Source organism: Phyllobacterium sophorae, from assembly GCF_003010965.1.
Lineage (GTDB): Bacteria > Pseudomonadota > Alphaproteobacteria > Rhizobiales > Rhizobiaceae > Phyllobacterium > Phyllobacterium sophorae.
Window position 1 is genome coordinate 55,569 of record NZ_PGGM01000006.1, and the last position, 113,515, is coordinate 169,083.

The 113,515-nt window shown below is 56.4% G+C and carries 115 protein-coding genes and 2 tRNA genes (2 of these 117 only partly in view); 55 read left to right on the plus strand and 62 right to left on the minus strand.

Annotated elements, in window-relative coordinates; genetic code table 11:
* The 5 genes from CU103_RS14630 to pssA all read left to right on the plus strand — a co-directional run.
* Window positions 1-1,059: the 3' portion of a LysM peptidoglycan-binding domain-containing protein gene (locus CU103_RS14630; RefSeq protein WP_106664719.1), read on the plus strand. 213 nt of this gene lie to the left of the window's left edge; only the last 1,059 of its 1,272 coding nucleotides appear in the window; its start codon lies off the left edge, out of view; it ends in the stop codon at window positions 1,057-1,059.
* Window positions 1,060-1,150: 91 nt separating this feature from the next.
* On the plus strand, window positions 1,151-1,522 hold the full coding sequence (locus CU103_RS14635; protein ID WP_106664721.1) for an ArsR/SmtB family transcription factor: 372 nt from the start codon (window positions 1,151-1,153) through the stop codon (window positions 1,520-1,522).
* Between the two features lie 2 nt (window positions 1,523-1,524).
* Window positions 1,525-3,411, plus strand: coding sequence for an ABCB family ABC transporter ATP-binding protein/permease (locus CU103_RS14640; protein WP_106664722.1), 1,887 nt, complete (start codon window positions 1,525-1,527; stop codon window positions 3,409-3,411).
* Between the two features lie 154 nt (window positions 3,412-3,565).
* The gene (locus CU103_RS14645; protein ID WP_106664724.1) at window positions 3,566-4,264 is read left to right on the plus strand and encodes a phosphatidylserine decarboxylase; all 699 of its coding nucleotides are present in this window, start codon (window positions 3,566-3,568) and stop codon (window positions 4,262-4,264) included.
* Window positions 4,265-4,349: 85 nt separating this feature from the next.
* Window positions 4,350-5,123: a CDP-diacylglycerol--serine O-phosphatidyltransferase gene (gene pssA / locus CU103_RS14650; RefSeq protein WP_106664990.1), complete on the plus strand. Its 774-nt coding sequence runs from the start codon at window positions 4,350-4,352 to the stop codon at window positions 5,121-5,123.
* A gap of 18 nt (window positions 5,124-5,141) precedes the next feature.
* On the opposite strand, the gene CU103_RS14655 is transcribed toward pssA, so the two are convergent.
* Together CU103_RS14655 and CU103_RS14660 are read right to left on the minus strand one after the other, a co-directional pair.
* The gene (locus CU103_RS14655; protein WP_245448803.1) at window positions 5,142-6,092 is read right to left on the minus strand and encodes an alpha/beta hydrolase family protein; all 951 of its coding nucleotides are present in this window, start codon (window positions 6,090-6,092) and stop codon (window positions 5,142-5,144) included.
* Window positions 6,093-6,183: 91 nt separating this feature from the next.
* Window positions 6,184-6,894, minus strand: a complete 711-nt coding sequence (locus CU103_RS14660; protein ID WP_106664728.1) for a hypothetical protein — start codon at window positions 6,892-6,894, stop codon at window positions 6,184-6,186.
* 147 nt (window positions 6,895-7,041) lie between these two features.
* Between CU103_RS14660 and CU103_RS14665 the strand changes: the two genes are divergently transcribed.
* Entirely contained in the window at window positions 7,042-8,103 is a 1,062-nt protein-coding gene (locus CU103_RS14665; protein ID WP_106664730.1) for a helix-turn-helix domain-containing protein, read from the plus strand.
* Here the strand turns inward: CU103_RS14665 and CU103_RS14670 are convergent.
* The 12 genes from CU103_RS14670 to CU103_RS14725 form a co-directional block, all read right to left on the minus strand.
* Window positions 8,100-8,852, minus strand: a complete 753-nt coding sequence (locus tag CU103_RS14670) for an SDR family NAD(P)-dependent oxidoreductase (RefSeq protein ID WP_106664731.1) — start codon at window positions 8,850-8,852, stop codon at window positions 8,100-8,102. The genes CU103_RS14665 and CU103_RS14670 overlap by 4 nt on opposite strands.
* Before the next feature lie 6 nt (window positions 8,853-8,858).
* A complete protein-coding gene (gene purF / locus CU103_RS14675) occupies window positions 8,859-10,319 on the minus strand; it encodes an amidophosphoribosyltransferase (protein WP_106664991.1) in 1,461 nt (486 codons plus the stop codon).
* Window positions 10,320-10,437: 118 nt separating this feature from the next.
* On the minus strand, window positions 10,438-11,037 hold the full coding sequence (locus tag CU103_RS14680; RefSeq protein WP_106664733.1) for a CvpA family protein: 600 nt from the start codon (window positions 11,035-11,037) through the stop codon (window positions 10,438-10,440).
* Window positions 11,038-11,079: 42 nt separating this feature from the next.
* Window positions 11,080-12,480: a DNA repair protein RadA gene (gene radA / locus CU103_RS14685; RefSeq protein WP_106664734.1), complete on the minus strand. Its 1,401-nt coding sequence runs from the start codon at window positions 12,478-12,480 to the stop codon at window positions 11,080-11,082.
* Window positions 12,480-13,649 carry an alanine racemase gene (gene alr, locus CU103_RS14690; protein ID WP_106664736.1) on the minus strand — a complete coding sequence of 390 codons (1,170 nt, stop codon included), beginning with the start codon at window positions 13,647-13,649 and terminating at the stop codon, window positions 12,480-12,482. Before alr ends, radA begins: the two co-directional genes overlap by 1 nt.
* 4 nt (window positions 13,650-13,653) lie before the next feature.
* Window positions 13,654-15,147 (minus strand): replicative DNA helicase, encoded by a 1,494-nt coding sequence (locus CU103_RS14695; RefSeq protein WP_106664738.1) that lies wholly within the window; start codon window positions 15,145-15,147, stop codon window positions 13,654-13,656.
* A gap of 273 nt (window positions 15,148-15,420) precedes the next feature.
* On the minus strand, window positions 15,421-16,701 hold the full coding sequence (locus tag CU103_RS14700) for a cyclopropane fatty acid synthase (RefSeq protein WP_106664739.1): 1,281 nt from the start codon (window positions 16,699-16,701) through the stop codon (window positions 15,421-15,423).
* Window positions 16,702-16,891: 190 nt separating this feature from the next.
* Window positions 16,892-17,461 (minus strand): 50S ribosomal protein L9, encoded by a 570-nt coding sequence (rplI, locus tag CU103_RS14705; RefSeq protein WP_106664741.1) that lies wholly within the window; start codon window positions 17,459-17,461, stop codon window positions 16,892-16,894.
* A 26-nt stretch (window positions 17,462-17,487) separates the two neighbouring features.
* Window positions 17,488-18,459 (minus strand): DUF2232 domain-containing protein, encoded by a 972-nt coding sequence (locus CU103_RS14710; protein WP_106664743.1) that lies wholly within the window; start codon window positions 18,457-18,459, stop codon window positions 17,488-17,490.
* A gap of 146 nt (window positions 18,460-18,605) precedes the next feature.
* Window positions 18,606-18,854, minus strand: a complete 249-nt coding sequence (gene rpsR, locus CU103_RS14715) for a 30S ribosomal protein S18 (protein ID WP_106664745.1) — start codon at window positions 18,852-18,854, stop codon at window positions 18,606-18,608.
* On the minus strand, window positions 18,854-19,279 hold the full coding sequence (gene rpsF / locus CU103_RS14720) for a 30S ribosomal protein S6 (RefSeq protein ID WP_106664746.1): 426 nt from the start codon (window positions 19,277-19,279) through the stop codon (window positions 18,854-18,856). Before rpsF ends, rpsR begins: the two co-directional genes overlap by 1 nt.
* Before the next feature lie 265 nt (window positions 19,280-19,544).
* Window positions 19,545-19,766, minus strand: coding sequence for a type II toxin-antitoxin system HicB family antitoxin (locus tag CU103_RS14725; RefSeq protein ID WP_245448807.1), 222 nt, complete (start codon window positions 19,764-19,766; stop codon window positions 19,545-19,547).
* A gap of 423 nt (window positions 19,767-20,189) precedes the next feature.
* Here CU103_RS14725 and fabD point away from each other — a divergent pair, with 423 nt between their 5' ends.
* The 7 genes from fabD (at window position 20,190) to gmk (ending at window position 26,655) form a co-directional block, all read left to right on the plus strand.
* Window positions 20,190-21,134, plus strand: coding sequence for an ACP S-malonyltransferase (gene fabD / locus CU103_RS14735; protein WP_106664749.1), 945 nt, complete (start codon window positions 20,190-20,192; stop codon window positions 21,132-21,134).
* 13 nt (window positions 21,135-21,147) lie between these two features.
* Complete coding sequence (gene fabG / locus CU103_RS14740; RefSeq protein ID WP_106664751.1) at window positions 21,148-21,885, plus strand: 3-oxoacyl-[acyl-carrier-protein] reductase; 738 nt, start codon at window positions 21,148-21,150, stop codon at window positions 21,883-21,885.
* A 277-nt stretch (window positions 21,886-22,162) separates the two neighbouring features.
* Window positions 22,163-22,399, plus strand: a complete 237-nt coding sequence (locus tag CU103_RS14745) for an acyl carrier protein (RefSeq protein WP_091880344.1) — start codon at window positions 22,163-22,165, stop codon at window positions 22,397-22,399.
* Between the two features lie 110 nt (window positions 22,400-22,509).
* The gene (fabF, locus tag CU103_RS14750) at window positions 22,510-23,772 is read left to right on the plus strand and encodes a beta-ketoacyl-ACP synthase II (protein WP_106664992.1); all 1,263 of its coding nucleotides are present in this window, start codon (window positions 22,510-22,512) and stop codon (window positions 23,770-23,772) included.
* A 75-nt stretch (window positions 23,773-23,847) separates the two neighbouring features.
* Entirely contained in the window at window positions 23,848-25,077 is a 1,230-nt protein-coding gene (gene mltG, locus CU103_RS14755; RefSeq protein WP_410010311.1) for an endolytic transglycosylase MltG, read from the plus strand.
* 43 nt (window positions 25,078-25,120) lie between these two features.
* Entirely contained in the window at window positions 25,121-26,008 is an 888-nt protein-coding gene (locus CU103_RS14760) for a YicC/YloC family endoribonuclease (RefSeq protein WP_106664754.1), read from the plus strand.
* 32 nt (window positions 26,009-26,040) lie between these two features.
* Window positions 26,041-26,655 (plus strand): guanylate kinase, encoded by a 615-nt coding sequence (gene gmk, locus CU103_RS14765; protein WP_210203768.1) that lies wholly within the window; start codon window positions 26,041-26,043, stop codon window positions 26,653-26,655.
* Here gmk and rsmA read toward each other — a convergent pair.
* The 6 genes from rsmA to CU103_RS14795 form a co-directional block, all read right to left on the minus strand.
* Window positions 26,652-27,473, minus strand: a complete 822-nt coding sequence (gene rsmA / locus CU103_RS14770; RefSeq protein ID WP_106664757.1) for a 16S rRNA (adenine(1518)-N(6)/adenine(1519)-N(6))-dimethyltransferase RsmA — start codon at window positions 27,471-27,473, stop codon at window positions 26,652-26,654. The two genes, gmk and rsmA, sit on opposite strands and share 4 nt — an antisense overlap.
* Complete coding sequence (gene pdxA / locus CU103_RS14775; RefSeq protein WP_106664759.1) at window positions 27,470-28,498, minus strand: 4-hydroxythreonine-4-phosphate dehydrogenase PdxA; 1,029 nt, start codon at window positions 28,496-28,498, stop codon at window positions 27,470-27,472. Before pdxA ends, rsmA begins: the two co-directional genes overlap by 4 nt.
* On the minus strand, window positions 28,495-29,451 hold the full coding sequence (locus tag CU103_RS14780) for a SurA N-terminal domain-containing protein (RefSeq protein WP_106664761.1): 957 nt from the start codon (window positions 29,449-29,451) through the stop codon (window positions 28,495-28,497). Before CU103_RS14780 ends, pdxA begins: the two co-directional genes overlap by 4 nt.
* A 137-nt stretch (window positions 29,452-29,588) precedes the next feature.
* The gene (locus CU103_RS14785; RefSeq protein ID WP_210203764.1) at window positions 29,589-31,928 is read right to left on the minus strand and encodes an LPS-assembly protein LptD; all 2,340 of its coding nucleotides are present in this window, start codon (window positions 31,926-31,928) and stop codon (window positions 29,589-29,591) included.
* 1 nt (window position 31,929) lies between these two features.
* Entirely contained in the window at window positions 31,930-33,018 is a 1,089-nt protein-coding gene (lptG, locus tag CU103_RS14790; RefSeq protein ID WP_106664765.1) for an LPS export ABC transporter permease LptG, read from the minus strand.
* Window positions 33,015-34,220 carry an LptF/LptG family permease gene (locus CU103_RS14795; RefSeq protein ID WP_106664767.1) on the minus strand — a complete coding sequence of 402 codons (1,206 nt, stop codon included), beginning with the start codon at window positions 34,218-34,220 and terminating at the stop codon, window positions 33,015-33,017. Before CU103_RS14795 ends, lptG begins: the two co-directional genes overlap by 4 nt.
* Before the next feature lie 285 nt (window positions 34,221-34,505).
* Between CU103_RS14795 and CU103_RS14800 the strand changes: the two genes are divergently transcribed.
* The 5 genes from CU103_RS14800 to CU103_RS14820 are packed head-to-tail and all read left to right on the plus strand — an operon-like array spanning window position 34,506 to window position 38,245.
* Window positions 34,506-36,002 carry a leucyl aminopeptidase gene (locus CU103_RS14800; protein ID WP_106664769.1) on the plus strand — a complete coding sequence of 499 codons (1,497 nt, stop codon included), beginning with the start codon at window positions 34,506-34,508 and terminating at the stop codon, window positions 36,000-36,002.
* Window positions 36,003-36,007: 5 nt separating this feature from the next.
* The gene (locus tag CU103_RS14805) at window positions 36,008-36,634 is read left to right on the plus strand and encodes a glutathione S-transferase family protein (RefSeq protein WP_146147802.1); all 627 of its coding nucleotides are present in this window, start codon (window positions 36,008-36,010) and stop codon (window positions 36,632-36,634) included.
* 12 nt (window positions 36,635-36,646) lie between these two features.
* Complete coding sequence (locus CU103_RS14810) at window positions 36,647-37,096, plus strand: DNA polymerase III subunit chi (RefSeq protein ID WP_106664773.1); 450 nt, start codon at window positions 36,647-36,649, stop codon at window positions 37,094-37,096.
* 10 nt (window positions 37,097-37,106) lie between these two features.
* A complete protein-coding gene (locus CU103_RS14815; RefSeq protein ID WP_106664775.1) occupies window positions 37,107-37,697 on the plus strand; it encodes a hypothetical protein in 591 nt (196 codons plus the stop codon).
* Entirely contained in the window at window positions 37,697-38,245 is a 549-nt protein-coding gene (locus tag CU103_RS14820; RefSeq protein WP_170117039.1) for a GNAT family N-acetyltransferase, read from the plus strand. Before CU103_RS14815 ends, CU103_RS14820 begins: the two co-directional genes overlap by 1 nt.
* Here CU103_RS14820 and CU103_RS14825 read toward each other — a convergent pair.
* A complete protein-coding gene (locus tag CU103_RS14825) occupies window positions 38,224-38,859 on the minus strand; it encodes a helix-turn-helix transcriptional regulator (protein WP_245448810.1) in 636 nt (211 codons plus the stop codon). The genes CU103_RS14820 and CU103_RS14825 overlap by 22 nt on opposite strands.
* A 117-nt stretch (window positions 38,860-38,976) precedes the next feature.
* Here CU103_RS14825 and CU103_RS14830 point away from each other — a divergent pair, with 117 nt between their 5' ends.
* Window positions 38,977-40,410, plus strand: coding sequence for an MFS transporter (locus CU103_RS14830; protein WP_106664780.1), 1,434 nt, complete (start codon window positions 38,977-38,979; stop codon window positions 40,408-40,410).
* 7 nt (window positions 40,411-40,417) lie between these two features.
* Window positions 40,418-41,089 carry a GNAT family N-acetyltransferase gene (locus CU103_RS14835; protein ID WP_106664782.1) on the plus strand — a complete coding sequence of 224 codons (672 nt, stop codon included), beginning with the start codon at window positions 40,418-40,420 and terminating at the stop codon, window positions 41,087-41,089.
* 6 nt (window positions 41,090-41,095) lie between these two features.
* Here the strand turns inward: CU103_RS14835 and CU103_RS14840 are convergent, their stop codons facing one another.
* Window positions 41,096-43,000 (minus strand): ABC-F family ATP-binding cassette domain-containing protein, encoded by a 1,905-nt coding sequence (locus CU103_RS14840; RefSeq protein ID WP_106664784.1) that lies wholly within the window; start codon window positions 42,998-43,000, stop codon window positions 41,096-41,098.
* A gap of 201 nt (window positions 43,001-43,201) precedes the next feature.
* Complete coding sequence (locus tag CU103_RS14845) at window positions 43,202-43,714, minus strand: DinB family protein (RefSeq protein ID WP_106664786.1); 513 nt, start codon at window positions 43,712-43,714, stop codon at window positions 43,202-43,204.
* 66 nt (window positions 43,715-43,780) lie between these two features.
* Between CU103_RS14845 and CU103_RS14850 the strand changes: the two genes are divergently transcribed.
* The gene (locus CU103_RS14850) at window positions 43,781-44,476 is read left to right on the plus strand and encodes a glutathione S-transferase family protein (protein ID WP_106664787.1); all 696 of its coding nucleotides are present in this window, start codon (window positions 43,781-43,783) and stop codon (window positions 44,474-44,476) included.
* Window positions 44,477-44,599: 123 nt separating this feature from the next.
* A complete protein-coding gene (gene ndk, locus CU103_RS14855; protein WP_106664993.1) occupies window positions 44,600-45,022 on the plus strand; it encodes a nucleoside-diphosphate kinase in 423 nt (140 codons plus the stop codon).
* 68 nt (window positions 45,023-45,090) lie between these two features.
* Here the strand turns inward: ndk and CU103_RS14860 are convergent, their stop codons facing one another.
* The 6 genes from CU103_RS14860 to CU103_RS14885 all read right to left on the minus strand — a co-directional run bounded on the left by CU103_RS14860 (window position 45,091) and on the right by CU103_RS14885 (window position 49,816).
* Window positions 45,091-45,516, minus strand: a complete 426-nt coding sequence (locus CU103_RS14860) for an META domain-containing protein (RefSeq protein ID WP_106664789.1) — start codon at window positions 45,514-45,516, stop codon at window positions 45,091-45,093.
* A complete protein-coding gene (locus CU103_RS14865) occupies window positions 45,513-45,986 on the minus strand; it encodes a molybdenum cofactor biosynthesis protein MoaE (RefSeq protein ID WP_106664790.1) in 474 nt (157 codons plus the stop codon). Before CU103_RS14865 ends, CU103_RS14860 begins: the two co-directional genes overlap by 4 nt.
* A 3-nt stretch (window positions 45,987-45,989) precedes the next feature.
* Window positions 45,990-46,244: a molybdopterin converting factor subunit 1 gene (gene moaD, locus CU103_RS14870; protein ID WP_106664792.1), complete on the minus strand. Its 255-nt coding sequence runs from the start codon at window positions 46,242-46,244 to the stop codon at window positions 45,990-45,992.
* A gap of 21 nt (window positions 46,245-46,265) precedes the next feature.
* Complete coding sequence (gene pgsA, locus CU103_RS14875; protein WP_106664794.1) at window positions 46,266-46,850, minus strand: CDP-diacylglycerol--glycerol-3-phosphate 3-phosphatidyltransferase; 585 nt, start codon at window positions 46,848-46,850, stop codon at window positions 46,266-46,268.
* Between the two features lie 99 nt (window positions 46,851-46,949).
* Window positions 46,950-49,052: an excinuclease ABC subunit UvrC gene (uvrC, locus tag CU103_RS14880; RefSeq protein ID WP_106664795.1), complete on the minus strand. Its 2,103-nt coding sequence runs from the start codon at window positions 49,050-49,052 to the stop codon at window positions 46,950-46,952.
* A complete protein-coding gene (locus tag CU103_RS14885) occupies window positions 49,049-49,816 on the minus strand; it encodes an SDR family oxidoreductase (protein ID WP_106664797.1) in 768 nt (255 codons plus the stop codon). Before CU103_RS14885 ends, uvrC begins: the two co-directional genes overlap by 4 nt.
* Window positions 49,817-50,309: 493 nt before the next feature.
* Here CU103_RS14885 and CU103_RS14890 point away from each other — a divergent pair, with 493 nt between their 5' ends.
* Window positions 50,310-50,951: an outer membrane protein gene (locus CU103_RS14890; RefSeq protein WP_106664799.1), complete on the plus strand. Its 642-nt coding sequence runs from the start codon at window positions 50,310-50,312 to the stop codon at window positions 50,949-50,951.
* Window positions 50,952-51,012: 61 nt separating this feature from the next.
* Here the strand turns inward: CU103_RS14890 and CU103_RS14895 are convergent, their stop codons facing one another.
* The 4 genes from CU103_RS14895 to CU103_RS14910 form a co-directional block, all read right to left on the minus strand.
* On the minus strand, window positions 51,013-51,609 hold the full coding sequence (locus tag CU103_RS14895; protein ID WP_106664801.1) for a glutathione S-transferase: 597 nt from the start codon (window positions 51,607-51,609) through the stop codon (window positions 51,013-51,015).
* Window positions 51,610-51,682: 73 nt separating this feature from the next.
* Window positions 51,683-52,420 (minus strand): ribonuclease T2 family protein, encoded by a 738-nt coding sequence (locus CU103_RS14900; RefSeq protein WP_106664803.1) that lies wholly within the window; start codon window positions 52,418-52,420, stop codon window positions 51,683-51,685.
* A 12-nt stretch (window positions 52,421-52,432) separates the two neighbouring features.
* The gene (locus CU103_RS14905; protein ID WP_106664805.1) at window positions 52,433-52,876 is read right to left on the minus strand and encodes a hypothetical protein; all 444 of its coding nucleotides are present in this window, start codon (window positions 52,874-52,876) and stop codon (window positions 52,433-52,435) included.
* 58 nt (window positions 52,877-52,934) lie between these two features.
* Complete coding sequence (locus tag CU103_RS14910; RefSeq protein ID WP_106664807.1) at window positions 52,935-53,795, minus strand: 23S rRNA (adenine(2030)-N(6))-methyltransferase RlmJ; 861 nt, start codon at window positions 53,793-53,795, stop codon at window positions 52,935-52,937.
* Window positions 53,796-53,957: 162 nt separating this feature from the next.
* Here CU103_RS14910 and CU103_RS14915 point away from each other — a divergent pair, with 162 nt between their 5' ends.
* Window positions 53,958-54,800 (plus strand): EamA family transporter, encoded by an 843-nt coding sequence (locus CU103_RS14915; protein WP_106664809.1) that lies wholly within the window; start codon window positions 53,958-53,960, stop codon window positions 54,798-54,800.
* Window position 54,801: 1 nt separating this feature from the next.
* On the opposite strand, the gene CU103_RS14920 is transcribed toward CU103_RS14915, so the two are convergent.
* A complete protein-coding gene (locus tag CU103_RS14920; protein WP_106664811.1) occupies window positions 54,802-55,449 on the minus strand; it encodes a glutathione S-transferase family protein in 648 nt (215 codons plus the stop codon).
* A gap of 148 nt (window positions 55,450-55,597) precedes the next feature.
* On the opposite strand from CU103_RS14920, the gene CU103_RS14925 reads away from it, so the two are divergent.
* From CU103_RS14925 to CU103_RS14935, 3 genes are all read left to right on the plus strand, one after another.
* On the plus strand, window positions 55,598-57,709 hold the full coding sequence (locus CU103_RS14925) for a molybdopterin oxidoreductase family protein (RefSeq protein ID WP_106664994.1): 2,112 nt from the start codon (window positions 55,598-55,600) through the stop codon (window positions 57,707-57,709).
* Window positions 57,710-57,777: 68 nt separating this feature from the next.
* Window positions 57,778-58,086, plus strand: a complete 309-nt coding sequence (locus CU103_RS14930; RefSeq protein WP_106664813.1) for a type II toxin-antitoxin system RelE/ParE family toxin — start codon at window positions 57,778-57,780, stop codon at window positions 58,084-58,086.
* Window positions 58,083-58,388: an addiction module antidote protein gene (locus CU103_RS14935; RefSeq protein WP_425350604.1), complete on the plus strand. Its 306-nt coding sequence runs from the start codon at window positions 58,083-58,085 to the stop codon at window positions 58,386-58,388. Before CU103_RS14930 ends, CU103_RS14935 begins: the two co-directional genes overlap by 4 nt.
* An 18-nt stretch (window positions 58,389-58,406) precedes the next feature.
* On the opposite strand, the gene purN is transcribed toward CU103_RS14935, so the two are convergent.
* Both purN and purM read right to left on the minus strand, forming a co-directional pair.
* Window positions 58,407-59,030, minus strand: coding sequence for a phosphoribosylglycinamide formyltransferase (purN, locus tag CU103_RS14940; protein ID WP_280954597.1), 624 nt, complete (start codon window positions 59,028-59,030; stop codon window positions 58,407-58,409).
* Complete coding sequence (gene purM, locus CU103_RS14945; protein ID WP_106664817.1) at window positions 59,027-60,112, minus strand: phosphoribosylformylglycinamidine cyclo-ligase; 1,086 nt, start codon at window positions 60,110-60,112, stop codon at window positions 59,027-59,029. The genes purN and purM overlap by 4 nt, the downstream gene beginning before the upstream one ends.
* 183 nt (window positions 60,113-60,295) lie before the next feature.
* Here purM and CU103_RS14950 point away from each other — a divergent pair, with 183 nt between their 5' ends.
* The 3 genes from CU103_RS14950 to hdaA all read left to right on the plus strand — a co-directional run bounded on the left by CU103_RS14950 (window position 60,296) and on the right by hdaA (window position 62,744).
* A complete protein-coding gene (locus tag CU103_RS14950; protein ID WP_106664818.1) occupies window positions 60,296-60,838 on the plus strand; it encodes a CDP-alcohol phosphatidyltransferase family protein in 543 nt (180 codons plus the stop codon).
* A 127-nt stretch (window positions 60,839-60,965) separates the two neighbouring features.
* Window positions 60,966-62,018 (plus strand): AI-2E family transporter, encoded by a 1,053-nt coding sequence (locus CU103_RS14955; RefSeq protein ID WP_410010376.1) that lies wholly within the window; start codon window positions 60,966-60,968, stop codon window positions 62,016-62,018.
* Window positions 62,019-62,051: 33 nt separating this feature from the next.
* A complete protein-coding gene (gene hdaA / locus CU103_RS14960; protein ID WP_106664822.1) occupies window positions 62,052-62,744 on the plus strand; it encodes a DnaA regulatory inactivator HdaA in 693 nt (230 codons plus the stop codon).
* A gap of 77 nt (window positions 62,745-62,821) precedes the next feature.
* On the opposite strand, the gene CU103_RS14965 is transcribed toward hdaA, so the two are convergent.
* Both CU103_RS14965 and CU103_RS14970 read right to left on the minus strand, forming a co-directional pair.
* Complete coding sequence (locus CU103_RS14965; RefSeq protein ID WP_106664824.1) at window positions 62,822-63,451, minus strand: hypothetical protein; 630 nt, start codon at window positions 63,449-63,451, stop codon at window positions 62,822-62,824.
* A gap of 31 nt (window positions 63,452-63,482) precedes the next feature.
* Window positions 63,483-64,877 carry a selenium-binding family protein gene (locus CU103_RS14970; RefSeq protein WP_106664826.1) on the minus strand — a complete coding sequence of 465 codons (1,395 nt, stop codon included), beginning with the start codon at window positions 64,875-64,877 and terminating at the stop codon, window positions 63,483-63,485.
* 336 nt (window positions 64,878-65,213) lie between these two features.
* Here CU103_RS14970 and CU103_RS14975 point away from each other — a divergent pair, with 336 nt between their 5' ends.
* Window positions 65,214-66,101 (plus strand): arginase family protein, encoded by an 888-nt coding sequence (locus CU103_RS14975; protein ID WP_106664828.1) that lies wholly within the window; start codon window positions 65,214-65,216, stop codon window positions 66,099-66,101.
* 78 nt (window positions 66,102-66,179) lie between these two features.
* Here the strand turns inward: CU103_RS14975 and CU103_RS14980 are convergent, their stop codons facing one another.
* Complete coding sequence (locus tag CU103_RS14980; protein ID WP_106664830.1) at window positions 66,180-67,031, minus strand: oxidoreductase; 852 nt, start codon at window positions 67,029-67,031, stop codon at window positions 66,180-66,182.
* Between the two features lie 102 nt (window positions 67,032-67,133).
* On the opposite strand from CU103_RS14980, the gene CU103_RS14985 reads away from it, so the two are divergent.
* A complete protein-coding gene (locus CU103_RS14985) occupies window positions 67,134-68,030 on the plus strand; it encodes a LysR family transcriptional regulator (RefSeq protein ID WP_106664832.1) in 897 nt (298 codons plus the stop codon).
* An 8-nt stretch (window positions 68,031-68,038) separates the two neighbouring features.
* Here the strand turns inward: CU103_RS14985 and CU103_RS14990 are convergent, their stop codons facing one another.
* Window positions 68,039-68,929 (minus strand): LysR substrate-binding domain-containing protein, encoded by an 891-nt coding sequence (locus CU103_RS14990; protein WP_106664834.1) that lies wholly within the window; start codon window positions 68,927-68,929, stop codon window positions 68,039-68,041.
* A gap of 118 nt (window positions 68,930-69,047) precedes the next feature.
* Here CU103_RS14990 and CU103_RS14995 point away from each other — a divergent pair, with 118 nt between their 5' ends.
* From CU103_RS14995 to CU103_RS15030, 8 genes are all read left to right on the plus strand, one after another.
* Window positions 69,048-69,923: a PhzF family phenazine biosynthesis protein gene (locus tag CU103_RS14995; protein ID WP_106664836.1), complete on the plus strand. Its 876-nt coding sequence runs from the start codon at window positions 69,048-69,050 to the stop codon at window positions 69,921-69,923.
* A gap of 99 nt (window positions 69,924-70,022) precedes the next feature.
* On the plus strand, window positions 70,023-70,412 hold the full coding sequence (locus CU103_RS15000; RefSeq protein ID WP_106664838.1) for a RidA family protein: 390 nt from the start codon (window positions 70,023-70,025) through the stop codon (window positions 70,410-70,412).
* 140 nt (window positions 70,413-70,552) lie between these two features.
* On the plus strand, window positions 70,553-72,016 hold the full coding sequence (locus tag CU103_RS15005) for a sensor domain-containing diguanylate cyclase (protein WP_106664840.1): 1,464 nt from the start codon (window positions 70,553-70,555) through the stop codon (window positions 72,014-72,016).
* A gap of 327 nt (window positions 72,017-72,343) precedes the next feature.
* A complete protein-coding gene (locus CU103_RS15010) occupies window positions 72,344-72,631 on the plus strand; it encodes a DUF982 domain-containing protein (RefSeq protein ID WP_106664842.1) in 288 nt (95 codons plus the stop codon).
* 143 nt (window positions 72,632-72,774) lie between these two features.
* A tRNA-Pro gene (locus CU103_RS15015) sits at window positions 72,775-72,851 on the plus strand.
* A gap of 73 nt (window positions 72,852-72,924) precedes the next feature.
* Window positions 72,925-73,230, plus strand: coding sequence for an ETC complex I subunit (locus CU103_RS15020; protein ID WP_106664844.1), 306 nt, complete (start codon window positions 72,925-72,927; stop codon window positions 73,228-73,230).
* Between the two features lie 47 nt (window positions 73,231-73,277).
* Window positions 73,278-73,354 (plus strand) — tRNA-Arg (locus tag CU103_RS15025).
* 357 nt (window positions 73,355-73,711) lie between these two features.
* Window positions 73,712-74,185, plus strand: a complete 474-nt coding sequence (locus CU103_RS15030) for a VOC family protein (protein ID WP_210203770.1) — start codon at window positions 73,712-73,714, stop codon at window positions 74,183-74,185.
* A 24-nt stretch (window positions 74,186-74,209) separates the two neighbouring features.
* On the opposite strand, the gene CU103_RS15035 is transcribed toward CU103_RS15030, so the two are convergent.
* Window positions 74,210-74,977: a hypothetical protein gene (locus CU103_RS15035; RefSeq protein ID WP_106664848.1), complete on the minus strand. Its 768-nt coding sequence runs from the start codon at window positions 74,975-74,977 to the stop codon at window positions 74,210-74,212.
* Window positions 74,978-75,082: 105 nt separating this feature from the next.
* On the opposite strand from CU103_RS15035, the gene CU103_RS15040 reads away from it, so the two are divergent.
* Window positions 75,083-75,715 carry a hypothetical protein gene (locus CU103_RS15040; protein WP_146147803.1) on the plus strand — a complete coding sequence of 211 codons (633 nt, stop codon included), beginning with the start codon at window positions 75,083-75,085 and terminating at the stop codon, window positions 75,713-75,715.
* A gap of 64 nt (window positions 75,716-75,779) precedes the next feature.
* Here the strand turns inward: CU103_RS15040 and CU103_RS15045 are convergent, their stop codons facing one another.
* Window positions 75,780-76,550, minus strand: a complete 771-nt coding sequence (locus CU103_RS15045; protein WP_106664996.1) for an SDR family NAD(P)-dependent oxidoreductase — start codon at window positions 76,548-76,550, stop codon at window positions 75,780-75,782.
* 438 nt (window positions 76,551-76,988) lie between these two features.
* Between CU103_RS15045 and CU103_RS15050 the strand changes: the two genes are divergently transcribed.
* Complete coding sequence (locus CU103_RS15050; protein ID WP_210203771.1) at window positions 76,989-78,188, plus strand: HPP family protein; 1,200 nt, start codon at window positions 76,989-76,991, stop codon at window positions 78,186-78,188.
* A gap of 79 nt (window positions 78,189-78,267) precedes the next feature.
* Here the strand turns inward: CU103_RS15050 and CU103_RS15055 are convergent, their stop codons facing one another.
* From CU103_RS15055 to CU103_RS15070, 4 genes are all read right to left on the minus strand, one after another.
* Complete coding sequence (locus CU103_RS15055; RefSeq protein ID WP_106664852.1) at window positions 78,268-78,990, minus strand: DUF2270 domain-containing protein; 723 nt, start codon at window positions 78,988-78,990, stop codon at window positions 78,268-78,270.
* A gap of 203 nt (window positions 78,991-79,193) precedes the next feature.
* Window positions 79,194-79,643, minus strand: coding sequence for a pyridoxamine 5'-phosphate oxidase family protein (locus CU103_RS15060; protein WP_106664853.1), 450 nt, complete (start codon window positions 79,641-79,643; stop codon window positions 79,194-79,196).
* Between the two features lie 111 nt (window positions 79,644-79,754).
* Window positions 79,755-82,436, minus strand: coding sequence for a malto-oligosyltrehalose synthase (gene treY, locus CU103_RS15065; RefSeq protein ID WP_106664855.1), 2,682 nt, complete (start codon window positions 82,434-82,436; stop codon window positions 79,755-79,757).
* A 50-nt stretch (window positions 82,437-82,486) separates the two neighbouring features.
* Complete coding sequence (locus CU103_RS15070; RefSeq protein WP_106664998.1) at window positions 82,487-83,923, minus strand: alpha,alpha-trehalose-phosphate synthase (UDP-forming); 1,437 nt, start codon at window positions 83,921-83,923, stop codon at window positions 82,487-82,489.
* 141 nt (window positions 83,924-84,064) lie between these two features.
* Between CU103_RS15070 and otsB the strand changes: the two genes are divergently transcribed.
* Window positions 84,065-84,826: a trehalose-phosphatase gene (gene otsB, locus CU103_RS15075; protein WP_106664857.1), complete on the plus strand. Its 762-nt coding sequence runs from the start codon at window positions 84,065-84,067 to the stop codon at window positions 84,824-84,826.
* On the opposite strand, the gene CU103_RS15080 is transcribed toward otsB, so the two are convergent.
* The 4 genes from CU103_RS15080 to CU103_RS15095 form a co-directional block, all read right to left on the minus strand.
* On the minus strand, window positions 84,808-85,803 hold the full coding sequence (locus CU103_RS15080; protein ID WP_106664859.1) for a LacI family DNA-binding transcriptional regulator: 996 nt from the start codon (window positions 85,801-85,803) through the stop codon (window positions 84,808-84,810). The genes otsB and CU103_RS15080 overlap by 19 nt on opposite strands.
* Window positions 85,804-85,899: 96 nt before the next feature.
* Window positions 85,900-86,451: a PRC-barrel domain-containing protein gene (locus CU103_RS15085; RefSeq protein ID WP_106664861.1), complete on the minus strand. Its 552-nt coding sequence runs from the start codon at window positions 86,449-86,451 to the stop codon at window positions 85,900-85,902.
* Between the two features lie 336 nt (window positions 86,452-86,787).
* Entirely contained in the window at window positions 86,788-87,078 is a 291-nt protein-coding gene (locus CU103_RS15090) for a DUF1236 domain-containing protein (protein ID WP_106664863.1), read from the minus strand.
* Window positions 87,079-87,204: 126 nt separating this feature from the next.
* Window positions 87,205-88,104, minus strand: a complete 900-nt coding sequence (locus CU103_RS15095; protein WP_106664864.1) for a LysR family transcriptional regulator — start codon at window positions 88,102-88,104, stop codon at window positions 87,205-87,207.
* A 203-nt stretch (window positions 88,105-88,307) separates the two neighbouring features.
* Here CU103_RS15095 and CU103_RS15100 point away from each other — a divergent pair, with 203 nt between their 5' ends.
* Window positions 88,308-89,294: an MlaD family protein gene (locus CU103_RS15100; RefSeq protein WP_106664866.1), complete on the plus strand. Its 987-nt coding sequence runs from the start codon at window positions 88,308-88,310 to the stop codon at window positions 89,292-89,294.
* A 1,117-nt stretch (window positions 89,295-90,411) separates the two neighbouring features.
* Here CU103_RS15100 and CU103_RS15110 read toward each other — a convergent pair.
* The 3 genes from CU103_RS15110 to CU103_RS15120 form a co-directional block, all read right to left on the minus strand.
* The gene (locus CU103_RS15110) at window positions 90,412-90,906 is read right to left on the minus strand and encodes a hypothetical protein (RefSeq protein ID WP_210203772.1); all 495 of its coding nucleotides are present in this window, start codon (window positions 90,904-90,906) and stop codon (window positions 90,412-90,414) included.
* Window positions 90,907-91,153: 247 nt separating this feature from the next.
* Window positions 91,154-91,480: a hypothetical protein gene (locus CU103_RS15115; RefSeq protein ID WP_106664868.1), complete on the minus strand. Its 327-nt coding sequence runs from the start codon at window positions 91,478-91,480 to the stop codon at window positions 91,154-91,156.
* A gap of 234 nt (window positions 91,481-91,714) precedes the next feature.
* On the minus strand, window positions 91,715-92,548 hold the full coding sequence (locus tag CU103_RS15120; RefSeq protein WP_106664869.1) for an FkbM family methyltransferase: 834 nt from the start codon (window positions 92,546-92,548) through the stop codon (window positions 91,715-91,717).
* Between the two features lie 389 nt (window positions 92,549-92,937).
* On the opposite strand from CU103_RS15120, the gene CU103_RS15125 reads away from it, so the two are divergent.
* Window positions 92,938-93,276, plus strand: a complete 339-nt coding sequence (locus tag CU103_RS15125; protein ID WP_106664870.1) for a BRA0787 family protein — start codon at window positions 92,938-92,940, stop codon at window positions 93,274-93,276.
* Window positions 93,277-93,339: 63 nt separating this feature from the next.
* On the opposite strand, the gene copM is transcribed toward CU103_RS15125, so the two are convergent.
* The 3 genes from copM to CU103_RS15140 all read right to left on the minus strand — a co-directional run bounded on the left by copM (window position 93,340) and on the right by CU103_RS15140 (window position 95,392).
* Window positions 93,340-93,720, minus strand: a complete 381-nt coding sequence (copM, locus tag CU103_RS15130) for a CopM family metallochaperone (RefSeq protein ID WP_106664871.1) — start codon at window positions 93,718-93,720, stop codon at window positions 93,340-93,342.
* An 87-nt stretch (window positions 93,721-93,807) separates the two neighbouring features.
* Complete coding sequence (locus CU103_RS15135) at window positions 93,808-94,167, minus strand: hypothetical protein (protein ID WP_106664872.1); 360 nt, start codon at window positions 94,165-94,167, stop codon at window positions 93,808-93,810.
* 58 nt (window positions 94,168-94,225) lie between these two features.
* A complete protein-coding gene (locus tag CU103_RS15140; RefSeq protein ID WP_106664873.1) occupies window positions 94,226-95,392 on the minus strand; it encodes a cystathionine beta-lyase in 1,167 nt (388 codons plus the stop codon).
* Between the two features lie 99 nt (window positions 95,393-95,491).
* Here CU103_RS15140 and CU103_RS15145 point away from each other — a divergent pair, with 99 nt between their 5' ends.
* From CU103_RS15145 to CU103_RS31425, 7 genes are all read left to right on the plus strand, one after another.
* Window positions 95,492-96,304: a phosphatase PAP2 family protein gene (locus CU103_RS15145; RefSeq protein WP_162707241.1), complete on the plus strand. Its 813-nt coding sequence runs from the start codon at window positions 95,492-95,494 to the stop codon at window positions 96,302-96,304.
* 206 nt (window positions 96,305-96,510) lie between these two features.
* Entirely contained in the window at window positions 96,511-97,539 is a 1,029-nt protein-coding gene (locus tag CU103_RS15150) for an amino acid ABC transporter substrate-binding protein (protein ID WP_106664874.1), read from the plus strand.
* 104 nt (window positions 97,540-97,643) lie between these two features.
* Window positions 97,644-98,840, plus strand: a complete 1,197-nt coding sequence (locus tag CU103_RS15155) for an amino acid ABC transporter permease (RefSeq protein WP_106664875.1) — start codon at window positions 97,644-97,646, stop codon at window positions 98,838-98,840.
* Window positions 98,841-98,842: 2 nt separating this feature from the next.
* Entirely contained in the window at window positions 98,843-99,997 is a 1,155-nt protein-coding gene (locus CU103_RS15160) for an amino acid ABC transporter permease (protein ID WP_106664876.1), read from the plus strand.
* Between the two features lie 14 nt (window positions 99,998-100,011).
* Entirely contained in the window at window positions 100,012-100,815 is an 804-nt protein-coding gene (locus CU103_RS15165) for an amino acid ABC transporter ATP-binding protein (protein ID WP_099999423.1), read from the plus strand.
* A 101-nt stretch (window positions 100,816-100,916) separates the two neighbouring features.
* Window positions 100,917-101,207 (plus strand): hypothetical protein, encoded by a 291-nt coding sequence (locus CU103_RS15170; protein WP_106664877.1) that lies wholly within the window; start codon window positions 100,917-100,919, stop codon window positions 101,205-101,207.
* The gene (locus tag CU103_RS31425) at window positions 101,207-101,368 is read left to right on the plus strand and encodes a hypothetical protein (RefSeq protein WP_162707083.1); all 162 of its coding nucleotides are present in this window, start codon (window positions 101,207-101,209) and stop codon (window positions 101,366-101,368) included. Before CU103_RS15170 ends, CU103_RS31425 begins: the two co-directional genes overlap by 1 nt.
* A 6-nt stretch (window positions 101,369-101,374) precedes the next feature.
* Here the strand turns inward: CU103_RS31425 and CU103_RS15175 are convergent, their stop codons facing one another.
* Together CU103_RS15175 and CU103_RS15180 are read right to left on the minus strand one after the other, a co-directional pair.
* Window positions 101,375-102,646 (minus strand): FAD-dependent monooxygenase, encoded by a 1,272-nt coding sequence (locus tag CU103_RS15175; RefSeq protein ID WP_170117040.1) that lies wholly within the window; start codon window positions 102,644-102,646, stop codon window positions 101,375-101,377.
* A complete protein-coding gene (locus CU103_RS15180; protein ID WP_106664879.1) occupies window positions 102,643-102,891 on the minus strand; it encodes a zinc-finger domain-containing protein in 249 nt (82 codons plus the stop codon). Before CU103_RS15180 ends, CU103_RS15175 begins: the two co-directional genes overlap by 4 nt.
* 179 nt (window positions 102,892-103,070) lie before the next feature.
* Here CU103_RS15180 and CU103_RS15185 point away from each other — a divergent pair, with 179 nt between their 5' ends.
* Together CU103_RS15185 and ppx are read left to right on the plus strand one after the other, a co-directional pair.
* Window positions 103,071-105,266, plus strand: coding sequence for an RNA degradosome polyphosphate kinase (locus CU103_RS15185; RefSeq protein WP_106664880.1), 2,196 nt, complete (start codon window positions 103,071-103,073; stop codon window positions 105,264-105,266).
* The gene (gene ppx / locus CU103_RS15190; RefSeq protein ID WP_106664881.1) at window positions 105,263-106,774 is read left to right on the plus strand and encodes an exopolyphosphatase; all 1,512 of its coding nucleotides are present in this window, start codon (window positions 105,263-105,265) and stop codon (window positions 106,772-106,774) included. The genes CU103_RS15185 and ppx overlap by 4 nt, the downstream gene beginning before the upstream one ends.
* A 94-nt stretch (window positions 106,775-106,868) precedes the next feature.
* Here the strand turns inward: ppx and CU103_RS15195 are convergent, their stop codons facing one another.
* On the minus strand, window positions 106,869-108,365 hold the full coding sequence (locus CU103_RS15195; protein ID WP_106664882.1) for an SGNH/GDSL hydrolase family protein: 1,497 nt from the start codon (window positions 108,363-108,365) through the stop codon (window positions 106,869-106,871).
* Between the two features lie 98 nt (window positions 108,366-108,463).
* Window positions 108,464-110,341: an autotransporter-associated beta strand repeat-containing protein gene (locus CU103_RS15200; RefSeq protein WP_106664883.1), complete on the minus strand. Its 1,878-nt coding sequence runs from the start codon at window positions 110,339-110,341 to the stop codon at window positions 108,464-108,466.
* Window positions 110,342-110,605: 264 nt separating this feature from the next.
* Here CU103_RS15200 and CU103_RS15205 point away from each other — a divergent pair, with 264 nt between their 5' ends.
* Entirely contained in the window at window positions 110,606-111,658 is a 1,053-nt protein-coding gene (locus CU103_RS15205; protein ID WP_245448812.1) for a serine hydrolase domain-containing protein, read from the plus strand.
* A gap of 8 nt (window positions 111,659-111,666) precedes the next feature.
* Here CU103_RS15205 and CU103_RS15210 read toward each other — a convergent pair whose 3' ends face one another.
* Both CU103_RS15210 and rnd read right to left on the minus strand, forming a co-directional pair.
* A complete protein-coding gene (locus CU103_RS15210; RefSeq protein ID WP_106664885.1) occupies window positions 111,667-112,584 on the minus strand; it encodes a DMT family transporter in 918 nt (305 codons plus the stop codon).
* A 237-nt stretch (window positions 112,585-112,821) separates the two neighbouring features.
* On the minus strand, window positions 112,822-113,515 hold the 3' portion of the coding sequence (rnd, locus tag CU103_RS15215) for a ribonuclease D (RefSeq protein WP_106664886.1). The gene runs 467 nt beyond the window's last position; 694 of the gene's 1,161 nt are visible here — the last part of the coding sequence; the start codon falls outside the window, past its right edge — the gene reads right to left on this strand; its stop codon occupies window positions 112,822-112,824.

Consider the following 113,515-nt stretch of genomic DNA (forward strand, 5'->3'; position numbering starts at 1 on the left):
GCGGTCCAAACCGCCCCCGCAACGTCTGCACCGCAAGGCGAGGCCGCAGAGGCAAAGCCTGGGGCACCTACGTTCGACGTGTTACGCGTCGAACCCTCAGGCTCCATCGTTATTGCCGGCAAGGCCGCAAAGAATGCGAGTGTCGACCTTCTTTCGCGTGGGGCCGTTATCGGTACGACAAAATCTTTGGATAGTGGTGACTTCGTCATTACGCTGGATGATCCGTTAAAGCCTGGCGACTATCAGCTCGTACTGCGTTCTACTGCGCCAGACGGCACTGCGATGACTTCGCTTGAGACAGCGATTGTCTCAATTCCAGAGGTGAAGACGGGTGAAGTCTTGGCACTTGTCGAACAATCGGGCCAGCCAAGCCGCATGATCACCAAGCCGCAGGCGAAAGAGCCAGCAGTGCCTGATCCTGGCCAAACTGCAACCGCTGCCGCCCCCAAGGGTGACAAACCTGTTGCCGCTCCGGCGGCTAAAGCGCTTGTTTCGGTTGAGGCGGTAGAGATCGAAGGCAATAAGATCTTCATCGCCGGTACTGCTGAAGCGGGCACGACGGTCAAGGTCTATGCCAATACCGATCTGCTGGGGACGACAAAGACATCGCCGAATGGCAAGTTCTTGGTCCAGACCGTCCAGGAGCTGGCGGTTGGCGATTACATTATTCGTGCCGACATGCTCGGCAAGGATGGTGTGACGGTCGTCGCAAGGGCTGCGGTTCCTTTCAAGCGCGAAGCAGGCGAGCATATCGCCGCCGTTGCACCCGAAACCACTGCAACCCCGGCTGATGGTGCTCAGACGTCCACTGGCGCCGTCGCACCGCAGGCAGCCGGTCAACAGCCGCAAACGGCCGAGGCGCCGCTAAAAAGTGTCGACGGTTCGGTTATCATTCGTCGTGGCGACAATCTGTGGAGAATTTCCCGGCGCACTTACGGCGCAGGAATGCGTTATACGACGATCTATCTGGCCAACAAGGAACAGATCCGCAATCCGAACATGATCTTCCCGGGGCAGGTGTTTGCCTTGCCGGAAAAGGACAAAGCTGTTCCTGAATAGAACAATCTCGCGGCGGCGGTCGGCTTTGCAGAAAGAAAGCTGGCGTTTTTTGCTTGCGTTGGAAATATATATCGTTTATCGCCGATGAACGATGAAATGCAGTAACGAATTTGACCGGCCTGGAAAAGATGCCGAGACAGCGCGAGTGCTAGCCGCGCTGGGACATCCGGCGCGGTTGCGCATTGTGCGCCAGCTTGCGTGTCTTGATGCCTTCTGTTGCAAGGACATCGTCGCGCAACTTGATCTGGCGCAGTCGACGGTATCGCAGCACCTGAAAATTCTGGTCGATGCCGGTCTTGTTCACTATCGCCAGTCGGGCCAAAGTTCGCATTACACAATCAACCCGGTCGCATTTGCCAATGTTGCTTTATTTGTCGGCGACATAGCCAATCTATGCTGCCCGCCTGACTCAATTGTCCGGGGAGCCGCGGCACCGCGGACCGCAGTCATAGTCAAGGATTAACAGTGGCCAATAAAACTGTCTCAGCCGAGTCTGGAAAGACGCTCCAGACCATCCGCAATCTTTGGCCCTACATGTGGCCCGCAGAACGTCCGGACTTGCGAATGCGGGTGGTTTGGGCTTCCGTTTACCTGGTCATCTCCAAGATCGTCCTGATCCTCGTTCCCTATTTCTTCAAATGGGCAACGGACGCGTTGAACGGCAAGTTTGAGGCTTCGGAGCTGGTTCCCATTCTGTTGATCGGGCCGCTCATGCTGGTGGCTGCGTATAATGTGGCACGGATAGTCCAGGCCGGCCTCAACCAATTGCGCGATGCACTCTTTGCAAGCGTTGGTCAGTACGCCGTGCGCAAGCTCGCCTACAGGACTTTCGTGCACATGCATGATTTATCGCTGCGATTCCATGTCGAGCGCCGAACTGGCGGCCTGTCACGCATTATCGAGCGTGGCACCAAGGGCATCGAGACGATCGTTCGGTTTACGATTCTGAACACGGCGCCGACTATTCTTGAATTCCTGATGACAGCCGTCATTTTCGCCTTCACCTACGGGCCGTCTTACCTTGCAGTCGTGGTCGTCACCGTCTGGCTTTACACTTGGTTCACCGTTCGCGCCAGTGATTGGCGGATCAACATCCGCCGCGACATGAATGCTTCCGACACGGACGCCAACTCCAAGGCGATCGATTCGCTGTTGAACTTCGAGACCGTCAAATATTTTGGCAATGAGGCGATGGAAGCGAGCCGCTTCGATGCAGCGATGGCCCGTTATGAAATTTCAGCAACGCGTATATGGACCTCGCTTGGCTGGCTCAATTTTGGTCAGGCCGTGATTTTCGGCACCGGCATGGCGATCATGATGATCATGTCGGGCAGGGAAGTCCTGGCCGGAACGCAAACGCTTGGCGACTTTGTTTTCATCAATGCCATGCTGATGCAATTGTCTATCCCGCTCAACTTCATCGGTTTCATCTATCGTGAAGTGCGGCAGGGGTTGACCGACATTGAACAGATGTTTGATTTGCTGGATGTTGAACAGGAAGTGATGGACAAGCCGGACGCGGGGCCGCTGATGATCAATCAAGGCTCCGTGCGCTTCGACAACGTTCAATTCGCCTATGATCCGAAGCGGCCGATCCTCAAGGGCGTCAGCTTCGACGTACCTGCTGGCAAGACTGTTGCCATTGTCGGGCCTTCCGGCGCGGGCAAGTCCACCCTGTCACGCCTGTTGTTCCGCTTCTATGACATCCAGCACGGCTCGATCAGTATCGATGGACAGGATATTCGCGACGTGACGCAGGAAAGCTTGCGCTCAGCCATTGGCATGGTGCCGCAGGATACCGTCCTGTTTAATGATACGATCGCTTATAATATCCGCTATGGCCGCATCAGCGCCACCGAAGTGGAAATGCGCAATGCTGCTGAATTGGCTCAGATTGGTCCGTTCATCGAAAGCTTGCCAGAAGGCTATAACGCCATGGTCGGGGAGCGCGGCCTCAAATTGTCTGGCGGTGAGAAGCAGCGTGTGGCGATCGCCAGAACCATTCTGAAAGCCCCGCCCATTCTGATCCTCGATGAGGCCACGTCGGCGCTCGACAGCGCGACAGAGCATGAAATTCAGTCAGCGCTCGATTTGGTGAGCCGCAACCGCACGACGCTGGTTATTGCGCACCGGCTTTCGACGATCATCGGGGCAGATGAGATCATCGTGTTGAAGGACGGGGTAATCGCCGAACGGGGAACGCATTTGATGCTCCTGGCAAGGAATGGCCTCTATGCTTCCATGTGGAATCGCCAGCGCGAAGCGACAGAGGCCGAGGAGCGGTTGCGCCGTGTACGCGAAGAGGACGATCTCGGCATCGTCCTGCGCGGGAAGCCTGCACTGCCAGCATAGGTTTTCTCTTTGAAAGAAACTTGGAGATCACGCGGATCTGTCCGCGTGAAGGGTTTGCCCATTTGGTTGATCTCCGATAAGTAACGCGCGGAATGCCTTGGAGCCGTCGCCGTTTCGTGGAACATGAGATGCTGGCACAATCAGGAACAAACGAATGAGCCTTGTCGATTCGATCCGCAACACCCTGGTACCTATTCATCGGGAAGGGTACCCGTTTATCGCGGGTTTTGCCGGTGCAACGGTGATTGTAGGCTATTTCTGGCAGCCGCTGTTTTGGATCGGCCTTATCCTCACCGCTTGGTGCATCTATTTCTACCGCGATCCGCAACGCGTAACGCCCATCGATGACAAGCTGGTCATCAGTCCGGCCGACGGTATCGTGTCGGCCGTCGGACCCGCCGTTCCGCCGCGCGAACTTGGGCTCGGTGACAAGGAAATGACGCGCATTTCGGTGTTCATGAACGTCTTTTCCTGCCACATCAATCGTGCACCGGTACGCGGGCGCATTAAAACGATCGTACACAAGCCCGGCAAGTTCCTGAATGCGGAGCTCGACAAGGCTAGTGCCGAAAACGAGCGCAACAGCCTGTTGATCGATAGCCCCAATGGCGGGGTCGCCGTGGTTCAGATTGCCGGCCTTGTTGCGCGCCGCATCGTTTGCTGGGCAGACGAGAACAACGCGATTTCGATTGGCGAGCGGTTTGGGCTGATCCGCTTTGGGTCGCGCGTCGATGTCTATCTCCCGGAAGGTTTCACCCCGCGCGTTGCCATCGGCCAGATCGCTGTTGGCGGTGAATCCGTGATTGCGGAATTCGGCGGTGCAGCCAGCGCTCCGCTCGTCCGGATCAATTGAGGCATCCCGAATGAGCGAGCAAGAAGCCGATCCACTCTTTGATGAGAAACCGCAGGTACGCGGGCTGACAAGCACTCGCATCCCCATGCGCTATCTTGCTCCTAACGTGATTACGGTTCTGGCGATCTGCGCCGGCCTGACCGGCATCCGTTTGGCGTTCGAGAACCGTTTTGAGCTGGCCGTCTCAATGGTCCTGCTGGCGGCATTTCTTGATGGCATCGATGGCCGGATTGCCCGCATGATGAAGGGATCGACCAAGTTCGGGGCCCAGATGGACTCCCTGGCGGACATCGTCAATTTCGGCGTTGCTCCCGCGCTCGTGCTCTACGCCTATATGCTCGATCAGGCGCGCTCCTTTGGCTGGATCGCAGCGCTGCTTTATTGCATCGCCTGCTGCCTGCGTCTGGCGCGCTTCAATGTCATGCTGGATGTGCTGGACAAGCCGCTGTGGCAGAACAACTTCTTCACCGGCGTTCCGGCTCCCGCTGGGGCCATGCTGGTCATGCTGCCGGTTTATCTCGGCTTTCTCGGTCTTGCTCCGACACGCGCGCTGGCTTTTGCCGCCGCCGCCTACACGGTTGGCGTGGCCGTCCTGATGATCAGCCGTCTGCCGGTCTACAGCGGCAAGGCCGCAGGCACCAAGCTGCGTTCCGACTGGGTCATGCCGACCTTCCTGTTCATCGTCGTCTATGTAGCGTTCCTGATGAGCTATACGTGGCAGACGCTGACGCTCACCACCATCGCCTTCTTCATCACGCTGCCCTTCAGCGCGAGGGCATGGAAGCGTTTCGAGGCGGCGGATGCCAGGGCTGCGGCCGCAGCGGTCGCCGAAAAGGATGGTTCCGAAGCCATATCCTGACCCCGGAACCCATCCATTTCACTGGTTAGCTTCGACCAGATGTTTCCGGAGGAAGGTCAGGATATCTGCATTGAACTGTTTGTGAAAAGCGGCACGGTCAAAGCCCGTTTTATCAGTACAGAGTTCAGGTTCATCCTCGACCGTACGTTTTGCAAATTCCTCGGTGCAAGGCGGCAGAAAATCGAAATGGCCGGAATTGGATACAACGCGAAAATCGGCCTTAACAGGGAGATTTTGTACAATCATTGCAGCATCATCGGGCGATACGCCGTCGCCGCCGCGCTCCGATGCCCAATACTGCACCGGCACCGATACATTGCCCAATCCTTCGCGGGTGAAAAGCGGCCCGCCAGGTGAGTCGGCAATGACAGCGGCCTTAATTCTTGCATCGTGAGTCATGGGAGCGATTGGGCCGGACCGGATCTGTTCGCAAAAGCGGTTTCCAGGATAAACAGGACAATTATCCAGCAGAAAATTCCAATCGGGATCAGCGCCAATCAATGCAAGTCCATTGAAGGCGCCTCTTGAGAAACCGATAAAACCAACACGCGCCGCGTCGATTCTTCCTCCATCGCGCCAATTATGCAACATGAAATCAATTGATCGGGATATATCCGTCGGCCGCTGTACCATGGAAGCGATATCGCCGGGGTTTCGCACCTTGGATTGGCCACTGTCCAAAGGGTGATTGATGGCGGCAACGATGAAACCCTTATCAGCAAGCATTTCGGCAAGTGCATGGTAATTACCAAAGGTGCCACCCGCGCCGTGCGAGACAACCACAAGCGGATGTTTGGTCCCGGTTATCGGGCAGTCTCGCACGGCATTCATATCAAATGAGGCAACTTTTATTTCAACTGGTGTGGCGGCGCATGGGTACCAGACGGCGCCGGCGATTGCTGGCCCATGACTGTCTTTGGGCACGTCGACAAGCTGTAGTCCGGCAGACCAAGACGGCAGGATACTCAAGATAAGAAGCGCAAGAAGGGTGGAGAGCTTAAGTATTCTCATCGAACTAGTTCCTTGTTTGATATGTTGTGAGAAGGATCGATGGTGCGTGTTACCGGATCGTCGCGCGGACGAATTCGCTCTTGATGTCGATCGATGGCTTTGCGCCGGGCGTATTTGCGCGTTTGCTGTCGATGAAGGATGCCTTGGCATTCACGGCATAGCTGATTGCCATATCCCCGCCGAAGCTGAAGGATGCATCGAGCGCATGCGAATTGAGCAGGATCGTCTCGTCGTTGTTCGTCCGCTCCAAGCGTATGTCGGTTCTGACCGCATCTCCTGTGACATCGAGGCTCGAGGCATATCCATCCAACGCAAAGTCCGCCGCATTGCCATCGACGCGGATGCGGCGATAATCGCCGGAGAGGCGGGCATAGAGCGCGTGCTGCTCAATGCTGACATCGCTGTTCTTTGGCAGGTTGGCGCGGATGCGCACCTCGCAATCGGAGAGGCTGAGCCACGGCGCGTTGACGACATGGATGAGCAAAGCCTGATCCTTCACCACCATGGTTGAGGCCGTTTCGCACGCGTTGGAGAACCAGCTCGATGTCCAGTTGGAAAGCCAGCCGGATCGAATGCTGGTCATGGCAACTGACCAGGGCAGGGTGTCTGTGGTGGTGAATTCGACCCTGCTCGCTTCGCCGGTGATACTGACATTTTTGATCTGCGCGATATCGAGCGGGGCTTTGAGTGCTTCAGCGCTTGCCGCGGTGGGTGTTAGGGTTTGGAAAAGCAGTAATATTGAAACATACAGGTTGAGCATGACGTGTTCCTGTGGCTTGCCGCCTTGATTGGCGCTGGAACCACGGCGCTCGTTTTCTTCGGCAATTTCGACCTTGATCGCATTTCAGGTCGTCCGCAAACGCGATTCAGGACATAGTGGCGTTCATAATTTCAACGGTTGCTGTCCATGCTCTTTGTCCCATTGCCCTTTGTTGTTGCTTTCCTGCTCCTCATCCTGCTGGTCCAGATGATCAGGCGGAATGACGGCAATGCTCCCAATCCGTTCTTTACGGCCCTGATCGCAGTCTATGTGCTGCAATCTGTGGTGATTGGCGTGCGATGGGGCTATGGGGTTCTGCAGATACTGCCGTTTCAGGCTGTGCTCGCAGCAATTGTTCCCTCGCTCGCCTGGTTGAGTTTCGAGGGGCTAAGAGATGGGCGCTCACCCCTGAAACGGCCACTACTGTTGGTGCACGGACTTCCAGCGTTGCTCATCGTGGGGTTCGTTGCCTTCTGGCCCGCACCTATTTCCCTTGCCCTTATTCTGATTTTTCTTGGTTATGGTATCGCGCTCACATGGCTGGCATGGGCGGGACCGAATGCTCTCGGTTCATCGAGGCTTGATGGCGTTATCAGTACCTACCGGGCATTGCAGGTTACTGCCTTCTCGATATTGGCTTCGGGTTTGATTGATATTGTCATCAGCCTGGATTTCGCCGAAACCGGCGGCGTCTATTCGGGCGGCATCGTGGCCTTTGGCAACGTACTGGCCTTGCTCATCCTGGGAACTGCTGCGACAGTGGCAGGTGCCAGCCAGCCACCATCAGAAGAGGCAGAAGCGGCTGCGGAGGCCGCCTCAGCGACCTCTCCCAGCGAAGAGGACGCGCAAATTGCCGCCTCGCTCGATACACTGATGCAATCCCGTACGCTCTACCGCGATGCCGATCTCAATCTGAACCGGCTCGCCCGGAAAATGGGTCTGTCAATCCGGCAAGTCTCGACCGCCATCAATCGCGTCAAATCGATGAGTGTCTCGCAATATGTCAATGATTATCGGGTAAGGGACGCTTGCCGCCTTCTGGCCGATACGGACGAACCAATCACCCGGATCATGTTCGATGCGGGTTTTCAGACGAAGTCGAATTTCAATCGCGAGTTCTTGCGTGTCACCGGCATGAGCCCGAAGGCGTGGCGTGCACGCGCTTTGAGTGCAAATGAGAGCGGTGACGTCATCCGTCTCGCCGGTTAGTTCGGCTCGTTATAGCTCAACAATTTGCCGGCGCGCACGTCGTAAAGCTTGCCCGTCGCGTCGAGTGCAGGATCGCACAGAAGGGCGATCTTGGTGGCAACCTCGGCCGGTGTTGGCAGCGTTTCCGGATCTTCGCCGGGCATAGCCTGCGCGCGCATGGCAGTGCGGGTTGCACCTGGATTGACCGAGTTGATGCGCAGACGGGTCTGGCGCGATTCCTCAGCCCAGGTCCGCGCCATGACTTCGACAGCAGCTTTGGATGCCGCATAGGGTCCCCAATAAGCACGCGCCGTATGGGCAACGCCCGATGACAGGAAGATAGCCCGGCCAGCGTCAGAAAGCTTCAAAAGTGGATCGGTGGTTCGGATCAGGCGCCAGACGCTCGATACATTGATCGCCATCAGTTTGTCGAAGACCTTTGCCTCGACGTGCCCGATCGGTGAAATCGTGCCGAGAAAACCGGCATTGGCTACCATGATGTCAAGCTTGCCCCAGCGCTCATGGATCGAGCCGCCAAGCCGGTCAATGGCAGGCATGTCAGTAAGGTCCAGTGGGACCAGCGTTGCGGTTCCGCCTGCAGCTTTGATTTCGTCGTCGAGGTCTTCAAGTCCGCCCACGGTGCGGGCAACAGCGATCACATGAGCACCGCGCGTTGCAAGTTCTTTGGAAAGGAAATAGCCAATGCCACGGGATGCGCCGGTGACAAGCGCAAGCTTGCCGTCCAGCCGAAAACTGCCGTCAGATATCATAAGTGCTCAACCGTTATTTGCGAGAAGCGAAAGCTTGTGGACGTTGCTAGGGCCGTCCTTGTCGAGGAGCCGCGTCGGATAATCGCCAGTGAAATAGTGATCGGTGAACAGCGGTGCGCGTGGATCACGTGGAGCCCCGCTGACAGCCTTATACAGCCCGTCGATCGACAGGAATGCCAGTGAATCCGCGCCGATGTAATCACACATCGCAGCAAGGCTCGTATATTGGTTAGCGAGGAGCTTGTCTGCATCTGGCGTGTCGATACCATAGAAGTCGGGATGGTAAATCATCGGGCTGGCAACCCGGATATGCACCTCGCGTGCACCGGCATCGCGGATCATCTGCACGATCTTGACCGAAGTCGTTCCGCGCACGATTGAATCATCGACCAGCACGACGCGCTTGCCTTCGATCACGGCGCGATTGGCCGAATGCTTCAGCTTTACGCCAAAGGCTCTGATTGACTGCGTCGGCTCGATGAAGGTGCGTCCGACGTAATGGTTGCGGATAATGCCCAGCTCAAAGGGAATGCCGCTTTCCTGAGCAAAACCGATGGCTGCAGGCGTGCCGCCATCCGGAACCGGTACAACCACATCAGCCTCGAGAGGCGCCTCCTTGGCGAGGTTGATGCCCATATTTTTGCGCGCATTATAAACGTTGCGGCCGCCCACGACTGAATCCGGACGGGCGAAATAGACGTATTCGAACAGGCAAAGGCGTTCCTGTTTCGGAATTTGCGGTTTGTACGTCTCAATGCTGATCGAGCCATCCTGCTGGATTTCGCAAACGACCACTTCGCCATTTTCAATGTCACGTACAAATTTTGCACCGATAATGTCGAGTGCACAGGTTTCCGAGGCAAAGATCGGCTTGCCGTCGAGGTCACCCATCACCAGCGGACGGATACCGATCGGATCGCGCGCTGCGATCAGCTTGGTGCGGGTGAGAGCGAGCATCGCATAACCGCCTTCCATCTGACGGATCGCGTCGATGAAACGGTCGCTGGAAGAAGCATGGCGTGAACGGGCAATGAGATGCAGCACAACTTCCGTATCGGAGTTGGACTGGCAGATGGCGCCATCGGCTATGAGCTGGCGGCGCAAGGTCAGACCATTGGTGAAATTGCCATTGTGGGCGATGGCGATCCCGCCGATTTCCAACTCGGCAAGCAGAGGCTGAACGTTGCGAAGAGCTGCATCGCCAGTCGTCGAGTATCGCACATGGCCGATTGCCCTATCGCCAGGCAGTTGGGCGAGAGTAGCCGGATTGGTGTAGTGATCACCAACAAGTCCCATGCGGCGTTCCGAACAGAATTGGCCACCATCATAAGAGACGATACCGGCCGCTTCCTGTCCCCGATGCTGCAGGGCATGCAGCCCGAGCGCAGTCAGGGTTGCTGCGTCGGGATGCCCCAAAATGCCAAACACACCGCACTCTTCGTGCAGTGTGTCGTCATCGAGGGACATCAATTGGGTATCGTTACGAGAAATGTCGGTCATTACCGCCAGCCTTTCGCCGCAGATTCAATTGTGCCTATGTCGCATTATGCCACACTATATGGGGCATTACCAAGCAAACGCCAAGTTACTGGTTTGTCGCACCTTCTGGTGGGATATCTTCCTTTGGCTCAGGCGCGGACGTTCCGTCGGGTGTTGCCTCAGGCGCAGTGGTCGTTCCTGGCTTCAAGCGTTTCAAGATTGTTGATTCCGGGTCTTCTGGGAGCAGACCGATCAGCTTTGCACCAAGCTGGTCGATCATCGGCTTGGATTTTGCCTGCCCCACCCATGCTGGCTGGTTTTCGGGAACGAGCCAGTTGAAGAACAACATGGCCACGACCACAAGCAGGATGCCGCGTGCGGCGCCAAAAAGGAAACCCAGCGTGCGATCCAAGGCACCGATTCGGCTATCGATGATGAAATCAGCAATCTTCATTGTAATGATGGACACAACAATCAGCGTGACGACGAAAACAAGCCCAGCGGCCGCGATCTGTGCGATGGTTTCATTGCTGATATAGGGGGTCAGGAAAGGCACGACCGGCTTATAAAAAAGGTAGGCTGCGGCCGCTGCTGCTGCCCAGGATACAACCGATAGAACCTCGCGAGAGAATCCGCGTACCATGGCAAGGACTGCCGAAACGAGGGTGATGCCCAATAGTATTCCGTCAAGCAACGTAATCGGCATTTATTTTCATCCCCAATCATTCTGACCGAAAGGCCACACTGGTCAGTCTTCGCGTTGTCTCTTCCCGGGTCCCGACGCCGCAATCCGGGCCACAAGGTCCGGTAGCGAAGCCGTTTCGGTCAGACGAGCATTGCCGTTCTTTGACACGTCGTTACTTCCCTTGGGAAGAACAGCCTGCTTGAACCCAAGCTTATCTGCTTCCTTCAGTCTCTGTACCGCGTGCGCCACCGGGCGAACCGCGCCAGATAAACTGACTTCGCCGAAATAGACGCAATCGGCGGGAAGGGCAATACCGGCGATCGAGGAAACCAGTGCAGATGCAACCGCAAGGTCAGCTGCGGGCTCGGTTATGCGATATCCACCGGCGACATTTAGATAAACATCGTGCTGACCAAATCTTACACCGCAATGCGCTTCGAGCACAGCGAGTATCATCGATAGCCGATTGCCGTCCCAACCCACAACGGCGCGCCGGGGGGTGCCAAGTGTCGACGGAGCGACCAGCGCCTGTATTTCCACGAGAATCGGGCGTGTACCTTCCATCCCGGCAAAAACTGCGGCTCCGGGAGATTTTTCATTGCGTTCGCCAAGAAAAAGTTCGGAAGGATTCGCGACCTCGCGCAAACCGCGGTCGGACATTTCAAACACACCGATTTCATCGGTCGGTCCGAATCGGTTCTTTACGGTGCGAAGAATGCGGTAATGATGGCCGCCTTCACCTTCAAAATACAACACCGCATCGACCATGTGCTCGACGACCCGGGGTCCGGCGATCTGGCCCTCCTTGGTTACATGGCCCACGAGAACGACAGCGGCACCGGTTTGCTTTGCATAACGAATCATCGCTTGTGCGCCGGCACGTACCTGCGTCACGGTACCCGGAGCCGAATCGGCCGCGTCGGTCCACAGTGTCTGAATCGAGTCGATGATGATCAGGTCCGGTCGCTTTGCGTCGGATATCGTTGCCAGAATGTCCTCTACGTTGGTTTCCGCCGCTAGCAAAACATCCGTATCTGCCGCATGCAGCCGCTGGGCTCGCAACCGGATCTGCGCCACCGCCTCTTCACCCGAAACATACACGACACGGTGGCCCTGGCGTGCCAGCGCAGCCGCTGCTTGCGTAAGCAGCGTCGACTTGCCGATCCCGGGATCGCCGCCAACCAATATGGCTGAACCGCGAACAAAACCACCACCGGTAACGCGGTCAAGTTCGCCGATCCCTGACTTGATGCGTGGCGCATCCTCGATTTCACCCGAGAGGGAGGTGAGCGCGACCGCACGGCCTTTTCGTCCCGACACTTTACCCGGTCCGCTACCGATGCCGCCGGATGTGCCTTCCTCGACAAGTGTGTTCCACTCGCCGCATTCATCGCACTTTCCTGCCCAGCGCGTGTGTACTGCCCCGCAATTCTGGCAGATAAACTGGATTCTCGGCCTCGCCATTACGCGCTTTTTCCTGAATGGAGGTAACGGCGGTGATAACGGTTTCCAAGGCCTGTCAGTAATTCATAACCTATCGTTCCCGCCGAGCGGGCGGCGTCGTCAAGGGCGATGTTCGGCCCGAAGAGCTCGATGTAGTCGCCTGGCTTTACGGCATCTCGGGCGAGATCGGTAATGTCGAAAGATGTAAGGTCCATGGTGACCCGGCCAATGACCGGCACCTTCTTGCCGGCCACGAATCCTTCGCCCCCGCCGGGGACCGCATTGCGCAGTGGCACGCCGCTGCCGGATGCGGACCGGAGATACCCGTCCGCATAGCCGACGGAACAAATGGCAATTCGAGAATCGCGGTGAAGTGTCGTCGTCGCACCGTAGCCAACGGTTTCACCCTTCAAACCAGTTTGGATCTGCACGATACGCGCCTCCAGAGTCACAACCGGCCGCATGGGATTGGGCGTGTCCGAAAGCGGCTCCCCGCCATAAATCGCAATGCCCGGGCGATTGAGATCGAATTCGCTGCCTGCCGGATGAAAGATGCCAGGAGAATTGGCTATGCTGGATTCAATTCCTGCAAAGGCGGCGTTAAGCTCTTGAAAAGATTCGAATTGCTTCTGGTTCAACACATGAGCGCGGTCATCGGCCGTTGCCAGGTGTGTGATCAGAAGGATTGGTTTGTCGGCCCGTTCATCGGCGGCAAAGGCAAGCGCTTCATCGACGTTGAGGCCCAGCCGGTTCATGCCCGTGTCGACGATCAGCGCAAAAGGCAGCTTGTCGCTGCGGCCGTCGTTCAGTTGATTCCAAAGGCCGAGCTGGTCGGTCGAGCCCAAAACCGGGATCAGGTCGGACTGTTCATAGACCGGAAATGCATCGGCAAAAAAGCCATTGAGGACGAACACCCGTGCATCGGGCGTAACTGCTTTGACACGCAGTCCCTCTTCGGCCAGCGCCACGAAGAACGTGCTGCAGCCGGCTTGCCACAACGCCGGTACGACATGCACGATGCCAAGGCCGTAGGCGTCGGCCTTTACGACCGCACCTGTCTGAGCCGGTTTCGACTTGTCCGCGAGGAACTTCCAGTTGGCCACAAGCGCGTCGAGGTCGATCGTAAGCCGACCGCCGGCCAGCCGTGGATCGGCGCCGGTAGTTGTGATGTGGGGTTTATTGGCCGTCAAATGATCACTCGAACCGTTCTGGCAGATGTGAGTCTTCAGCAAGGTCGGTAAAGCGGGTATATTCCGCCTGGAACGCCAGCCTTACCGTGCCTGTTGGGCCGTGACGCTGCTTGGCGACGATGACTTCTGCCTTGCCCATGGCTTCGTTGAGATCCGCCTGCCATTTGAAATGCTCTTCTGTACCGACCTTCGGTTCCTTGTTCTTTATGTAATATTCATCACGATAAACGAAAAGCACGACGTCGGCATCCTGCTCGATCGAACCCGATTCACGCAGGTCGGAAAGCTGCGGATGCTTATCTTCGCGGCTTTCAACCTGACGAGAGAGCTGCGAGAGGGCAATGATCGGCGTATTCAGTTCCTTGCCGAGCGCCTTCAGTCCCGTGGTAATTTCCGTGATTTCCTGCACCCGGTTTTCCGATGCTCGCTTGGACGAACCTTGCATCAGCTGAATATAGTCGATGACGAGAACATCGAGCCCGCGCTGGCGCTTCAGACGGCGTGCCCGCGCCGCCAGCTGGGCAATGGAAATACCACCGGTCTGGTCGATATAGAGGGGCACTCGCTGCATATGCTGCGAACAGGCCACCAGTTTCTCGAAATCAGCTTCACTGATTTCACCGCGGCGGATTTTTGAGGAGCTGATTTCCGATTGCTCGGAAATGATACGTGTCGCCAATTGTTCGGATGACATTTCGAGCGAGAAGAAGCCGACAACACCGCCATTCTTCGCCTTGAACGTGCCATCGGCGAGTTGTTCCGGCTCGTAGGCGGCGGCTATGTTGAAGGCGATATTCGTGGCAAGTGATGTTTTGCCCATACCGGGGCGTCCCGCCAGAACAATCAAGTCGGAGGGCTGCAGCCCGCCCATGCGCGCGTCGAGGGCGCGAATACCGGTCGAAATGCCGGAGAGATGACCGTCGCGCATGAAGGCCGCATTGGCCATGTCCACCGCAGTCTTGACCGCATCGGTAAAAGTCTGGAAGCCGCCATCGTAGCGGCCAGTCTCTGCTAGTTCAAAAAGCCGCCGTTCGGCATCCTCGATCTGTCCCTGCGGCGCCACATCGACCGGCGCGTCATAGGCAATGTTGACCATGTCTTCGCCAATAGTGATCAGTGCACGGCGCGTCGCCAGGTCGTAGATCGCCCGGCCATAATCTTCGGCATTGATAACAGTCACAGCTTCTGCGGCAAGACGGGCAAGATATTGCATCACCGTCATCTCGCCGACCTTCTCTTCGGCCGGAAGGAACGTTTTGAGCGTCACCGGATTCGCCATTTTGCCCATGCGAATCATGTCGGAGGAGACTTCGAAAATCTTGCGGTGCAGCGGTTCGTAGAAATGGGTTGGCTTCAGAAAATCGGAAACGCGGTAAAAGGCATCATTGTTGATCAGAATGGCACCGAGCAACGCCTGTTCGGCCTCGATATTGTTCGGGGCCTCGCGGTAGAATGTGTCCCGCGCCTCGTTGATCTTGCGTACCGTTGCTTCAGCCATTTCGTGTTTCCCCGTTCTCCATCACTATGGCCATGGCGTTTTTGTCGACACAACGCAGGGGTGGAATATACATTTCCATCCACACAAGAAGTACAAAACAGGAGGTTTACTGCTTGACACTCGGCCACTGATTTGGCGCGCGATTCGCCCTCGCAGTCTACACTGTTCGGGTCAGATATCGCAATTCGCCCTGCTGTGGAAAAGCAAACGAAATCCATCCGCAAGTGACCTCGCGGATGGATGAAAATGAAAGGCAGTCAAAACCGTACAGCGCTACCGGCCAGCCACCGATTCCTTCGTATTGACCTGGCTGTTGGCAGAACTGCGTTCGCACTCCAGCCGCTTGAGCCGCTTTTCTTCCTTCTCGATATAGTTCCGCGTCAGTGGCACGGCCTCCTGCCGATGCGCCAGCTGGATCTGGAATACGACGAGGTTCTGCCAGCGGAAGGCAGCTTCAGAGGCTGCGAGATAGAATTCCCACATCCGGCAGAAGCGTTCATCGTAGATCGCCTTGGCCTTCTCGCGGTTGGCCATGAAGCGTTCCCGCCAGATCCGCAGGGTATCGGCATAGTGAAGGCGCAGGATTTCAATATCCGTGATCACCAAGCCTGCCTTTTCAATGTGCGGGACGACTTCGGACAAAGCAGGAATATAGCCGCCTGGGAAGATGTATTTCTGGATAAAAGCGTTGGTGTAGGACGGACCGTCGGAGCGTCCAATGGAATGCAGGAGGAAGACACCGTCCTTCTTTAGCAAGCGTGCCGTATGGTGGAAGTATTCCGGGAAATGCCCGATACCGACATGTTCGAACATCCCGACCGAAACGATGCGGTCGAAACTATCCTCGATGGTCCGGTAGTCGCGCAGGTCAAACCGCGCCCGCGCGGTCAGACCTTCCTCGAAAGCGCGCTTGTTGGCGATGCCGTGCTGCTCCTGGGATAGCGTTACACCCGTCACGTCAGCTTGAAGGTGCTTGGCGAGATAAAGCCCCAGCCCACCCCAGCCACATCCTATGTCGAGCGTCCTTTGACCTCTCTGGACCAGCAACTTGGCTGCGATGTGCCGTTTTTTTGCCAGTTGCGCTTCTTCCAGGCTGGCATCCGGCCGTTCGAAATAGGCACAGGAATATTGCATGTCCGTATCGAGAAACAGCCGGTAGAGGTCTTCCGACAGATCGTAATGCCTCTGCACGTTGCTGGAGGCGCGCGTCAGGGTATTCATCTGGTGCAAGCGTCTGGTAGCACGGCGGATGCCTTCGATGGCCAGCATCCAAGGCTCTTTGGCAACTGTCGCACCAGTATTCTCGAAGATGATCTTGAGGACATCGTATATGTCGCCGTCAAGAACATCGATTTCGCCGTTCATGTAGGCTTCGGCGAAATGCAGTGACGGGTCGAAGGCGATTTTCCGCTCCGCTACAGCGCTATTGATACGGAAGTGTATTGGCTCACCGGTCCCGTCGCCGAACGTTCGGGCTTTGCCGGATGAGTCGGTTATAATTAACGTGCCAGTATGAACCATCCGCGAGAGTGCGGCCTTTAGAATGGCATTCATGAACAATCTCCATCATTGACGACAGAGCTCGGCCATTGAGAGACTCGAGAGGAGTCTAGGTCGGGCGTGGGTAGGACAAATAAATCTAATCGTTTTTTTGTTCCTGAAAAGCAAAAAAACACTCGGCATCGCTGCCGAGTGTTTTAAAATATTGATGGGATCATTCTTTCGAATGATCTATCGAGTAAAATCAGGCGTTTTCTTCGCCTTCTTCATCTTCATCAAAGAATTCGTCGGAAAGTGGAGCTTCCTCGATGCCATAGATCGCCTCGGCCGAGGTGAGATCTTCACCCTTTACCTGACGTTCGGCTTCATCGGCCGTACGGGCAATATTGATGGTGACCGTTGCTTCAACTTCCGGATGCAGCACCAGAACGATGCTGTGGAGGCCGATGGTCTTGATTGGGGTGTTCAGTTCAACCTGGTTGCGGTTGATCGAGAAACCCTCAGCAGTGATCAGGTCGGCGATATCGCGTGTCGAAACCGAGCCGTAGAGCTGGCCGGTTTCGCCAGCAGAGCGTACGGCGATGAATGATTTGCCGTCGAGCTTTTCAGCGATTGCCTGGGCTTCGGTCTTGCGTTCGAGGTTGCGGGCCTCGAGCTGGGCGCGCTGGCCTTCAAACTTCTTCTTGTTGGCTTCGTTGGCACGAAGCGCCTTGCCCTGCGGCAGGAGGAAGTTACGGGCAAAGCCGTCCTTCACCTTGACTGTTTCGCCCATCTGGCCAAGGCGGCTGATACGTTCGAGAAGAATGACTTCCATTTTAATTTCCTTTCAAGGTCTGATGTTCAATTGTCATTATTGGGTGGTGTTGTATTCGCAGCCTTCGAGACCGGTGCGTTGCGCGACGTGTCGAACAGACCGGCCAGAAGGAAGAGGAAGAGCACGAAGGCAAAAAGCATGACGGCAAGATAGGCGAACCATAGCGCCACCGGGCGCCACGGCGCACCGCGTGTCCTTGCGTGCAGCATGGCAAAGCCCGCCATCATGAACCCGGCACCAAGCGCCCCGGCAACCGCTGTAGCTGCGTAGCCCAGACCGCCCGGCAGAAAGCAGGCGGCGCAGGCGACAGCAAAAATAACCAGCGCAGGGCGAGGCATGCGCAGCGCGCGCGGCCAATCGTCCTTTGGCCGGCGCAACTTGCCGGAAACCGCAGTCAGTCGCAGTGCCAGATAGAGATTGGCGACAATAATCATCACCCATACGGCTGGCTGCAGAGCAGGCAGCACGCGCACCACGAACAGTGCCATGTTCTGCGCAACGTCGGCATTCGCGGCAAGGTCCGGATTGCTAGCTGCCAATTGTTGGCCCAGCGACTTTGCGAGTTCGCCAGCAAGATCGTCGCCGAAACCGATCATGACACCAATGGCGATAAAGCTTGCGCCAACGATCAGGGCAAGCCGCAGCAGCGTATCGGCAAGCGGATACCAGACGGTGACATCCTTTGGCCCGCCGATTTCTTCCGCCGGACGGGCCAGACCGGTGAAATAGGAGGCAGCGGCAGCAGGAAGGGCAGTGATCAGAACGATGATAAGCGCAGCGGTCGGCGCGGCAAGCACAGAAACGGCAACAGCCATTGACAGGGCTGCGATGAAACCTGCGGCTGTGCCCCAGCCGAGTGCGGCTACAAAGATTGGCAGCGGCGAGAATAGCAGCAGCGCCATGGCGAGGGTCGATTGCGTAATAACGCCAACCGACAGAAGCGCGGCCGCGAGCCCCGCCAACAATCCAACACCAATATCTCTTGCAGTTAGGTTCATTTCACTCGCTGTCCTGCTTACCAAAGCAGTTAGAGGCGGTTTTTCAACCAGTTCCTCAACTTGGGTTTTCCAGTTCGCCAGACCCGCGCCCATCGCGGATGGAGAGAAGAAGGCGGCGGGACTAATCCAGCCGCCTTCAATAGGTCTTACTTTACAACGTAAGGCAGCAGGCCGAGGAAACGGGCGCGCTTGATCGCCTTGGCGAGTTCGCGCTGCTTCTTCTGGCTGACGGCCGTGATACGGGAAGGAACGATCTTGCCACGCTCGGAAATGTAGCGCGACAGGAGCTTGATGTCCTTGTAGTCGATCTTCGGCGCATTGGCACCCGAGAACGGGCAGGTCTTGCGACGGCGATGGAACGGACGGCGGGTCGGGATCTGATTGATGTCAACCATTATTCTGCTCCTTCACCGGCTTCGTCACGTGGACGGCGTGGGCGGCGCGGACGGTCGTCATCGCGGCCACCGAACTTGTTGTCGTCGCGGTCGCGGCGATCGTCACGCCGTGCGAGCATGGCCGACTGGCCTTCCTCGTGTTCGTCAACGCGGATCGTCATGAAACGCAGGACGTCTTCGTTGATGCGCTGCTGGCGCTCGAGCTCGGCAACGGCTGCTGCAGGAGCAGTGATGTTGAGCAGCGAATAATACGCCTTGCGATTCTTGTTGATACGATAGGTGAGGGCACGGAGTCCCCAGCTTTCAATACGCCCGACTGTGCCGCCATTGGTCTCGATGATACCCTTGTACTGTTCTACAAGCGCATCGACCTGCTGCTGCGAAATGTCCTGTCGAGCAAGGAACACATGTTCATAAAGAGCCATTGTCTTTGCCTTTCTTCGTTAATATTGCCCGAAATCAACGGTAAACCTCTGCGAATCTCTCTGCCGGGTGACCGGGGAAGAAAGGACGCTGATGGAGACGATCGAGAGCGGAGACACGGGAGGCTGAAGCTTTACGCTTCGACGGATTGTAATCCGGCCCTCCGTTCAGCCCCCAGCTGACGCCGAGCAATGAACGGGCGGCTTATACGGGCAAACGTTCCAAGAAGCAACCCGGCAGAGGGATTTTCTCAGGATGCCGTTTTTATCAGGCAAATGTCAGCTTGTGCGATGGAGCTGGGATTTCCCGCCCTAGTTCACTGGGAGCCTCAATCCAAGCTTCGATGGCGTCATATGCATTATGCACGGCCTCTTCAGGCGTATCGCCATCGCTCATGCAGCCAGGAAGATCAGGTACATAGGCGCCGAAGCCGCCGCCATCTTCATCAGCGAGGGGAGAAACAACGACCGGATATTTACGATAGGTCACGCGCATTCCTCACAGCTTCGACAAACTCTAAGAGTTTCCTGATATATACAGGCTTGATAGGCTTTTAAAAGGGATGGTGAGAATCTCAATTTGTGAAGCGTGCGTGATCTTATAGTGCGAGCTACCGGCGCGAGACCTCTCACAAAAAATATCAAACTCTTTACAAACCGCCTGTACATCTTCAATGCGCCAGTCTGCCTTCGGATTCCAGCGCATCTGTTCAAGGCGTTTGCTCATCGAATACCGCAACAAATAGATTTGGACAACTAAGAGAAGGGTATTCGACCACAGTCAATCTATCACTTAGGCTAACACTGGGTAGTCTGGTGTCGGGCCATCCTAGCATGAAAGCTTGACTTCGCGCTTGGCTATAGGCACATCGCGCGGCAGATTGGCGCTATAGGTTCACTGGAGGCATCGCACATGTCCATTGCATTCACCTTTCCGGGTCAGGGAAGCCAGGCCGTAGGCATGGGCAAGGCGCTGGCGGAGAATTTTGCCGAAGCCAAGGCCGTCTTCGATGAGGTGGATGAGGCGCTTGGCGAAAAGCTCTCTTCAATCATTTGGGATGGACCGGAAGAAACATTGACGCTGACGGCCAATGCGCAGCCGGCGCTGATGGCCGTGTCTATCGCGGTTCTTCGAGTGCTGGAATCGAAAGGTGTGTCTTTGCAGGACAAGGTTTCCTTTGTCGCGGGTCACTCGCTCGGCGAATATTCTGCACTCTGCGCAGCCGGTACTTTCTCGCTTTCCGATACGGCAAGGCTCCTGCGCGTTCGTGGCAATGCCATGCAGAAGGCAGTACCCGCGGGCGAGGGTGCAATGGCCGCCATCATCGGTCTTGAACATGAAGATGTCGAAGCCATTTGTGCCGAAGCATCCAAACAAGGTCCCGTTCAGATCGCCAATGACAATGGCGGCGGCCAGCTGGTTATTTCCGGAGCAAAGGCGCCCGTAGAAGTCGCTGCTGCACTCGCGACTGCGAAGGGTGCAAAGCGCGCCCTCATGCTGCCGGTGTCTGCCCCCTTCCATTCCGCACTGATGGAGCCAGCGGCTGCAGCCATGCGCGAGGCATTGGCACGTGTCACCAAGCGCGATCCCGTTGTCCCGCTCATCGCCAATGTGCGCGCAGCTCCGGTGACGTCCGCAGACGAGATCGCTGCTTTGCTGGTCGAACAGGTAACAGGACAGGTGCGCTGGCGTGAAACTGTACAATGGTTTGGCGAAAATGATGTGACTACGCTGTATGAGATCGGTGCTGGTAAGGTGCTGACTGGTCTTGCGCGCCGTATTAATAAGGACATTTCCGGTGTAGCCGTGGGCACCCCGGAGGATATCGATGCGGCGGTAGCTGCCCTGAACGCTTGAAAAGGAACCCGCAATGTTTGATCTCACAGGCCGTAAGGCTCTTATCACAGGTGCGACAGGTGGAATTGGCGAGGCCATAGCGCGCGCGCTCCACGCCCAGGGCGCTATCGTTGGTCTGCATGGCACACGTGTCGAAAAGCTTGAAGCTCTCGCGGCTGAACTCGGCGAACGCGTCAAGATCTTTCCGGCTAACCTTTCCGATAGAGATGAGGTCAAGGCGCTTGGCGAAAAGGCCGAAGCTGATTTGGAAGGCGTTGAAATCCTCGTCAACAATGCAGGAATCACCAAAGACGGGCTTTTCGTGCGTATGAGTGATGCCGACTGGGACAATGTGCTTGAGGTCAATCTCACCGCTGTCTTTCGTCTGACCCGCGAACTTACCCACCCGATGATGCGCCGGCGCTACGGCCGGATCATCAATATTACTTCTGTGGTGGGCGTGACCGGCAATCCGGGGCAAACCAACTATGTGGCCTCGAAGGCAGGGATGATTGGCTTCTCAAAATCTTTGGCGCAGGAAATTGCCAGCCGCAATGTCACCGTCAACTGCGTCGCGCCCGGCTTCATCGAATCGGCGATGACCGACAAGCTCAACGACAAGCAGAAGGAGGGCATCATGTCGGCCATTCCGATGCGCCGCATGGGCACTGGCGCCGAGGTTGCATCGTCGGTTGTGTACCTCGCCAGTAGCGAAGCTGCCTACGTCACGGGCCAGACGATTCATGTCAATGGCGGCATGGCAATGATCTAAGCCGACTGCCTGGGTCGCACGATTGCGCCTGGCGGTACGGTGGGTATTGTCCACAATCACATTTATGAGATTGAGGCTGCGAATAAAGCGTGATAAGTCGCGCACCAGTCTGGGTAATCAAACCGATTTGATGCCCTTTCAATTCCGCAAGGAAAAGAGCCGCGAGGATGGGTGTTTTAGCTGTTAAACAGGGTGAAATGACCATCTTATTGCTTGATTAGAGTCATCCGTGCCGCTAACCAAGGCATAGAGAAAAACAACAGGTTGAGGTTTCCACATGAGTGATACTGCAGAACGCGTCAAGAAAATCGTTATTGAACATCTGGGCGTTGATGCCGAGAAAGTCACCGATGGTGCGAGCTTCATCGACGATCTGGGTGCAGACAGCCTTGATACTGTCGAGCTCGTGATGGCTTTTGAAGAAGAGTTCGGCGTTGAAATCCCGGACGATGCTGCTGAGACGATTCTGACAGTCGGCGATGCCGTCAAATTCATCGACAAAGCATCTGCCTGAGTTTCGTTCGGCTCGCCATCGCATGGATCGTGATATAAGGTACTCTGCCTTGCTCGTTCATGCATGGGGCCGGAAACAATCATGTTGCGTATGACATTGAAGGATCGGCCATGAGGCGTGTTGTCATAACCGGCCTTGGGCTGGTGTCTCCTCTTGCATCTGGGGTTGAAGCCACCTGGTCGCGGCTTCTTGCCGGCCAAAGCGGTGCCCGGCGTGTAACTGAATTTGAAGTTGAAGACCTGCCTTGCAAAATCGCTTGCCGGATTCCGGTAGGCGACGGGACAGATGGTACGTTCAATCCGGACGATTGGATGGAGCCGAAAGAGCAGCGTAAGGTCGATCCATTCATCATTTACGCCGTTGCAGCTGCCGATCAGGCGCTTGCCGATGCCAAATGGGCACCGGAAAGCGATGAGGACCAGATTCGGACGGGTGTTCTGATCGGGTCCGGTATTGGCGGTCTCGAAGGTATTGTCGAAGCAGGCTATACGCTGCGCGACAAGGGGCCCCGCCGTATCTCTCCCTTCTTTATTCCTGGCCGTTTGATCAATCTTGCTTCCGGGCACGTCTCCATCAAGCACAAGCTGCGCGGCCCGAACCATGCGGTCGTTACCGCCTGCTCAACCGGTGCGCATGCTATTGGCGACGCATCGCGTTTGATCGCTTTCGGCGATGCGGATGTGATGGTAGCCGGTGGTACGGAGTCGCCGGTCAGCCGGATTTCGTTGGCCGGCTTTGCTGCTTGCAAGGCTTTGTCCACATCGCGCAATGACGATCCGACCGCCGCATCCCGTCCCTATGATGATGACCGCGATGGTTTCGTCATGGGCGAGGGCGCCGGTGTCGTTGTCCTTGAGGAGCTGGAGCATGCTCTCGCACGTGGTGCCAGGATATATGCCGAAGTGATTGGCTACGGCCTTTCCGGCGATGCGTATCATATCACCGCGCCGTCCGAAGATGGCGACGGTGCGCAGCGCTGCATGGAAATGGCATTGAAGCGCGCCGGGATCACGCCCGACGATATCGACTACATCAATTCACATGGTACATCGACCATGGCCGATACGATCGAACTCGGTGCCGTTGAGCGCGTTGTCGGCGATGCGGCATCGAAGATATCGATGTCGTCCACCAAGTCTTCCATCGGCCATCTCCTCGGGGCTGCCGGTTCGACCGAGGCGGTTTTCTGCGCGCTGGCCATCCGTGACAATATCGCTCCGGCAACCATCAATCTGGATAAGCCATCCAAGGAAACCAAGATCGATCTGGTTCCGCACAAGCCGCGGGAACGCAAGATCGATATCGCGCTGTCCAATTCCTTCGGATTTGGCGGCACCAATGCCTCGCTCGTGCTGCGGCGTTACCAGCAGTGATTGATTAATGGCGCAAGCGCTTTCGCGCTTTCGCCATATTCGCAATCGATTCTACCGGCAGTCGGACCGGATAACATGTCCAGAGGTGCTTGTGTGAGCTCAGATCAAGAATCTGGAGAGACAAACGGTTCAGGTGCTGGCAGCATGCCAGAGCGCAAGCCGATTGTTCCACAATCGGCCTCTGAAGCATTGCGCCCCGAGCCCGGCACACCGCCGCCTGCGCCAAAAAAGCGCTCCCGCCGTGCTCGCAGCCAGATTGTCGTATTCGCGAATTTCCTGTTGTCACTCGTTGTTCTGGTGGTACTCGTTGCGGCCGCTGCGGTCTATTTCGGCAAGGTAGCATTCAACGCGCCCGGGCCGACAGAGGTTACCACCAACTACGTCGTCAAAAGCGGCACCGGAATAATCGAAATTGCAGACGGGCTTGAGCGGCGTGGCATCATTACCGATGCTCGTGTTTTCAAGTACGGTGTTCAGGCCTATGGCTACCAGCGGGACATGAAGGCGGGAGAATATGAGATCAAGGCACAGGCCTCCATGCGCGAAATCATGGATCTCTTGCGGAGCGGTAAGTCGGTTCTCCATTCGCTGACGATCCCCGAGGGATTGACCGTCGAGCAGACGTTCCAGCGTATTCGCGAAGACGATGTGCTCACCGGCGACCTGCCAGCCGTCCTGCCAAACGAAGGTTCGCTGTTTGCAAATACTTTGCGCTTCTCTCGCGGCACGACCCGCGAAGAACTCGTGAAGAAGATGCAGGCGGATCAGAAGAAACTTGTCGAAGATATCTGGGAGCGCCGTGATCCCACTATTCCGCTAAAGACGATTGAAGAGTTTGTGACGCTGGCTTCCATCGTTGAGAAGGAAACTGGAAAGGCCGATGAACGTCCGCGCGTCGCCGCCGTTTTCATTAATCGGCTGAACAAGCGCATGCGTCTGCAATCGGATCCGACCATCCTCTACGGTCTGTTCGGCGGCAAGGGAAAACCCGCCGACCGGCCCATACTCAAGTCAGATCTCGAAAAGCCAACGCCTTACAACACCTATACCGTGAATGGCCTTCCACCCGGCCCAATTGCCAATCCCGGCCGCGATGCATTGGAGGCCGTTGCTCATCCGTCGCAGACCAAAGATCTCTACTTTGTCGCAGATGGCAGCGGTGGGCATGTGTTTGCCGAGACGCTTGAAGAACACAATGATAATGTGAAGCGCTGGCGCGAGGTAGAAAAGAACCGTCTGGACGAAGCAGCCAAGGCGGCTACCGGAGACAATAACGCCTCGCCGGACGCTGGCAGCGGCAATTAGAATTGGAAAGGTCTGACCTGATCAGGCCTTTTGTGGGGGAAAGATGTCTTTGCAAAGCATGACGGGATTTGCCCGTCACCTCCGGACCAGCGCAGGTGCGCAGATCTCGTGGGAAATCAAATCTGTCAACGGCAAGGGGTTGGACGTACGCTTCCGCTTGCCCGCAGGCTTGGAAGCCATTGAGCAGAAAGCGCGCAACCTTTTCAGCCAGCATTTCAAACGCGGCAACTTTCAAGCCGCACTGACGGTCGAAAGAAGTGCTGGTCTTGCCAAATCAATGGTCAACGAACCGCTGTTAAAGGAGTTGGCTGCGATTGCGGCGCACTTGCGCGAAGAGTATGGGCTTGCGGCTTCGACGCCCGAAGGTCTGATGGCCCTACGCGGAGTTCTTGAGGTGCCGCAAGAGGTTATCGGGCCGGAAGCTCAAGCCGAGCTTGAAGGCGCGGTTCTCGCGGTGCTGGATGAAACGCTCATTCAATTGGCTCACAATCGCGAGGCAGAAGGCAAAGCCCTTGGCGAGATTTTGAGGGTGCAAATTACGACGGTTGAGATGCTGGTACAACAGGCAAGGCTCGACCCCAGCCGCTCGCTTGATGCTATTCGCGCTCGATTGGCCTCCCAGGTTGCGGTCCTCCTTGATGCCTCTCCGGCCCTTGATGAGGCCCGGCTGCATATGGAAGCTGCATTCTTGGCAACGAAGGCCGACATCCAGGAAGAGCTCGACCGTCTCGAAATGCATGTCGCATCCGCTCGAACCCTTCTCGATGAAGGAAACGGTGTAGGCCGCAAGCTCGACTTTCTGACGCAGGAATTTAACCGCGAGGCAAATACGCTGTGCTCGAAGGCCAATGCAGCCTCCATTACAACGATCGGGCTTGACCTGAAGGCTGTTGTGGATCAATTGCGCGAGCAGATACAGAATCTGGAGTAGCCATGCCGAACAGCATCAAAAGACGCGGTCTCATGCTCGTCCTGTCGTCTCCCTCCGGGGCAGGGAAGTCGACGATTGCCCGCCTGTTGCTTAACGATAAAGAGAAACTCGAACTGGCGTTGTCGATCAGCGTGACTACCCGTCCGCGTCGGCCCAGCGAAATTGACGGGGTACACTATCATTTCATTTCGGTACGTGAGTTCGAACGCTTGCGCGATAGTGATGAACTGATCGAATGGGCAGAAGTTCATGGCAATTTCTATGGCACACCACGCGAGGCAGCGGAAAACGCCCTTGCCGATGGTCAGGATATGCTTTTCGATATTGATTGGCAGGGTGCCCAGCAATTGCAGGATAAGATGAAGGGCGACGTTGTCAGCATCTTCATTCTGCCGCCATCCATGGCCGATCTAAAGCAGCGCCTGCATCGGCGCGCCGAAGACACCGAGGAAGTGATCGACATGCGCCTGCGCAATGCGCGCAACGAGATCGAGCGTTGGCGTGCCTATGACTACGTCATCGTCAATGAAGATCTGAATCGGGCCTATCATCAGGTCCAGTCCATTGTAACAGCTGAACGCCTGCGCCGTGACCGTTGTCCTGGTCTGTTCGACTTTGTCAGCAATCTGCTGGACGAAAAGCTCTAGAGCGCGTTAGCCAAGGCTACGAACTCGTCAATCGAGAGCGTTTCCGCCCGGCGCGTCGGATCGATACCTACCTTCGTGAGCAGTGTCTCACCGCCGAGCCGCTTGATGCTCTGGCGCAGCATCTTTCGTCGCTGCCCAAAGGCTGCCTGGGTAACGCGGCCAAGCGTGGCGGCGTCGCAGGCCAGTGGTTCGGCGCGTGGCACCAGGTGGACCACGGATGAAGTAACCTTGGGTGGCGGGGTAAAGGCCTGTGGCGGGACATCGAAGGTAATTTTCGCCTCCGTTCGCCAGCCGGCCAGCACACCCAGACGGCCATAGGCGTCTGCGCCGGGCCGGGCGACTATGCGCTCGGCCACTTCGCGCTGAAACATAAGCGTCAGCGATGCGTAGAAAGGTGGCCACGGTTCGGCAAGCAGCCAGCCGATCAGTAATTGTGTGCCGACATTATAGGGAAGATTGGCAATGATCTTTACCTTGTCGTCTCCCGCCAGCGCTTCGAAATCGGTTTCAAGTGCATCCCCGGCGACCACACGAAGACGCCCGGGATAATGGTCGGAGATTTCCTGCAATGCGGCCAGACAACGCTCGTCACGTTCGATGGCGATGACGTTGGCCCCCTGAGCCAACAGAGCGCGCGTAAGGCCGCCTGGTCCAGGGCCAACTTCGATAACCGTCTGTCCCTGCAAATCGCCCGCCTGCCGAGCGATCTTGGCAGTGAGGTTGAGGTCGAACAGGAAATTCTGGCCAAGCGATTTCTTCGCCATGAGCTCATGGCGATCGATAACCTCTCGCAATGGGGGAAGGGTGTCGATACTCATGCAGCGGGGTGCTTTTGCTGCGCATGGTGCGATGCAAGTTCGTCGGCAAGGCGCAAGGCGGCAATCAGACTATCCGGCTTGGCTTTGCCTGAACCTGCGATATCGAACGCAGTGCCATGATCCGGAGAGGTGCGCACAAAAGGCAGGCCAAGCGTGACATTGACGCTGTCATCAAAGCCCAATGTTTTTGCCGGTATCAGCGCCTGGTCATGATACATGCAGATGGCGGCATCATAGGTTGCCCGGGCCGCGGGGTGGAACATTGTGTCCGCCGGGAGAGGCCCCCTCACATCGATGCCCTCTGAACGCAGTGTTTCTACTGCGGGACGGACGACAAGCTCATCCTCCATGCCCATGGTGCCGTGTTCGCCCGCATGCGGGTTAAGCCCGGCAATCGCAAGTCGCGGATTGGCAATGCCGAATTGATCCTTCAGGGCAAGGGCGGTAATCCGGGAGACGGTCAGAATGGTCGCCGTATCAAGAACAGCGGGGACATTGCTCAAAGCAATATGGATGGTTACGGGAACTGCCCGAAGCAACGGGCCCGCTAGCATCATTACCGGCGTCACTTCACGCCCCAGGTGTTGGCCCGCGAGATGCGCGAGAAACTCTGTATGCCCGGGATACTGGAATCCAGCCTCATAGAGCGGCTTTTTGGCGATTGGACAGGTCACAACCGCACGGGCTCTCGCACAAAGGGTAAGAGCTACGGCCTCTTCGATAGCCTCAATCGTTCCGGCTGCATTCCGCTTGAGCGGTACACCCGGCTGATTTGATTGACGATTTTTCAGCGCGACAATCGGCAAGGCGTGTGCAAATGCATCGGCCGCCGCCTCAGGTGCCGTGATTTCCAACGGAATTTTCAAGCCGAGGAGGGCGGCGCGCGCGGCGATCAATTCCGGATCAGCAAGAAGAAAAAATGCTGGAAGCCGCATTTTCTCACGCAATAGCCACGCAGCGATGGCAATATCCGGGCCTACGCCCGACGGATCACCGGAACTGACGGCGAGTGCGGCGGTGATCATTCGTTGACGATTTTCGCCTTGCTGCGCAATTCATCGAGATATTTCTTGTCGACTGCTGCTGCTGTTGGGTCCTGCTTGCCAGCGCCTGCCGCAGCCGCATCCTCCTGGGTAAAGACCATACGTGCAACGCGATCATCGGAAACCTGGCGGGTTGAGCAAATTCCAAGAAATTCGACGCCCTTGTCCGTGTCCTGGATCGCGGTGGCCTGGCCAACCGGCGTAGAGGTGACCTGCTTCGACCACTCTGGCGGCAACTCCTGTTCAATGAATTTACCAAGATCGCGCACGGTGACGTCGAGAGTCCCCTTGGCTATATCACGTGTTGTGTTGCAGCCACTGAAGCGTGCGCGCAGGGCACTGGCTTCACTGCGGCGCTTGGGCAGAATGCCTTTGTTGTTGGCAGGCACGACGAATATGACCTGTTGCAATTGATACTCGGTCGACACTGGCTTCTTGCCGCCGTCTTTAAGCATGCGCTGCACCGCTTCCTGCTCACTCACCTTGGCGCCACCACCCGGTGTGCGGTTACGCGCGGAGAGCGCACGTCCCCAACTCATCTGAAGACGGATATATTCCTTGAAGTGTCCCGGTGTGACGCCGGACTTGTCGAGTACACCAGTAAGCTGGGCAATCGTCATTTTGTTGTTGGTGGCGAACCGTGCAAAGGCGTCAGTCACTTCGGTGTCCGAAACGAGCATATTGAGACGTTTCAGTTCCTGACGCTTCAATGCCTCGTCGGTCAGCTCGTCGCGCGCCTGCTGCGTAAGATTGCCCTTCTTGCGCTGGAGTTTCAGAAATGCCGCGCGCCGCGCAATGTCGTAATCGGTGATTGGAGCTCCATTGACGACAATCTTGATTTCGCTCGCGGCAGTCGGCAAAGTTAGGCCAACTGTCATGGCAGAACTCAATGCGGTGGCAACAGCTGCTGCAAGAATATGCTTCCTCACCATCATTTCTCACTATTTCCGATCGTATAGTATTCGTGCCGAATGGATTTCAGCTTCGTTGTTGGGGTGCTTGACCCACTTATTGTCGCTTTACTAAGGCAAAAGCATGACTGGCCGCAAGTGCGGCCAGTTCTCGCAAGTGGTTAGATACCCCCGATATCGACCGGCTTGCCAAATTCCCACAGGGTCCGGAACGAAATGTTGAAGCCGAACTTGGTGGTTTTATCGCCTTCTCCGCCGCTGGCGGTGACAGGCTGCTCCTGTTGATAATACATCATGTATGTGAAGCACTCATCGTCATACGCCAATGCCGCTGTCCGCTTTACAAGTGTATCGGAAACCATGTCATAGGTTCCGGAGCCGAGGACACGCCAATTCGGTGTAATTTTTGCCGATCCACCAACAGTTATTTCCTGCCTGTCATTGGCGAAACCGTATGTGGGCTGCGAATCGATGAAGGCATACTTGACGAAAAGCGTTCCATACTTGCCGGAAGTAGTGCTCGCAACTTCCGCGCGTCTGACGTCAAACGTGTCCTTGTCGAAGCGGCCGCCTGTTGTCAGGGTGAAAGCACCATGCGTGGCACCAATCATTGCAACATAATCGGAACGTGCTGATTCGAGCCCCGATTCCGCACCGGCGTTGACGAAGTCGCTCGTTGCAAAGGAGTTAAGGCCGCCCAGTTGGAACGATTGGCCGGCAATACCATTGAGCGACCAGCCATTGTTGAATGTTCCGGAATAGCGGAGGCCGAGGTTGGCGCGGGTGCCGCCTTCCACGCGATCATATCCGGAGTACTTGTCTCGATCGAAGAGACTTGACGCATCGAACACGAAGCTTTGTGCATCTTCGTTCGGCATTTTGCCCGCGTAGGGTTCATTGTTGCGAACGAAGAGTTGCGCCGTCGGCTCAAGCACGTGGGTCGAACTGGTGGTCGAGAACAGGATTGGCCATCGTGTTTCGAGTCCGGCGGTTGCCATCGCACGGAAAGCCTCTGAACGCGTAACGCCGATCGAGTCAGAATTGACATACATCCCGTCACCGCGGAGCGCGAGAAGGGGGGTGATAACGAGACCGTAGTCAGAAATGAACGTGCGTTTCCACTCCGCTTCGGCGGTAATCCGGCCGTCATTGCCCTCAACGCCGGACAAATATCCACTGCGTGTCAGACCCGTTGGAGCAGTGCCGTCCTCTCTGTCACGATACAAATTCTGCAGATTGACATCGACATTCAGCTCGCCCCCGGCGACGGATTGCGTCGGCGTATAGGCGTAGTCAAGGCTTGGCAGAACCCATGGCTGCTTGGGTTCCGACGCGCTAGGATTGGAATCCGGAATACTTTCCTGCACAAGGAACTGATAGAAGCGCAGGTCGAAGTAATTACGATCGTGCAGGCCGGTCAAATAGACCTGGTTGGTGATGTTATAGCCGTCGTAGTTCTCAATCCCGTAACGATAGGCAAATGCCTTGTCCGTTTGGGCCATGATATTCCAGCCGTATGACCAGCGTGGATTGATCCGGAATGCCCCACTCGTGCCGATCATCGCGCGGTTTTTGGATTGGTCCTCCGGCTCGCTATCGCTAAACTCGTTCGGATCTTGCTGGCTGATGCCTGCAAGCCTGATGCTATAGGCGCCGTTAGCAAGCCGGTGACGCCATTCTGCTTCACCAAGGAATCCTTGCTTCGTGTAATATGTGCCGGTCGTGGTCAAATCATAGTTTGGAGCCAGGGCCCAGAAGTAGGGCACGCTGATGCCAGAACCAAGTTCGGTTTCGTGGGTGTAGCTCGGCATCAGAAAGCCGCTCTTGCGCTTCACTGTCGGGTCGGCAATTTCAAAAGCCGGCAGGAATGCCAGCGGCATACCGAACATCTCGAAGCGGCCACGCTCGAAGCGAATGGTTTTTTTCTTGCCGTTCCAGACGATCTTCTGCGCACGAACCTGCCACAGGGGCGCTTTGTCCGGCTTCGCGCGGCAGGGCTCGCAAGCGGTATAGACACCGTTATTGAACGTTGTCAGTTCGCCGCCGATACGCTCGGCACTCTCGGCGGCAAAACGTGTATTGTCGGCCGCTTCGACGCGCAATGCATTGACGAAACCTTCGCGGAAATCGTCGGTAATATCAAGATTGTCCGCATAAATCCTGTTGCCGTCTTTTTCGACGATCTCAACTTTGCCCATCGCTTTCAGGCGGCCGGTATTCTGGTCATAGGTGACCTGACGCGCAACGAGCCTGTTGCCATCATAATCGATCTGCACACCGCCAACCGCTGAGATGGTTTTGGCGTTGATGTCATAGATGAGTTCATCCGACTCCAGCAGCAATTGAGCATTTGGATCCGTCTGAATATTACCGACGAGCGCATCACTCGTCTGAGAATAGGCTGGGAGCGAAATCCCGCCCGCAAGGCATAGCACCGCCGTTCCACACGCAAGGCGTGCAAACCACGTCGGCAACACCGAGCGCGTTACATTCAATCCCACTCTAACCATCCTCCTTGTGCAGTAGAAAGGAGACCCCAAAGAACGTCGCAATCAACACGGGTGTCCATGCTGCAATGAAAGGCGGGACGAATCCCGCATTACCAAATGCCTTGACCACAACAGTGACGACATAAAGCACGAAGCCTGCGAGGACGCCACCCAGAATCATCGTTCCCGATTGTCCAAAACGTACAAATTTCAACGAAACGGTTGCAGCGATTAAAGTCATCGCCATCAGGAGTGCGGGCAAAGCCAATAAAGACTGGAAATGCATGTCAAAAGCGTTGGCTGGATAGCCAAAAGAGCGAGCTGCGGCAATTTTGTTACGCAGCTCAAAAAAAGGTATCGTCTCGGGGCGGGCGAGGCTTTCTTCAACGAATTCAGGGCGAAGATGCGTTGGAATTTGCGCCGTTGCTTGAGAAACCGGGGTCTCGCCCAACACGAATTTCGTCACATCGTTCAGCCGCCAGAAACCGTCTTCGAGGTCAGCGGTTTTAGCGTCGAGCCTTTCGAGAATGTCCTGATTCTTGTCGAGGCGAATGAACGTGGCATCGATGAGTCGCAACCCCCGGTTGACGATCGATTTAGCGCCGATAATCGTCTCTCCGTCCTCGGTCTTCTGTCTCAACCAGGGCACGCGATCGGCCGAGACATCATTGGCTTTTCCGGCGCGCCAGTTAGCCGTAATCTGTTCGCTTCTCTCAAAGCCCCAAGCGGCCAGCGGATTGACGACCAGAACAGCGGCCAGTCCGAACAGAAATGCGCCGGTGCACGCGGGCAAGAGAAACTGCCATGCCGAGACGCCGACGGAGCGGGCGACGACCAGCTCATATTTCCTGTTGAGGGATATGAGTGTCGCCATCGCGGCAAACAGCGCAATGAATGGAAACACCTGCTGCATGATATAGGGTATGCGCATTGCCGACAGGCCGAATGCCTGGATCGCGGAATAATCCGGCAGAGACGACAATTTGCCGGACAGTTCCGTAAAATCGAGGATAAGAGCGAGTGCGAAGCTTCCAAGCAGGAAATAGGTGGTGATTACCACGTAGCGGAGAAAGAAATAACGCCCGAGGGTCCAGCCGATCATTTCCTGAATCCTCCGCGCTTGCGCCCGAATAATTTTGCTACTGCACCGGCGAATGCCGTCTGTTGTGACGCGACAGTATTCCTGGCCCAATTGGTCCATGTCACCGGTACGCCAATCTGGCGATTGGTGGCGAGCGCGTATGTCGCTGAGAGAGCGGCAAGAATCGGAAAAGCAAAGAGCAAGGGTAGCAATGAAGCATTCTTATCCGTGCTCTGACCTGTCGAATATCCCAGCCAGAATACAATGAGGCTCAAGGTGATCGCGGTGAAAGAGGCAGATATGCGTGCTTCGCGATGCGACCGGGAATCTGCTGCTGCGGCCAGGGAAATTAGAGCAAAGACAATGGGATACATCCAATCCGACAAACGTTTGTAGAGCTCCGACGTATAGCGGAGCGGCCTCTGCTGATACTGCTTGTCATTGGGATCCGGATTCCACAGATAATCAAGAGGACGATCCTTCGGGAAAATACTGACTTCCTTGTCGTCCGACGAGAGGAAAGCCGCAAGATCAAGCGCATAGGTATTGAATTTGATGATCGAAACATTGCCCGTCTGGACATCGCGGCGATCGATTTCGCCGTCCTTCATAATCAACAAGCTTTGAGCGCCGGTTTCAACAACCAGGCCGTCCTTGGCGTAGTAAATCAGGTCGGTGGTTTTATCTCGCGAATCTGAAACGAAAAGGCCTTTGATCGCTCCATTGGAATCGCGGTTCTCGATCTGGAGATAGAGGTCTTTGTCGAGTTCCTTGAACGTGCCCTGTTGAACGACGAGATTGATGACGTCAGCGCGCGCATCCGCCACCATCTGGCGCATGTTCATCTGGGAGTAGGGCACAACGAAGTTGGCGATCAGGAACGACGCGATCGCGATAACGATTGCAAAAAGCATGACGGGCCGGATCACGGCAGAACGCGGCGCGCCGGCAGCATTGATCACCACCAGTTCCGAATCCTGATTCATCGTCGAAAGCGTTTGCGTCACAGCAATGACGAGTGCAAACGGCATGACGATGGGGAAGGCATTGGGGAGCAGGTTCGAACTGAATTTAAGGATATAGAAAAAGCTCTGACCGCTGGTGGTGAGGAAGTTGATTCGTCCAAGGACCTGGACGATCCATGTAATTGCGACCGCTGAAAGCAGCACCGCAAAAAACATGACGACGATCCGTCGCAAGATGTATATCTCAATCAGGCGCATGTCATGTTTCGCAAAGAGAGTTCCGCCACCTTGTTCGACCAGCCGTTCGCGCGTGTCCGACCGTTCATCTATGCCATGGGAGCCATGGCATTATTTTGCCGCACTATGGGACGAACCCGTTACATGTTCAACAAACCCGACATATGTTCACTCTAGTCAGGCTTGGCTAAAAATAGGCGAAGAAAGCTGGTTAACAAGGCCTTAGCCAACCCCTTCGTCGTTAACCCCTCCATTCATCAGTTCTGATGAATAGGAAAGTCACATTTTTGTTCATCTGGAGATATCATGTCCAAACGTCCATCCATCAGTTTCGCCAAATTTGCAGCCGTCGAAAGCGGCACTGCAATCTTGCTGGTTGCCGCTGAAGGCAAAGTCGCTGCAGAAGCCGAATCTGTTGTCGGACCAGCATTGCTGTCGCGTATCATCGATGTCTCGGAATTCAAGGGAAAACTGGCGGCGACCCTCTCGACGATTGCACCCGCGGGTACGGAACTGGAGCGGGTAATATTGGCCGGCGCCGGCGATCCGGCCAAACTGAACGGGGATGACTGGCTGAAAATTGGCGGCGCGGCGCTTTCAAAGATCGGCACCGCCAAGAACGTGGCGGTCGTTCTCGCCTTGCCCGGCGCCGGCATCACGGCCGAAAATGCCGCCGAATTTGCGCTTGGCATGCTGCTGCGCTCTTACACCTTCGACAAATACAAGACGAAGAAAGACAATGGCGACGGCGAGAAGCAAGAGAAATTTGCTGCAAAGATCACCATCCATGTAGCCGATCCCCAAGCCGCGAAAAAAGCCTTCGCCAACGCGGAGGCCGTGGCAGAGGGTGTGATTCTAGCGCGCGATCTCGTCAACGAACCCGCCAATATCCTCGGTCCCGTCGAGTTTGCCGAACGTGTTGAGGAACTGAAAAAACTGGACGTCAGGGTCGAAATCCTCACCGAAAAGGACATGAAGAAGCTTGGCATGGGCTCGCTGCTGGGTGTCGCGCAGGGCTCTGTGCGTCCGGCGCGCCTGGCTGTCATGGAATGGCATGGCGCCAAGGGCAAAGATAAGCCGATTGCTTTTGTCGGCAAGGGCGTCACGTTCGATTCGGGTGGTATCTCCATCAAACCCGCCGCTGGCATGGACGAAATGAAAGGTGATATGGGTGGCGCCGCGGCCGTTACGGGCCTCATTCATGCACTCGCTTCACGCAAGGCCAAGGTCAACGTGGTCGGCATCATCGGCATTGTCGAAAACATGATCAATGGCGATGCTCAGCGTCCGGGCGATATTGTCACCTCCATGTCCGGTCAGACCATCGAGGTTCTCAATACCGACGCCGAAGGGCGTCTTGTTCTCGCCGATGCACTCTATTATTGCAACGAACGCTTCAATCCAAAGTTCATGATCAATCTCGCAACGCTGACTGGTGCTATCATGGTGGCGCTTGGCGTCTACCGTGCAGGCCTCTTTTCCAACGATGATGTGCTCGCGGGACAACTCTTCGACGCCGGTCAGGCGACTGGTGAAAAGCTGTGGCGCATGCCGCTCGGCGATGAATATGACAAGCTGATCGACACCAAGAACGCCGATATGAAGAATATCGGTGGCCGCCATGGTGGCGCCATCATCGCTGCACAGTTCCTGCAGCGCTTTGTTGGTGGCACGCCTTGGGCGCATCTGGATGTTGCCGGAACGGCTATGGGCTCACCGGCGACGGAGTATAATCAATCGTGGGCCTCGGGCTTCGGCGTGCGCCTTCTCGATCGGCTCGTTCGAGACCATTTCGAGGGGTAAATTCGGTGGAGGTCAGACTCTACGGAACCGAGGAAAGTGTCTATACCCGCATGGTGCGGCTTGTCCTCTTGGCAAAGGAGGTCGAGTTTGTGCTGATTGAGACGGATCCGTTTGAAGGAGGTAGATTGCCGGAAGATTACAATCTCCGGCATCCCTTCAAACGTATTCCGGCGATAGAAATGGACGGCGTGCGTCTTTATGAAACCGACGCCGTCGTCCACTACATCGACGCGGTCATTGAACGCCCGGCGCTGACGCCCTCAGATGCTGAAACGGCTGCACGCATGCGCCAGATCATGCGGATAGTCGATAATTATGCCTATCGTCCCTTGGTTTGGGGGCTATACGTTCCAGTCTGGTGGCGTGAGGGGCTGGAACCGGCGCAGGAGGCCCTTGAGAAATCACGCCAAGCTCTTGGGGTGCTGGACGGTTTCTTTGACACCTCGCCCGATGCGTGTTTCAACCGCTGGACCTTGGCGACATTCTATCTTGCCAGCGTGCTTGGAGCCGCAGACAGTGTGCCGCAAGGAACGGCCCTGATTGACGAATGCCCTCGCTTGCGCGAATGGTGGAATGGCTTTCGAATGGAACCAGTCATGGCAAAGACCCGATCGAAACACACGAAATTCTGACCCCGAGCGCAAATGACCGAAATCCTCTTCTATCATCTGACTGAATCGACGCTGGAAAATGCGCTGCCCGGTCTGGTTGAACGCTCGCTCGAACGTCAGTGGAAGGTCGTCATTCAGACCGGTTCGGAGGAGCGGCGCGACAGTCTCGACAACCACCTGTGGACCTGGTCCGATGCCTCCTTCCTGGCCCATGCGACCGATCAGGAGCCGCATCCCGAAGAGCAGCCCATCATACTGACCACGGGTGACAGCAATCCAAATGGTGCAACGGTGCGCTTCCTCGTCGATGGTGCAGAACCGCACAATGTCGGGGTCTATGATCGGCTGGTGCTGATGTTCGATGGCCACGATCAGCAGCAACTGGAGCAGGCGCGGGCACAATGGAAATTGTTGAAGGAGCAGGGTCACACGCTGACTTACTGGCAACAGAACGCCGAAGGGCGTTGGGAAAAGAAAGCTTGAGAGATTATTGATGCGGCCCGTTCTATTGCTCCTCTTGGTTGTTGGGATCGTGCTCGGGGTGGGGTATCCTTGGGTTGCGACGAATTTTTCGGGGGAGGAATTGGGCTCCTGGCGTGTTTACGACCGTCCGGGCCCCTACAAGCCTGTCACCGTTAACCTGAAGAAGGGTGACGCGCCGGTACGCGCATTCGTCGATATGCAGCCCCTGCGCAATTTCGTCCCTTCAGAAGGACGTACGGCCCTGACTGCTGTCGTGACGCGTCAGGGCAAGGATGTTCTCGTCAAGACGTTGACCTATGTCAGTTCCAAGGCAACCAACAAGGGTTCGCCGCAAGGCCCGCAGGTCTATCGCGACAGTATCGGCGACATCGACCCGGTCGAAGACGGCGAGCATGTTTTCACCATCGGTCCGGGCGACTATGATGGCCTGGAAGTAGCGCAAGTCGATCTCGTCTTGCGCAGGGATGTGATCGGCTTCGACCGGCGCGCCGTACCTGCGGGCATTGCCCTGATTGCTATCAGTATTTTCGGCCTTGTTCGTCTGCGCCGTGGCCGCAAGGCTGCGAGCCATGAAATTCCACCACCGAAATGGGGCAGGTGATGGCCGATCAGGCAACTCCTTTTCCAACCATCCTGACCGAACGGTTGCGCCTGCGCCAATTCCAGCCGAAAGACGATGCCGGTCTGCATGCGTGTCTCGGCAATGAGAGGCTGGTGCGCTATTGGGATTTTTCGGCCTGCGAAAACATTCAGGAGACCCGGCGCTGGGTGCGGATTCTCGCCAAGACCACGTCACCTTACGAATCGATCGCATGGGCGGTTGCGGACGCGAAAACCGATGAGTGCATTGGCATGGTCAATTATCATCATCGTGAAGCGCGCAACCGCAGGCTGGAAATTGGCTATATTCTCAACGCGGACTGGCATCGCCTTGGCTTGATGAGCGAAGCCGTTCAGGCCCTGATAACGCATTGCGTCGATAACCTGAAGACGCGGCGCATCGCGGCGATCATCCATCCGGACAATGCGCCGTCGATAAGGCTGGTAACACGACTCGGATTTCAATGTGAAGGCGGACCGCTGCGGGACTATTGGCGCGTCGGCAACAGTTTCATGAGCCCGATGCTCTACAGCTTCATCGCCAGTTGAGGATTATCCGGCTGCTTTTCGGTGATGCGATATGCACAACGCCGCGCGCCTTTCAGTATGTGTTCGAACCGACTGATCTCGACATCCGGCCCTAAGGCTCCTTGAAAGACTTCCAGCTCCGAGCGGCACAGCTTCTGACAGGCTTTTGCCGCAACACAGATCGGGCAATGATTCTCAATCAGAACAAGATCACCGTTCAGCTCGTGCTTGGCCTCGGCCATATAGCCTTCAGCGGAGCGAATTTCAGCCAACTGCCGGACCTTGGCTTCTATGGAATCGAGTGGCTCCAGCGCTGCACGATATTGATTCAGTGTGGCCTTTTCCCGATGAGAGATCAGACTGTCGAGCCCGGCGTCACCGAACACTGCCGAGACGGATGCGAGTATTTCCGCCGTGAGTGCCGCGTGATTGTCGGGAAACTGGGCGTTGCCTGCGTCGGTCAAATGCCAGTAACGCTTTGGCCGCCCAACGCTTTCCCGGCTGTCTTCAAAACCGACAAGACCATCTTCACCGAGGCGAGCCAGCATTTGCCGCACTGCCACCGGAGTAATTCCAAGCCGTTCACCGAGCGCGGCCGCTGTCAGCGGCCCGGCAACCTTCAGCGAATAGAGCATGCGATTTGTCGTGCGATCCTGCATGGTCGTAAGATAGCAAGAAAAATTTAAAAAGCTATTGCTTGTTTTATTAAGAGGAATATAAAAACAAAAAACTTGTTAAATTGAGGAAATGCCATGCATGACGCGCCTGAAACCGGCAGTACCAGCTGGTCGGAACTCTTGAGCCCTCGCTATTCGGCGGCAACAATGACGCTTTGCCTTGGTGTGGCGCTGTTTGCCTTCAACGGCTTTCTCGTTTCTACCTCGCTGCCCACAGCCGTCCGGGAGATTGGCGGGCTTGAACTCATTTCCTGGGCTTTTACACTTTATCTCGTCCTCTCCATTGTCGGCGGTGCCAGCGGTGCGTTGCTCAAAGCGCGGCTTGGTGCGCGCACGGCTTTGGTCGGCTCGGCGCTTGTGTTCCTTGCCGGAACCCTCATCGCCGCCTTCGCTTCGTCGATGACAGAGGTCCTGATCGGCCGCGCCCTGCAGGGCTTGGGCGAGGGTATCATCGCCGCCACCTGTTATGCGCTCATTCCCGAGCTCTTTCCTTCGCGTCTCGTTGCCAAGGTGTTTGGTGCGGAAGCCGTTGTCTGGGCCGTTGCCGCCTTTGGCGGGCCGCTGGTTTCCGGGCTGCTGACCGAGCACCTGTCGTGGCGCGCCGCGTTTTTGGTCAATGTGCCGCTTGCATTGATCTTTATTGCGCTGGTCTTCCGCATTGTGCCCAAATTTTCCGGTGAGGTCGCGCGGCTTTCTGTTCCCTTTCTGCGGCTGGCTGCCATCGGTTGTGGCATTATGCTCGTTGCGCTCGCCAGTATTATGCAGGCGATCATGCTGGAGGTTCTGTTCGTGCTCGGCGCGGCCGCGATGCTGGCCGCGGTCATTGCTGTCGACCGGCGCAGTCGCGCGCCGCTTTTCCCATCCGATGCCTTCGCGCTGAACTCCACCGTCGGCATTGGGCTGTGGATCGTCCTGCTCATGCCGGTAGCGCAAGCTTCAACCTCGGTCTATCTGGTCATGACTCTGCAGGATCTCTGGGGATACGGCCCGACCAAGGCGGGTGCTTTCAACGCCACCTTCGCCATCGCATGGAGTACTTGTGCGATCTTCGTCGCCAATATTCAGGATCCGCGCTACCGGGCCTGGCTGATCCGCCTGGGACCCACATTGCTTGTTACCGGCCTTGCCGTCATCGTCTTCGGCTTTTCACTCGATATGCCGCTTGTGGTGATGCTGGGACAGATCTTTATCGGTACGGGTTTTGGCGTGAGTTGGGGCTTCCTCAGCCAGGCAGTCATGGAATCGGCGCGCAGCGGCGAGCGCGATCGCGCTTCGGCACTGCTACCGACCCTGCAATCCGCGGGTTATGCGATCGGCGCCGCCGTCGCCGGACTAACTGCCAATGCCGTGGGATATCCGGAAGCGACGACACCGGATGCTTTGCGCGGGGCCACGATCGCGATCTTCATCGTATCGACTGTCATTGGCATTGGTGCACTCATTGCAGGCTATGCCTTGCCGCTTCGCAAACAAAATCTGCTGGCGATCGAAATGCAGAAACAGCTATAGGTGGCCGATGGCAATCGATGAACGCGATTTGAAGGCCGATCCTGCGGTGGTCAGGATTTGGGTCGAGGGATGGGCGCTGACACGGCAGGTGACAGCGCCCGTTTTCGCGAACGGTGGCTATCGCATTGAAGTCGGTCTGCCGGACCAGAAGCGGCGGCATGTGTTCGCGGCCTATTCCGATCATGTCCGCCAGCATGCGGAGACAATTTCCGAACCGTTTGTCTTCCTTAAAGTCTGTGCGCCACCGGGAATTGTCCGGACCAATCTGCCGCAACCTTGGCGGCTTGAATCGCCCGGATTCATGATGCTGCTCTCCGGACCGATGCCGGGTGGACCTGCTTGCCTGCCGGATGGATATGTCTTCGATCATCAGCAGCACGCCGGCGTCACCATCGTGAATGTCCTCGATGGGAGCGGTGAGATTGCAGCGACGGGACGGATCGGTTTTCCGGGTGAGCTTGCGGTCTATGACCGGATTCGTACGCACGATAACCACCGCCGCAAGGGGCTTGGCCGTGCGCTTATGAAGCAGCTTGAAACGCTTTCGCACGACCAAGGCGTGCGTCGTGCGGCGCTGGTGGCAACTCCGGATGGCCGGGCACTGTACGAGACGCTCGGCTGGCAGCTGCACTCACTTTACACGACCGCCGTTATTCCAGCGGTAGTATCCGGGGGGTAACCGGCGCTACTGCGCCAGCTCCGTCATCGCTTCTTCATACTCGCTCGAAAGTGTCAGCCACTCTTCTTCGGCGCGAGCGAGCGACGATTTCGCATAGCCGATCTCCTTGCCGATCTGCGTCGCCTTGGCGGGCTCCCGCGTGTAGATGATGGGATCGGCAAGCTGAGTCTGCAGCGTATCGATCTTTTTCTGGAAGCGGTGCACTTGCGCCTCGGCTTCCTGGATCTTCTTCTGCAGAGGCTTCAGGGCTTCGCGCTTCTGCGCGGCAAGCTTGCGCTGCTCGGCTTTTGTCAGCTTCTGGCCTTCGTCAGTCGCAATCTTGCCATTGCCAGTCCGCTCGGCTTTGGCGTCGGCCAAAACCAGCGAACGATAGGCGTCGAGATCGCCATCATAGGGTGCAACGCCGCCGTCGCGCACCAGCCACAGCCGGTCCATGGTCGCCTCGATCAGATGCCTGTCGTGGGCGATCAGGATGACTGCGCCGTCGAAATCGTTGAGCGCATGCATCAGCGCTTCACGGCTGTCGATGTCGAGATGGTTGGTTGGCTCATCGAGGATAAGCAGGTTCGGGCCTTGGAAGGTTGCGAGGCCCATCAGCAGCCGCGCCTTCTCGCCGCCTGAAAGATCCTTCGCGGCCGTGTTCATCTTGACGGTGGCAAGTCCCATCCGTGCAACGCGGGCACGCACCTTGGCTTCCGGGGCGTCGGGCATCAATTTGCGCACATGCTCGATCGCATTGTCTTCGGGAATGAGATCGTCGAGCTGATGCTGGGCAAAGAACGAAATCTTCAGGTTCGGCGCCACGGTCATCTTGCCGCCTTGCAAAGGCAGACGTCCACTGATCAGCTTGGCCAGCGTCGATTTACCATTGCCGTTCGAGCCGAGCAGCGCGATGCGATCGTCCGCATCGATGCGTAGATTGAGGTGCCGAAGGATAGGCTTGCCGGGTGCGTAACCGACTTCGCCGCTTTCAATCGCGATGATTGGCGATGCCACCACCTTTTCCGGTTCCGGAAAATGAAATGGCTGCACGTGATCTTCGATGACAGCGGAGATCGGCTTCAGCTTCTGCAGTGCTTTCAAACGGGACTGCGCCTGCTTGGCCTTGGAAGCCTTCGCCCGAAAGCGTTCCACGAACGCTTCCATGTGCTTGCGATGCGCTTCCTGCTTGGTGCGCTGCTTTTGCTGCAGCTCGAGCGCTTCGCTGCGCAGTCGCTCGAACTGGTCGTAATTGCCCTGCCATAGCGTCAGTTTTGTCTGGTCCAGATGAATGATCGAATTGACTGCTGAGTTCAGGAGATCGCGGTCATGGCTGATGAGAATAACCGTGTGCGGATAACGCCGCACATAATCCTCGAGCCATAGCGTGCCTTCGAGATCGAGATAGTTCGTCGGCTCGTCGAGGAGCAGAAGGTCGGGTTCGGCGAAAAGAACCGCGGCCAAAGCGACGCGCATGCGCCAGCCGCCTGAGAAGGACGAGGCGGGGCGCTTTTGTGCTTCGGCGTCGAAACCCAAACCGGAAAGGATGGCGCCAGCGCGTGCTTCTGCCGAATGGGCATCAATATCGGCCAGCCGGATATGAATATCGGCGATGCGATGGGGATCCGTTGCCGTTTCGGCTTCGGCAAGCAGGGTGGTGCGTTCAGCGTCGGCGGCAAGTACGATTTCGATCAGCGAATCTTCGGTGCCTGGCGCTTCCTGCGCGACTTGGCCGATACGGATATTTTTCGGCAGGAAGAAATCGCCGGTTTCCGCGTGAAGCTCGCCGGTTATCACCTTGAAAAGCGTGGATTTGCCCGCGCCGTTGCGCCCAACGAGGCCCGCCTTGGTGCCGGATGGCAGGTTCAAGCTGGCGTGATCGATCAGCAGGCGGCCGGCCATACGCACGGATATGTCGTCAAGAATAAGCATGGCCGCGCTTTTGCACGGGAATTGCCTTTTCCGCAAGGTATTCGTGTTGCATATCTGATGTGCATGGTTCGACGAGGCTCACCACGAGGGAAATTGTTCGACTGCAAAAGGCAATCACCAATTTCGCATCCTAAATCTCCCTGCAACCAACCTGTTCCCCAATCTGAGCTTGTCGAATGGCGCACGGTGGCGATGCAAGGGTTATGAATAAGGTCGGCCCTCTTCGGTGCGTTGAAACTGGATGAGATCCAAGGATGGCGCCGCCCTTCCGAGCGCAGTTAAAATGGCGTGAGCTTGGCCGCGATGGTGGGTTTGGTGGTTGAATAGATGCGCCAGTGCTGGTGCCAGCCTCTGGCTGATTGTCCGCATATCGCTGATCGTCGTATAGTTGAAACGCCCGGCAATTGCCGCGCTGTCCAGCCCGTTGATCCAGCCGACAATCCTTGCGTCCTCTTTTTCCCGCGCAATCTTCAACTCTTCCAGCTTGTGAAAAAGGATTGCATCGAGCGCCTTCGGAGCATCGCCTTCACCAGTGAAGCGGTGGAGCCAGATACGGTCGGTGACGAGCAGATGGTTCAGTGTTCCGTGCAGGGATGAAAAGAATGCATGCATGTCGCGCCGGTATTCTTCATCGTTCAGGTCTGCGGCGGCGGTGTATAGCCGCTCATTCGCCCAGCGATTATAGGCGGCGAACATACGAAAATGCTGTTCCATCAAATTGACTTTCTGCCGAAAAGAGTCAGTCTTGCTGCCATATTATCCAAAGAGAGGCGGCTTTCCATGGGAATCATTCTTCACGAACTCGTCGGTGCTGACAAAAACCGTCCCTTTAGTCCGCATTGCTGGAAAACGGTAATGTCGTTGGCCCACAAGGGGCTCCCTTTTGGCCGAAATCCGATTTCCTTCAAGGATATTCCTCGACTCGAGAATGGCTATTCCGCCAAGGTCCCTATCATACGTGATGGAGAAAAGGTCGTTGCGGATTCCTTTGAAATCGCGCTCTACCTGGAGGACCACTATCCCGACCGGCCATCGCTGTTCAAGGGCGAGGGCGGCCGCGCCATGGCCCGCTTTGTCGAGGGCTGGTCGCAGATGACCATCCACCCCTACATGAACGTGGTGATCCTCATGCCGGTGCACGACCTGCTCGATGCGCCCAACCGGGCCTATTTCCGCGAGAGCCGCGAGAAGATCTTCGGCCGCAAACTCGAGGATGTCGCTGGCGAGCGCGATGCGAAGCGCGAAGCCTTTACCAGAAGCCTCGAGCCCATGCGCAAGATGTTCCTGTCGCAGCCGTTTATCGGCGGGGAAGGGCCGCTGTTCAGCGACTACATCGTTTTTGGCGCCTTTCAATGGGCCCGGGTCCTGACGCCCTATAAATTGCTGGACGAAAGCGATCCGGTGCATGGCTGGTTCGAGCGCTGTCTCGATCTGCATGATGGCATTGCGCGCCGGATCGGCGCTGCGGCGCAATAACTTGCGTTCATAAAGCCGCCGTTGTGGCACTGCCGGGGTGGATTGGCAAAAGGTCTCTTGGCAAATGGGCTGCCTGCCGCTATAGAGCCGCCACCATTCCCCCTAAAGACAAGGTTTCATTTCATGGCAATTGAACGCACTTTTTCGATGATCAAGCCCGACGCTACCCGTCGCAACCTCACCGGCGCCATCACGCAGAAGTTCGAAGAGGCTGGTCTGCGCGTCATTGCTTCCAAGCGCGTCTGGATGAGCCGCCGCGAGGCCGAAGGCTTCTACGCCGTGCACAAGGAGCGTCCGTTCTTCGGCGAACTGGTTGATTCCATGTCCTCGGGTCCAACGATCGTTCAGGTTCTCGAAGGCGAAAACGCCATTGCCCGCAACCGCGAAATCATGGGCGCGACCAACCCGGCCAATGCTGACGAAGGCACGATCCGCAAGACTTTTGCTCTTTCGATCGGCGAAAACTCGGTTCACGGTTCCGATGCTCCCGAGACCGCTGCCGAAGAAATCGCCTACTGGTTCTCGGGCACCGAGATTGTTGGATAATCCGACACCTATCGAATGAAAAAAAGCCGGGCAAATGCCCGGCTTTTTTATTGCTTGAGGATATTTTCCTACTTCTCGCGAGCCAGGCGGGCGATGATTTTACCGGCTTCATCGCGCAGGAACAGTTTTCCGGTGTCAGCCTCTATGATGTAGGAACGCGTCTGTTCCAGTGCCGAGAAGAACTTCTGTTCCTGGTCCATTACTGCCGGTGCACACATCATACGTGTTCCTGCCGCAGGCTTGAAAGCAAGCTTCGATCCGGCAATCGTCACGCGGGTCGTGAAACGGTTGCATCCGCCAGAGCCGCTTGCCGATCCATCGGCTTTGATGAGCAGCGTCGTCTGCGCATAGTCGATCGCCCCACCGCCATTGATATCCTCCACGAGCCAATTCACGTCCCTGAGTTCGTCGCCCCGCGCGGAAAACGACAATACCAGCAGCACCAGCACGGCAACGAAGCCGATGACGAGTGATCCAATGGCGATACGATTCATTTGACCTTCTGCCAGCGCTTGAGCGCTTCCTCGTCTTTCGCCTTTGCCTCGACCCAGCCGCTTTGGTCGCCGCTGACGAGATGCTGCTTCTTCCAGAATGGTGCGGCGTTTTTCAGGTAATCCATCAGGAATGATGCCGCCTCAAAGGCGGCGTGGCGATGCGCGGATGCGGCCACGACGAGGACGATATTCTCGCCAGGTTTGATAAAGCCGTAACGATGCACGACCGTAAGACCCGTCAGGGACCAGCGGCTCAGGACCTCATCGGCAATGCGGCCGATTTCTGCCTCGGCCATACCGGGGTAGTGTTCGATTTCCAGCGCCGCCAGCGTGCCGGCCTCATCGCGGCATAGACCGCTGAATGTCACCACCGCGCCAATACCGCGGCGGTCCTTGGTCATGCGGGCTATCTCGACGGCGGTATCAAAATCGCCGCTCTGGATGAGAATGAGCGGTTTGACCCCACCCATGCTTCATCCCCCTGTCATGGGCGGGAAGAGAGCGATCTCGGTTGCGCCTTTGATCGGCGCATCGTGATCGACATGTTCCTGATTGATCGCCACCCGGATGACATCCTGATACTCGAAAGCAGCTTCATATTCTTCGCCGCGCGACTTCAGATGCGCGAGGAGATCACCGACTGTCACGATCGAGGGTTCGAGGTCGAGATATTCCTCACCCTTGCCGATCCGTTCGCGCACCCATGCGAAATAGACGAGTTTGGTCATTGGCCAATCCACCAGTTGTTTTCAGTCCACCACATGTTTCAGTCCGGCCCGGAAATAGTCCCAGCCAGTGTACAGCGTAATCAAGGCGGCAATCCACAACAGAATGATGCCGAAGATTGTAATGATCGGCACGATCTTGTCGCCGGCAGGTCCTGCCAGCAGAAAGGCGATGGCTACCATCTGGATGGTGGTTTTCCACTTGGCAAGTCTGCTCACCGGCACGCTGACCTTGAGCTCCGCAAGATATTCACGCAGACCCGAAACCAGAATTTCACGGCAAAGGATGATGATCGCGGCCCAGAGCGTCCAGCCGGCGATTGTTCCGTCGGCTGCCAGAAGCAACAGACAGGCCGATACCAGCAGTTTGTCGGCTATAGGATCCAGCATGCGGCCGATCGTGGATGTCTGCTGCCAGATGCGCGCGAGATAGCCGTCAAAGAAATCAGTGATGCTGGCAATGAGGAATATCACAAGCGCGCCCCAGCGCGCCGCATCGCTCGATTGCAGGCGACCCTCCAGGAAGAAGCAGAGGACCACCAGCGGTACAGCAATAATACGTGCATACGTCAGGAGATTCGGCAGCGAGTAGGCGTTGTTTCTGGACATGTTTCCAACCATTCAAATCAGTGCCGATCAAAGGGGTTCGACCGCGATACGTCAAGCTCATCAATGGGGAGTCCGGCGCAATTATGTCGGGATGAGACGCTATGTCCGGAAATGGTCGCGAATTGTAATCGCCATCGCTTCAGATATACCGTCCACCTTCATCAAATCTTCGACAGCAGCCCGTGAAACCGCCTTGGCCGTGCCGAATTGATGCAGCAAGGCCCGCTTGCGCGAAGGGCCGATTCCAGCGATTTCATCAAGCGGATTCTTGACCATTTCCTTCTTGCGCTTCGCCCGGTGCGTGCCAATGGCAAAGCGATGCGCTTCATCGCGCAGTCGCTGCAGGAAATACAGAACCGGATCACGCGGCGGCAGGGTGAATGACGGCTTGCCCTCCATGAAGAAGCGCTCGCGCCCCGCATCGCGGTCCACGCCTTTGGCGACGCCGATGGCCGTTACCTTGTCGGCAATGCCCATCTCCTGCAAGATCCCGCGTACGGCACTCATCTGTCCCTGGCCGCCGTCGATCAGGATAATGTCTGGCCAGGCTGGAAAAGCGTCTGAATCGTCGTCGAATTCATCGATTTCAATATCCTCCGCCGGTGCGTCCTTCGTCTCCGGCGTGCCATGCTCTTTGACCAGCCGGCTGAAGCGCCGCTCGATAACCTCGCGCATCATCCCGAAATCGTCGCCCGGTGTGATTTCGGTCGAGCGGATATTGAACTTGCGATACTGGTTTTTAACGAAGCCCTCTGGTCCTGCCACAATCATCGCGCCAATGGCGTTCGTACCCATGATGTGGGAATTGTCGTATACCTCGATGCGCCGCGGCGTCTTTTCGAGCCCGAAGGTCTCCGCGACGCCCTTGAGCAGCCGGGATTGCGATGAGGTTTCCGCGAGCTGGCGTCCCAGGGCCTCGCGCGCATTGCTCAGCGCATGCTCGACCAGATCCTTTTTCTCGCCACGCTGCGGAACGCTGATTGTGACCTTGCGGTCGGATTTGGCTGTCAGCGCGACGCCAAGCAGTTCCTGGTCGTCAACTGTCTCGGAAAGCAGGATCAGGGCCGGGCAGGGCTTGTCGTCATAGAACTGCGACAGGAACGCGCCGAGAACCTCCGCACCGGAAAGCGATGAATCCGCCTTCGGATAATAGGCGCGGTTGCCCCAGTTCTGGCCGGTGCGGAAGAAAAACACCTGAATGCAGGTAACGCCGCCGTCCTGATAGATGGCGAAGACATCGGCTTCCTCCACTGATTGCGGATTGATGCCGGAGTGGGCTTGCACATGCGAGAGCGCCGAGAGCCGGTCGCGGTATACGGCGGCGCGCTCGAAGTCCAGCTCCGCCGAAGCGTCGCGCATCGCATCGGAAAGATGCGTCTTTACCGCTTGGCTCTTGCCGGAGAGAAACGCCTTGGTCTCGCTGACCAGTTCGTCATAATCCGCATCGCTGATCTCGCCGGTGCACGGTCCGGAGCAGCGCTTGATCTGGTAGAGCAGGCAAGGGCGCGTCCGGTTTTCATAGAATGAATCCGTGCAGGTGCGCAGCAGGAACGCCCGTTGCAGCGCATTGATCGTACGGCCCACGGCGCCGGCTGAGGCGAAGGGACCGAAATAATCACCCTTGCTCGAGCGCGCGCCTCGATGCTTGAAAATTCCGGGCGCCAGCCTCCTGTCAGTCTGTTTCGGAGCGGTCAGCAGAATGTAGGGGAAGGATTTGTCATCCCGCATCAACACATTAAAACGTGGCCGTAAACGCTTGATCAGATTCGCTTCCAGGAGCAGCGCTTCCGTTTCCGTACGCGTGACAACGAACTCCATTTTCATGGTTTCGCGGATCATCCGGGCGATACGGTTGTTGTGACCCTGGCCACGCGCATAGTTGGACACACGCTTCTTCAGGCTATGTGCCTTGCCGACATAGAGCACGTCCCCGGCTTCATTGAACATCCGGTAGACGCCCGGCTTGTTCGGCAACCGCTTCACCAGGGCGGCAATGACGTCCGCGCCGCTGGTGCCGTCGCTTACGACGGTAGAATCCCACTCGATGGCGCTGATCAGCGCCGCAACGTCCCGCACAGGTTCGCTGCTTTCCTCGACTGGCTCATCTTCGTCATCCTCGACCGCGATATCGATATCGTCCTCTTTCACACCATCGGAAAGAAGCTGCGTTGGATTTGGGGATTGATTTGCCGGTTCACTCATTCTGGAATTCCTGATACATCCGGCGTTTCCCACGCGAGATGTTGTCCGCCATCGAGCGCAATCATTTGCCCGGTTATCGAGCGCGTCTCCCAGAGATAGCGGATTGTACGGCCGAATTCTGACAGATCTGGCCCGTGTTTCAACAAAAGCCCACTCACTTGGCGGTTGAAATCCGTTGGACTCTGCCTGGAGCTCGGCAGGGTTGGCCCTGGGCCAATAGCATTCACGCGGATGCGCGGCGCAAGTGCCTGTGCAAGCGTCTGTGTTGCTGTCCAGAGAGCCGATTTCGACAACGTGTATGACATGAATTTGGGCGTAAGCTTCCATACGCGGTAATCGATGATATTGACAACCAGACCATCCTTGCCGGCGGGCAGGGCGGAGGCCATCGCATCGGCGAGGAGCACCGGCGCCTTGACGTGCACGGCAAAATGCCTGTCCCAGACCGCGTCGTCGGCCAGATTGCCGATTCCATCTTCCCGAAAGGCGGAGGCGTTGTTGACCAGCAATTGGACCGGCCCAAGCTGGTCTTTCGCGTCACCGACAAGCCGGCGCACGGCATCGCTGTCGGCAAGATCGGCCTGGACGACACACGCTGTGCCCCCCGCCGCGTAAATATCTGTCAAGAGTTCTTCGCCCTCATCGCGCGAATGGTTGCAATGAATCGCAACGGCGAACCCATGCGCAACGAGATCTTCGACAATTGCCTTGCCGATCCGCTTCGCACCGCCGGTTACTAGGACAACGGTTTGGTCAGACTTCAAGTTGGTTCTTCCTTATGCTGCGATTCAGCCACGAATATAAGGATGGCGGATTGAAAGCGCGAGGGTGAAAGGTCAGCAATGAACAGCTGCAGTGGATCGTCCATGCCGATTGCCTTTTCGGTCAGCTGACGCCGTATAGCATGAGAATTTCAAAGCGCGCCTCAAGACGAGTGTCGAAATTAAGTATCCATTAAGTATGCTATATTGCGTTGCAATATCGAGTGACTGTCGAACAGATCCTACTCAAATATCGATAAAATTTTATTTTATTGGAGTATTTATATAGTATTGAAATCATTGATGAATTCTGATTGTTGCATAAAAAACACATCGCATTTCCGCCATCTTCTCGTCGGCTTCTTTTCACACTCCGGAGCAAGTGCCGCCACAATGCGGGGCGAATGTCCGTCTCGTTAAGCGGACGCAGATCAATGGTTTTCCCCCCGACCAGTGCCCGCTCCGTGTAAAAGAGTTCTAAAAAAGGAGATTGCCCATGCGCACTCTTAAAACAACTATCCTGGCCTCAGTGGCTATCCTGACGCTCTCCGCCCCGGTTCTTGCTGCTGACGCCGTTGTCGAACAGGCTCCGGCTCCGGAAGCAGTCGTTGAAGCACCCGTCTCTGATTGGTCCGGCGCTTACCTTGGTGCCTATGGTGGCTACGGCTGGAACAAGCACAAGACCGATGAAGGCAACATCAATGCAGACGGTCTCAAAGGCGGCGCCTACGGTGGTTACAACTTCCAGAACGGTCAGTTCGTCTATGGTGGTGAAGCGGATCTCGGCTACTCCGGTGGCGACGATACCAGCAATGGCATCAAGGCCAAGCAGGGTGTAGAAGGTTCGGTTCGTGCTCGCGCCGGTATCGATCTCAACCCGGTTCTGCTTTACGGCACCGGCGGTCTCGCTGTGACGAACAGCAAGCTCGAGTCAGCGACTGGCAGTGATTCCAACACCCATATCGGCTGGACGGCCGGTGCCGGTGCGGAAGCCAAGATCACCCAGAACATCGTTGGACGCGTTGAATATCGCTACAGCGATTACGGCCGCAAGGACTACGATCTGGGAGGTTTGGACGACGTTTCGAGCAAGCTGACCACGAACGAAGTTCGTGTTGGTGTTGGCTACAAGTTCTAAATCGAGCGTACTTCGGAAAAAAGCCGGGCGGGAAACTGCCCGGCTTTTTTATTGCCGGAAGTTATTTTGGCAGCAGCGCGGCCAGCTCTGGATGCAATTCATCGAAGCGTTTCTGCCAGCGCTTCAACTTGGAGCGGCCCTTTTCCCATTTGCCTTCAAACCGCAGGCTCGCATAGGCGAGGGCGGCAGCCAGCGCGATATGGCCGCCATGGATCTTCTTGCTGAGGCGTGGCGGCGCAGCGTTCAGTTGGTCAAGCACGCGGATTGCCTTGCCCCATTGGCGATCGAGCCATGGCTGATGGATCTTTTCCTCCGGATGAAAACGGCGTTCATAGACATGCGCCAGCAGGACATCGCAGAGCCCATCGGCGATCGATTCCAGCTGTTCGGCTTCGAGGCGCTTTTCTGCGTTGCGCGGGAAAATCTTGTTGCCGGACAAACGGTTCAGATATTGCGTTATCACCCGGCTGTCGAAGATCGCCTTGCCATCATCGAGAATGAGGGTCGGGATCTTGCCCAGCGGGTTGGCGTTGATCAGTTCGGCCGGTTCGGCGTTGCTGTCGACCAGCACGGATTCGACGGGGACACCCGCATAAAGTGCGGCCATGCGGACCTTCGTGCTGTAGGGTGAGGCGGGAGAATAAAAGACTTTCGTCACGACGACGCTCCAGTAATTGGCGATTCGGTGTCGAACCGTAAACCCGAGTCCGCGTTTCGCAAAGCGCCGCGTTCTATGGTGTTGCGGGCATTTCCACGGATCGCCGCCTGCATGTTGAACGCTCGACCTCGGGGCAAGAACGGAAATTCAGCTCCTTTGTCAGGCACACGCGCACCTCGCGCAGATATTCGCTGTCACAAGTCACGGCTACTCCATCTGTTCCAAGGCCTGGATTGGCGGCAATGAATGCCTGTTCGAGTACAAGTGGATTGACCGGCCCCCGCGACGTTGGCTGGCGATAGGGCGGGGGTACTGAAACACGCTCGACCGCCCTGCGAATTACCGAAAAATAGTCCTTCTGGCTCAAACCTGTGCAGGAACCATGCTTGCGCCATTCGTGAATGACAAGTCCGGTCGATGGCATAATGTCGGATAGCTGCTTGGCCTGAGCGAACGGAACGTCGCGCGGCTGCGACGTATCGCAATCTTGCGGATAGCCGCGCTCGTATTGTGGCCAGAGCCCGTGCACCACAAACCCATAGCGCCGGTCGGGCGCGCATTGTTGGCGGTTGGCACGGGGACCTTCCGCCGCGCAATAGCTCGGTGACCAGGAAAGGGCGAGGACATAGTAATCGAAGCCTGACCCTACCGGAACAACTGAAGGCGGGGAACGATCAGTTTGCCGTCCCGATGTCGCGATTGGCTCGGGAATTCTGCCCTGTGGCTGATTCTGTTCTCGCAGATAGGTAAGTATCGTTATGCCAATCAGGGCCGCGAACAGGGCGTAGCGGGCCAGCTTTCCAATCGGCATGCTCTATCAAAATCAGTACAAGGTACGGCAATTGCCATTGTAGACGTGCCAGCGATCAAACCCGGCCACGCAGAATTCGACATTGTTGCCGATGCCGACAAAGCCCTGGCCCTCTTCGACCAGATACCAGACCGGGCGTTGATCGCCATCGGAAAGGTGGGCTGTCGCACGGCAATAGTGACGGGCCACTGCAGCCAGTTCAGGATCTCGGCTCGGCTCAAAACGACTTTGGCGCACATCGCTGAAATCCCGGATTGCGACCTGCGGAAGACCAGGAACATGCGTCACCTGATAGGAGAACTTGTTGACGATGCGGTTCAGCACGTGTGCTTGCCCGCACGTGTCATCATAACCCGGGCCGCTTTCGACATAATCGGCAGCCCTCGCTGGGGCACCCAAAGACAATGCGACGCCGACGGCGAAGCTTGCAGCAAGAAGGGATGATACGCGTGCCATGGATCACTCTCCGTGAAATGTCTTCGTAACGCCAATCTCGACCAGCAGTTGCTTTCGGTCAAGCACCAACTTGCTCCCCGCGAATCCAATCGAGCGTGAAACCTGAATTCTTTCCGTCACTGAGGATTTTCGACAACGCAGGGAGGATCGTGCGCAGTTCATCATCGAGCGTATAGGGTGGATTGACGATAATCATGCCGGTGCCATCCAGCTTCGGTTCGGGCGATGGATCGCGAATCATCAACTCCGCGCGCAAAATCTTGGGGATTCCGGTTTCCTGCAACGCCGTAACGAACCGCCGGACTTCCTGCCGGTCCTTCACCGGATACCACAGCGCAAATGTGCCGCCGGAAAAACGCTTGTGCGCCCGAACAAGCCCGTCGACGAGCCGCTCAAATTCGCCTGCCACCTCGAACGGCGGATCGACGAGCACAAGGCCGCGCTTTTCTTTCGGCGGCAGATGGGCACCGAGCGCCAGCCATCCATCGAGCTTGGTCACGCGGACCTGAATGTCGCCCTCGAAGACGTCGGCCAGCAATTGCGCGTCTCGTGGATGCAATTCAAGCGCCGAAAGCCGGTCCTGGCGGCGCAGGAGATGCCGCACGATCAGCGGTGAACCTGGATAGTGACGCATCGTGCCGTCGGCGTTTTCAGCGCGAACAATGTCGAGATAGGGTTGGATCAGCTCTGCAACCTTTGCATCGGCCTTGGCGTCGAGCAGCCGCCCGACGCCGCTTTGCCACTCATTGGTCTTGCCCGCCTCGACCCCGTGCAGATCATAGCGGCCGATACCGGCATGCGTGTCTATGACGCGAAAGGCCTGGTCCTTGCGTTGCAGATAAAGGACAATCCGCGTCAGTATGATGTGTTTGACCACATCGGCGAAATTGCCGGCATGATAGGCGTGGCGATAGTTCATGGCCGCTTGTTTCACGATGTTCGCTCGGTCGCAAGCGCACGAACCATCGTCCCATTAGAATCGTTGATGTTAAGCTTCCAATTAACGAATTTGCCGACAGACACAAATCTGTCATAGAGCAAAGCTGGTCACGCGCAACTGGCTGGCGTGCTGGGGTTATCAATGTCCGGAACCGTCGTCCTCGTTGTGCTTTTTGCTGCGCTCATGCATGCGAGCTGGAATGCCGTCGTCAAATCTGAGGGCGACAAATTCCTCAACACCGTGGTGGTCGTGACCTCTGCCGGACTGATCGCCGCGATTTGCCTGCCCTTCCTGCCGGCGCCGGCACGCGAAAGCTGGCCGTTCCTTGCAGCGTCCGGCGTCGCCCAGGTCGTCTATCTTGTGCTCGTGGCTGCTGCCTATCGCAGTGGCGACATGAGCCAGGCATATCCGATTATGCGCGGCACCGCCCCACTGATCGTTGCCATCGCCAGCGGACCTTTGATCGGCGAAGTGCTTTCCTTGCAGAAATGGGCGGGAATTGCATTGATATGCGGCGGTGTGCTGGCGCTGGCGCTGGAATCGCGCCGCCGGGCGGGATCAAATCGAACCGCTACAATGTTCGCCCTGATCAATGCTGTCGTGATTGCCTCCTACACGCTCATCGACGGCGTTGGCGTACGCCATTCAGGCGCGCCCGCAGCTTATACAATGTGGGTTTTCGTATTGAATGCCGTGCCGCTGTTTGTCTGGACAACAGTGATGCGCAGGGGTGAGCTCTGGCCGCATTTCGTCAAACGCACCCGCCTTGCAACCATCGGCGGCGTCGGAACCCTCGGCTCCTATGGTCTGGCACTATGGGCCATGACCATGGCGCCGGTCGCAGCCGTGGCGGCTTTGCGCGAAACGTCGATCCTTTTCGCTGTCGCAATTTCGGCCTTCATCCTCAATGAAAGCGTCGGCCCAAAGCGCCTGGCTGCCGTGGGATTGATCGCAGCGGGCGCTGCCGTGATGAGGCTCGCCTGATCTATTCTGGCCGCAAGTGAAGATATGGCTGCGCTTCTTCGACGGCGCGAGCGAAAGAGGGGCGGTTCATCAGCCGGTCCAGATAACGCGAAACATTGGGATACTCGGCTCCGAGCGGCACCGATAAATTGGCATAGAATAGCGCCGGTGAGGCTGCACAGTCCGCGATCGTGTAATGATCGCCTGTCGCCCAGGTCATGTTCTCAAGCTCCTTATCCAGGATACCATAGGCAACCGCCAGCTTCTTCTTGCACTCTTCGACACCAAACGTGTCATTCTGGCCTTCCGGGCGGAAATTGTCGGTGACGATCTTTTGCATCGGTACCTGCACGTGCAGGTCGAAGAAGCGGTCGAGTTGCCGTGCCCTGAACGCCAATTCGGGATCCGCCGGCAGCATCTGCACTTTTCCGGGATAATGCTGGTCCAGATATTCGATGATCAGACTGGATTCGGGAATCGTCTTGCCGCGCGCTTCATCACGCAATACCGGAAATTGCCGGATCGGCCAGATCTCGCTGAAACTCGCGCTGGCCACCGGGTCCATAAAATCAACGACATCCTTCTCAAAGGGAAGGTCTTTCTCATAGAGTGCGGTCAGCACCTTCATACAGAACGAGGATAGCGGATGAAAATACAACTTGAGTGACATTACAATTCCTCCGGTCAATACTAAAGTGATTGCTTAACTATCAAGATGCGAGCGTGGCGTCAAGTAGCGTCTCGCAGACCAACGAAACCTTGTCACGGAAACATTTGTCCCCTTTTGCCGCCCCGTGCTTTTGCGCTATGCATACAGAATGAACAAAGCTGTCCTTCTACGCACCGGCCACTCGGCCTGTCCCCACGATTGCCCGTCGACCTGCGCGCTCGACGTCGAAGTGCTCGACACGGGCCATATCGGCCGCGTCCGCGGCGCGAAGGAAAACACCTACACGGCAGGCGTGATCTGCGCCAAGGTTGCGCGCTATGCGGAGCGAATCCACCATCCCGATCGCCTGCTGAAGCCTGTGGTTCGCGGCGGCGCCAAGGGTGAAGGCATCTGGAAAGATGCGAGCTGGGAGGCAGCGCTTGATCTGATCGCCGAGCGGTTCCTGAAAGCAGAGGCTGAGTACGGCTCCGAGAGCATTTGGCCCTATTACTATGCGGGCACGATGGGCCTTGTGCAGCGTGATTCCATTCATCGGCTGCGTCACGCCAAGAAATATTCCAACCAGTTCGACAGCATTTGCACGAACCTCGCGTGGTCTGGTTTCTTCGCAGGCACAGGCAAGCTCGGCGGCGTGGATCCGCGCGAAATGGCGAAATCCGATTGCGTCGTCATCTGGGGCACCAATGCAGCGGCGACACAGGTCAACGTCATGACCCATGCCGTCCGCGCCCGCAAGGATCGCGGCGCCAGGATTGTGGCCATCGATATCTACGAGACGGCCACTGTCCGGCAGGCGGATCTCGGACTGGTGCTCAAGCCCGGAACCGACGGTGCATTTGCCTGCGCGGTCATGCACGTTCTGTTCCGTGATGGGCTAGCGGATTGGGACTATCTGAATAGCCATACCGACGATCCGAAGGGGCTGGAACAGCATCTGAAGGAACGCACGCCGGAATGGGCTGCGGCCATCACCGGCCTGTCCATTGGCGAAATCGAAGAATTTGCCCGCTTGGTCGGAACCACCAAGAAGACTTTTTTCCGTCTCGGCTATGGCTTTGCCCGTCAGCGCAATGGCGCGGTGAATATGCATGCCGCCCTGTGCATTCCTGCTGTCACGGGCGCCTGGAAATATGAAGGCGGCGGCGGGTTCCATTCAAATTCCGGCATTTTCCGCATGGACAAGCGGGAGATTGAGGGCCGGGCATTCGCCGATCCTACAGTTCGCCACATCGATCAGTGCAAGATCGGTGCCGCGCTCACCGGCGATCCGGCTGCGCTCTATGGTGGGCCGCCTGTCATGGCGATGCTCGTGCAGAATACCAACCCTGCCAACGTCGCGCCGGAGCAGCGCCTGGTCAAAAAGGGCATGCTGCGTGAAGACCTGTTCATGGCCGTCCACGAGCAGTTCATGACCGACACGGCGAAACTCGCCGATGTCGTCCTGCCGGCCACCATGTTCATGGAACATGACGATATTTATCGCGGCGGGGGCCAGCAGCATATCGTCCTCGGTCCCAAGCTCATCGATGGTCCCGGCGAAACGCAGCCGAACCTCTACGTCATCAACGAACTGGCAAAACGCCTTGGCGTTGGTGATTTCCCCGGCTTCGATCTCGACGCCAGGACGCTGATCGACAACATGATGGCCGCCAGCAATTTGCCCGGGTTCGATGCATTGAAAGAAGCGCGCTGGCTGGATATCCAGCCCGACTTTGAAACCGCACACTACGAAAAAGGCTTCAGTTGGCCCGACGGCAAGTTCCGCTTCAAGCCGGACTGGACCGGCGGAGCGTCGCCGAACCGCCCGCCGCAATCGATGGGTTTGCAGGGGCCATATGACACCCTGCCGCAATGGCCGGACTACTGGCAGGCAATCGAGGTAGCGGATGAGAAGCATCCGTTCCGCTTGGCCACATCGCCGGCGCACAATTTCCTCAACTCGACCTTCTCCGAAACCCCGACATCGGTTGTCAAGGAAAGGCGCCCCGAACTGCTGATCCATCCGGATGATGCGCGCGAGCTTGGCATCGAAGACGGTGCGCGCGTCGAAATTGGCAATGATCGCGGCGAGGTCGTGGTCCATGCACGTGTGCAGGCCGTGACGAAGCGCGGTGTGGTCATTTCCGAAGGCATCTTCGCCAATTCAGCATTCGAGCGCGGCGAGGGCATCAATGTGCTGACCGGTGCCGATTCTCCCGCACCCAATGGCGGCGCCGCCTTCCATGACAACAAGGTCTGGGTGAGGTTGGCGGCGGACTGATTTCGGCGATACGATATTTCATTTGAATTTTCATGGTCTGGACATTTTGACAACTGTGGTTTACATTTTTGAATTATTCAATTGAAAAGACAGATACATTTTTAAATTGGATTGAGGGTTTGCAGGATCTGCGAGCGCGGGCAAGAATAATGTCGCGGCTGGACCGGCTGGCTGATGGAAATTTCGGCGATTACAAACTTCTTGGTGAGGATGTCGGAGAGATGCGCATTGATTGCGGACCAGGTTATCGGCTCTACTTCACCAAGCAAGGTGGCATTTTGATTATTCTGTTATGCGGTGGCGACAAGAGCACGCAGAGCAGGGACATTAGAAAAGCGAAGGCAATGGCGCGTGATTTGAAGGAGATACGATCTTGATAAAGCTAAGTCCCTACGATGCGGCTCAGCTTCTAGACTCGGAAGAAATGATCGAGGAATATTTGCTGGCGGTCTGCGAAGACGGAACATCTTCAGAGATCGCGCGTGCGTTGGGGGCAATAGCTCGTGCAAGAGGCATTACCGAGCTTGCCCACAAGACCGGTCTCACACGTCAGGCGCTCTACAAAGCCTTGAGCGGTGAGGGCAATCCGGAACTTGCGACGATTACTAAAGTCGCCGAAGCGCTTGGCCTCCGATTGACTTTGGTGCGTGCACCGAAAAACAAGCAAGACGCCGCGTAGTCACCGTCCTCCTGTCCATTAATCGCTGAAAACCGTCCGGCCATCCTTCATCACCGCCGTGCCGGTTGCCACCATTGCCAGCGCGCGGGCATAGGTGTCGTGCTCGACCGACAGTACCCGCTCGGCAAGCATTTCGGGCGTATCACCAGTGTTCACGGGCACAGCGGTCTGGGCGATGATCGGGCCCTCATCCATCCCTGCAGTCACGAAATGCACCGTGCAGCCATGCACGCGCACCCCGGCCTCCAGCGCCTGTTCATGCGTGTGAAGGCCTCTGAAGAGTGGCAGCAGCGAAGGGTGGATATTAATCATCCGGCCTTCCCATTCACGCACGAATTCCGGCGAGATGATGCGCATATAGCCTGCGAGGCAGATGATGTCGGCCTTCGCCGCCTGCAGTGCCTTCGAAACCGCCGCTTCATGCGCCTGTTTGGAAGGGTAGTCGCGATGCGCAATGGCTTGGGCCGGAATGCCCTGCGCCCGCGCTGTTTCAAGTCCGCCCGCATCTGCCCTGTTGGCGATGACTGCGACTATCTCTGCCGGGTAGTCGGCCGCTTGAGCCGCGTCGATCAGCGCACTCATGTTCGAGCCGCGCCCCGATATCAGGACGGCGACGCGCTTCTTCGGCGTTCCACTGCTCACAGCGCCAGCGTGCCCTGATAGACCACACCCGCATCACTGCGCGCGACCATCGTGCCGAGGCGCACGGCCTCTTCACCCTGCGCTTTCAACGCTTCGAGTACGGCATCGGCATTTTCCGGTGCGACCACGGCGATCATGCCGATGCCGCAATTGAACGTGCGCAGCATTTCATCCCGTTCGACGCCGCCGGTTTTTGCCAGCCAGGAAAACACCGGCGGAACCTTTATGGCCGAAAGATCGATGCTCGCCGTCAGGTGCTTCGGCAGCACGCGGGGAATATTGTCGGGGAAACCGCCGCCGGTAATATGCGCAAGCGCCTTGATCGCCTTGGTTTCGCGGATGGCTGCCAGCAGCGGCTTCACATAGATGCGCGTCGGGGTCAGCAGAGCCTGGCCCAGCGTGGTACCCGACTTGAAAGGGGCATCTGCATCCCAGCCAAGTCCGGAGAGTTCGACAATGCGCCGTACCAGGGAAAAGCCGTTGGAATGAACGCCCGAAGAAGCGAGGCCGAGAATGACGTCGCCCTCAGCGATATTGCCGGAAGGGAGCAATTGGTTGCGTTCGGCCGCTCCCACGGCAAATCCGGCGAGATCGTAATCGCCATCGCGATACATGCCGGGCATTTCCGCCGTTTCGCCACCGATCAGCGCACAACCTGCCTGCAGGCAGCCTTCGGCGATACCACTGACGATGGCCGCGCCCTGATCAGGATCGAGCTTGCCGGTAGCGAAATAGTCGAGGAAGAACAGCGGCTCGGCACCCTGTACGACCAGGTCGTTGACGCACATGGCGACGAGATCGATACCGACCGTGTCGTGTACGCCGGCATCGATTGCAATCTTGAGTTTAGTACCAACGCCGTCATTGGCGGCGACGAGGACCGGGTCGGTAAAGCCGGCAGCCTTCAGGTCGAACAAGCCGCCGAAACCGCCGATCTCGCCATCGGCGCCCGGACGGCGCGTCGAGCGCACGATCGGCTTGATCTTTTCGACCAGCAGATTGCCGGCATCGATATCGACGCCTGCCTGTGCATAGGTGAGGCCATTCTTGCCACCTTTGGTGGGCTCGCTTTTCACGCTCATGATCTGCTCCGGGATTGTTGACCGCGAAATGGCACGACTCTGCCCCTGCTGCAAGGTCTGAGTCCCTGAAGGGCCGAGAAAACGCCACTTATCGACACTTTGCCGGCCGTTTGGGCTTGAGCAATCCATTCGTTGTCTCCATTTAGATGCAAGGCAAACATATGACCAGAGATCGCGGACCGAGTGACAATCCCCAATTACATCACGATCTTCCGCTTCATCCTTGTTCCCTTCATCGTTATGGCGCTGCTCTCGGGCTACGTCGGTGCCGCATTGATAGGCTTTATTGTTGCGGGAGTCTCCGATGGTGTCGATGGCTTCATCGCACGCCGCTACGATCAGAAGTCCGAACTTGGAGCCTATCTCGATCCCATTGCCGACAAACTCCTGCTTGTCTCGCTGTTCGTCGTACTTGGCGTCCTTAAGGAAGTGCCTGTCTGGCTGGTTATCGTCGTCGTTTCGCGCGATATTTTTATCGTCGGCGCTGTAATTCTCGGGGCGGTGATGGGCAAGCCGATGGAAATGCGTCCCCTCGGCGTGTCCAAGGTAAACACGGCGTTTCAGATCACCCTGGTCGCGATCATACTGGCCGACAGTACATTCGATTTTTCACTCACCGGCATTCGCACGATACTGGTATGGACGGTTGCCCTCTTGACCGCAGCTTCCGCGACTGCCTATCTCGTTGCATGGACAAAACACATGGCTGGATATGAGCGAGAATAAAAGCGTCGGTACCACCAAGTCTGCACCCGTTACGGTCGAAATTCCTGAACGGGACATTCAGGTCGACGTGCAGGTCAGTTCTCTCGGCGCAAGCGTGCGCCGGCAGGCGGTGTTCTGGACCGGTGCGATGGCGTTCCTCGCTCTTTTTCTTTACATCTTCTCATCGATCCTCCTGCCGTTCGTGGCCGGTCTCGTTCTTGCCTATTTTCTCGATCCGGTAGCGGACAGGCTCGAGCGCCTCGGCCTGTCGCGCTTGCTGGCGACGATCGTCATTCTGGTCTTGTTTATCGTCACCTTTGCACTGCTGCTGGTGATCCTCGTGCCGGTTCTCGCCTCGCAAATGAGCGATTTCATCGCGCGGTTGCCAAGCTACGTCGCACGTCTGCAGGAATTGATCGCCAATCCGGACTCGCAGTGGCTGAAGGATTTTATCGGCGTCGACGCCTCGGTCATTCGCAACAGTCTCGATTCACTCCTGCAGCAGGGGGCAGGCTTCCTCACCACTTTGCTGCAATCGATCTGGAGTTCGGGCAAGACCTTGATCGATGTGGTGGCACTCTTCGTCGTCACCCCGGTCGTTGCGTTTTATATGCTTTTGGACTGGGACCGTATGGTGGCCAAGATCGACAACCTCGTCCCGCGTGAGCATGTCCAGACTGTCCGTGCTATCGCCCGTGACATGAACAAGGCCATTGCCGGATTTGTCCGCGGCCAAGGCACTGTCTGCCTCCTGCTCGGCGTTATTTATGCGGTCGGCCTCACTGTCGTCGGCCTGAACTTCGGTCTCCTAATTGGCCTTTTTGCTGGGCTGATCAGCTTTATCCCCTATGTCGGCTCGCTGATCGGTTTGCTTCTGGCCCTCGGGGTCGGACTCGTCCAGTTCTGGCCGGAATGGGGCCATATCCTCGGCGTGGCGATTGCTTTCGGTATCGGCCAGTTCATCGAAGGCAATATTCTCCAGCCGAAGCTCGTGGGTTCCTCAGTCGGTCTGCATCCGGTCTGGCTGATGTTCGCATTGTTCGCCTTTGGCTCGCTCATGGGGTTTACCGGCATGCTCATTGCCGTACCGACGGCTGCTGCAATCGGCGTACTGGTTCGTTTTGTCATCAACCGCTATCAGCAATCCCCGCTCTACACAGGCGAATACCGCAAAAGCGATAAGACGAAACAAATCAGGTGACAGTCCCGGCTTGCTGGCTGTATTTCATCGCCCATGACCAATGCCTTTACACCGCGACAGCTGCCGCTCGATCTCGGCCATGAGCCGGGCTATTCCCGCGATGACCTCATTGTGTCGGCTTCCAACATGGCGGCGGTTGATATTGTCGACCGCTGGCCAGGCTGGATATCGCCGGTCGTGGTCCTCGCCGGCCCCACCGGTTCGGGCAAAACCCATCTCGCAGCAGTTTGGAAGGCTGAAGCCGGCGCCATCGTCATCGACGCGCGGAACATCGCTGCCGTATCGGGCGAAAAGGGTCCATTCCTGATCGACGATATTGGCGGCGGCCCCATTGACGAACCGGGCCTGTTTCATTTGATCAACACTGTGCGCCAGAGCGGTTCAAGCCTGCTGATGACGTCGCGCAAATGGCCTGCCAACTGGCCAGTCACCCTTCCGGACCTCGCTTCGCGCCTGAAGGCGGCAACGACCGTAGAGATAGGCGAGCCGGACGATATGCTGTTATCCGGAGTGCTCTACAAACTCTTCGCCGACCGGCAGGTCGCGGTGGACCCCAATGTTATCAGCTTTTTGGTGAGCCATATCGAACGATCGCTCTCTACTGCCAACCGCATTGTCGAGCGGCTGGACCGCGCAGCACTCGAGAAGAAATCGAAGATCACCCGTGCATTGGCCGCTAGTGTGGTTACCGCTGTCGACGAGGGGCAGGCTGCGTTTGACCTGTGAAGCTTGGCCGGGGGAACCTTAGCGGATCCCCGCCAGTTACCCACGCTATTCTTTACGAAGCTGTCCGCATCGAGACGTCAAACGATCAGGACAAGACCTATGATGGCGAGTGCTGCAACCCATATGAGGTCAAAATTGATCCATCCGCGGCGCAGGAATGAAAGACCAAACCATTCATAGACACAGGTCGCGATCACCAGGATCACCACGAGCATGGCCGTCATATGCGTGCTGATTGCCGCCAATGCAATCGGCAGTGAACCCGCAGTCGTCAGTTCCTTTTCCGGGCTGGCCGTGAGGCATAGCGGTATCACCACCGGCACCAGCATAAGACCCGCCCCATGGGCGGTCGCCATCAGGAACGACCAGAATCCAAGCCCCATCATGCCGGTTGTCATGCCGATACGAACCCGGTGCCGATGGCCATAGGTGGCATGGTATGCGGCCCAGCCGAGGAGCACCACTCCGGCGGCGACTTCCAGCATGCGCTGGTCAACAATAAGGCCAAGCAACACCACTCCTATCACAACGGCAGCAATTGAAATCATGTGCCCTAAGGCTATAGGGATCAGGGACAGCCATACGATCCTTCGGCTCTGTCTATGCAAGCCGAGCGCAACCGCAAACAGCCAGCCCATCGCAGGGTTGAGGCCATGAAAAGCGCCAAGGCCAACAAGTGCCAGCCATGGTGACACGGATATCGTCATGCGCCACTATTCGCTGTGCGGACCGGCGTCATCACGGGTAACAGTAGGAATCGGACGAGCAATCGCCTCCCTCCAAACGCACCTGATGCGGGCGGTGGCCTTTCGGCCAATCGATGAAGAAGTTCTCGTCGAATTTGATCCCTCCATTCTCGCCTGCATCGAGCTTCACCATCCAGCCGTCAATGCCCTCGGGGTAGAATTGTGGATCGATGGCACCGTAGAGTGAGTTGGTAAAGTATACCCGTTTTCCATCCCTGCTGATCTCCACCATCTGCGGGCCGCCGTTCAGCGCGCCGTTCTTCGCTCCGGCATGGCTTGCCCTGGAAACGATACCGCCGATGCGGACTCTACCCGTCTCCTTTGGACTGAATGGGTCTGATACATCGTACTGGATCATATCTCCGGTGCCCCAGCAGGAAACATAAAGAAAGCGGTCATCCATCGACAGGTCGATGTCCGTAACGAGTGGCGCAACGGCCTTGAAGCCTTGCAGTACAGGAGGCAGGAGTTCGGGCTCGGCCGGCTCGGCCGGTATCTCGATTACCTTTTTCACTGCCCATTTATTGCCATCGCGATACCAGGTCCAGATCGAGGCTGAAAGGTCCTTAAGGCTGATGACACAACCTACGAAACCATAGGCCTTCGTGGGATTGTGTGCCGGGCGCAATTCGAACACGAGTTGATATTCGTCACCGAAGTCGATTTCCTGCAGGTGCTTGCGCTTGTGGAGATCCCAGAAGTGCAACCTGCGGCCATATTTGCTGCCCAGCAGGATCTCCGGAACGAGCCCGTTCTCGAACGTGTCCGGGGTTCCCCATTCGCTCGTAACCATCGTGTCATGCCCTAGATGCCACCAGAAGTCGTAAGCGAGTTTCTGCGTTCCGCGGTCCATCTCCCATTGACCGAGGACGTGGAAGCTTTGGGGATCGAGCAGGAAAATGCCGCCGGGGGCGGTGCCATCGGCGTTACCGAGTGCATTCACGTATATTCCCTCCGGCCCGCAGTGAATGGTATGCAATCGGGAATATCCCGCCTTCTCTGCGATCTCTTCAGGCTCAATCACCTTGACTATCTTCGGATTTTTAGGGTCCGGCTTGATGTCGATAATGTGCAGCCTTGACGACCGCAAACCCGGTACGACGAGATAGCGCCGTTCCATATGCGGGTGCGGCGCGTTGGGGCAAAGACAGGAGGAGCATGCATTCCAGCCGAAATGGTGCAGCTCATCGCCAGCGTTTGGCATATCGACCTGGCCGACGATCGTGGAATAGGAAGGGGACTTCGGGTCCACGTCCACCACCGCTATTGCGTCGGGTATTTTACGGTCCGGATCGAAAGCAGCCACATAGGCCAGCTTTTCTTCCGGCGCCTTGGCCGCCATTCTTGGCGAAGGATAAAATGAAGGATCGGGTTGCCAGATTGCCATGATGAAACTCTCCTCTTGATCGACAATGAAGTCTTGAGCAGTGATTCCCCAAATTTGGTGTCACGAGCGATCATTGCTTTGCCAAAGCAACATCAAACTCGGCGGAAAGTGGCTGGTCGTTGTAGCGGTGGCCCCGACGGCGAACGATCCTGCAACGCTTTCCGAAACAGCAAGTCTAGTCCCCTCTGGCGAGAATGCAAAACGCCCAAACGGGAACCAAGTCCCAACGCCATCGTTTCGCCCGGAGCAGGGGCCGCAAAATGGCCGGCCGGAAGCAGCGCCAGATTCGAAACCCCGCCGCTTCTTCAGTGCCGATAGAAGAAATAGGGGAGGCCAATGGTCTATTCGCGATTCACGATCATCGAAGCACCGTCCGTGCTGGGCCTCTTTGCGAGTGGTGTTGAGACATTGCCGGACGCCATGCTCGGCGCAGGTCTCGCCGAGCGGCTGAATGCGCAACGTGCGGGAGTGGTTCAGCCACCACCCTACGATGAACGGCGCGACACCGAAACGCTCCTGCTCAATCCGCTGGGCATAAGAGACTATTCGATTGCGCTGGCAAACAGTGTCGGCTCGGTACTCGACGCGGGTGCGTTTCCGATTGTGCTCGGAGGTGATTGTTCGATCATGCTCGGTTGCCTGCTCGCGCTGAGGCGCAGCGGCCGATACGGTTTGCTGTTCCTCGATGGCCACGCCGACTTCTATCAGCCCGAGGCCGAACCCAATGGCGAAGCAGCCTCGATGGAACTCGCCCTCGCCACGGGCCGTGGGCCTGCTGTCGTGGCGGATCTGGAGGGAAAGCGGCCGCTGGTGCGCGATGAGGATGTGGTGGCATTCGGGCGCCGTGACGCCGGGGAGGCTGCGGAACATGGCAGTCAACGTATCGAGGATACCGCGATTGACGTAATCGACCTTGCGGCAGTTCGGGCCCATGGCGTCAATGATGCAGCCGCTCGCGCCGTCGCCCACCTGTCGCGACCCGAGCTCTCTGGGGCATGGGTGCATCTCGACGCGGATGTGCTCGATGGCGCCATAATGCCTGCGGTCGATTATCGCATGCCGGATGGCCTGTCGTGGGACGAGTTGGCGGTGACACTTCAGGCTATGGCCGCTTCAGGCAAAGCCGTCGGGATTGACGTTACGATCTTCAATCCGAAGCTGGACAACGACGGCTCGATCGCCAGGATGTTCGTCGATACCCTCGTTAGGGGGCTTTGCCCGTAAGCATCCGCGTCATGCACTTGCGCAATTCATCAAGTTGAGGTCGGCGGCTCGACAACGCCGACCTCAAATCTGACCAGGCTAACCGGTCGCGCCGGTGTCCGCTGGAAAATCTGTCGAGATCGCAAGATCCCGCCAGGCAACCACCTCTTTGGCAACGTTGGCGTTCTTTGTTTCAATCGCCGCGACTGTGTCCGAACCGAACGGCATGCGAAGCGGAGGATTCGGGTCGTTTACCAGCGTAATCATCGCCTTCGCCAGTCGGGCCGGGTCACCGGGCTGAGCGTGATTGTGATCGGCCGCGAAAGCTCGCATTATGCCAGCCGGCGTATCCTTGTAGTCAGCGATCGCGCTGGGACTGATTGAGAGAGAACTTTCGTCGAGGAAATCGGTCCGGAAAAAGCCGGGTTCAACCACTGTGACCTTTACTCCAAGCGGCTGCAATTCCGTCGACAAGGCTTCCGAAAGCGCCTCGACGGCAAACTTCGTGGAGCAGTAGACACCCCAGCCCGGGTAGCTGACGTACCCGCCGATAGACGATATGTTGATGACATGTCCGGACCGCTCCCGGCGCATATGGGGAAGAACAGCGCGTGTCACCTTGAGCAGACCAAAGACGTTGGTCGCATAAAGTTTTTCGATCTCCGCCGCCGTTGCTTCCTCGACGGCTCCGAGGAGGCCGAAACCCGCATTGTTGAGGAGTATATCGATCTTGCCGAAGCGTTTGATTGCCTGCTCCGCCGCAGCGTTGGCTTGAGCTTCATCGGTAACGTCGAGCGCAATTGCCAGCAAGTTCGGATGATTTCCAAACTTGTCGCTGACTGTCTTGGGGTTGCGGGCCGTCGCTACAACCGCATCCCCTGCGTCCAAAGCCTCTTGTGCGATCAACGCGCCAAAGCCCCGCGAAGCCCCTGTGATAAACCAGACACGCATGATGTTTTTCCTTTCCCTGTTGAGTGCAGAAGAAACTTACCGCATGAATTAAGGTGAAATAATCGCCGTTGTTTTCCATGGGGTAGTGAGGAAAACTCATCAATGCGTAAGATAGGTCCATCTGATCTCGCCATATTCCTGGCCATCGCCCACCACCGAAGCTTCAGAAAAGCTGCGGTGGAACTTGGCGTCACGCCGTCAGCGCTCAGCCACTCCTTGCGATCCATTGAAGAACGCCTGGATATACGGCTGGTCAACCGCACGACGCGGAGCGTGGGGCTGACGGAGGCCGGTGAACAGCTTTTTAGACGTATCAATCCCGCCTTCCTCGACATTGAGGATGCGCTCGATGATTTGAACGCATTTCGTGGCCAGCCGTCCGGCAGGCTACGCATCAATGCTCCCCGAGCGGCCGCGAAGCTGGTCCTCTTGCCGATCGTCGCACGATTCCTGAAGGCCCATCCTGGGGTCGAAGTGGAGCTGGTGGTGGACGATGCTTTGGTCGATATGGTGTCTGCCGGTTTCGATGCTGGCGTTCGCTTCGGTGAAATGATCGCCGCCGACATGATTGCGGTACCGATTGGACCGCGGCATAGATTTGCGGTCGTTGGGTCGCCTCAGCATTTTGAGCGTCATCCGGAGCCGGTCTCGCCACAGGATCTAAGCCACCATCCCTGCATCCGCTACCGCTTCGCGAGCGGAGCGCTCTATCGATGGGAGTTTGAGAAGGGCGGTATCGAACTGGAAATCGAGGTGGGGGGATCCCTCACGCTTGGCGACCAGGATCTCATGGCTGAAGCCGCCCTGAATGGCGCTGGCCTTGCCTATCTTTTCGAGGAGCAGGTACGGACGCACATGGCCGAGGGGCGTCTACGACGGGTTTTGGAACAATGGTGCCCCTACTACCCCGGGTTTTTCCTATACTATACGAGCCGCCGGCAACTCCCGACCGCGATGCGCGCATTCATCGACTTTCTGAAGGCAGATCGAAGGACCTAGCCATCATTTCACATGGCTTCCAGCTCGGTCTGGAACCATTGGCGAAGAGCGTTAACGTCGGTGTGGCTGCCGATGCCGGGCGCACAGGCAAAATGATAGGTGTCGCCAGGCAAGATGTGGTTGAAAGGCTGGATCAACAGGCCGGAGGCCAGGGCGTCCGCCGCCATTACCAAACTGACGATGGCCACGCCCTGGCCGGCGATGGCAGCCTGCATGGCGTGCATGCTGTTGGAGAAGCGCAGTCCAGCGGCGGTGTTCACGCCACTGATACCCGCTTCCGCACACCAGCGTGGCCAGTCCGGCAGCGGCAGCGGTGCAGTGCGGCCATCGACATGGATAAGCGCGACGCGGCGAATGTCTTCGAGATCAGCAATGTTCAATCCAGGACTGCAGAGCGGGGCAAACCCGTCAGCCTTGAGCGGAGTTGTTTCGACACCCGTGAATGGCCCTTTGCCGTAACGTATCGCCACGTCGATCTCGCCCGGCTGCAGCCTCACGATCGTTTCGGACGCATGCAGGCGGAGGTCGAGTTCCGGAAGAACCCGCCGGATTTCACCGAGGCGCGGGACCAGCCAATGGCTCAGAAATGCCGTGGTTGCAGAAAGGGTCAATGCCCTCGAATTCTGGATTTCACGAAGCCGGACGACGGATTGCCGGATTTCGGAGAATCCCGACACGGTCGCTTCGTATAGTTCCCTGCCTTTTGATGTGAGACTTACATTGCGTGGTGATCGGTCGAGCACGCGTACTCCCAGATATTCCTCAAGCTGACGGATCTGATGACTAATAGCCGTGGGTGTGACGAAGAGCTCTGCAGCCGCCGCTTTAAAGCTGCTGAGCCGGGCGGTGGCCTCGAAGGCCCGCAAAGCCGCCAGAGGTGGCAAATCTGATCCAGCCATGATGAATCCAACTCATCGAAAGCATGAGAAATACGATTTTGCCAAGCCAATGTCACCAGCATATTCTGCAGATGCATCAGTAACTTCAGCTCATTTCCTACAAAGGCGCACGCAACTCATGGTCAATCTTGTCTCAGGTATGGTCGATGTTTTCGCCGACACTCCGTTGAACGGCAATCCTCTTGCCGTGGTCGAAGGGGCCGGCCATCTGGAGGACAGCATACTTCGCCGCATCGCGCGCGAGTTCAACCAGTCGGAAACAACCTTTGTTCTGCAGAGCGATCGAGCCGACTGGAAGCTTCGGTCGTTCACCGCCAGCGGATCGGAGGTATTTGGTGCTGGGCACAATGCTCTCGGTGCCTGGTTATGGCTCGGATACGCCGGACACCTTGGCGATCTGAGTACACCGAAAACATTCCGGCAAGAGATCGGCGCCGACATATTGCCTATCACGATGGAGACGCGTGGTGGCCGCATCCATGGCCGGATGAAGCAATCGCCGCTGAAGCTGTCAGCCCCGCTGCGCTCATTGGACGCCTTGGCAGAAGCGCTTGGGCTAACCATTGACGATCTTTTGCTCTCACCGGCGCCACGCGCCGCCGACACTGGCGCAAGCCATCTCATGGTCCGCTTGCGCGATCGCCAGGCCGTTGATCGCGCCGAACCTTCTGCAGAAAAGCTCATCCAGGTACTTGGTCCAGCTTCTGCAGAGGGTTGCTATGTCTATGCATTCGAAACTGCCAATCCAACGATGGCTTACGCTCGCTTCTTCAACCCGGCAAAGGGGCTTTGGGAGGATTCCGCAACCGGGACAGCGGCAGGACCGTTATGCGCATATTTGGGCTCAATGGGCTTGCTGACAAATGGCAACGAACTGTTGATCGAACAGGGTACCCGGATGGGACGGCAAAGTTTTCTGCAGGTAAGACTGGATCCGGACCCCGAACTTTCCGGCTCGGGTGTCGTGGTATTTCGCGGTACGCTGCACCTGTGATGAAATGCCCTGGCGGATACACCGCCCTGGTGTTTCGCAATACCCGAATGCGGGTGGTTTTTTCAGCCATGGCTTTGTGGATTGAAGGGAGTCTGGATCATGCAAGGAGAACGCATCTTTTCGGGATCGCCTTACGAGGAGAAGGCGGGGTATGCGCGTGCGGCCGTCGCCGGGGGCTGGATATTTGTGTCCGGCACGACAGGCTTCGACGCACAGACGAAAGAATTTCCCGCAGATGTCGAAGCTCAGTGCGAAAACTGCTTTCGCAACATCGAAATCGCACTTGAGAGGGCAGGAGCGACGCTCAAGGATCTCGTCCGGGTTCAGATCTTTGTTACAAGTCAGGAAGAATTCGAGCGGATTATTCCGATCATCCGAAAGCATTGCTACGAGGCCCGGCCAGCCAATACGACCGTCTTCGCGCAGCTTGTTGCGCCACACATGCGTGTGGAGGTGGAAGCGATTGCGGTCGCTCCTTCGGGCAAGTAGCAGGTTCGACATGGCGCTGTTCGTTGCTGTCGCTAGGCACAAAAACTCGCTGCGCGTCATGGCCGGGTTCGTTTGCGTTGCGCGGCGTATCGCAGTCCTGTATCAGCAAATGACCAAGCCTCTGCGAGCGCCGATAATCAATGCAAGATCCAATAGACTCCGAAGCCCATGTCGAAACATTCGATCTCGCACCAATCTCGCTTTGGCTCGAGGATTTCAGCAAGGTCCGAAAGCTGTTCGATACCTGGCGGCAGTCAGGCATTACGGATATCAAGGCTTATTTGAGCGAGAATGAAAATCGCATCAAGCAATGCTCCAGCCTCATCCGCGTCATCAAGGTCAATAAGAGAACACTATCTCTTTTCGAGGCCACCGATGTCGATCATCTCACACAAAATCTTGGATCGATTTTTCGCGGGGATATGCTCCAGTCGCACATCCAGGAACTCTCGGCGCTTTGGAATGGCGATACCGAATTCTCAAGCGATACCGTAAACTATACTTTGTCGGGACGGCGGCTGGATATTCAGCTGCGCGGTACGGTTCTGCCAGGATATGAAAACTCCTGGGAAAGAGTGCTGATCTCCATCGAGGACGTTACTGAACGCGAAGACGCCCGGCGAGAACAGGTAGAGAGCAAGCGCTACGCTGAGGGGCTGTTCGAGCACTCTCCGGTGTCGCTCTGGGTAGAGGATTTCAGCCGGATCAAACGCTTGCTCGATGAAGTGCGGGAGCGGGGCATCACCGATTTTCGGGTGTTCACCGATGTGCATCCGGAATTCGTGCGCCAGTGTGCCAGCGAAATCCGCGTCATCGATGTCAACCGCGAAACGTTGAAGCTGTTTCTCGCGGCGGACAAGCTCACCCTGTTGCGGCGCCTCCCTGAGATTTTCAGGGACGAGATGAACGCACATTTCCGGGAGCAGTTGATCGACCTGTGGAACGGTAACCTGTTTCATCAGCGGGAGACGGTCAATTATGCGCTCGATGGCACGGAGCGCCATGTGCTGCTGCAGTTTTCAGTCCTGCCGGGCCATCAGGACGACTGGGCGTTGGTGCAGATCTCGCTCACCGACATCACGGCCCGCAAAAAGGCCGAAGCCTATCTTGAGTATCTCGGCAAGCATGATGTTCTGACGAAGCTATACAATCGCGCATTCTACGTCGATGAGTTGAACAGGCTCGAACGCCGCGAGTTTCATCCCGTCTCGATTGTCATACTCGATCTGAACGGACTGAAAATGACCAATGATCAATGGGGCCATGCTGTCGGCGATGGTCTGCTGCGGCGGGTAGGGGAAGTTCTCGGGGAGGCAGTCAAACCACCATGCTATGCGGCCCGGATCGGCGGAGACGAATTTGCTGTTCTCCTGCCTTCGATCGACGAGCTGGGTGCGGCGAGCCTGGTTGAGGAAATTCGGAGCCTGGTTGAAATCAACAATCAGTATTATTCGAACATACCGCTGAATATCTCCGTCGGATGGGCAACCAGCACCATTGGCGAAAAAATGGAAGCTGTAGCCAAGCGCGCGGATCTACTGATGTATGAGGACAAGCGCTCGCATTATTCGGCGACCGGCAAGGCGAACGCCAAGGACAAGTAGCGGCGCAACGCTGAAGCACTCCATTGCAAGGACGATTCCCATCACAAGGCGATACTCCTTGTACGCAAGTGATACCCAATTGTAATTGTCGCTTTCGTGGGGGGAACCCCATTGGACCTGGAATTTCCACTCGTAACGACGGTTGGCTCTTATATGCCGGCAACGAGACGCGATGTCTGGAAAAGGCAGAAAATCATGGAGCGTTTTGAAGCAGCGCCGACAGTTTTTGAACAGAGTTAACGACGTACTATCAACAGGTTAGTCGTAATTTTCCGCAAACGGGTCTGGCCGCGGAACAACTGTCATCTTGCAACGTTACTGTGCACTATGACCACGCAGTTCCCACGCATCACAATTGAAACGCAGCCCGGCGGAAAGCCCCGAAACATCGGTTCAGTTCCTGAGGCGGCCGAATGTTTGTTGATGAGCTGGCCAATCCACGACGGAGCGAAACTCAAGGCTGCCAGGCAGAAATGCCTTGATGCGCTGGACGGCAAGGTAACAGTGAGCGAGTGCCGGTCGGCCTTTATCGAAGCAGCCAAGGAAGCTCGCATTTTCGTTGACTATCCGTCGGCACAGCTGCAATCTCGGCTGCATGGCCTACGTGGTTCGTAAGGCAACCGCACCAGTTTCCGCTCGACTTTTGCTGGCGAACGTTCCGTTCGCAAAACCATTTGTTCCTTTTTTCACCTTTTCCTGTTTTGAGCTATTGCTTTCCGGGAACGAAGACTCTAGGGACATCAGCGTTCAAGTCGGAACGGAGCGTAGCGCAGCCTGGTAGCGCATCTGGTTTGGGACCAGAGGGTCGCAGGTTCGAATCCTGCCGCTCCGACCACTTCAAAAAAGATGCTGCTGGAGTTCATCAAAAGCCTGTAATATATGCGAATTGCAGACAAAGGGATTCTTCCATGGCAGCACGTATCTACCGCCCAGCAAAAACCGCAATGCAGTCCGGCAAGGCCAAGGCCGATACCTGGACACTTGAATTCGAGCCGGAACAGCCACGCAAGGTTGAACCGTTGATGGGCTATACCTCGTCGCGTGATATGAAGAGCCAGATTCGCCTTACGTTTGAAACGAAGGAAGAGGCTATCGCCTACGCACAGAAAAACGGCATTGCCTATACGGTGTACGAACCCAAGGAAACGCGGCGGCGCGTGGTTTCGTATTCGGAAAACTTCCGATTCGACCGCAAGCAGCCCTGGACACATTGATTTTACAGAATTTTGCAATTTACCGGCGAAGTTCCGGAAAACAAAATGGTCCCGTAGCTCAGCTGGATAGAGCACCGGCCTTCTAAGCCGACGGTCACTGGTTCGAATCCAGTCGGGATCGCCACCTTTTCAATAGCTTAGCTGCGGTGAAATCCAAAAGTTCAGACTCGGGTCCGAGTGGAGTTTAGACTTTTCGGCCCCATTTGTTCTGCTTCGTTGCTCTGTCTGACGCTTTCCGAATCGACCGGTTGGTATTTCTTGTGAATGGCGTTCGCGCCCGAAATGTTGTTTGCCATCTTTGCAGCTGTCGTGGGTGGAGTAGCCTCGCCGGCGTTGGCCCCGGTCAAACCCACCTCGAGCAACAGCTTGAGGCAGACGGAGATTTATCTCCCAAAAATGTCTCTCTCTGCATCCTTTGACAGTTGATCGCGTTCTGCACAGATTACAGTATGGTCTTCGACAGGGAGGGCGAGTGATGTCAATTGCCAAGAACACGATCTGCGTATGGTACGACAAGGACGCCGAGGCAGCAGCCAGGTTTTACGCTGAGACTTTTCCAGACAGCTCTGTAAGTGCTGTCCACCGGGCGCCCAGCGACTACCCATCCGGCAAGAAGGGCGACGTGCTTACGGTTGAATTCACCGTTGCAGGTATCCCATGCATCGGCCTCAACGGTGGGCCAACCTTCAAACATAACGAGGCGTTCTCATTCCAGATCGCCACCGATGACCAGCAAGAGACTGACCGTTACTGGAATGCCATAGTCGGCAACGGCGGCCAGGAAAGTGCATGCGGTTGGTGCAAGGACAAATGGGGCGTCTCTTGGCAAATCACGCCGCGCGTGCTGAGCGAAGCGATGGCTGCTGGTGGCGATGAAGCAAAACGCGCTTTTGAGGCGATGATGGATATGAAGAAGATCGATGTCGCTGCTATCGAGGCTGCGCGGCGCGGCTGAGTTCCATTGTTGGTCTATCAAGTTCTAGGGTTTCCAACATGGAAAGCGATGCACAAAATTCCGTTTGGGGGAGTGGAGCTGGTCTGGTAGCCCGCTCGGCAGATGACCAAGAGGTCGCAGGTCTTGCGTTACTCCGCCTTGAAAGCGAGCCCCACAACGAATGTGTACGGCAGGCGCGAATAACCTTCGCGGACGTGTAGATCGACGGTGTTGAATACCTTGCCTAGCCATGGCGCTCGTTCCTGCTGCCAGCAGCAGGGCGCCGAGTGCAAACTGCCGGTGATAGTAAAGGCGGACGAGACCCTCGGTGGCCAGGGGAAGCCAAGCCGCAGCCGCGATAAAGGTCGGGAAGTTAGAAATCGTATAGGTATTCGGGAGGGTCGCGGCGATGGCTGCGCCGCCAATTGAGGCGACAAGGCCTGCTCCGGTCGCTCTAATGAGGCTCGTCATTGTGATCGAGAAGATCGCGACATGAACGATCACGATGATGTCAGTAGCCTGTGCGGCGGCCGTGGCCGAGCAGAAGTCGAGCCAGCCGAAAAGATAGAACGGATAGTAGGGAGCTACGTGCGGATTGTAGTTAAGTGCTTCGAAGGTCGACCAGTTCATCAACGGCGACACGCCCGCCATCACACTGCGTGAGATATCGCAGAACAGTGGTCCGGTCAGATAGATCGTGTCACCGAACGGTGAGATGGACCAATGCGCTGAAAGGTACGGTGCATAGAGCGCGATGGCACCGCCAAGGGCGGCGGCAACCAGAAGGATTTGAGTAAGTTCAGGCCGTTTCATCTTGCACCGGTGTGTCGACGATGAGCGCGACGTGTTGCCGAGCCCTTGAGAGGGATGCAACGCCGGAAATCGGCGTCTAATGAGACATGTGAATTGGGAAGGCAAGTGAACACTCTAATAGGGAAATCCACCACTCGTGAATTTCACTATTGTTGTTTTCGTCCCAAGCCCACCATTGACCATGCTTTTCATCAACCCCGCTGTGATCTTGTTCAGCCAGGATCGCTTCAAACGCAGGCCCGTGGTGCTCGCGTTCAACATATCCATATGGCAAGAATCATCCCTCAGAACGTCGCCTCTGCTGTTCTGCACGCTCTGCTTGATCAGAAACATCTTTCATCCCAAATCCTGACTGACGGTCGCCATATGATCATGTCTCGCCCGACGCCACCAGAGACCATCACGTCGATTAATGCGACAATGACAGTCTTGCCCGCTTTCGAATTGGCAGGATGGGCGACAGCAACTTTTTGCGCGGAAGAGGGGAAGCCGTTAAACCCGGATCACTTCCATTTCCGGTCCGCTTCAATCGGGATGCTTTGGTCGCCAACCATCATCGGATGGTTCGGCCATGTGCCGGATTTCATCATAACGCTTGATGCCGATCACCCTCAAAATGCTGTGAATGTGGCTCAAGCATATCGGCCTGATCCTTCGAAAAATTGGGGGGCACGCGCAAAGACGTTCAGACTTTGCCGTTATTGGGCAGGGCTGCCTGCTTTTCTAAATATTCGTTGATTTACAATAGGTTGTTACGGCCTTTTAAGCCGCCGGCCACTGGTTTGAACTCAGTCGGGATCGCCTACGAAACCGACCATCCGCCATCGACCAGCAAGTTCAATCCCGTGATAAGGGAAGCCGCCGGCGACGCCAGGAAGACGACAGCACCCACGACATCATCGGTTTCCCCGATCCGGCCCAAGGGAATATGTCCGAGCGTTCTGTCACGGAAATCTTTATCGGCCAGCGCGGGTTTCGTTCCATCGGTCCAGATGAATGTCGGTGCAACGGTGTTGACCGTGATACCATACTGCGCCCACTCGCCAGCAAGACAGCGCATCAGATGATTTATGGCGGCCTTGCTCATACAATAGATTGCCTCCCCACGCAGCGTCACGGTGCCGGCTTGGGAGCTTATGCTTATGATGCGTCCGGCTTTTTGTGCAATCATTTGCCGGGCAACGGTCTGGGTCATCAGAAATGTGCCCTTGATGTTGACCTGCAGAATCTCGTCAATGTCCGCCTCCGCCACGCGCTCAGCGAGATCGCCGGGGGCGACGCCGACATTGTTCACCAGAACGTCAATTCGCCCAAAATGCTCAATCGCCTTGGCGACGGATGTTTCAATTTCGCCGCGATTCGAGATATCGAGCCGGACAGGAAGGGCTTTCCTGCCCATTCCTTCTATTTCCACAATCAACGCCGTGGATGCAGCAATGTCACGCAGGCCGAGAACGATATCGGAACCTGCGGCGGCGCATGCGAGGGCGCAGGCCCTGCCAATGCCGCGTGAGGCACCAGTGACCAATGTCACTTTTCCTGCGAGACCAAAATCCGGTGCGTGTTTGTGCAGACCTTCCACGGTATCCTCCGCAATCGCAAGACAGGCTCGTCTGGAGCTTCCCACATAAAGCCCCAGAGTTTTTCGCCGCGCTGGCTTTTGTCGCGGGGCCGGCGTCAAGATGATGAGGCTTCGCAATAGCTTCGATCAAGCACCGCCAGCAGCGCAAGTACGTTACGGTTACACGCCAGGACATCGGCAATTCTGTATGTGCGCATTCGTGTTTCGATGGAGACCTGCCAATGGCGCATTTTTAACACCAGCGGAGTTGCTGGAATATTCGCCCAGGGAAGGGGCTTGAAGTGGAATCTAATTTTCAGTTTAGCGTGGAATGGGAATGTCTATTCGTTGCCTAAATATTGGGCGAGCTGCTATTGATTTCATCAGACATTTCACTTGCGCGTAAGACAACGCAATCGCAGCCAGACATTCGAACGGGTTTATGCATCGATGCTTTTGAGCTTTCTACGGCGCCTCATGCCCAACGTAGCGCCGATCAGCAAGACAGAGCGCATGCGGGCTTGTCTTGGCGCACTCGTAGGGATTCTCCTGACAGGCGTGATCAGCAAGCTGGCGCTTGGTCCGGATGTCAGTCTGCCACTGCTTATTGCTCCCATGGGCGCGTCGGCAGTGCTCCTTTTCGCGGCTCCGACAAGTCCGCTGGCACAACCTTGGTCAATCGTCGGGGGTAACATTATGTCGGCGTTCATTGGAGTGACGTTCGCCCTGTTCGTTCCCGACCCTATCATCGCCTCGGCGCTTGCGGTGTCCGCGGCAATTGGGTTGATGCTCGCTCTCGGCTGCCTGCATCCACCGAGCGGTGCCGTCGCGCTGACGGCGGTATTGGGCGGGCCGGTCGTTCATGCTGAAGGCTATGCCTTTGTTCTTTGGCCAGTCGGTCTCAATTCGTTGCTTCTGCTGGCGGCGGCATTGTTGTTCAATAATTTGACGGGCCGCCGTTATCCTCATCTCTTGCCAGCGCCACAGGTCAATGTCCATGGTACGGCTGATCCGGTTCCAACCGAGCGGATTGGATTTGTGCCAAGCGATTTGCAGGATGTACTCGCGCAATATGACGAGATCGTAAACGTAAGCCCGGACGAACTTGATACCTTGCTGCATCAGGCGCAGATACGCGCCTATGAGCGACGGTCCGGCGAGATCACCTGTTCGCATATCATGTCCAGAGATGTGGCGACTGTTCGCCCGGCGACGCCTCTGCGTGAGGCGTGGAAACTCCTGATCAGTCACCGGATTAAAGCGCTGCCCGTCACCGCAGAGGATGGCGAATTGGTTGGTATTGTCACCCAGACGGACTTTATGCGCGCCTCGCTTCTGGCGGAAGACGGCCGGCTTCATCTCGGCTGGCGGGTGCGGGTAGGAAACAAGCTGCGCCTGGCGCGTCAATCGAAGCATGCCGTGGCCGACATAATGACGTGCCGGGTGCAATCAGCGCTGCCTGAAACCATGATCGCCAAACTTGTGCCCCCGATGGCCGATATGGGGCTGCATCACATGCCGGTGGTGGACGCAAATAATCGGGTCGTTGGCATCGTCACACAGTCCGACCTGATCGCTGCATTGTTCCGGCGGGCGAGCGAGCAACCGGATAAACCGCAGGCGGCCTCCGAAGACACGCGCGCAGCTTAGATAAAGCACCTTGCATGGGCAGGTCATCGAGCTTGCCGATCGTCGATCAGCGTCAGTGGTCAAACTGATATTCACCCAATCAAACACGAACTTCGCTGTGCTCCGTCTCGTCAGGATCGTTGACAAGGAGGGCAGCGTAGGCGAGCCAGCAGTAGAACAAGATCACCAGCAGGATGATTATCCAGCCTGGTACTGCCCCAAATGCGGCGTTGCCGATGATCTCATGAAACGATCGGGCCACGTCGAGCCCTACACCCTCATCCTGCAATTTGGGTGTGGATATTTTCAGCACCCAGGCCAAAAGCAGAATGAGGAACATCCACAGGTAGTTGCGCCGCAGTCTGCGTGACATTGCAGCGCGTATGGAGATCAAGAATTGCGGCTTACGCAAATCTTGACCAAGCAGACGCGTCCAGCTGTTGTCTGCCGCGGGGAGAGGGGCAAGGATCTGGGCAAAATAGTACTTTTCCAGTCGTCGCACTCGTCCACGGTATACGTCGAAGAAGCGATAGCGCCGCGCCTCGATAAGAAGCAGAAGTTGCACCAGCACCATGGCGAAGAGGAGCACGCCGTGATGAGATGTGGGCGTCGACAACGATAGCGACAGCATCGCTGCAACGCCGGTAATTGCCCAGTTGGTTGTTCGGTCGATCCGGTCGCGCCAGCCCGCCATCCGGCCCATCTCGGCGCGGTGGAAATGCGCCAATACCGTGATGTACTCGGCCGTGGTTGCTGGAAACGGCGGCGTTGATGATTTCACCGTTGTGTCGCTGCCCAGTTGTTGTTCGTGAACCTCGTCCATGTCCGCCTCCCGTCCGTATCCTCCCTCCTGTTCCAGCTTTGTTCCTGTGCCCGTGGCGTGTCAAGGCCGGTGAGACTTGGCCGGAAATCTCAGGATGAACTGGTCGCGCAACGCTGGTCTCCAGCAACGGCTGGAGCCTGAGGGGGATCGCCGGTCGCCCGGCCAGGCTTTAACGGAAAACCGTCTGCGCCTGCAGGCTTCTGTTAAGCCTTGACCGTTTTGTGGCCCGATGTCTCTACAATGGAAATACGAAAGTAGACAGGTTCCAGCGGTCGTTCTTGCTCGCGAATGACCGTCTTCACGTAACCGGGCTGCCACCATTCGGCTGACCTGCTCAGGAGGTCGTGGGCGCTGTTTCTCTCTCCCGCATGTTCAGGAGAATTTGTCAGTTCTTCAAACCTTCCGGTTACAACCACACTTTTCCATTCGTTGGTACCATCGATCTCGTCAAATTCCACGCAGACCTTGGGATTTTCCCTCATCCATTCAATTTTCTGCCCCAGCGTTGTAAATGAATAGAGATAAACGCGATTGTAGACGAAGCGTAGCGGGACAACGTACGGCTGGTTGTTGCTTGCGCATGCCAATCGTCCAATGCTTGCCCGTTCAAGCATTTCCCGAACTTCCTGTTTGGTCATCTCGTGAATAATCATGCTGTGCCCCGTTTGGCGTCATTGGACTCAACTGGCCGCCTCGCATGGAGGATGGGTGGAGACTGCCTGCGGTCCGATGATAGTTCATGCAAGATTGTGCGCAAGGTGTGCTTAGACACGCTCTGAAATCAGCGTGACCGCGGGAAATTCCCGCAAGCCCTCCACGAGCGGAAACTTGCTGCCTAAAATCTGCACATTTCCGGTGATGACATGGCGAAATTCTTTGCCGGCGAGTGCATCGGGTATCTGCAGGAAAGTGTCTTCCCATTCAGGCAGCGGTAGAACCGGCCTGTTGAACGGTTTCAACATGTCGAAACACAGCCTGGGGACGGCGACCACAGCGTATTGTTGCTGGAATTGGCGATAGAACGCCACGATATGATCGGCCTGCTTGCCCGTTGCTGTGAGAGGCGTGTAGTCACCTTCTGCAAACAGTTCGGCTCTTTCCTGGCGAACCTGCAGGTGGGACTTTACGATTCGTTGCTTCACACAGCCGGAGTCCCAGTCTTCCAGAAGCAAATTCAGCGGCGATTGATCGGCATAGGCAAGCTGATCCTTCAAATCCTGGAAGTTGACGGGGCGTCGTTTCAGGGATGGAGAGATCGACAAGTCCCACGTTTCAGCACCGCTATGGACCACCGGAATTCCTGGAGCCGTAAGCTTCAAAACGGTTTGAGAAAAACTGTTCAGCGCACCAGTCAGCCAAAATGGCTTCATCGTTTCCACAAACTCGGAAAGGAAGACTTTATCCATGAAGATGCGGTCGACATAATTCAGGACCGCCTGTTCGTAGGGCTTGTTGACGCCCGTCCAGAACGACTGTTTCTCCGATTCTCGAATCGCCCGCTCCACGAATGCAATCAGATCCTCGCGGACTGAAGTCATGCCGGCTTCATCGTCAATACGCAATGAAACTGGCCAGATTGCCGCCAGAGTTTGATAGATCAGCCATTCGGTCCTTGGGTCGGGAACGATCATGTCTTCAATCGTCGCCAGATTGCCAGCGTGGTGCCGCCGCCAACGATCGACCGCTCCTGCCCAAACATCTGAGGCTTCTGAAAGGGCCAGCAGACGCATCCGTGCGTCTTCTCCAAACTTCGTTGCGTAAGAAAATGATGTCGCAAGCATACCGGACGGAACTTTGACCGCTCTCTCGATCATCTTTTGATGAAAGGCGCCAATCGGATCAGCCGTGGCGCCCGCATTCAACATCAATTCGTCAAGGGCAATCGGACCACGCGCATACCGGTACGACTTCTGTATGGCTTGCGCCATTACGGCGGCAGTTAACTGCTGGAAGCGAACTGTAAATGATCTCGCCGCTTCGGGGCTGGAGGCCGTTTCCTCTGAACTCATGATGCGAAGAATAAATGCGAGTGTCTCGCGCTCGTTGGCCGGTTGTCCGTCGCGATCGGAAATTTGCTCCGCCGCGGATTGGAGTGTGTCGAGATAGAAGGGGGAAAACGTGCCATCCTTGGAGTAGGTGCGGTATATCGGCAATTCTGCGACGAGTTCTGCGACTGCGCGGCGCAACAGCAACTCGTCGGCGTGAGGCGGTTCCAATTCAGTCAATCGTTGAGCCAATTTATCGAGTTCGTCTGCGAATGAGCTGTGCAGAATAGTGGCTTTCGCATACCGGTAGTCGCCGGGAAACTCAGTGCTGGTTTCCAGTTCTGACTGGTACATTTGCTGCAGCTTGGCGAGTCCGCCATGGTCGATGAAAAGATCCGCGACGGTGGAGATGAATTCATAGCCCGCAGTGCCGTTCACGTTCCAATCGTCCATGTATTTTTCGCCGTCCAGCAAGATCTTGTCAGTGACCACGAATGTGTCGTCACCGGCCTGGAGCCGCAGCTGCCTGGTGTATCCTGCCGGATCCGCCAGTTCGTCGATGCCGTTGACTCTGAATCCCCGGATCTGGGTCTGATCCAACAATGCCAGCGCTAACTTGTGGTAATCAGCGAAAACGTCCTTGTCTTCAATCCGCAGACCGACAGTGCGTTTCGAATCGGCAGAGTGCCGGTAGCTGATGGCTTCGGCAGCGCCCTTGGCGACCCCCAATCGCCAATTCTGCAAACACATCAGCTCTGTCAGCCGGTTCGCATCACTGGAAATATCGTTCAGGCCCGCCGCTATCTCGAGCCGCTCGGTGACATCGGCATCGTCAAGTTCTCTCAATACGTCAGAGTGAAAATCGCCCGGCGCAGCGGGAGTTGCATCGTTCGCCGTTGCGATCAGGGCTTTGGCAGCCTTGTTGGCGACGCCCTCAAGTGCTTTGCGGTAACTGGATGGCGTCAGGGGATAGAACTGGCCTCCATAAGAAACGCCGAGACTCGCATGTTCCCGTTCGAATGCCAGCTGAAATTTTCCGGCCTCTACTTCCTCGCCAATCGGGCGATCCAGCACTGGAAGTGTAATTGGCCTTGTCCAATCGATGTCAAAATGGTTGGCGTACCTTGCGCTGCCGCCCCATTCCAGCACATCAAACCACCATGCATTCTCATGCGATGCGGGCATATGGTTGGGATTCAGATCGACAATAAGATGCATGTCTGCTCTTGAGAGCTCGGAATTCAGCTCGGCGAAACCGCTCTCGGCACCCATTTGCAGGTCAAGTCCTGTCGGAACAGTTGCTGTCAGGTCACTCTCACCAAGCTGGACGGACTGGAACGGAGAGGACACGCTGAGGGCATCGATCCCAAGCGCCTTCAGATATGAAATCGCATCAGTAGTCTCTTTGAATGTCGTGTCAGTGTGCAACTGGATTCGATAGGCTGAATTGGGGATATACATGCTTCCACTCAGTTGTTTGTTTCAGAATCTCACAGGAAATCTCACAAGAGTTAATGCCGGGAACTTGGCACGTTCCAGTTTTGGCGCGACGGCCCGGCGGATCGCGGAGCGTCTGTTTGCACCGATCGAAGCGCAGCAAGATATTCGTCCTGCCACAGCTGTGCGTCATGGTCGGAAATCTGGCTGATAAGATTGCCGTATCGCGTTCTGCGTTCTTCCATGGGCATTATTGCCGCTCTTCTTATGGCTTGTGCCACTTCATTTGTATCGTAGGGATTGACGATGAGCGCATCCTCCAACTCCTCCGCGGCACCGGCAAATTTTGACAATATGAGTATCCCCGGATCTTCGGCGTCCTGGGCGGCGATGTATTCCTTTGCCACCAGGTTCATTCCGTCGCGTAGCGGGGTGATGAGACCGATGAGACTGCATCGAAACAACAACGCCAGTTTTTCTCGAGGGATGTTCCGGTTGATGTATTGTATCGGCGCCCAGTTGAAGTCCGCATATTTGCCATTGACTGCGCCCGTCAATTGCTCCAGTTCCGCACGAATGTCGGCATAAGCCGTGACATCCTCACGCGACGGCGAAGCGATCTGCAGATACTCTGCGCGACCCAGATATTCGGGATAGGAATCCAGGAATTTTCTGAACGCCTTCATACGTTGAGGAAGTCCCTTGGAGTAATCGAGGCGATCTGCCGAGATAACCTGGAAGCGCTTGAGGCGGCTGCGCCGCGTGCGCTCAAATTCTATCCCGTCATCGCTCTCGTGCGACATGGCGGAGAACCGGCCCGCGTCGATGCCGATCGGAAAATTGCCAATGCTGATCATGCGGCCCTTCCATTTTATCAGATTTGGCGAAAGAAATTTGGCTTCGGAGTGCTCCTTCAGATATCGGCAAAAATTTTGGACATCATTCTTGGTCTGAAAGCCGATCAGGTCGTACTGCAACAGGCATTCTCGCAGCCATCCGTGACGCGGCACTGCCGAAAACACATCAACGGAAGGAAAGGGAATGTGCAGGAAGAAGCCAATTCGGTGCGCGCTTCCCTGCCGCCGCAATTCCGAAGCGAGTGGAATGAGGTGATAATCATGCACCCAGATCAGATCATCGTTGCGCAAATGCGGGAGAATTGTATCGGCAAATTTCCGGTTCACCGCCGCATAGCATTTGGCGAACTCGGTCCGGTAATCCATGAGGTCCAGACGATAGTGGAAGGAGGGCCAAAGCACCTTGTTGGCAAAGCCGAGGTAATAATTCTCATGCTCTTGAACTGACAATGATACTGTCAGGGAGGTCACGTTCTCATATGTTTCCAACTGCGCGTTTGATGCATCTGCATCGTCGGCAACTTCACCACTCCATCCAACCCACATCCCGCCGCTGCTCTTGAGAGCGTCGACGATGCCGACGGCAAGGCCCCCGGTTTGTGTTTTCCTTCCCAAATCGCCAGTGCGATTTGAGACTGCAACCAGGCGTCCCATTTCAAATTCCTTAGTTTTCATCGAGTAGGGTCTAACTTCCCGATTGGGCTTTTGTTCCGTTCAAATTTTCACAAGGGATTGATTGGTCGTGCGCAAGGGGCAACAATTCGCTCGAGTATGCTGAGCGAGTGATGGGAAACAATGAACAAAATCAATGAGCCGCTGCCAACCGAACTCAACTCCTCGGCGTTGTTCCTGGATATTGATGGCACGTTGATCGATATTGCCGAAACACCCAGCGAAGTGATCGTGCCACCTGGGCTGCCTGACCAGCTCGCTGCAATTTCGTTGCGCATGGGTGGCGCACTGGCACTTGTCAGCGGCCGCTCGATACGTTCCATCGATGAACTCTTCGACCCGTATCGATTTCCGGCAGCCGGGTTGCACGGAACGGAAATACGACACGAGAGAAACGGTGAAATCGATCGCAGCGCTGTCGATAAGAACGCGCTCGACGGCGCACGGCGGGAACTGGGCGGCCTTGCGAGGAAATGGCCTGGTATGATTGTGGAGGACAAGGGAATTGCTATCGCCGTCCACTACCGGCAGGCACCGGAAGCCCGTCCAGACGTCGATCACCTTGTTGAGACAGTTCTGACGCAACTTGGCCAGGGCTGGGCGCGGCAGGATGGAAAGATGGTCGTCGAGATTCATCCGGGCGCATCCAGCAAGGGCACTGCCATTGCAAGATTGATGGCCGTTGCGCCGTTCAAGGGGCGCAGGCCTATCGCCGTAGGGGATGATCTTACCGACGAGAAGATGTTCGAATTTGTCAATATGACGGCCGGCAGATCGATCAGGGTCGGGACGCTGGCGCACGCAAGCGTGGCGAGATCCAGCGTGGATTCTGCAAATTCCATTCGGCGTTGGATTTCGCAACTCGCTCAATCGCGCCCCGATTGAGCAATCGATATTAGCCGGGGTTTCCACGATTCTGTTTCTATGGCGGCATTGACGTCCATCATCCGAATAGTCTGTTGAGCAACCCGTTTCGCCGCTTCGCGAATGGGAAATGAGGTCATGGTCATTCGCGGCAGTATGTTTTTTGGGCTGAGATAGGGAACGCCATTGTCTTGCGTGACGACCGCAATCCTTTCTTGTTTACCCAGCTCGCGGATCGCTCGACCTCCCCCAATCGCACTGAGCAGTGAACCATAGACAAAGGCCGTCGGCGGTGAGGCCTGCCTGAGCAGGCGCAGCGTGTGCTCATATCCCGTATAGTCGCAGAACGTGTCGTTTATTATGCACGGCGGCAGCTCGAATTGGTCGAAGGCCCGCCGGATGCCTGCCATTCGCTCTTCCGCAAAGGCAAATTGCACGGGGCCTTCGATAGCCGCAATCTTTTCATGTCCACGCTCGAACAGAAATGCAGTGGATCGAAATGCGGCGTCCCTGTGGTCGATATCAACCCACGTATGGGCGACGGGCGTGCGCGACTTGCCATAGACGACAAATGGAAAATTGGCGTCGGCCAAGAAGCGGACTCTGCTATCAACGGGGGCGGGGTAGCAAATTATGATAGCGTCCGCCCGCCGGCTTTCAATGATATTGCGGCAGGTTTCCAGGCTTTCATCCCGGGAGGATTGAACCAGCAAAATGTCTTGTCCTGCCGGAGCGAGGACTTCCGCGATACCCACAAGAAACTCGATGGTATCCGGGTCGAGATAAGACGTGGACTCTTTGGGCACCATGACCGCAATTGCGCCGATCTCACCGACAGCTAGTCCCCTCGCGATGATATTCGGCTGGTATCCCACCCGGTCCGCAACCCGCTTGACACGGGCGCGAGTATCATCGCTGACCTCGGGATAGTTATTCAAGGCTCGGCTAACGGTGGTCAGGGAAAGTCCCAGTTCGCGTGCCAGATCTTTTAGCTTCATTCAGTTTCAGGCTCTGTTTCTGGGCTCATCGCTCTCAGATCGAGAACGACAAAAAGAAGCCGCTGCGCGAAACAGCGGCTTCTTTGTCAGAGGCGATCATTTCGCCGGTGTTTCCGGTGCGGCTGGAGCTGTGGTTGCGCCTGTCTTCATGGGATCAGCGACACCGTCGGTAAAATTGGCCGATCTTTCGAATGCGGGGGCAGCGCTCAACTGATCTTTTGTCGTGTTCAGGACCAGCCAGCTATTGCCGTCACTTCGCGTGGACAGCTTGAGCTGATTGGGAGCAACCGCGACATCCTTTTCGCCGACACCAAGGAAACCGCCGACCCCAATCACAGCTGCCTGAACCATTCCGTCAGGCCCTATGACGAGGTCGTTGAGCTTTCCTATTGTCTCCGCATTGTCCCCGTCACCGTTATAGACCGGCTTCCCAATGAATCCGGAAGCTAGGATCTGCCCTTCCAAAGCCTTGGTAAGAGCGGCGGCATCCTGCGCTGCCGCAGGTGCTCCCGCAGCTGGCTTGAACAGCTCCTTATTCGTGACGGTTAGCGGTACAGTATTTTCGGCGGGTGCCGGAGCAGTCTGGCTCAACGCTGTGCCCGACATGAAGGCCACACATGCGGCGGCCGCAATGAGTTTCTTCATCATCTTGCGTACTCCTTTTCGTTGACACCGAGAGTTTTCATGATCTTGCTTGAAGACTCTCACTCCCTGACTGAACAAAGAAGCAGGCTGTAGGTTCCCAAGAACGCGAAAAAATTCAGGAAAATGGCATCTTTTTCACCACCGGCAGCCCAGCATGATCCTCGCTCTCAAGCAACCGCATTTCAGGCGGGCCGTCTTTCCTCTGCGAGCATTGAAGCAAATTGAAATGCGCGAGATGACTGCTCAAGTGAGCGACACTGAGAAAGTGCGTTGGTTGCGTATTGGGGGCCGGGAACACGCAATCCCTTCGAGGTACTGCACATTCCCGGAATCCCTTGATTATCGCGCCAAATATACGACCTTGCGATCCCTTTTTGAAACGATGATGGGCTGCTTGTCGACGTAAACGTAGGCATAATCCGGACTGTCGGGGATCTCTACCAGATCCACATCTTCCGGAATGACGGTGCCGACCGCAACATCGCCCTCGATGACGACAGGATCTGACGGATGAGCGATCACATACTCCCGTGCAGGTTGCGGAACTTCGACTATCACCGTGTCTTGCGCAAAGGTGTACCCTGCGCCTGCCATCATCATTGCTGCGGTTAAGAGAAGTATCCGTTTCATGGTTCTTCCTCCTGTGGTTGACGCCTCCTCCAGCATCCCAAACTGATGATATGTTCATTTTGTTCCAGATATTGCGGCTTGGTGGGGCGGCTGGCCTTGCACGGGGGGCAAAGTCTGCGCCCTCAATCAGCGGTCCCAGTAGGCCGGATTTCCAAACGCATTCTGCAGATGGCCGGCAAAAGCCCTCAGCTTGGCAGAGGGCATGCGTCCCTCCGGATGGGCGACGTAGATGTATTCCACCTCGGCCTCTAGCCCAACATTGATCACTTGCAGCTGACCAGACCTGATCGCAGCGCCGGCGATGAAGGTGGGCAACAGCGCAATGCCGAGACCCGCAATAGCAGCGTCCCGCATCATGTCGCCATTGTTGACGTTGAGCCCTGTTCGTCCACGTACCAGAGTGGCGCCGTTTGCCGTGGCAAAGCTCCAGTCGGCGACACCGCGGTTGGCGTAGAATATCCCTTTGTGGCGGTCGAGCTCGTCGATGGAAACCGGGCTGCCATTCAGGTCGAGATAGGCAGGCGAAGCGACCAGAACGCGGTGGCTCGACGCGAGACGCCAGGTCATCAGCCGTGAATCGGCGATGGCACCATGGCGGACGACAGCATCATAGCCGCCAGCGGCCACATCGACGCGGCGGTCGTCGAGATCGAGTGTTAGTTCTATATCGGGGTGGGCAAGAAGAAACGGATAGAGGGCAGGGCCCAGGTGCATGCGTCCGAATGTGACAGGCGCAGAGATCCGCAGCGGTCCGACCAGCTTGCCACGGCGCTCGCCCATGTCGGCGGCCGCTTCCTCGACATCGCGTGTGATCCGCCATGCGCGTTCGAGAAATGCCGCCCCATCTTCAGTCAGGGTAAGCTTGCGCGTTGTCCGATGCAGCAGGATTGCTCCGATTTGCCTCTCCAGCTCGGCAAGCCGCTCGCTGACGACGGATTTCGACAGACGCAGGCGTCGGGCGGCCTCGCTGATTGACCCGGCTTCTGCCACGGCCACAAAGGTGTAAATTCCCTCAAGCTTCATCATCGTTCGAATATTCCGGATAGGGGCTGGTAAACCATCAGGCTAACCCGAACATCCTGCAATCACCATACCGTCCCGTAAAATCACATCGCTGCAATCGGTCTCGTCAAACCCGGAGCGTTGCCCTGTTCGCCATTGATTTGCCGCAGGTTAAGGCGGTAATGAGGGGTGTTGATCCCCAGATGCGGAGTCGTTCCGGAAAACCAATGGAAACCAAAGCCAACTATATGCTCGTAACGGTTTTCTGCTTGGTGGTCTGTCTCCTTGCATTCGGCTTCTTTTACTGGATCGGCCGCTACGGCGAGACGCGCGAAACCACCACGCTGGAGATCCGCGTTCCAGGATCGGTTACCGGCCTCGCAGCAAAAAGCCCGGTCTATTTCAATGGTTTGAAGGTCGGGGAAGTACGTCGTCTTTTTGTCGATTCGACCAATCCAGACGCCGTCATCGTCCAGACTGATATCGACTTGACCACACCGATCACCCGATCCACTGTCGCCACGCTGGCATTTGAGTTACTCGCCGGGCGCGCCTATATCGAGTTGAAAGGCGGCAAGGCCTATGAGCCGAAATTGCTGGAAGAGGCGGAAAAGGAAGACACAGTCGCCCGTATGGATATTGATCCAACATCCTTGAAGACGCTGGTCGAAACCGCGCAGGACTGGATTGAACGAGTCGATCAGGCGACGGCTGCCACGGAAAAATATGTGGCCGATACCAGGGGGCCTTTTATGGAAAGTATCAAGCAGGCCAAGGCCGCGACCGACCGGCTTGCGGCCAGCACTGGCTTGATCGATGACTATGGCCAGAAAGCGCGAAGCGTCGCAGACGTCATGGAGGACGCACGCGAGGTGATCGCACGCGTCAATTCTGCTTCGGTCAAGATCGATGACGGCCTTGCCAGGGCCGACAAACAGCTATCCAATGACAAGGACAGCATTGTGAGCGAAGTCCAGGCCAAGCTTCGATCGTACCAGGTGCAGGCGAAGGATCTCAACGCTCAACTCGTGGCCGTCATGAACAATCTCGCCAACCTGACCGGCGACAAACTTCGCGAGGCGCAGAAGTTTGTTTCCGCCAGCCGCCGTTCTGTTCAGCGCCTTGAAAGAGGTGTTTCGGACATCGAGGATAATCCGCAAAAACTGATTTTCGGTAGCGATTACAAAGTCCCGGAATACGAAGCTCCGCGCTAAGCGGAATGTCAGGAAGCGAAATACATTCCGACCAGATAGCTGGCTATGGATATCGCAAGCAAGACGGCCGCCAGCGGCCAGTAGAGATAGGCTTTGAATTCATTGTCGATTGAGAACGCGCTTTCGTCATTCGACTCGTTAAATGTAGTTGCCGCGGGGTTTCTCACCCTCTTGATCAAGCCAGTATACGACACAAGCAACTACCTTCCGAACTGACGGCCCAAGTACAAAACGATCGGTATGATGATCAAAAAGATTATGAGGTAGCCCCAAATCGAAGTGAGATATGGCGTGTAATCCCCTTTTTCCTTTCTGTCATCCTCCTCTTCCATTGGTGCCTCCCTACATCTGCCAATGAAAACAGTGATTAAGAGGACTTTGAGCCTAGAAATACATGCGGCTCAGGTCGCATCAGGCCACAGCGGCAGTTCGAAAACAACTCAACAATTCAGGCTATAGAACTAGCTCGAAAGTTCGAAAATACCATTAACCGCCGGGAGCGCAGGGATGCTTAGCGCCGCCAATGGGGCGTTGCCTGGTATGCAAGCAAAGCAACCACGATTATGGCGAGAATAAAATCAAGATCACGCATATCCGTAACCTCACCGATTTTTGAGGGGATATTGTATCGCCAAACAGCCAGACGCGCAAACCGGTACAGCGCAATCAAGCTGTGCGGCAAGCGACGTCGCAGCGCTGTCCGGCGCTTGGCCGGCTAATACGGCTTGGCGAATTCAATCGCCAATTATGCGGTATGTTGTTTAAACCGGCGGTGCGTAAATCCACCTTTGGCACGTCTCAGTATATCCGAAAGCTTATTCGGGCTGGACGGCTTCTTTGGCATTTCCTCGCGGACTTTTTGTAGTATTTGCGGCGTCGCGCAGCTTGCATTATGGGGGGTATGAAGCGTCACGTCTCCCATTTGGTCACTCCCTGGAGAAGAGCAATACCTCCCGGTCTATACCGGAAGGCCGAAACCTAACAATTCGCTAAGCTGATAGGTGTACGCCTAGTTTCGCGTTTATTCAACTAAGATTGATGCTTTCCGCTTCGGGATTGCGGTTGTCTGATGATCAAACTGCCGTGAGAAGGTGTACTAGGCGCACTATCCTTTATCTTATGCCGCTAAAGTACGGAGCGGATGAAAGCGCCGGAGAGAAAGATACGCGGCATAGACAAACAGCACGAGAACCACACCCTGCACAACCGCAAATGGCGGTTCAGACCCCGTCGGCGCAAGGGCATTGAACGCCGGTATCTTTTGAAACGACTGAACAACCAGCACGAAGACGTTCAGATAAAGCGAGACGATTGCGCTCACCACATAGATCCAGCGCCAGGCGCCGGCGAGGCGGCAGACGTAAAGCGCGATGATCGCCGTGATGAGGAAGACCATGGAGATAATCCCGAATCCGATAGCCGGGGTAAAACCTCCGAACGGAAACAGGAAGCCCGTCACGCTCGTACCGACGGTTGTTATCAGAAAGATCAAGGTCCAGCCTTCTTTTCTGTCGGAAGCCAGCATACCCGCCAGAACAACCAAGCCGGAAACGATACCAATCAAGCTCAGAATCACGTGGAATAAAGTAAACGGTGTCATACCCAAGATCATGTTGATGCCCCCAATTGCATTGCGTTCGATTCCATTTGGAGTCGGATGATCAATACGAAACAACGTTTAAAGCCCGTTGTAAATCGGTCATTTCAACAAGCAATCATATTGTTTGCTGCAAGAATGTCAGTATTTCTCGTGTGGTCACCGAGCGCCAAATTGCACGCACAATGGCTAATTGTGCGAGGAGCGGCGGAAGCTGCAGCTGGCTGGGCGGCAGTGGCTCTCTTTCACCCAGTACGATGACTTAACCAGCGCACTTCCTGCGGTCGATAGACCGGCCCATGGAATCGACCTGCCCCTGCAATGCGCCAGCCTTCTTTTGATTGGCGGTGCGATAGTCGGGTAGAACTGGCCCTAAACCGGTAATGACGTTTGGATCTTGATAGCCGGCGCCATTTGTCAGGCGGCTGATTTCGGCGGCAGCCTGGTTGCGTTGTGCGACAAGTGCCGGACACTCGACCGTGTCATAACGCAGCGACGAAATTTTCTCACTGTCGAGCTGGCCCTGAATATTACCGCAACCGGTGAGCAGGGCGGTGAGCATGATCACCTGGAGGTGCCGTTTCGTCATATGTTCAATGTCCCCGGTCGCGCAGTGCAAAATCCCAAATCGGATTTGGTTTTCATGGTGGGACATGAATGGGCCAATGGCGCTGCTTTGGCAAGGTCGATCAGAAAAATGTCGAGTGAGATTGCGGCCGGATCTGCCTATGCGTTCGTCATGGTGACTGCGCATATCGTGCACTTGAATCTACTGAGGATGCAGCAACACCGCGAATCTGCGCGTCGCGTCGAATCGCCAGCATCAATCGATGAGAAGAACTCGGATTCTGCCTCGATCCAGCGGAATTTTCGACACACTGATGACGTGCCGCGAGGGATCATCAAGCACGACGCAACGATGATAGTAGGTGGCCAGATAGCGAATGAGGCTCGAGCCTTGATCCGCGTGATACCAATCCGGCGAAAGCACCGCATGGATCGGCACCCCTTGCGCCATTATCTCGGTCATGGCCAGGCAGGCAATCGCCTCATACCCTTCGATATCGATCCAGATCAAGGCAACTTCATCCGGCGCAATGCCGGTATCCTGCAAAATCGTACTGACCGTGCTCATTGCAGTTCTGACCATCAAATCAGTACGCTGCTTGATACTGCTTCGCTGCCTGTCTTCTCGATTGACATAGAAATTCGTCATGCCGTCGATGATGCCGACAGCACATGGAAGGCAGCAGACAACATCCGTCAGCTCGTTCTCGTCCATTTTTCGTTGCAATGCTGAAAAATTGTCCGCTTCCGGTTCGACAGCGACGACAAGCGCAAACGCGCCGCACGTGGCGATTTCCACTGTTTGCACGCCGGATCCTGCGCCCAGTTCGAGCACGGTTGCGTTTTCCCGGAATACGCCCGCGGAACGAAGAATACGGCAAATGCTGCCGACATAGCTGGGCTGCGGGATATCGGGACCGACGTCATCGCCATCAATAATATTCAAATCGCTTGGGGAGGCGTTTCCCAAAAACGGAAGCTGCGGCAATTTCACGAAAGGCCGGAAAGTCAGGAAGCCGCTCAAACGCTTGACTGCATCAGTAAGAAGGTTCGGCCGGGGCTCAAATCCGGCGCGCTCAAAATAAGACATTGAAATAAGGTCCAGTTCAAAAAATAAATCGGATAATATGGCGTGATGCTAACCCGCGTAACTCCAGCAGTCAAACCGCCGCAACGCGATCATTTTGGGCTGTGACCGGTTGACCGGCCGGCGATTCGGCAATTATTCCGCTTGCCTATCTCCCCTGACCCTTTGTAGAGAAACAAATAAAACGTTTAATATTCAACAATATAATCGAGCATATCAATGCAATGGATTAATAATGAACGTTAAAACTATAGCTAAAACTCGATTTAATCCCATATGTCTAGTTAAATAGTATGGTATCGCAGTTTGCGCTTGCTGAAACCGCCATTCCGCCCTTATGATTCCATTTCCGGGAGCCCCCGGCAGTGCGACGAAAGAGTGAGGAGACAGGAATGCCTGGTTTGCTGCACCCACTTCATGACGGCCATGCGCCTATCATATTGCATAATGCCTTTCAGGACGCGATTGACGCCTTGGAGGATTGGGAACTCGGTAACGATGAACCCGTAATTGACGTCAATGACAGGCAGGTCGCGATCAGCACCGTGTTCCGGCGGCTGTGGACGTGCACGGATATTCTTCCGTCACGCACGCTCGATGTCGTCGAAGATTTGTTGCCATTGCGCTCGGCCGAGTTCAAGGCGGGAACGTCGACCTATGCCGACGCCGCTCACAGTCTCTGGCAGTTGTGCCTGCAAAAGCGGGCCGCCAGCCATGAAATGAGCCAGTAAGGTTCCTATGCGAGTTTAGTGTTCACCCGCCGGCCGCAAACCGGCGGGTGAACCATTTTGCAATCAGCCGTCGTTTTTCTGCAGCCAGTCTTTCATCTGTCTGATTTCACTTTCCTGGGCGGCGATGATTTCTTCCGCCAGTTTGCGGATTTCCGCCTCCTTGCCGTATTCGAGTTCGATCTTTGCCATATCGATCGCGCCCTGGTGATGCGCGATCATGCCAAGCACGAAGTCCCTGTCCGGCTTACCGGTGAACGTGATCGCCATATCCGTGTGCATCTTGGCGTTGGCTGCAGCAAATGCCTTCGACGAAGCACTCTGATCACCGGCTGGCGCGGCTGTCATATCATGCTTCATGGTCTCATGCGACGTGTGGTCCTGTGCCATGGCTGTCGAGGCGAGGGCGACGGCGCAGATCAAGGCTGCGCTGTGAAGCAATGTCATTCTCATTGTCGTGATCTTTCCATGGGCCAATAATCTGCGCGCAGGTTCGGGCCCGGCTCACCTGTGCGTGAAAACGAACGAGACACATCAAGGACGGGGAGGCCGCGGAAGGGGCTTGGGTGCTTGCGCAACGAGCGGCAACGCGTTGCCGCGCGGGATGAAGGTCTTGGGTTGTTCGGTGACCAGTGCCTGAAGCGGGACTGCAGGTACCCCGATACAGGCAGCGCACATCGTGGGATGCTGCTGTTTGGCAGCTCCAGGGCAATGGTGCTGTTGGCCCGCACAGGCACGGGCATGGTGCATTTGGATCGCTGCCGGTAAGGCCTCAGCCGCAACGGCATTGTGCGGATCGATTGCTGCGGCCAGACCGCCGGGTGCCGCCAGCACGGGCACCCACCCTATGCTCAGTGCGGCCAGAAACGCAATGATTGCGGCAAACCTGTTCATTGGGCCTTCATAGCAAGGACGATGCCCGGATTGAAGTCACCTTCTGTTCATTTGAGTTCTAGACTGCCTTGGCGGCGGCAAGTGCATTTTTGATATCGGCGATCAGGTCGGCTGTATCCTCAAGACCGATCTGCAGTCGAATCAGCGGGCCGGCATAGTTCTGTCCCGTAATGACCCTGCCACCCAGATGGACATGCAGAGCGAGGCTTTCATAACCGCCCCACGAATAGCCAAGGCCGAAAATTCGCAGTGCGTTCAAGAATGCATGCGCCTGTTTTACGCTGCCGTCGATAACAATGGAGAACACGCCGCCGGCGCCGCTGAAATCGCGTTTCCACAATGCGTGACCAGCGTGGCTTTCAAGTCCGGGATGCAACACTTCGACAACGCCGTCCTGGCCTTCCAGCCATTTGGCGATTTCGAGCGCATTCTGCGCATGCCGTTCCATGCGCAGTCCCATGGTGCGCAGACCGCGCAGGATCTGATAGGCATCATCGCCGCTTACGCAAAGGCCAAGCGCCGTATAGGCAGCATCGAGCTTCTTGAAGCATTTTTCGTTGGCGGAGATCGTGCCCATTAAAATGTCGGAATGGCCGGATGGATATTTTGTCGCCGCGTGGATCGAGATATCGACGCCAAAATCCAGCGCCTTGAAATAGATTGGCGTTGCCCAGGTGTTGTCCATCATGACGATTGCCCCTGCGGCATGCGCCTTTTCGACAATGGCGGGAATGTCCTGGACTTCGAACGTGTTGGATCCCGGCGATTCAGTGAAGACGACGCGGGTGTTCGGCCGGATCAGTTTTTCAATATCTGCCCCGATCAGCGGATCGTAATATTCGACCTCGATACCGAACTGCTTCAGCATCGTGTTGCAGAAGTGCCTTGTATTGCCGTAGCAGCAGTCAACCATCAAAAGGTGATCGCCCGGAACGAGGAAGGCAAGGAGGGGAACTGTCACTGCCACGAGGCCGGACGGGACGAGGAGTGTTCCGGCTGACCCCTCCAGCTCGTCGATCGCGCGGCAAAGCGCGTCTGTTGTCGGCGTCCCGTGCGTCGCATAGGTGTATTTCTGCTTGTGGCTCGCCATGGTTTCGGCGTCGGGAAACAATACGGTCGACGCATGAACGACGGGCGGATTGACGAAACCGTGATAGTCGCGCGGGTCATAGCCACTATGGGCAAGCCTGGTATTGATACCAAGTTTCGCCGGTTGCTTATCCATGAGGTCGTCTCCACATCTTGTATGCACTGGGAGAAGTCGATAATGCCACCGCGTGCCGGTTGCAACAGGAGAGAATGTTTGCTGACTCGGAATGAGAAGATGACGAAGACAGCTCAAGCGCAATCCGCTTTGCGGCGCGCTGGCCGTTCCATTGCGCGTTTTCTGCGTCGCATGCAGGTTCCCGCATATCCCGGTTCGCCGCCAGCTTGGACGAACGGCATGTCCATGGCCGCTGTCCTGATCTTCTTCCTGATCCTGCTGCTTCATCCTTATGATGAACCGCTTTCGCGAAACCTGTCATCCTATGGTCCGCTGAGCCGTGTGCGACACCTGACCGATATTGGTCTGTCGCAATGGTATCTCATCCCGGCTTTTGCAATTGCCGTGTGCCTTATCGGTATCGATTGGAGCAATATCGCCCGGCACAGACGCATCCGATTCGGTCTGGTCTATGCGCAGGCCACGTTTGCTTTCTGGGCAATCGCGTTGTCGGGGATTCTGACGAATATTGCGAAGTTCCTCATTGGCCGTGCCCGGCCGAAGTTTATCGATACGCTGGGGGCAACCAGTTTTTCCCCGCTTGAGGCGGGATATAACTTTGCCAGTTTCCCGTCCGGTCATTCGACGACGATGGGTGCCGTGGGCGCCGTCCTTGCCCTGTGGTTTCCGCGCTGGCGCGCGCCGGTCATCCTTGGCACAATGTTCATCGCATTTACCCGCATCATAGCGCGCGCGCATTATCCGACTGATGTGTTGGCTGGGTACACCGTCGGCTTTCTGTGCTCGGTGGCGCTTGCCAGATTCCTGGCCGGACGCCGTACGGCATTTCTTTTCGACGGGACGCGATTCTGGCCGACTTTGCGTTTTCGCGAGCGTTTTTGGCGGCCTGAGAGCAATCTGAACAAGAAATAATCGAAAATTAAGCCCCGGTGCAGCCGCGGAGAGCTTCGTGATGCAATATTGAGCAAAGATTATCCCTTGACCAAAGAGACAGAATGGCCTTCGATGCAGGCGTGAATGGGAGAGGTATTGGACCCTTTTCGGGGTGAGGGGTTACCCGCCAATATCGAGTTTTCCTCTCTGGGAACTACGGGCAACAACCAAAGGGTACATTTGTGATGAAAAATCTTGTTTTGAAGGGCGCGCTGGCTGCCTCGGCGCTGGTTCTCCTGGCGACCGCAGCCTCTGCTGGTACACTTGACGACGTCAAGAAGAAGGGCTTTCTCCAGTGCGGTGTCAATACCGGTCTCCCGGGATTTGCGTCACCGAACGATAAGGGCGAATGGTCCGGGTTCGACGTCGATTATTGCCGCGCTGTCGCTGCTGCAATTTTTGGAGATCCAACCAAGGTAAAATACACCCCTCTGTCAGCGAAGGATCGTCTGCCGGCTCTCCAGTCCGGTGAAATTGACGTGCTGATCCGTAACACCACCTGGACGCTGAGCCGCGATACGCAGGGCTTCGATTTCACGGGCGTGAATTATTATGACGGCCAAGGCTTCATGATCAATTCGAAGAAGCTGTCGGGTATCAATTCCGCTCTGCAGCTGTCGGGGGCTTCCGTTTGCGTGCAGGCCGGCACCACGACTGAGCTGAACCTCGCCGATTACTTCAAGTCGAACAAGATGGAATACAATCCGGTCGTGTTCGAGAAGGTTGAAGAGGTCAACGCGGCCTATGATTCGGGACGCTGTGACGTCTATACGACCGATCAGTCGGGCCTTTATGCTTACCGGCTGGCGCTGTCGGCACCTGCCGATCATGTTGTGCTTCCGGAGATTATCTCGAAGGAGCCGCTGGGACCCGTCGTTCGTCAGGGTGACGCACAATGGGCCGACATTATTCGCTGGACGCATTATGCGATGCTGACGGCAGAGGAACTCGGCATCACCCAAGGCAATGTCGAAGAATTGAAGACGAGCGACAACCAGGAAATCAAGCGCATTCTCGGTCAGGAAGCCAACACCAAGCTCGGAACGGACCTCGGCCTGACCAATGATTGGGTCATCAACATCGTCAAGGCCGTTGGCAACTACAGCGAAGTGTTTGAACGTAACATCGGCTCGGGCAGCCCGCTCAAGATTGCGCGCGGCATCAATGCGCAATGGAGCAAGGGCGGTCTGCAATACGCAATGCCGATCCGCTAATCGCTCAAGCGATAATCAGAGAATCGGGTGAGGGGGCTTCTGCCCCCTCCTCTCCAAAAAAACAAATAATAATAAGAACAAACGTTTAAAAGAAACGAGGGGTTATGGCATCGCAGGATATTACGCCTGTCGGCAGAGACAGCGCAAAAGCATCACTTTTGTACGATCCGAAATTTCGCGGTTATATTTTTCAGGCCGTGACCGTCCTTGTGATTGCGGGTCTGGTCTACTGGATCGTCAACAACACCATTGCCAATCTGCAGCGCGCGAACCTTGCATCGGGCTTCGGCTTCCTGGATGGGCGAGCCGGGTTCGATATCAGCAGCAGTCCATATCTGAGCTACACGAGCGATTCGACCTTTATCAAGGCTTTGTCAGTCGGCATCCTCAACACCCTGACGGTTGCCGTCGTTGGCATCATCACGGCAACAATCATCGGCTTCATTGTCGGGATAGGTCGCCTTTCCCACAATTGGCTCATTCGCAAGCTTTGCACCGTCTATGTCGAGGTGTTCCGCAATATCCCGCCCTTGCTGGTCATTTTCTTCTGGTATCTGGGCGTCTTGTCGGTTCTGCCGCAAGCGCGCGAAAGCATCAAATTGCCATTCAGCACGTTCCTCAACAATCGAGGCCTGTTTTTCCCGGCACCCGTATTCGGTGAAGGCGCCTGGCTGGCGGCTGCAGGTCTCGTTGCCGGTATTGTCGGGACTTTCCTCGTTCGGCGTTGGGCATACAAGCGGCAGATGGCGACCGGTCAGCAGTTTCCGGTTGGCTTGACGGCGCTCGGCCTAATCCTCGGGCTTCCGCTCCTGGCTCTGATTGTCAAGGGTTTCCCGATTTCATTCGACTATCCGGTTCTGGGCGCGTTCAATTTGAGGGGCGGCACGCTGATTGGTCCGGAGTTCATGTCGCTCTATCTGGCTTTGTCGTTCTATACCGCGTCGTTCATTGCCGAGATTGTCCGGGCCGGCATTCGCGGTGTCGGCAAGGGCCAGAGCGAGGCGTCGCACGCACTTGGATTGCGGGCGGGACCGACGACGCGGCTGGTAGTGGTGCCGCAGGCGATGCGCATCATCATCCCGCCGCTCACGAGCCAATACCTCAACCTCACCAAAAACTCCTCCCTGGCGGTCGCGATCGGCTATCCTGATCTCGTTGCTGTCGGCGGGACGATCCTCAACCAGACGGGCCGTTCAATCGAAGTGGTGGCCATCTGGATGGTCGTTTATCTCAGCATCAGCTTGCTCACATCCATCTTCATGAATTGGGTAAACGCCAAGATGGCACTGGTGGAGCGCTGATCATGGATAACAACCTCAGTTTCGTCCGTACCGAAATGCTCCAGGGCCAGACCCCGCCGCTCGGCGAGAGGGGTGCCATCCGGTGGATGCGCATCAATCTCTTTGCCACGCCGCTTGATTCGGCCCTGACTCTTCTGGCCATCCTGGCGCTCGCCTGGTTTCTGCCGGGTATGATAAACTGGCTGTTCGTCAATGCGGTATGGTCGGGACCAGATCGATCCGTCTGCTCGACGGTAGCCCAGGGCGGCATCCAGCCAGATGGCTGGTCCGGCGCCTGCTGGGCCTATGTGAATGCCAATTTCAACCAGTTCATGTACGGTCCCTATCCAGTGGACCAGCACTGGCGCGTCAACCTCGTCGCGATCATATTCGTTTTGCTGTTGATTCCACTGCTCATCCCCAAAGCACCCTACAAGGTGCCGAATGCGGTCGTGTTTTTCTTCATTTTCCCGATTGTCGCGTTCATCCTCCTGGTCGGTGGCTGGTTCGGCCTCCCTTATGTCGAGACCTCGTCATGGGGCGGATTGCTCGTCACCCTGACACTTTCCTTTGTCGGCATCTCCGTATCGCTGCCGCTTGGCATCGTGCTGGCACTCGGGCGCCGGTCCAGGATGCCGGTGATCAAGATGCTCTGCGTCATCTTCATCGAAACGATCCGCGGCATCCCGCTGATCACGGTTCTGTTCATGGCGAGCTACATGCTGCCCCTGTTCCTTCCTCCGGGCGTATCCTTCGACAGGTTCTTGCGCGCGTTGATCGGCGTGGCACTTTTCGCGTCGGCCTATATGGCCGAGGTGGTGCGTGGCGGACTCCAGGCCATTCCAAAGGGGCAATATGAAGGTGCGGATTCCCTTGGGCTCGGCTACTGGCAGAAAACCGGGTTGATCGTCCTGCCACAGGCGCTGAAACTGGTGATTCCCGGTATCGTCAATACGTTCATTGGCCTCTTCAAAGATACGAGCCTCGTGACGGTGATCAGCATGTTCGATCTTCTCGGGACGGTGAAGCAGCACTTCTCCGATGCGAACTGGATCTCTCCGCAAACGCCTATATCCGGCCTGATCTTCGCCGGTTTCGTCTTCTGGATTTTCTGTTTCGGTATGTCGCGTTATTCCATCTTCATGGAAAACAGGCTCGATACAGGACATAAACGCTAAGGAGTATTCCTACCATGACAACCGAAAACGTTGTTGATCCCAATGAAATCCACGTCGACCGCTCGCTATTGCATGTCTCCAAGACAGACGTAGCCGTCGAAATCATCAACATGAACAAGTGGTATGGTGATTTTCATGTCCTGAAAGATATCAACCTGAAGGTGATGCGCGGTGAGCGTATCGTCATCGCCGGCCCGTCCGGCTCGGGCAAGTCCACCATGATCCGCTGCATCAATCGGCTGGAAGAACATCAGAGCGGCAAGATCCTCGTTGATGGGATTGAACTCACCAACGATCTGAAGAAGATCGACGAGGTGCGCCGCGAGGTCGGCATGGTGTTTCAGCACTTCAATCTTTTCCCGCATCTGACCATTCTGGAAAATTGCACTCTGGCACCGATCTGGGTGCGCAAGATGCCGAAGAAGAAGGCCGACGAGATCGCGATGCACTATCTTGAGCGCGTCAAGATCCCCGAGCAGGCCAACAAGTATCCGGGCCAGCTTTCCGGCGGTCAGCAGCAGCGCGTGGCGATTGCGCGGTCACTCTGCATGAACCCGCGCATCATGCTGTTCGATGAACCGACATCGGCGCTCGATCCGGAGATGATCAAGGAAGTGCTGGATACGATGGTTCAGCTTGCCGAAGAGGGCATGACCATGGTCTGCGTCACCCACGAGATGGGCTTCGCCCGTCAGGTTGCCAACCGGGTGATCTTCATGGATCAAGGCCAGATTGTCGAGCAGAACGCCCCCGCGGAGTTCTTCGACAATCCGCAGCATGAGCGCACCAAGCTGTTCCTCAGCCAGATACTGCATTAGGTTTTTTCTGGCAGCATAAATATAGCGGTGGCCCTCGCGGCCACTGTCTTTTTCAGATTTGATTTTCAAATTTTAACGAAGTCATTTTTAATAGAGATTTCATGACCGAAAATCTTCAAGAAACTACCCGCGCGCAACGTGACGAGTTTATTGCAGCGGAGAAAGTACGAAGTAACGAAATCCAGAAATACGTGGCCGCAGCAATCGACAGGCTGTCTACTGCTGTCGCTGTCGTGGGTTTTCTCGGCCCTATTGTCAGCATGGCAAACTCCGAAATTGATCACAGATCATCTTTTTACATTGTGCAATCAACCATCATGACCAGCAGCGTGGTTCTCTCGTATGGCCTCCATTTATATGGTAGAATCCAATTGACACGAGGATTGGAATAATGTGGGCAGATGCACTTTTCATAATACTTTGGATGACGTTTGTCAGCGTTGGCGCGATTTTGGTTGCCCGGCATGAATTCAATCAGAATGAAAAGGAAACGAAGGCGCGCATCGCTGAAATCGACCGCAAATTCAAGCGCCGTGCCGCAGCTGCAGAATAATCCACGCTATTTGTTCTCTTTCTCCGCATCATATCCATAAAGCCAGTCAAACCCCTTGACGAACTTCTCAACGGGCCGGTTGCGCAGGAGAATGTTGCGTGCCACGGCCACCGGCCCTTTGGCGTGATAGGCGAGGTGATTCAAAGCGCCGCGCCTCACGACCGCGCCGACACGTTTCGTCCGAACCTTGCTGAACTGCTCAAGCGCCGATGGCCACATTGTGCCGTTCACACTCAGTGCGGAGGCGAGCGCGCAAGCGTCCTCGATGGCCATGGCGGCACCCTGTGCTGCGTAGGGCGTCATGGCATGGGCGGCATCGCCGATCAAAACCAGGCGGTCTTCGATCTGAAACCGGCATTTCTTCATCTCGAACAACCGCCAGGCAGTCCAGGGCCGGGCGATGAGCATCACGTCGTGGATGCCTCGGTGCCAGCCAGCAAATTCCCGGATGAAGTTCTGGTTGAGGCTATCGGGATTCGTCTGCACGTCCCAGCGGCGGCCATTTTGCCGGTCGGGCGCAACAGCAACAAAATTGATCATCTGCCCGGATCGGATCGGATAGGCGATCAGGTGGGCGTTGGCGCCTGTCCAGGCCACGACATTCGTTCCTGGGGGCAGGAGCGCCTTGAAGCTTGCTGGCAAATGCTCGACGGCTATGGATGACCGCCATGCGACGGTGCCGGTATAGCGCGCGCGCTCCGCATCCGACGTGGCGGTACGCATGTTCGACCAGACGCCATCCGCCCCGACAAGCAGCGCGCCCCGGTGTTCCTCAATGCGGTCGTGATACTGTACGCGCACCAGAATCCCGGCGGCATCGGCTCCATGCTGGGTCACGGCCGATTGCAGCTGGATGGCGATGTTCGGGTGGCTGCGCGCTTCGTTAAGCAGGGCGTCCTGCAGGTCGGCGCGATGGCAGACGATATAGGGCGCGCCCCAGCGTTCCTTCGCCCGATTGCCGATCGGGAAATGCAGCAGCCTTTCACCGCTCGCGCCATCCTGCAGGCAAATAGCCTCCGGCTCGACGGATGAATATTTCAATCGTTCGAGCACGCCGAGCCGGTCAAGCAGCCGGGTGGCGTTGGGAGAAATCTGCAAACCGGCGCCGATCTCAGCCAGCGTCGCGCTTTTCTCAAAAATTTGGACGGCGAAGCCTTTTTTACTCAGTGCGAGTGCAAGGGTCAGGCCGGCAATGCCGGCGCCGGCAATGATGATCTGATCAGGATTGGGAACTCGCCTGTTTCGTTCTGTTTTCAGATCGATGAGCGCTGCGTTCAAGCGGCGGCCTTGTCCACGTAAATGCAACCTTCCGGAATGGTAGCGTTCGCGGCGAGCGACGCATCATAGCGATAGAGCGTTGAGCAGTAGGGGCAGACTTTCTCATTGTCATCGCCCAGATCAAGGAACACGTGCGGATGGTCGAAGGGAGGGTTGGCGCCAACGCACATGAATTCCTTCACGCCGATCGAGATGATCGCATGACCAGCGCTGTTCTGGAAATGAGGGATGCTGTGTCCAGCCATTATTCGCTCCTGAAGGCTCTTAACTCAACGCGCTCACCACGCAATTGACTTCTCTTTCGTCCCGGTTTGTATCATCCTGATTACGATTTCAAGACGATTGCTATCAAACTGTCAAAAGACTTCTCTATGGTGCGCTGTTAGGTCCGCTTTTGACGGATGTTTTTAGTTGGAGAACTACGATGAACGATCAGTCACCCGCGATTCCGGAACCTGTCGAAAAAGTCGACTTGCCGGATCTGCACACCAGTGTCGACCGTTTCGTCAATCGTGAGTTTTCCTGGTTGCAGTTCAATCGGCGCGTGCTTGAGGAAGCGGAAAACAAGCACCAGCCGCTGCTGGAACGTCTGCGCTTCCTGTCTATTTCCGCGGCCAATCTCGATGAATTCTTCATGGTGCGCATTGCCGGACTTGCCGGTCAGGTCCGCGCAGGCGTGTCCGATCGCAGCGATGATGGACGCACTCCGCAGGAGCAACTCGAATTCGTTCTCGAGGAGGTTGGAAAGCTCCAGGCAGCCCAGCAGGTGAGACTGAATGAGCTGCGGGCTGAAATGCTCGAAGAGAATATCGAGATCGTCCGCCCGGATAGACTGACCAGGACAGAACAGGCATGGCTCGAAGATCACTTCCTCGAAACGATCTATCCTGTCCTGACCCCGCTCGCCATCGATCCGGCCCACCCGTTTCCCTTCATTCCCAATCTGGGCTTCACCATTGCCATGCTCCTCAACCGGAGCACTGACAACCGTCCGATGACCGCCTTGCTGCGCCTGCCGCAAGCCCTGAAGCGCTTTATCCAAATTCCGGACGAGGGTGGCCGTTTCCGCTTCCTCACCCTTGAGGATGCCATCAGCCTTTTCACCGGGCGGCTGTTTCCGGGCTATGAGGTCAAGGGCGCCGGTACGTTCCGCATCATCCGTGACAGTGATATCGAAGTCGAGGAAGAGGCGGAAGATCTCGTGCGCCTGTTTGAGAGCGCGCTGAAGCGCCGCCGCCGCGGCCAGGTGATCCGCATTGAGTTCGACGATGAAATGCCGGAATCGCTGCGCACTTTCGTTGCGACGGAACTTGGCGTTCCCGACAACCGCATCAGCGTTCTTGACGGCCTTTTGGCGTTGAACATGATCTCCGAGATCGTCAGCATTCCGCGCGCGGATCTGAAGTTCGTCCCCTACAATCCCCGTTTCCCCGAGCGCGTGCGTGAGCACGGCGGCGATTGTTTTGCTGCCATCCGCGAAAAGGATATCGTCGTTCACCACCCGTACGAATCCTTCGACGTCGTCGTGCAGTTCCTGCGACAGGCTGCCGCCGACCCGGACGTTGTGGCGATCAAGCAGACGCTTTACCGCACCTCGAATGACAGTCCCATCGTGCGTGCCTTGATCGACGCGGCGGAAGCCGGCAAGTCGGTGACGGCGTTGATCGAGTTGAAAGCCCGGTTTGACGAGGAAGCCAATATCCGCTGGGCACGCGATCTGGAACGGGCTGGCGTACAGGTGGTTTTCGGCTTCATCGAGTTGAAGACTCACGCCAAGATGTCCCTGATTGTCCGCCGCGAGGAAAGCAAGCTGCGCAGCTACGTGCATCTTGGGACAGGCAATTACCACCCGATCACCGCCAAGATTTATACCGATTTGTCATTTTTCACGTGCGAGCCTGCAATCGGCCGTGATGTCGCGCAGATATTCAACTATATCACCGGCTATACGCCGCCGTCCGGCGAGATGCAGATTGCCGTTTCCCCGCTCACGCTGCGCCCTCGCATTCTGCAGCATATCGCCGAGGAGATTGCACACGCCAGGGCCGGCCGCCCGGCGTCGATCTGGATGAAGATGAATTCGCTGGTCGACGCGCAAATCATTGATGCGCTCTATGAAGCCAGCGCCCACGGCGTGGATATAGACCTTGTCGTGCGCGGTATTTGCTGTCTGCGCCCGCAGGTGCCGGGCCTATCCGAAAATATCCGGGCAAAATCCATCGTCGGCCGGTTCCTGGAGCACAGCCGGATTTTCTGCTTCGGCAATGGCGAGGGCCTGCCATCGGAAAAGGCGCTGGTGTATTTCGGTTCCGCCGACATGATGACGCGCAATCTGGACCGGCGGGTCGAGACTTTGGTTCCCATTACCAATCCAACTGTGCATCAACAGGTTCTTTCACAGATTATGCTGGCCAACCTTCTCGACAACCAGCAGAGTTATGAGTTACTGGCAGACGGAACGTCGCGCCGTATCTCACCGGCTGACGGGGAAGAGTCGTTTAACGCACAGGAATATTTCATGACAAATCCCAGCCTTTCAGGCCGTGGCAAGTCGCTGAAGTCCTCAGCCCCCCGTTTGATCGCTCATCGCAAGCGGTCAAAAAGAAGCAAGGCTGCATGATCTCGGCTGCACAGGGGCGTGTACAGGGGCGTCAACCGGCTGCTGTTATCGATATCGGTTCGAACTCGGTACGCTTGGTGGTCTACGAAGGCGTGAACCGGTCACCGACGGTTCTTTTTAACGAAAAGATATTGTGCGGCCTCGGCAAGGGGCTGGTGAAAACCAAAAAGCTGAATGCAAAGGCCGTTCATAGCGCGCTTCGCGCCCTGCGCCGGTTTCGCGCGCTGGCCGATCAGGCTGGCGCGGTCTCCCTCGACGTGCTGGCGACAGCTGCCGCGCGCGAGGCGGAAAACGGCTCGCAATTCATCAAGGAGGCCGAAGCGCTGCTCAAGGAGCCGATCAAGGTCCTGTCTGGCAGGGAAGAGGCCTACTATTCGGCACTCGGCATTATCTCGGGCTTTCACGATCCAGATGGCATCGCCGGTGATCTTGGCGGCGGCAGTCTCGAACTTGTCGACGTGAAGGGCCGCACGATCGGCGATGGCATCACGCTGCCTCTGGGCGGTCTGCGCCTGCAGGATATGTCGGACGGCGACCTGACCGAAGCGGTCAGTATTGCCAGGAAACATCTGTCGTCGGCTAAGCTTCTCGCCAATGGCAGGGGCAGGACTTTCTATGCGGTCGGCGGCACCTGGCGAAATCTCGCCAAGCTGCATATGAGCGCCACGCACTACCCGCTCCATGTCATGCACCACTACGAAATCCCCTTCGACGAGGCCCAGCGCTTCCTGAAACTCGTTGCCGCTGGCGATCTCGATTACATGCGCGGCATCGAGGATGTTTCCAAGAACCGCCGGTCGCTCCTGTCCTATGGCGCTATCGCGCTTCTCGAAACCATCAAGCTGATGCGGCCGTCAAGGCTTGTGTTTTCGGCGCTCGGCGTGCGTGAAGGCTTTCTCTACTCGCTCCTGCCGGAAGGCGAACAGCTCGAAGATCCACTGATCTCGGCAGCCGACGAACTGGCCGTGCTTCGTGCCCGCTCGCCGGCCTATGCGCGCGAACTGGCCGATTGGACCGGCGAAGCCTTTGCGGCGCTGGGCTACGACGAAACCGAAGATGAAAAGCGCTATCGCCGTGCCGCTTGTCTTGTGGCCGATATCAGTTGGCGTGCCCATCCGGATTATCGCGGCAGCCAGGCGCTGAACATGATCTCCAATGCAGCCTTTGTCGGCATCGATCATCCCGGCCGCGCCTATATCGCTCTCGCCAATTTCTTCCGGCACGAAGGCATTACCAACAGCGTGGCCGACCCGGAGCTTGCCGCCATCGCCAGTCCGCGATTGCTCGAATATTCGAGGATACTGGCCGCGATCATGCGCATCACCTATCCGTTCTCTGCGTCCATGGCCGGGGTTGTTCCCAATCTCTCCTGGAAGCCGACTTCCGAGGGTATCGATCTGGTGGTCAACAAGACGAAGGCCGATCTGATCGGCGACGTTCCCGAGGGCCGTCTGCAGCAGCTGGCAAGGCTTACCGGCAAGACACTGAGAATGACTGTCGGCCAATAGGCCAGCCGATGCGAGGGGCAGCGGCCGGGGTAGGGTTGCAGCTTGGGGTACTTTACCGTGAAATGAGATAGCGGGTCATCCGCTGCCGTGGAATCTATTTTATAACCTGAACAGTCGGGTTGATTATTACCAGCGAAGCCGGCCCCGTGATCTTTGGATCAGGCCGATCATTGTTTTTGTATATGATAACCGATCCAGCCGTTTTGAGTTTTTCGGTTTTGATATTGTAAGTCTTTGGTCCCCAGTCCGAACGACTTGAAACGACATCGGCAACAAGCGGGCTTGTTGCCCTTGCGTGATTATAAGCCACCCGCTGGCCCACATCTGTATTGTAGGATTCATCTTTACCTGTGTCTGTGCTCGTAACGAACCATATTGGCGTCTGGTTGCGAAGATACGAATTAAGATCGGGCGAGGTGTTCTTGCCTTCGTACAGGCCCGTCGAACTGACTACGATTGGCTTATCTTTGTTTGCGACAATTGTCGGCAAAGTCTCGGCGCTGGTGATCAGCGTGCTTGCTGGTTCGAGTTTGGACGGGTCGTTCAAAAACGCGGCAATATATTGCGAAAGAACAGTGTTACCACCCGCAGAGGGGTGGTAGGAATTGGCAAAAGCACTCTCATATTGCTCAGGCGTGTCTACTCCGTAAAAACTGCCTGTAGTGGCACCCGGTAGGCAGACGTCCTCGTATGGCCCGCAGGCGTTGAAGTAATCTTTAAGTGTTTTCTTCGTGCCCAGATTCGATATATCAGTAGTAGAATATGGTATCTGTTTGCCTCTATCGAGATCATAATGCAGTTGAGAAAAGAATGTGTTTATATCGATAAGGTATATTGTCGCTCCATCTTCAGTAAGAGGTGACAATTGGCCTTTAAGGGACTCGAAGAAGGATTTGGAAATGGTTTGCCCTTCTTTGAAGATCCCTGGCTCGACTATAGAGGTGACTCCAAAATAATTCGGAACGAAATCAACGCCATTGAATGCGTTGAAAACGATGGTTTTCGCACCCTTGTCAATAATTCTTTTCATCTGCAAAGCAGCTTTGGCTGCCAAACCCTTACCATCCTGATCCAGTATGGCATCCTCGCTGCCTTTGTGCTTCACGCTCAGATTCTTGACATCGTGCAGCCCGATGCTGACGATCACAACGTCTTCCGCAGTCAGTGCAACCGGAGGTACGGGCAAGGAGAAAAGGGATCCAGGTATACCAGCAAGCGCATTGTTCAACTGTTGGCTCAGATCGGGCCGGTTGCTCATTTTTTCGCTGGGAGTTTCATTTGTGCTGTCAAGCAGCGCCCCGCTCCATCCATAGACGTCCATTCCGCTTGGCGGCTTTCCAAGCGCCTGATAGAGCGTCCATGGCAGCGGGTAGTATCCGCCTTTGAATTGATAAGGCTCCATCCATTTTGATGGATAGGTTACCTGATACTCCGCAATCAAGGCCCCCGTATTTACATAGCTGTCGCCGAAGGCATAGAGATGCCCGAATGGGCGTGCCTGTGCACCATAGGATCCGGTAAGCACAAGCGGCATGGTCAAAGCTGCAAGAAGATTGCGTATGGTTTTGGAAGGTGCCGTTTTCAGAAACATGATATTCCCCAATTATTTATCAGCAATCATTTTCGTACTATCGCAAAGGCCAGCCGATGCGTGGAAAGCAACGGCTGGCTGCGGGTTTTCAGACCGGATTATTTTTTGGACAGGGTGAGATAAACGTTACCGAACGCGTCATACGACGTGAATCCGCTGAAATTGCCGTCTGTTTCCGCCGTGCTCAAAATGCGCATGGTGGGACCATTTCCCCATCCGCCCGCTGCGCTGAAAACCGTGTGACGAGACGCTTTGGCATCGAGATTTTCTGTCGAGAGGATATTGAACAGGGGGCCGTTCATTGTAGCCTTGCCGTCAATTTTCAGCGGGTCAATTGTGCCGTCCGCATCTGCTTTCAAATAGATGCGGCTCTGATCGTCAAAGGTCGCATCCCCGCGTATTTTCAACGCGCCGGCCTCATCGTTCAGGATAATCGCACCGCCTTTTTCGACGATAAGAGTCTGGATGGCGCCGTTAACAGCAAGCCCACTTTCGGCGATATGCGTGTCGCCCGTATAGTCATTGTCTCCACTCAAAGTCAGTCCGCCCGGCCCGGTCTTGAAAAGGGAGACATTGCCAAAAATTTTCTTGTCGAAAGTATACTTCCCGTCTTCATACACAACGACCGTACCCGGTTTCGAGGTTTGCGCTGGCGCGGCGGCAGCCGGTTTGTCGAGGTTGATCGTGATCGCCCCATCGGAATTCACGGGCGTGCTGCCGGCCGCAGTGACGATCTCATTCTCTCTCGCATTGGTAATTACCCCATTGCCGTATGTCGTGGCGATCTCAGTCAAACCCTCGCTGGTGGTGATCAGCGTGCTTGCTGGTCCGAGTTTGGACGGATCGTTCAAGAATTCGGCGATGTATTGGGAAAGAACCGTGAACCCGCCGGTCGAGGGATGAAGTCTCTCGGCCAAGACGTGACTTCGTTCCCATTCGTCATTAAGTGCGCTCCTGAGGTTGAACCCGCACATAAAGGGATAACCTGACCTGCAGAGAGGTTCATATTGTTCAAATTTCGTCGTCGTACCATCGATATATTTGTACTCTAGTGCGCCATAAGATAACTGCTCCCTTTTTGATGTGAAAAACGTGTTCATGTCGATCAGGTAAATTTTTGTACCATTGGCCGTGGCCAGTGCCAGTTCTGTCTTGAGAGCGGCGAAATAGGTTTGGGCCAATTGGTTAGCGCGTGGCAAAAACCCTTGGTTTTTTTCATCCACGTAGTTGAATGTAGCCCCGACGAAATCGACACCGCTGAATGCATCAAAAACGATTGTTTTGGCGCCCGCATCAGCAAGCCTCTTGACCTGCATGCCAGCTTCTTTGGCTAATTCGACACCGTCAAGGTATGGCTGGTTACTGGCCGCACGAAAGAATGGCGTGTCATAATACTTGGCAATCTGGTACACGTCCGAGAGACCGAAATTGACCAGCACGGCATCGTTGTCTGCCAACTTAACCTTCGGCGATGGGGGCAGGACAAAAGGCTTGCCAGGATAGCCATTTAAGGCCGAGTTCACCTGTTCAGACAGTGTCGGTTTGTCCAATGGCAGAAATGCGTCCGACATCTTCCGGGCCTTGTCCGTCATGGTCGCGCCACTCCAACCATATACGCTCAGATTGGATAGGGTCCATGGCTCCGTCCATGAATTCAATGGGTTTGTTGGTTTCGCCTCTGGTTTTTCATCCATTTTAAGAATTCTGAAAAGTACCCAAGGCAGCGCGACATAAGGACCGTTGAAAATGTCAGGCGTTACCCACTGGGATGGGTAATAATACCCTTGGGTATCTCCAAGGGTAGGGAAGGGTTGGCCATTATTTGTATAACTGTCGCCGAAGGCATAGAGCTTGTCGAACACGCGTGTTGCGGACGGTGTGTCGGCAGCTGAAGCGGCCGATGCTGCAAGTACAAGCGGTACCGTTAAAGCGGCAAGGATTTTTCGTATTTCAAGCGTGGTCTTCTTAAGAAGCATAATATTCCCCGATAATTATAAAGCGGGAGAATATGATGAGCAAAAATATGAAAAGGATATTGGCAATTAGTCTTAGTAGAAAAAGCGAAAATAGTTCCTGGCATGCACCCGCGAGTTGTTGAATCCATTCATTATTCGGACTGCGAGGTCAGTCGCAGTGGCGGGCGATTATTGAAGGCGGTCACTCGATCACGCCCATGTGAGACGTTGTGTGTTGATGTGCCTCGCTGCCATCGTCACTCTCGGCTGATGAAAAACAGCCCGTTGAAGATCGATCGCCGCGCATTCCTGTTGGCGTCCGTTGCCGGCGCAGCCTATACCCTGGCGCGACAGCCAGCTCTGTCCCAGTCAACCGCGGCGGCTGCGTCTTTCGATGCGGGTGCCGTTGATGATATTGTCGGGCAGGCAGCGCTGCTCCCCGCATTGCACACCTTCATCGTTTCCCGGCAAGGCAAGATCCAGATGCAGCGCACATTTCGCGGACCGCCTGCGGATCGTCCTGTCAACGTGAAATCGGTGTCCAAGACAATCATCGCAACGCTCGTCGGCATTGCCATCGATCGCAAGATTTTCGATGGACTCGATCAGCCGATTGCGCCGCTTCTGGCAGACAAGCTCCCCCGCAATGCCGATCCGCGGTTGCAGCGTGTGACCATCGGCAACCTCCTGTCGATGCAGGCAGGCCTTGAGCGAACCTCGGGGCCGAATTATGGGAGCTGGGTCGAAAGCAGTGACTGGGTGCGTTATGCGTTGTCGCGTGAGTTTGTCGATGAACCGGGCGGCGGGATGCTCTATTCAACCGGCAACTCTCATCTTCTATCCGCATTGTTGACCGCTAAAACCAGACGGTCGACGCTGCAAAATGCAAGGGACTGGTTGGGGAAACCCCTCGATATCAGCATTCCTCCGTGGCCGCGTGATCCGCAGGGAATTTATTTTGGTGGAAACGATATGCTGTTATCGCCGCGCGCAATGCTGATCTTTGGCGAAATGTTCCTGAATGCGGGTCAAAGCGACGGCCAGCAGATTGTGCCGAAATCCTGGATCGAGGAATCCTGGAAGCCGAGAACCAGCTCGCCGTTTACCGGCGATTCCTATGGTCTTGGATGGTTCGTTTCCAGCGCCGCCGGCGGCCAGCCGGTCTATTATGCCTGGGGCTACGGCGGACAGATGATCTATGTGGTGCCCCACGCTTCTCTTGTCGTTGTCATGACATCGGATCCCGGCGCGCCTTCCGGACGCTCCGGCTATGTGCGCCAGCTGCATGATCTGGTCAGCCAGCGCATTGTCCCCGCCGCCGAGGCACTAAACGGTTAGCTCGAAACTCAGGCGGTGACAGCCAACTTCCTGCGCGACGGAAACGTCATGGCCGCAACGCCCGCAATCACGCAGAGCAGACCGAGCCAAGCTGTTGAGGTCAGGCTTTCGCCGAGGAAGACAACGCCGATGCCGACGCCGATCGGCACCCGCAGATAAGCTTGTGATGTGGTGCTGACCGACCCCAATGTGTGGATGAGCCTGAAATAGATCACGAAGGCGAGGGCCGTCGAAAAGATCGACAAACCGAGCAAAGCCAGGATCGAATACGCCGAGGGCGCGATCGTCCAGGGCTGGTCGACGACGAGGCTGACCGGAATAAGCAGCACTGCGCCGCAGATGAGCGAGCCTGCTGCCGGCATCATCGGATCGAGCCCCTTGAAGCCGCGCCCGAAAATCGCGGCGCAGGCATAGGAGATCGTCGCGACGACAATCGCCAGTTGCGAAACCAGTCCTTTGCCCAGGCCATTGAAGGCTTCAAGGCCGATGATCAGACTGATGCCAATGACGCCTGCGACAACGCCGAAAAGTTTTCGCGTCGTCACCGCCTCATGCCGCGTGATCAGGACCGTGAGCAGGAAGGTGAAGATCGGCGTCGTCGAGTTGAGTATGGTCGCGAGCCCGGCGTCGACGGTCAGCTCGGCCCAGGCGATCAGCGTGAACGGAATGACGCTGTTGATGCCAGCCTGAATCAGGAACCGCTTCCAGATGGCCGGGTCGCTTGGCAGCGACAGTCCCCGCATTTTGATGATTGCCAGAAGCAGTCCGCCGGCGATCAGGGTTCGCGCCGCGATGAACGTGATCGGCGGGATGGTCTCGACGCCGATCTTGATGAACGTATAAGACGCGCCCCACAGCGTGGCGAGGACGGCGAGGAGTGCGATTTCTTTGGCGAGGGCCGGTGCCTGTGCTGCGGGAGCGGACATGATTGGTTTCCATCGAGAGGTGATCAATGCGTTCAGGGTAGCGGCGAGAATGCTGCCCATGCTTCGATCCCGGCCGAACTATAATTCGCGAACAGGACGGCGGCCAGCTCCTACACCGATTGCGCAAAAAGGGTGAATTATTGCCGAATAATCTCCGATTCTCGCCCAAGAATTGTCGATTCTGACCCAAGATTCTAAATCTTGGGCTGCAAATCGGTTGTGCACGGTTGAATTGCGCTACTCAGCTGGCCACAGCACCGCACGGATTTTTTTGTTCTCGAATTTCAGGCAAAGCTCGCCATTGATCAGCTGCAGGGCCTTCTCGCCGAAGACCTCGCGCCGCCAGCCCTGGAGCGCCGGAATGTCTTCTGCGTCGCCTTCGGCCGCGATTCTGTCGATCTCGTCGGAGGTTGCGACGACCTTGGCGGCAACGCCGTGCTCCTCAGTGACAAGCCGCAACAGCACCTTCAACAATTCAGCCGCAGCGCCTGCACCTTCCGGTGATTGCACTGATTTCGGCAAGCGCGGCATATCTTCCTTGGGCAGGTCAAGTGCCAGATTGACCGCATTGAGCAGGCCGGTAGCCATGCTGGAGCGTTCCCAACCTTTTGGAATCGTTCGCAAACGCGACATGGCTTCCGCATCGCGCGGCTGCTGCTGCGCGACCTCGTAGATGGCATCGTCCTTGATAACGCGGCCGCGCGGCACATTGCGTTCCCGCGCTTCCCGTTCCCGCCAGGCGGCGACGCTACGCAGTACGGCGAGTTCCACTGGCTTGCGCAGGCGCATTTTCAGCCGTTTCCACGCATCGTCCGGATGCATGTCATAGGTCTCACGCGCCGTGAGGATCTTCATCTCGTCCAGCACCCAGTCCGTCCGGCCATCCTCTTCGAGACTGGCTTTCAGGTGCAGATAGATGTCACGCAAATGA

Bases quoted from the DNA above. Each gene is read 5' to 3' on its own strand.
- CU103_RS14635 (WP_106664721.1), top strand. From the start codon at position 1,151: ATGAAATGCAGTAACGAATTTGACCGGCCTGGAAAAGATGCCGAGACA.
- CU103_RS14645 (WP_106664724.1), top strand. From the start codon at position 3,566: ATGAGCCTTGTCGATTCGATCCGCAACACCCTGGTACCTATTCATCGG.
- pssA (WP_106664990.1), top strand. From the start codon at position 4,350: ATGCGCTATCTTGCTCCTAACGTGATTACGGTTCTGGCGATCTGCGCC.
- CU103_RS14660 (WP_106664728.1), bottom strand. From the start codon at position 6,894: ATGCTCAACCTGTATGTTTCAATATTACTGCTTTTCCAAACCCTAACA.
- CU103_RS14665 (WP_106664730.1), top strand. From the start codon at position 7,042: ATGCTCTTTGTCCCATTGCCCTTTGTTGTTGCTTTCCTGCTCCTCATC.
- CU103_RS14670 (WP_106664731.1), bottom strand. From the start codon at position 8,852: ATGATATCTGACGGCAGTTTTCGGCTGGACGGCAAGCTTGCGCTTGTC.
- purF (WP_106664991.1), bottom strand. From the start codon at position 10,319: ATGTCCCTCGATGACGACACACTGCACGAAGAGTGCGGTGTGTTTGGC.
- CU103_RS14680 (WP_106664733.1), bottom strand. From the start codon at position 11,037: ATGCCGATTACGTTGCTTGACGGAATACTATTGGGCATCACCCTCGTT.
- radA (WP_106664734.1), bottom strand. From the start codon at position 12,480: ATGGCGAGGCCGAGAATCCAGTTTATCTGCCAGAATTGCGGGGCAGTA.
- CU103_RS14695 (WP_106664738.1), bottom strand. From the start codon at position 15,147: ATGGCTGAAGCAACGGTACGCAAGATCAACGAGGCGCGGGACACATTC.
- CU103_RS14700 (WP_106664739.1), bottom strand. From the start codon at position 16,701: ATGAATGCCATTCTAAAGGCCGCACTCTCGCGGATGGTTCATACTGGC.
- rplI (WP_106664741.1), bottom strand. From the start codon at position 17,461: ATGGAAGTCATTCTTCTCGAACGTATCAGCCGCCTTGGCCAGATGGGC.
- CU103_RS14710 (WP_106664743.1), bottom strand. From the start codon at position 18,459: ATGAACCTAACTGCAAGAGATATTGGTGTTGGATTGTTGGCGGGGCTC.
- rpsR (WP_106664745.1), bottom strand. From the start codon at position 18,854: ATGGTTGACATCAATCAGATCCCGACCCGCCGTCCGTTCCATCGCCGT.
- rpsF (WP_106664746.1), bottom strand. From the start codon at position 19,279: ATGGCTCTTTATGAACATGTGTTCCTTGCTCGACAGGACATTTCGCAG.
- fabD (WP_106664749.1), top strand. From the start codon at position 20,190: ATGTCCATTGCATTCACCTTTCCGGGTCAGGGAAGCCAGGCCGTAGGC.
- fabG (WP_106664751.1), top strand. From the start codon at position 21,148: ATGTTTGATCTCACAGGCCGTAAGGCTCTTATCACAGGTGCGACAGGT.
- CU103_RS14745 (WP_091880344.1), top strand. From the start codon at position 22,163: ATGAGTGATACTGCAGAACGCGTCAAGAAAATCGTTATTGAACATCTG.
- fabF (WP_106664992.1), top strand. From the start codon at position 22,510: ATGAGGCGTGTTGTCATAACCGGCCTTGGGCTGGTGTCTCCTCTTGCA.
- mltG (WP_410010311.1), top strand. From the start codon at position 23,848: ATGTCCAGAGGTGCTTGTGTGAGCTCAGATCAAGAATCTGGAGAGACA.
- CU103_RS14760 (WP_106664754.1), top strand. From the start codon at position 25,121: ATGTCTTTGCAAAGCATGACGGGATTTGCCCGTCACCTCCGGACCAGC.
- gmk (WP_210203768.1), top strand. From the start codon at position 26,041: ATGCTCGTCCTGTCGTCTCCCTCCGGGGCAGGGAAGTCGACGATTGCC.
- rsmA (WP_106664757.1), bottom strand. From the start codon at position 27,473: ATGAGTATCGACACCCTTCCCCCATTGCGAGAGGTTATCGATCGCCAT.
- pdxA (WP_106664759.1), bottom strand. From the start codon at position 28,498: ATGATCACCGCCGCACTCGCCGTCAGTTCCGGTGATCCGTCGGGCGTA.
- CU103_RS14780 (WP_106664761.1), bottom strand. From the start codon at position 29,451: ATGATGGTGAGGAAGCATATTCTTGCAGCAGCTGTTGCCACCGCATTG.
- lptG (WP_106664765.1), bottom strand. From the start codon at position 33,018: ATGATCGGCTGGACCCTCGGGCGTTATTTCTTTCTCCGCTACGTGGTA.
- CU103_RS14795 (WP_106664767.1), bottom strand. From the start codon at position 34,220: ATGCGCCTGATTGAGATATACATCTTGCGACGGATCGTCGTCATGTTT.
- CU103_RS14800 (WP_106664769.1), top strand. From the start codon at position 34,506: ATGTCCAAACGTCCATCCATCAGTTTCGCCAAATTTGCAGCCGTCGAA.
- CU103_RS14810 (WP_106664773.1), top strand. From the start codon at position 36,647: ATGACCGAAATCCTCTTCTATCATCTGACTGAATCGACGCTGGAAAAT.
- CU103_RS14815 (WP_106664775.1), top strand. From the start codon at position 37,107: ATGCGGCCCGTTCTATTGCTCCTCTTGGTTGTTGGGATCGTGCTCGGG.
- CU103_RS14820 (WP_170117039.1), top strand. From the start codon at position 37,697: ATGGCCGATCAGGCAACTCCTTTTCCAACCATCCTGACCGAACGGTTG.
- CU103_RS14825 (WP_245448810.1), bottom strand. From the start codon at position 38,859: ATGCTCTATTCGCTGAAGGTTGCCGGGCCGCTGACAGCGGCCGCGCTC.
- CU103_RS14830 (WP_106664780.1), top strand. From the start codon at position 38,977: ATGCATGACGCGCCTGAAACCGGCAGTACCAGCTGGTCGGAACTCTTG.
- CU103_RS14835 (WP_106664782.1), top strand. From the start codon at position 40,418: ATGGCAATCGATGAACGCGATTTGAAGGCCGATCCTGCGGTGGTCAGG.
- CU103_RS14840 (WP_106664784.1), bottom strand. From the start codon at position 43,000: ATGCTTATTCTTGACGACATATCCGTGCGTATGGCCGGCCGCCTGCTG.
- CU103_RS14845 (WP_106664786.1), bottom strand. From the start codon at position 43,714: ATGGAACAGCATTTTCGTATGTTCGCCGCCTATAATCGCTGGGCGAAT.
- CU103_RS14850 (WP_106664787.1), top strand. From the start codon at position 43,781: ATGGGAATCATTCTTCACGAACTCGTCGGTGCTGACAAAAACCGTCCC.
- ndk (WP_106664993.1), top strand. From the start codon at position 44,600: ATGGCAATTGAACGCACTTTTTCGATGATCAAGCCCGACGCTACCCGT.
- CU103_RS14860 (WP_106664789.1), bottom strand. From the start codon at position 45,516: ATGAATCGTATCGCCATTGGATCACTCGTCATCGGCTTCGTTGCCGTG.
- CU103_RS14865 (WP_106664790.1), bottom strand. From the start codon at position 45,986: ATGGGTGGGGTCAAACCGCTCATTCTCATCCAGAGCGGCGATTTTGAT.
- moaD (WP_106664792.1), bottom strand. From the start codon at position 46,244: ATGACCAAACTCGTCTATTTCGCATGGGTGCGCGAACGGATCGGCAAG.
- pgsA (WP_106664794.1), bottom strand. From the start codon at position 46,850: ATGTCCAGAAACAACGCCTACTCGCTGCCGAATCTCCTGACGTATGCA.
- uvrC (WP_106664795.1), bottom strand. From the start codon at position 49,052: ATGAGTGAACCGGCAAATCAATCCCCAAATCCAACGCAGCTTCTTTCC.
- CU103_RS14890 (WP_106664799.1), top strand. From the start codon at position 50,310: ATGCGCACTCTTAAAACAACTATCCTGGCCTCAGTGGCTATCCTGACG.
- CU103_RS14900 (WP_106664803.1), bottom strand. From the start codon at position 52,420: ATGCCGATTGGAAAGCTGGCCCGCTACGCCCTGTTCGCGGCCCTGATT.
- CU103_RS14905 (WP_106664805.1), bottom strand. From the start codon at position 52,876: ATGGCACGCGTATCATCCCTTCTTGCTGCAAGCTTCGCCGTCGGCGTC.
- CU103_RS14910 (WP_106664807.1), bottom strand. From the start codon at position 53,795: ATGAACTATCGCCACGCCTATCATGCCGGCAATTTCGCCGATGTGGTC.
- CU103_RS14915 (WP_106664809.1), top strand. From the start codon at position 53,958: ATGTCCGGAACCGTCGTCCTCGTTGTGCTTTTTGCTGCGCTCATGCAT.
- CU103_RS14920 (WP_106664811.1), bottom strand. From the start codon at position 55,449: ATGTCACTCAAGTTGTATTTTCATCCGCTATCCTCGTTCTGTATGAAG.
- CU103_RS14925 (WP_106664994.1), top strand. From the start codon at position 55,598: ATGAACAAAGCTGTCCTTCTACGCACCGGCCACTCGGCCTGTCCCCAC.
- purM (WP_106664817.1), bottom strand. From the start codon at position 60,112: ATGAGCGTGAAAAGCGAGCCCACCAAAGGTGGCAAGAATGGCCTCACC.
- CU103_RS14955 (WP_410010376.1), top strand. From the start codon at position 60,966: ATGGCGTTCCTCGCTCTTTTTCTTTACATCTTCTCATCGATCCTCCTG.
- hdaA (WP_106664822.1), top strand. From the start codon at position 62,052: ATGACCAATGCCTTTACACCGCGACAGCTGCCGCTCGATCTCGGCCAT.
- CU103_RS14965 (WP_106664824.1), bottom strand. From the start codon at position 63,451: ATGACGATATCCGTGTCACCATGGCTGGCACTTGTTGGCCTTGGCGCT.
- CU103_RS14970 (WP_106664826.1), bottom strand. From the start codon at position 64,877: ATGGCAATCTGGCAACCCGATCCTTCATTTTATCCTTCGCCAAGAATG.
- CU103_RS14975 (WP_106664828.1), top strand. From the start codon at position 65,214: ATGGTCTATTCGCGATTCACGATCATCGAAGCACCGTCCGTGCTGGGC.
- CU103_RS14980 (WP_106664830.1), bottom strand. From the start codon at position 67,031: ATGCGTGTCTGGTTTATCACAGGGGCTTCGCGGGGCTTTGGCGCGTTG.
- CU103_RS14985 (WP_106664832.1), top strand. From the start codon at position 67,134: ATGCGTAAGATAGGTCCATCTGATCTCGCCATATTCCTGGCCATCGCC.
- CU103_RS14990 (WP_106664834.1), bottom strand. From the start codon at position 68,929: ATGGCTGGATCAGATTTGCCACCTCTGGCGGCTTTGCGGGCCTTCGAG.
- CU103_RS14995 (WP_106664836.1), top strand. From the start codon at position 69,048: ATGGTCAATCTTGTCTCAGGTATGGTCGATGTTTTCGCCGACACTCCG.
- CU103_RS15000 (WP_106664838.1), top strand. From the start codon at position 70,023: ATGCAAGGAGAACGCATCTTTTCGGGATCGCCTTACGAGGAGAAGGCG.
- CU103_RS15005 (WP_106664840.1), top strand. From the start codon at position 70,553: ATGCAAGATCCAATAGACTCCGAAGCCCATGTCGAAACATTCGATCTC.
- CU103_RS15010 (WP_106664842.1), top strand. From the start codon at position 72,344: ATGACCACGCAGTTCCCACGCATCACAATTGAAACGCAGCCCGGCGGA.
- CU103_RS15020 (WP_106664844.1), top strand. From the start codon at position 72,925: ATGGCAGCACGTATCTACCGCCCAGCAAAAACCGCAATGCAGTCCGGC.
- CU103_RS15035 (WP_106664848.1), bottom strand. From the start codon at position 74,977: ATGAAACGGCCTGAACTTACTCAAATCCTTCTGGTTGCCGCCGCCCTT.
- CU103_RS15050 (WP_210203771.1), top strand. From the start codon at position 76,989: ATGCTTTTGAGCTTTCTACGGCGCCTCATGCCCAACGTAGCGCCGATC.
- CU103_RS15055 (WP_106664852.1), bottom strand. From the start codon at position 78,990: ATGGACGAGGTTCACGAACAACAACTGGGCAGCGACACAACGGTGAAA.
- CU103_RS15060 (WP_106664853.1), bottom strand. From the start codon at position 79,643: ATGATTATTCACGAGATGACCAAACAGGAAGTTCGGGAAATGCTTGAA.
- treY (WP_106664855.1), bottom strand. From the start codon at position 82,436: ATGTATATCCCCAATTCAGCCTATCGAATCCAGTTGCACACTGACACG.
- CU103_RS15070 (WP_106664998.1), bottom strand. From the start codon at position 83,923: ATGGGACGCCTGGTTGCAGTCTCAAATCGCACTGGCGATTTGGGAAGG.
- otsB (WP_106664857.1), top strand. From the start codon at position 84,065: ATGAACAAAATCAATGAGCCGCTGCCAACCGAACTCAACTCCTCGGCG.
- CU103_RS15080 (WP_106664859.1), bottom strand. From the start codon at position 85,803: ATGAAGCTAAAAGATCTGGCACGCGAACTGGGACTTTCCCTGACCACC.
- CU103_RS15085 (WP_106664861.1), bottom strand. From the start codon at position 86,451: ATGATGAAGAAACTCATTGCGGCCGCCGCATGTGTGGCCTTCATGTCG.
- CU103_RS15090 (WP_106664863.1), bottom strand. From the start codon at position 87,078: ATGAAACGGATACTTCTCTTAACCGCAGCAATGATGATGGCAGGCGCA.
- CU103_RS15095 (WP_106664864.1), bottom strand. From the start codon at position 88,104: ATGATGAAGCTTGAGGGAATTTACACCTTTGTGGCCGTGGCAGAAGCC.
- CU103_RS15100 (WP_106664866.1), top strand. From the start codon at position 88,308: ATGGAAACCAAAGCCAACTATATGCTCGTAACGGTTTTCTGCTTGGTG.
- CU103_RS15110 (WP_210203772.1), bottom strand. From the start codon at position 90,906: ATGATCTTGGGTATGACACCGTTTACTTTATTCCACGTGATTCTGAGC.
- CU103_RS15115 (WP_106664868.1), bottom strand. From the start codon at position 91,480: ATGACGAAACGGCACCTCCAGGTGATCATGCTCACCGCCCTGCTCACC.
- CU103_RS15120 (WP_106664869.1), bottom strand. From the start codon at position 92,548: ATGTCTTATTTTGAGCGCGCCGGATTTGAGCCCCGGCCGAACCTTCTT.
- CU103_RS15125 (WP_106664870.1), top strand. From the start codon at position 92,938: ATGCCTGGTTTGCTGCACCCACTTCATGACGGCCATGCGCCTATCATA.
- copM (WP_106664871.1), bottom strand. From the start codon at position 93,720: ATGACATTGCTTCACAGCGCAGCCTTGATCTGCGCCGTCGCCCTCGCC.
- CU103_RS15135 (WP_106664872.1), bottom strand. From the start codon at position 94,167: ATGAACAGGTTTGCCGCAATCATTGCGTTTCTGGCCGCACTGAGCATA.
- CU103_RS15140 (WP_106664873.1), bottom strand. From the start codon at position 95,392: ATGGATAAGCAACCGGCGAAACTTGGTATCAATACCAGGCTTGCCCAT.
- CU103_RS15145 (WP_162707241.1), top strand. From the start codon at position 95,492: ATGACGAAGACAGCTCAAGCGCAATCCGCTTTGCGGCGCGCTGGCCGT.
- CU103_RS15150 (WP_106664874.1), top strand. From the start codon at position 96,511: ATGAAAAATCTTGTTTTGAAGGGCGCGCTGGCTGCCTCGGCGCTGGTT.
- CU103_RS15155 (WP_106664875.1), top strand. From the start codon at position 97,644: ATGGCATCGCAGGATATTACGCCTGTCGGCAGAGACAGCGCAAAAGCA.
- CU103_RS15160 (WP_106664876.1), top strand. From the start codon at position 98,843: ATGGATAACAACCTCAGTTTCGTCCGTACCGAAATGCTCCAGGGCCAG.
- CU103_RS15165 (WP_099999423.1), top strand. From the start codon at position 100,012: ATGACAACCGAAAACGTTGTTGATCCCAATGAAATCCACGTCGACCGC.
- CU103_RS15170 (WP_106664877.1), top strand. From the start codon at position 100,917: ATGACCGAAAATCTTCAAGAAACTACCCGCGCGCAACGTGACGAGTTT.
- CU103_RS31425 (WP_162707083.1), top strand. From the start codon at position 101,207: ATGTGGGCAGATGCACTTTTCATAATACTTTGGATGACGTTTGTCAGC.
- CU103_RS15180 (WP_106664879.1), bottom strand. From the start codon at position 102,891: ATGGCTGGACACAGCATCCCTCATTTCCAGAACAGCGCTGGTCATGCG.
- CU103_RS15185 (WP_106664880.1), top strand. From the start codon at position 103,071: ATGAACGATCAGTCACCCGCGATTCCGGAACCTGTCGAAAAAGTCGAC.
- ppx (WP_106664881.1), top strand. From the start codon at position 105,263: ATGATCTCGGCTGCACAGGGGCGTGTACAGGGGCGTCAACCGGCTGCT.
- CU103_RS15195 (WP_106664882.1), bottom strand. From the start codon at position 108,365: ATGTTTCTGAAAACGGCACCTTCCAAAACCATACGCAATCTTCTTGCA.
- CU103_RS15200 (WP_106664883.1), bottom strand. From the start codon at position 110,341: ATGCTTCTTAAGAAGACCACGCTTGAAATACGAAAAATCCTTGCCGCT.
- CU103_RS15210 (WP_106664885.1), bottom strand. From the start codon at position 112,584: ATGTCCGCTCCCGCAGCACAGGCACCGGCCCTCGCCAAAGAAATCGCA.